This window comes from Pseudomonas sp. AC083 (genome assembly GCF_979253165.1).
The window spans coordinates 1-112,935 of record NZ_CEEDDH010000010.1; the positions used below are offsets into that span (position 1 = coordinate 1).

At 60.4% G+C, this 112,935-nt stretch carries 104 protein-coding genes, 2 tRNA genes, 1 other RNA gene, 2 pseudogenes and 1 riboswitch (1 of these 110 only partly in view); of the genes and pseudogenes, 60 read left to right on the forward strand and 49 right to left on the reverse strand.

The features are described 5' to 3' along the window. Positions 1–173: 173 nt before the first annotated feature. The 3 genes from AC0IXA_RS15785 to AC0IXA_RS15795 are packed head-to-tail and all read left to right on the forward strand — an operon-like array spanning position 174 to position 3,739. On the forward strand, positions 174–833 hold the full coding sequence (locus AC0IXA_RS15785) for a paraquat-inducible protein A (protein WP_071173598.1): 660 nt from the start codon (positions 174–176) through the stop codon (positions 831–833). Next, positions 820–1,443 carry a paraquat-inducible protein A gene (locus tag AC0IXA_RS15790; protein ID WP_071173597.1) on the forward strand — a complete coding sequence of 208 codons (624 nt, stop codon included), beginning with the start codon at positions 820–822 and terminating at the stop codon, positions 1,441–1,443. Before AC0IXA_RS15785 ends, AC0IXA_RS15790 begins: the two co-directional genes overlap by 14 nt. Continuing rightward, entirely contained in the window at positions 1,436–3,739 is a 2,304-nt protein-coding gene (locus AC0IXA_RS15795) for a PqiB family protein (RefSeq protein ID WP_016773187.1), read from the forward strand. Before AC0IXA_RS15790 ends, AC0IXA_RS15795 begins: the two co-directional genes overlap by 8 nt. A gap of 177 nt (positions 3,740–3,916) precedes the next feature. Here the strand turns inward: AC0IXA_RS15795 and mksF are convergent, their stop codons facing one another. From mksF to mksB, 3 genes are read right to left on the reverse strand one after another with little or no spacing between them, the layout of a single operon-like run. After that, positions 3,917–6,757: an Mks condensin complex protein MksF gene (mksF, locus tag AC0IXA_RS15800; RefSeq protein WP_041480021.1), complete on the reverse strand. Its 2,841-nt coding sequence runs from the start codon at positions 6,755–6,757 to the stop codon at positions 3,917–3,919. Then, on the reverse strand, positions 6,754–7,455 hold the full coding sequence (mksE, locus tag AC0IXA_RS15805) for an Mks condensin complex protein MksE (RefSeq protein ID WP_016773189.1): 702 nt from the start codon (positions 7,453–7,455) through the stop codon (positions 6,754–6,756). The genes mksF and mksE overlap by 4 nt, the downstream gene beginning before the upstream one ends. Next, on the reverse strand, positions 7,445–8,725 hold the full coding sequence (mksB, locus tag AC0IXA_RS15810) for an Mks condensin complex protein MksB (protein WP_160768349.1): 1,281 nt from the start codon (positions 8,723–8,725) through the stop codon (positions 7,445–7,447). The genes mksE and mksB overlap by 11 nt, the downstream gene beginning before the upstream one ends. Positions 8,726–8,967: 242 nt before the next feature. On the opposite strand from mksB, the gene AC0IXA_RS15815 reads away from it, so the two are divergent. Then, positions 8,968–9,714, forward strand: a complete 747-nt coding sequence (locus AC0IXA_RS15815; RefSeq protein ID WP_471813940.1) for an energy transducer TonB — start codon at positions 8,968–8,970, stop codon at positions 9,712–9,714. Then, entirely contained in the window at positions 9,707–10,159 is a 453-nt protein-coding gene (gene rimI, locus AC0IXA_RS15820; protein WP_016773192.1) for a ribosomal protein S18-alanine N-acetyltransferase, read from the forward strand. Before AC0IXA_RS15815 ends, rimI begins: the two co-directional genes overlap by 8 nt. Positions 10,160–10,278: 119 nt before the next feature. Here the strand turns inward: rimI and AC0IXA_RS15825 are convergent, their stop codons facing one another. Then, positions 10,279–10,683, reverse strand: coding sequence for a serine kinase/phosphatase (locus AC0IXA_RS15825; RefSeq protein WP_471813810.1), 405 nt, complete (start codon positions 10,681–10,683; stop codon positions 10,279–10,281). Positions 10,684–10,823: 140 nt separating this feature from the next. Here AC0IXA_RS15825 and can point away from each other — a divergent pair, with 140 nt between their 5' ends. After that, positions 10,824–11,468 (forward strand): carbonate dehydratase, encoded by a 645-nt coding sequence (gene can / locus AC0IXA_RS15830; protein WP_039761245.1) that lies wholly within the window; start codon positions 10,824–10,826, stop codon positions 11,466–11,468. 8 nt (positions 11,469–11,476) lie between these two features. Here can and AC0IXA_RS15835 read toward each other — a convergent pair whose 3' ends face one another. The 3 genes from AC0IXA_RS15835 to AC0IXA_RS15845 all read right to left on the reverse strand — a co-directional run bounded on the left by AC0IXA_RS15835 (position 11,477) and on the right by AC0IXA_RS15845 (position 14,923). Beyond that, positions 11,477–12,001, reverse strand: coding sequence for an SET domain-containing protein-lysine N-methyltransferase (locus AC0IXA_RS15835; RefSeq protein WP_471813812.1), 525 nt, complete (start codon positions 11,999–12,001; stop codon positions 11,477–11,479). 173 nt (positions 12,002–12,174) lie between these two features. Beyond that, positions 12,175–13,347 (reverse strand): hypothetical protein, encoded by a 1,173-nt coding sequence (locus AC0IXA_RS15840; protein WP_471813814.1) that lies wholly within the window; start codon positions 13,345–13,347, stop codon positions 12,175–12,177. Positions 13,348–13,504: 157 nt separating this feature from the next. Then, positions 13,505–14,923, reverse strand: coding sequence for a short-chain fatty acid transporter (locus tag AC0IXA_RS15845; RefSeq protein ID WP_016773194.1), 1,419 nt, complete (start codon positions 14,921–14,923; stop codon positions 13,505–13,507). 342 nt (positions 14,924–15,265) lie between these two features. On the opposite strand from AC0IXA_RS15845, the gene AC0IXA_RS15850 reads away from it, so the two are divergent. The 4 genes and pseudogenes from AC0IXA_RS15850 to AC0IXA_RS15865 all read left to right on the forward strand — a co-directional run bounded on the left by AC0IXA_RS15850 (position 15,266) and on the right by AC0IXA_RS15865 (position 18,776). Beyond that, a complete protein-coding gene (locus AC0IXA_RS15850; RefSeq protein ID WP_223630756.1) occupies positions 15,266–16,579 on the forward strand; it encodes an MFS transporter in 1,314 nt (437 codons plus the stop codon). Positions 16,580–16,783: 204 nt separating this feature from the next. After that, positions 16,784–17,470, forward strand: a pseudogene (locus AC0IXA_RS15855) (PAS domain-containing protein); the annotation flags it as partial. Between the two features lie 102 nt (positions 17,471–17,572). Then, positions 17,573–18,010: pseudogene (locus AC0IXA_RS15860) on the forward strand (methyl-accepting chemotaxis protein); the annotation flags it as partial. Positions 18,011–18,176: 166 nt separating this feature from the next. Beyond that, complete coding sequence (locus tag AC0IXA_RS15865; RefSeq protein ID WP_471813816.1) at positions 18,177–18,776, forward strand: flavin reductase family protein; 600 nt, start codon at positions 18,177–18,179, stop codon at positions 18,774–18,776. Between the two features lie 53 nt (positions 18,777–18,829). Here the strand turns inward: AC0IXA_RS15865 and ggt are convergent, their stop codons facing one another. Continuing rightward, entirely contained in the window at positions 18,830–20,662 is a 1,833-nt protein-coding gene (ggt, locus tag AC0IXA_RS15870; RefSeq protein WP_471813818.1) for a gamma-glutamyltransferase, read from the reverse strand. A 183-nt stretch (positions 20,663–20,845) separates the two neighbouring features. Beyond that, the gene (locus AC0IXA_RS15875) at positions 20,846–21,301 is read right to left on the reverse strand and encodes a hypothetical protein (RefSeq protein ID WP_264365761.1); all 456 of its coding nucleotides are present in this window, start codon (positions 21,299–21,301) and stop codon (positions 20,846–20,848) included. Positions 21,302–21,665: 364 nt separating this feature from the next. Between AC0IXA_RS15875 and AC0IXA_RS15880 the strand changes: the two genes are divergently transcribed. Both AC0IXA_RS15880 and AC0IXA_RS15885 read left to right on the forward strand, forming a co-directional pair. Further along, positions 21,666–22,058: a helix-turn-helix domain-containing protein gene (locus AC0IXA_RS15880; RefSeq protein WP_235374486.1), complete on the forward strand. Its 393-nt coding sequence runs from the start codon at positions 21,666–21,668 to the stop codon at positions 22,056–22,058. An 80-nt stretch (positions 22,059–22,138) separates the two neighbouring features. Then, the gene (locus AC0IXA_RS15885; protein ID WP_039761255.1) at positions 22,139–22,363 is read left to right on the forward strand and encodes a SymE family type I addiction module toxin; all 225 of its coding nucleotides are present in this window, start codon (positions 22,139–22,141) and stop codon (positions 22,361–22,363) included. 361 nt (positions 22,364–22,724) lie between these two features. Here AC0IXA_RS15885 and AC0IXA_RS15890 read toward each other — a convergent pair. Together AC0IXA_RS15890 and AC0IXA_RS15895 are read right to left on the reverse strand one after the other, a co-directional pair. After that, positions 22,725–22,801 (reverse strand) — tRNA-Met (locus tag AC0IXA_RS15890). Positions 22,802–22,916: 115 nt separating this feature from the next. Next, entirely contained in the window at positions 22,917–24,974 is a 2,058-nt protein-coding gene (locus tag AC0IXA_RS15895) for a methyl-accepting chemotaxis protein (RefSeq protein ID WP_471813820.1), read from the reverse strand. 436 nt (positions 24,975–25,410) lie between these two features. On the opposite strand from AC0IXA_RS15895, the gene AC0IXA_RS15900 reads away from it, so the two are divergent. Next, positions 25,411–26,628, forward strand: a complete 1,218-nt coding sequence (locus AC0IXA_RS15900; protein ID WP_039761258.1) for an MFS transporter — start codon at positions 25,411–25,413, stop codon at positions 26,626–26,628. Between the two features lie 144 nt (positions 26,629–26,772). Here AC0IXA_RS15900 and ychF read toward each other — a convergent pair whose 3' ends face one another. The 8 genes from ychF to AC0IXA_RS15940 all read right to left on the reverse strand — a co-directional run bounded on the left by ychF (position 26,773) and on the right by AC0IXA_RS15940 (position 33,695). Beyond that, positions 26,773–27,873 carry a redox-regulated ATPase YchF gene (ychF, locus tag AC0IXA_RS15905; RefSeq protein WP_016773202.1) on the reverse strand — a complete coding sequence of 367 codons (1,101 nt, stop codon included), beginning with the start codon at positions 27,871–27,873 and terminating at the stop codon, positions 26,773–26,775. 22 nt (positions 27,874–27,895) lie between these two features. Further along, positions 27,896–28,480 (reverse strand): aminoacyl-tRNA hydrolase, encoded by a 585-nt coding sequence (pth, locus tag AC0IXA_RS15910; protein WP_016773203.1) that lies wholly within the window; start codon positions 28,478–28,480, stop codon positions 27,896–27,898. Between the two features lie 171 nt (positions 28,481–28,651). Next, the gene (locus tag AC0IXA_RS15915; RefSeq protein WP_110602994.1) at positions 28,652–29,254 is read right to left on the reverse strand and encodes a 50S ribosomal protein L25/general stress protein Ctc; all 603 of its coding nucleotides are present in this window, start codon (positions 29,252–29,254) and stop codon (positions 28,652–28,654) included. A gap of 141 nt (positions 29,255–29,395) precedes the next feature. Continuing rightward, on the reverse strand, positions 29,396–30,337 hold the full coding sequence (locus tag AC0IXA_RS15920) for a ribose-phosphate pyrophosphokinase (RefSeq protein ID WP_003171603.1): 942 nt from the start codon (positions 30,335–30,337) through the stop codon (positions 29,396–29,398). A 45-nt stretch (positions 30,338–30,382) separates the two neighbouring features. After that, positions 30,383–30,457, reverse strand: a tRNA-Gln gene (locus AC0IXA_RS15925). Positions 30,458–30,494: 37 nt separating this feature from the next. Further along, on the reverse strand, positions 30,495–31,346 hold the full coding sequence (ispE, locus tag AC0IXA_RS15930) for a 4-(cytidine 5'-diphospho)-2-C-methyl-D-erythritol kinase (RefSeq protein ID WP_471813826.1): 852 nt from the start codon (positions 31,344–31,346) through the stop codon (positions 30,495–30,497). 3 nt (positions 31,347–31,349) lie between these two features. Further along, positions 31,350–31,967, reverse strand: coding sequence for a lipoprotein insertase outer membrane protein LolB (lolB, locus tag AC0IXA_RS15935; RefSeq protein ID WP_016773207.1), 618 nt, complete (start codon positions 31,965–31,967; stop codon positions 31,350–31,352). 3 nt (positions 31,968–31,970) lie between these two features. After that, positions 31,971–33,695, reverse strand: a complete 1,725-nt coding sequence (locus AC0IXA_RS15940; protein ID WP_471813828.1) for a tetratricopeptide repeat protein — start codon at positions 33,693–33,695, stop codon at positions 31,971–31,973. Positions 33,696–33,877: 182 nt separating this feature from the next. Between AC0IXA_RS15940 and hemA the strand changes: the two genes are divergently transcribed. The 6 genes from hemA (at position 33,878) to AC0IXA_RS15970 (ending at position 39,237) form a co-directional block, all read left to right on the forward strand. Continuing rightward, positions 33,878–35,164, forward strand: a complete 1,287-nt coding sequence (gene hemA / locus AC0IXA_RS15945; RefSeq protein WP_016773209.1) for a glutamyl-tRNA reductase — start codon at positions 33,878–33,880, stop codon at positions 35,162–35,164. Beyond that, positions 35,161–36,243, forward strand: a complete 1,083-nt coding sequence (gene prfA / locus AC0IXA_RS15950) for a peptide chain release factor 1 (RefSeq protein WP_016773210.1) — start codon at positions 35,161–35,163, stop codon at positions 36,241–36,243. Before hemA ends, prfA begins: the two co-directional genes overlap by 4 nt. Then, positions 36,244–37,074 carry a peptide chain release factor N(5)-glutamine methyltransferase gene (gene prmC, locus AC0IXA_RS15955; protein ID WP_471813830.1) on the forward strand — a complete coding sequence of 277 codons (831 nt, stop codon included), beginning with the start codon at positions 36,244–36,246 and terminating at the stop codon, positions 37,072–37,074. After that, positions 37,068–37,823 carry a molybdopterin-synthase adenylyltransferase MoeB gene (locus AC0IXA_RS15960; protein ID WP_130900220.1) on the forward strand — a complete coding sequence of 252 codons (756 nt, stop codon included), beginning with the start codon at positions 37,068–37,070 and terminating at the stop codon, positions 37,821–37,823. The genes prmC and AC0IXA_RS15960 overlap by 7 nt, the downstream gene beginning before the upstream one ends. Next, on the forward strand, positions 37,816–38,607 hold the full coding sequence (gene murI / locus AC0IXA_RS15965; protein ID WP_471813832.1) for a glutamate racemase: 792 nt from the start codon (positions 37,816–37,818) through the stop codon (positions 38,605–38,607). Before AC0IXA_RS15960 ends, murI begins: the two co-directional genes overlap by 8 nt. Positions 38,608–38,718: 111 nt before the next feature. After that, positions 38,719–39,237 (forward strand): acyloxyacyl hydrolase, encoded by a 519-nt coding sequence (locus AC0IXA_RS15970; protein WP_122507863.1) that lies wholly within the window; start codon positions 38,719–38,721, stop codon positions 39,235–39,237. Positions 39,238–39,344: 107 nt separating this feature from the next. Here AC0IXA_RS15970 and AC0IXA_RS15975 read toward each other — a convergent pair whose 3' ends face one another. The 12 genes from AC0IXA_RS15975 to AC0IXA_RS16030 form a co-directional block, all read right to left on the reverse strand. Then, positions 39,345–39,650, reverse strand: coding sequence for a YkgJ family cysteine cluster protein (locus tag AC0IXA_RS15975; protein ID WP_024014290.1), 306 nt, complete (start codon positions 39,648–39,650; stop codon positions 39,345–39,347). A 52-nt stretch (positions 39,651–39,702) separates the two neighbouring features. Then, positions 39,703–40,194, reverse strand: a complete 492-nt coding sequence (locus AC0IXA_RS15980) for a DUF2878 domain-containing protein (RefSeq protein WP_123444163.1) — start codon at positions 40,192–40,194, stop codon at positions 39,703–39,705. Next, positions 40,187–41,452 carry an SAM-dependent methyltransferase gene (locus AC0IXA_RS15985; RefSeq protein ID WP_016773216.1) on the reverse strand — a complete coding sequence of 422 codons (1,266 nt, stop codon included), beginning with the start codon at positions 41,450–41,452 and terminating at the stop codon, positions 40,187–40,189. Before AC0IXA_RS15985 ends, AC0IXA_RS15980 begins: the two co-directional genes overlap by 8 nt. Beyond that, a complete protein-coding gene (locus AC0IXA_RS15990; RefSeq protein ID WP_252868282.1) occupies positions 41,439–42,254 on the reverse strand; it encodes a DUF1365 domain-containing protein in 816 nt (271 codons plus the stop codon). Before AC0IXA_RS15990 ends, AC0IXA_RS15985 begins: the two co-directional genes overlap by 14 nt. Continuing rightward, on the reverse strand, positions 42,251–43,498 hold the full coding sequence (locus AC0IXA_RS15995; RefSeq protein ID WP_471813834.1) for an NAD(P)/FAD-dependent oxidoreductase: 1,248 nt from the start codon (positions 43,496–43,498) through the stop codon (positions 42,251–42,253). The genes AC0IXA_RS15990 and AC0IXA_RS15995 overlap by 4 nt, the downstream gene beginning before the upstream one ends. After that, complete coding sequence (locus AC0IXA_RS16000; RefSeq protein ID WP_016773219.1) at positions 43,495–44,277, reverse strand: SDR family NAD(P)-dependent oxidoreductase; 783 nt, start codon at positions 44,275–44,277, stop codon at positions 43,495–43,497. The genes AC0IXA_RS15995 and AC0IXA_RS16000 overlap by 4 nt, the downstream gene beginning before the upstream one ends. Then, entirely contained in the window at positions 44,274–44,696 is a 423-nt protein-coding gene (locus tag AC0IXA_RS16005) for a nuclear transport factor 2 family protein (RefSeq protein WP_024014285.1), read from the reverse strand. The genes AC0IXA_RS16000 and AC0IXA_RS16005 overlap by 4 nt, the downstream gene beginning before the upstream one ends. Beyond that, positions 44,689–46,134, reverse strand: coding sequence for a deoxyribodipyrimidine photo-lyase (phrB, locus tag AC0IXA_RS16010; RefSeq protein ID WP_471813836.1), 1,446 nt, complete (start codon positions 46,132–46,134; stop codon positions 44,689–44,691). Before phrB ends, AC0IXA_RS16005 begins: the two co-directional genes overlap by 8 nt. 16 nt (positions 46,135–46,150) lie before the next feature. Continuing rightward, on the reverse strand, positions 46,151–47,092 hold the full coding sequence (locus AC0IXA_RS16015) for a MerR family transcriptional regulator (protein ID WP_016773222.1): 942 nt from the start codon (positions 47,090–47,092) through the stop codon (positions 46,151–46,153). After that, the gene (locus AC0IXA_RS16020; protein WP_471813838.1) at positions 47,092–48,054 is read right to left on the reverse strand and encodes a YbgA family protein; all 963 of its coding nucleotides are present in this window, start codon (positions 48,052–48,054) and stop codon (positions 47,092–47,094) included. The genes AC0IXA_RS16015 and AC0IXA_RS16020 overlap by 1 nt, the downstream gene beginning before the upstream one ends. Before the next feature lie 213 nt (positions 48,055–48,267). Beyond that, complete coding sequence (locus tag AC0IXA_RS16025; protein ID WP_471813840.1) at positions 48,268–48,483, reverse strand: TIGR02450 family Trp-rich protein; 216 nt, start codon at positions 48,481–48,483, stop codon at positions 48,268–48,270. Next, entirely contained in the window at positions 48,480–49,466 is a 987-nt protein-coding gene (locus AC0IXA_RS16030; RefSeq protein ID WP_471813842.1) for an NAD(P)/FAD-dependent oxidoreductase, read from the reverse strand. Before AC0IXA_RS16030 ends, AC0IXA_RS16025 begins: the two co-directional genes overlap by 4 nt. 197 nt (positions 49,467–49,663) lie before the next feature. Between AC0IXA_RS16030 and AC0IXA_RS16035 the strand changes: the two genes are divergently transcribed. Both AC0IXA_RS16035 and hemH read left to right on the forward strand, forming a co-directional pair. After that, positions 49,664–50,566, forward strand: coding sequence for a TIGR01777 family oxidoreductase (locus AC0IXA_RS16035; RefSeq protein ID WP_471813844.1), 903 nt, complete (start codon positions 49,664–49,666; stop codon positions 50,564–50,566). Between the two features lie 13 nt (positions 50,567–50,579). Beyond that, positions 50,580–51,605 carry a ferrochelatase gene (hemH, locus tag AC0IXA_RS16040; protein ID WP_471813846.1) on the forward strand — a complete coding sequence of 342 codons (1,026 nt, stop codon included), beginning with the start codon at positions 50,580–50,582 and terminating at the stop codon, positions 51,603–51,605. 132 nt (positions 51,606–51,737) lie between these two features. Here hemH and AC0IXA_RS16045 read toward each other — a convergent pair whose 3' ends face one another. Beyond that, positions 51,738–53,012, reverse strand: a complete 1,275-nt coding sequence (locus AC0IXA_RS16045; RefSeq protein ID WP_016773229.1) for a uracil-xanthine permease family protein — start codon at positions 53,010–53,012, stop codon at positions 51,738–51,740. Positions 53,013–53,014: 2 nt separating this feature from the next. Continuing rightward, the gene (upp, locus tag AC0IXA_RS16050; protein ID WP_024014279.1) at positions 53,015–53,653 is read right to left on the reverse strand and encodes a uracil phosphoribosyltransferase; all 639 of its coding nucleotides are present in this window, start codon (positions 53,651–53,653) and stop codon (positions 53,015–53,017) included. 164 nt (positions 53,654–53,817) lie between these two features. On the opposite strand from upp, the gene AC0IXA_RS16055 reads away from it, so the two are divergent. From AC0IXA_RS16055 to AC0IXA_RS16065, 3 genes are all read left to right on the forward strand, one after another. After that, a complete protein-coding gene (locus AC0IXA_RS16055; RefSeq protein WP_016773231.1) occupies positions 53,818–54,375 on the forward strand; it encodes a hypoxanthine-guanine phosphoribosyltransferase in 558 nt (185 codons plus the stop codon). 179 nt (positions 54,376–54,554) lie between these two features. Then, a complete protein-coding gene (locus tag AC0IXA_RS16060; RefSeq protein WP_056790257.1) occupies positions 54,555–55,034 on the forward strand; it encodes a hypothetical protein in 480 nt (159 codons plus the stop codon). 63 nt (positions 55,035–55,097) lie between these two features. Beyond that, positions 55,098–55,385 (forward strand): PA4642 family protein, encoded by a 288-nt coding sequence (locus AC0IXA_RS16065; protein ID WP_471813848.1) that lies wholly within the window; start codon positions 55,098–55,100, stop codon positions 55,383–55,385. 149 nt (positions 55,386–55,534) lie between these two features. Here the strand turns inward: AC0IXA_RS16065 and mqo are convergent, their stop codons facing one another. Then, a complete protein-coding gene (gene mqo, locus AC0IXA_RS16070; RefSeq protein ID WP_471813850.1) occupies positions 55,535–57,043 on the reverse strand; it encodes a malate dehydrogenase (quinone) in 1,509 nt (502 codons plus the stop codon). A gap of 704 nt (positions 57,044–57,747) precedes the next feature. Next, the gene (locus AC0IXA_RS16075) at positions 57,748–57,981 is read right to left on the reverse strand and encodes a hypothetical protein (RefSeq protein ID WP_016773235.1); all 234 of its coding nucleotides are present in this window, start codon (positions 57,979–57,981) and stop codon (positions 57,748–57,750) included. 205 nt (positions 57,982–58,186) lie between these two features. Between AC0IXA_RS16075 and AC0IXA_RS16080 the strand changes: the two genes are divergently transcribed. After that, positions 58,187–58,771, forward strand: a complete 585-nt coding sequence (locus tag AC0IXA_RS16080) for a YajG family lipoprotein (RefSeq protein WP_024014276.1) — start codon at positions 58,187–58,189, stop codon at positions 58,769–58,771. A gap of 248 nt (positions 58,772–59,019) precedes the next feature. Here AC0IXA_RS16080 and AC0IXA_RS16085 read toward each other — a convergent pair whose 3' ends face one another. Beyond that, positions 59,020–59,226 (reverse strand): hypothetical protein, encoded by a 207-nt coding sequence (locus AC0IXA_RS16085; RefSeq protein WP_016770662.1) that lies wholly within the window; start codon positions 59,224–59,226, stop codon positions 59,020–59,022. A gap of 193 nt (positions 59,227–59,419) precedes the next feature. Between AC0IXA_RS16085 and AC0IXA_RS16090 the strand changes: the two genes are divergently transcribed. Then, complete coding sequence (locus tag AC0IXA_RS16090) at positions 59,420–59,698, forward strand: hypothetical protein (RefSeq protein ID WP_064362140.1); 279 nt, start codon at positions 59,420–59,422, stop codon at positions 59,696–59,698. A 130-nt stretch (positions 59,699–59,828) separates the two neighbouring features. Here the strand turns inward: AC0IXA_RS16090 and AC0IXA_RS16095 are convergent, their stop codons facing one another. Continuing rightward, on the reverse strand, positions 59,829–60,992 hold the full coding sequence (locus AC0IXA_RS16095; protein WP_174823868.1) for a 1-acyl-sn-glycerol-3-phosphate acyltransferase: 1,164 nt from the start codon (positions 60,990–60,992) through the stop codon (positions 59,829–59,831). 141 nt (positions 60,993–61,133) lie between these two features. On the opposite strand from AC0IXA_RS16095, the gene AC0IXA_RS16100 reads away from it, so the two are divergent. Genes AC0IXA_RS16100 through AC0IXA_RS16110 form a run of 3 tightly spaced genes read left to right on the forward strand, consistent with a single transcriptional unit; the run spans position 61,134 to position 62,245 of the window. Beyond that, the gene (locus tag AC0IXA_RS16100) at positions 61,134–61,316 is read left to right on the forward strand and encodes a CPXCG motif-containing cysteine-rich protein (RefSeq protein ID WP_016773238.1); all 183 of its coding nucleotides are present in this window, start codon (positions 61,134–61,136) and stop codon (positions 61,314–61,316) included. 9 nt (positions 61,317–61,325) lie between these two features. Then, positions 61,326–61,586, forward strand: coding sequence for a putative signal transducing protein (locus tag AC0IXA_RS16105; RefSeq protein ID WP_016773239.1), 261 nt, complete (start codon positions 61,326–61,328; stop codon positions 61,584–61,586). A gap of 35 nt (positions 61,587–61,621) precedes the next feature. Next, the gene (locus AC0IXA_RS16110) at positions 61,622–62,245 is read left to right on the forward strand and encodes an SOS response-associated peptidase (RefSeq protein ID WP_016773240.1); all 624 of its coding nucleotides are present in this window, start codon (positions 61,622–61,624) and stop codon (positions 62,243–62,245) included. A 99-nt stretch (positions 62,246–62,344) separates the two neighbouring features. Here AC0IXA_RS16110 and AC0IXA_RS16115 read toward each other — a convergent pair whose 3' ends face one another. Continuing rightward, the gene (locus AC0IXA_RS16115; protein WP_471813854.1) at positions 62,345–64,486 is read right to left on the reverse strand and encodes a methyl-accepting chemotaxis protein; all 2,142 of its coding nucleotides are present in this window, start codon (positions 64,484–64,486) and stop codon (positions 62,345–62,347) included. A 251-nt stretch (positions 64,487–64,737) separates the two neighbouring features. Between AC0IXA_RS16115 and AC0IXA_RS16120 the strand changes: the two genes are divergently transcribed. Further along, a complete protein-coding gene (locus AC0IXA_RS16120) occupies positions 64,738–65,556 on the forward strand; it encodes a M48 family metallopeptidase (RefSeq protein WP_471813856.1) in 819 nt (272 codons plus the stop codon). 199 nt (positions 65,557–65,755) lie between these two features. Here the strand turns inward: AC0IXA_RS16120 and AC0IXA_RS16125 are convergent, their stop codons facing one another. The 3 genes from AC0IXA_RS16125 to AC0IXA_RS16135 form a co-directional block, all read right to left on the reverse strand. After that, a complete protein-coding gene (locus AC0IXA_RS16125; RefSeq protein ID WP_041479980.1) occupies positions 65,756–66,340 on the reverse strand; it encodes a TMEM165/GDT1 family protein in 585 nt (194 codons plus the stop codon). 88 nt (positions 66,341–66,428) lie between these two features. Beyond that, positions 66,429–66,553: riboswitch (yybP-ykoY riboswitch) on the reverse strand. Positions 66,554–66,592: 39 nt separating this feature from the next. Further along, the gene (locus AC0IXA_RS16130; RefSeq protein WP_341639441.1) at positions 66,593–67,591 is read right to left on the reverse strand and encodes a class I SAM-dependent methyltransferase; all 999 of its coding nucleotides are present in this window, start codon (positions 67,589–67,591) and stop codon (positions 66,593–66,595) included. Positions 67,592–67,623: 32 nt separating this feature from the next. After that, the gene (locus AC0IXA_RS16135; RefSeq protein ID WP_280038387.1) at positions 67,624–68,589 is read right to left on the reverse strand and encodes a 2-hydroxyacid dehydrogenase; all 966 of its coding nucleotides are present in this window, start codon (positions 68,587–68,589) and stop codon (positions 67,624–67,626) included. Positions 68,590–68,860: 271 nt separating this feature from the next. On the opposite strand from AC0IXA_RS16135, the gene AC0IXA_RS16140 reads away from it, so the two are divergent. From AC0IXA_RS16140 to AC0IXA_RS16160, 5 genes are all read left to right on the forward strand, one after another. After that, a complete protein-coding gene (locus tag AC0IXA_RS16140; RefSeq protein ID WP_341639442.1) occupies positions 68,861–69,490 on the forward strand; it encodes a LysE family translocator in 630 nt (209 codons plus the stop codon). Positions 69,491–69,758: 268 nt separating this feature from the next. Further along, entirely contained in the window at positions 69,759–71,441 is a 1,683-nt protein-coding gene (locus AC0IXA_RS16145) for a fatty acid--CoA ligase (protein WP_471813859.1), read from the forward strand. 337 nt (positions 71,442–71,778) lie between these two features. Then, positions 71,779–73,668 (forward strand): DUF1302 domain-containing protein, encoded by a 1,890-nt coding sequence (locus AC0IXA_RS16150; protein ID WP_110603014.1) that lies wholly within the window; start codon positions 71,779–71,781, stop codon positions 73,666–73,668. 27 nt (positions 73,669–73,695) lie between these two features. Further along, positions 73,696–75,060 (forward strand): DUF1329 domain-containing protein, encoded by a 1,365-nt coding sequence (locus AC0IXA_RS16155; RefSeq protein ID WP_024014265.1) that lies wholly within the window; start codon positions 73,696–73,698, stop codon positions 75,058–75,060. 175 nt (positions 75,061–75,235) lie between these two features. Continuing rightward, positions 75,236–77,971 (forward strand): winged helix-turn-helix domain-containing protein, encoded by a 2,736-nt coding sequence (locus AC0IXA_RS16160; RefSeq protein ID WP_471813861.1) that lies wholly within the window; start codon positions 75,236–75,238, stop codon positions 77,969–77,971. Between the two features lie 103 nt (positions 77,972–78,074). On the opposite strand, the gene AC0IXA_RS16165 is transcribed toward AC0IXA_RS16160, so the two are convergent. Beyond that, positions 78,075–82,472: a matrixin family metalloprotease gene (locus AC0IXA_RS16165; RefSeq protein WP_471813863.1), complete on the reverse strand. Its 4,398-nt coding sequence runs from the start codon at positions 82,470–82,472 to the stop codon at positions 78,075–78,077. A 203-nt stretch (positions 82,473–82,675) separates the two neighbouring features. On the opposite strand from AC0IXA_RS16165, the gene AC0IXA_RS16170 reads away from it, so the two are divergent. Together AC0IXA_RS16170 and AC0IXA_RS16175 are read left to right on the forward strand one after the other, a co-directional pair. Next, entirely contained in the window at positions 82,676–83,320 is a 645-nt protein-coding gene (locus tag AC0IXA_RS16170) for an MBL fold metallo-hydrolase (protein WP_129997658.1), read from the forward strand. 120 nt (positions 83,321–83,440) lie between these two features. Further along, a complete protein-coding gene (locus tag AC0IXA_RS16175) occupies positions 83,441–84,175 on the forward strand; it encodes a YiaD family glycine zipper/OmpA-like lipoprotein (RefSeq protein WP_016773250.1) in 735 nt (244 codons plus the stop codon). 169 nt (positions 84,176–84,344) lie between these two features. On the opposite strand, the gene AC0IXA_RS16180 is transcribed toward AC0IXA_RS16175, so the two are convergent. Continuing rightward, a complete protein-coding gene (locus AC0IXA_RS16180; protein ID WP_016773251.1) occupies positions 84,345–84,779 on the reverse strand; it encodes a Z-ring associated ZapG family protein in 435 nt (144 codons plus the stop codon). Positions 84,780–84,923: 144 nt separating this feature from the next. On the opposite strand from AC0IXA_RS16180, the gene AC0IXA_RS16185 reads away from it, so the two are divergent. From AC0IXA_RS16185 to zapE, 3 genes are all read left to right on the forward strand, one after another. Beyond that, positions 84,924–85,553 (forward strand): alpha/beta hydrolase, encoded by a 630-nt coding sequence (locus AC0IXA_RS16185; protein WP_471813866.1) that lies wholly within the window; start codon positions 84,924–84,926, stop codon positions 85,551–85,553. A 24-nt stretch (positions 85,554–85,577) separates the two neighbouring features. Next, entirely contained in the window at positions 85,578–86,933 is a 1,356-nt protein-coding gene (locus tag AC0IXA_RS16190; protein WP_471813868.1) for a tryptophan--tRNA ligase, read from the forward strand. A 90-nt stretch (positions 86,934–87,023) separates the two neighbouring features. Continuing rightward, a complete protein-coding gene (gene zapE / locus AC0IXA_RS16195; RefSeq protein ID WP_016773254.1) occupies positions 87,024–88,118 on the forward strand; it encodes a cell division protein ZapE in 1,095 nt (364 codons plus the stop codon). Positions 88,119–88,342: 224 nt separating this feature from the next. On the opposite strand, the gene AC0IXA_RS16200 is transcribed toward zapE, so the two are convergent. Then, complete coding sequence (locus tag AC0IXA_RS16200) at positions 88,343–89,239, reverse strand: GlxA family transcriptional regulator (RefSeq protein WP_162999820.1); 897 nt, start codon at positions 89,237–89,239, stop codon at positions 88,343–88,345. A 250-nt stretch (positions 89,240–89,489) separates the two neighbouring features. Between AC0IXA_RS16200 and AC0IXA_RS16205 the strand changes: the two genes are divergently transcribed. Further along, positions 89,490–90,626, forward strand: a complete 1,137-nt coding sequence (locus AC0IXA_RS16205) for an acyl-CoA dehydrogenase family protein (protein WP_024014254.1) — start codon at positions 89,490–89,492, stop codon at positions 90,624–90,626. Between the two features lie 156 nt (positions 90,627–90,782). Here the strand turns inward: AC0IXA_RS16205 and AC0IXA_RS16210 are convergent, their stop codons facing one another. Next, positions 90,783–91,823 (reverse strand): NADP(H)-dependent aldo-keto reductase, encoded by a 1,041-nt coding sequence (locus AC0IXA_RS16210; protein WP_039761359.1) that lies wholly within the window; start codon positions 91,821–91,823, stop codon positions 90,783–90,785. A gap of 244 nt (positions 91,824–92,067) precedes the next feature. Between AC0IXA_RS16210 and rplM the strand changes: the two genes are divergently transcribed. The 7 genes from rplM (at position 92,068) to AC0IXA_RS16245 (ending at position 96,957) form a co-directional block, all read left to right on the forward strand. After that, complete coding sequence (rplM, locus tag AC0IXA_RS16215; protein WP_003228062.1) at positions 92,068–92,496, forward strand: 50S ribosomal protein L13; 429 nt, start codon at positions 92,068–92,070, stop codon at positions 92,494–92,496. A gap of 14 nt (positions 92,497–92,510) precedes the next feature. Then, positions 92,511–92,903, forward strand: a complete 393-nt coding sequence (gene rpsI, locus AC0IXA_RS16220; RefSeq protein ID WP_003228056.1) for a 30S ribosomal protein S9 — start codon at positions 92,511–92,513, stop codon at positions 92,901–92,903. A gap of 273 nt (positions 92,904–93,176) precedes the next feature. Next, positions 93,177–93,770 carry a ubiquinol-cytochrome c reductase iron-sulfur subunit gene (gene petA, locus AC0IXA_RS16225; RefSeq protein WP_007917031.1) on the forward strand — a complete coding sequence of 198 codons (594 nt, stop codon included), beginning with the start codon at positions 93,177–93,179 and terminating at the stop codon, positions 93,768–93,770. After that, positions 93,770–94,981 (forward strand): cytochrome b, encoded by a 1,212-nt coding sequence (locus AC0IXA_RS16230; protein WP_024014252.1) that lies wholly within the window; start codon positions 93,770–93,772, stop codon positions 94,979–94,981. Before petA ends, AC0IXA_RS16230 begins: the two co-directional genes overlap by 1 nt. Then, positions 94,981–95,763 (forward strand): cytochrome c1, encoded by a 783-nt coding sequence (locus AC0IXA_RS16235; protein ID WP_024014251.1) that lies wholly within the window; start codon positions 94,981–94,983, stop codon positions 95,761–95,763. Before AC0IXA_RS16230 ends, AC0IXA_RS16235 begins: the two co-directional genes overlap by 1 nt. Positions 95,764–95,909: 146 nt before the next feature. Beyond that, positions 95,910–96,527 (forward strand): glutathione S-transferase N-terminal domain-containing protein, encoded by a 618-nt coding sequence (locus AC0IXA_RS16240; RefSeq protein ID WP_007961620.1) that lies wholly within the window; start codon positions 95,910–95,912, stop codon positions 96,525–96,527. Between the two features lie 16 nt (positions 96,528–96,543). Then, positions 96,544–96,957 (forward strand): ClpXP protease specificity-enhancing factor, encoded by a 414-nt coding sequence (locus tag AC0IXA_RS16245; RefSeq protein WP_016773263.1) that lies wholly within the window; start codon positions 96,544–96,546, stop codon positions 96,955–96,957. A gap of 49 nt (positions 96,958–97,006) precedes the next feature. On the opposite strand, the gene AC0IXA_RS16250 is transcribed toward AC0IXA_RS16245, so the two are convergent. The 4 genes from AC0IXA_RS16250 to AC0IXA_RS16265 form a co-directional block, all read right to left on the reverse strand. Beyond that, entirely contained in the window at positions 97,007–97,585 is a 579-nt protein-coding gene (locus AC0IXA_RS16250) for a BON domain-containing protein (protein WP_024014250.1), read from the reverse strand. Further along, the gene (locus tag AC0IXA_RS16255) at positions 97,582–98,175 is read right to left on the reverse strand and encodes a phosphoheptose isomerase (RefSeq protein ID WP_008082788.1); all 594 of its coding nucleotides are present in this window, start codon (positions 98,173–98,175) and stop codon (positions 97,582–97,584) included. Before AC0IXA_RS16255 ends, AC0IXA_RS16250 begins: the two co-directional genes overlap by 4 nt. 101 nt (positions 98,176–98,276) lie before the next feature. Continuing rightward, complete coding sequence (locus AC0IXA_RS16260) at positions 98,277–98,639, reverse strand: YraN family protein (protein WP_341639448.1); 363 nt, start codon at positions 98,637–98,639, stop codon at positions 98,277–98,279. Further along, positions 98,639–100,450 (reverse strand): penicillin-binding protein activator, encoded by a 1,812-nt coding sequence (locus tag AC0IXA_RS16265; RefSeq protein WP_016773266.1) that lies wholly within the window; start codon positions 100,448–100,450, stop codon positions 98,639–98,641. Before AC0IXA_RS16265 ends, AC0IXA_RS16260 begins: the two co-directional genes overlap by 1 nt. A 177-nt stretch (positions 100,451–100,627) precedes the next feature. On the opposite strand from AC0IXA_RS16265, the gene rsmI reads away from it, so the two are divergent. The 12 genes from rsmI to murG form a co-directional block, all read left to right on the forward strand. Next, positions 100,628–101,533 carry a 16S rRNA (cytidine(1402)-2'-O)-methyltransferase gene (gene rsmI / locus AC0IXA_RS16270; protein ID WP_016773267.1) on the forward strand — a complete coding sequence of 302 codons (906 nt, stop codon included), beginning with the start codon at positions 100,628–100,630 and terminating at the stop codon, positions 101,531–101,533. A 73-nt stretch (positions 101,534–101,606) separates the two neighbouring features. Then, an RNA gene (gene rnpB / locus AC0IXA_RS16275) (RNase P RNA component class A) lies at positions 101,607–101,960 on the forward strand. Between the two features lie 402 nt (positions 101,961–102,362). Further along, positions 102,363–102,818 carry a division/cell wall cluster transcriptional repressor MraZ gene (gene mraZ / locus AC0IXA_RS16280; protein ID WP_007917012.1) on the forward strand — a complete coding sequence of 152 codons (456 nt, stop codon included), beginning with the start codon at positions 102,363–102,365 and terminating at the stop codon, positions 102,816–102,818. Then, on the forward strand, positions 102,815–103,762 hold the full coding sequence (gene rsmH, locus AC0IXA_RS16285) for a 16S rRNA (cytosine(1402)-N(4))-methyltransferase RsmH (RefSeq protein WP_445941224.1): 948 nt from the start codon (positions 102,815–102,817) through the stop codon (positions 103,760–103,762). The genes mraZ and rsmH overlap by 4 nt, the downstream gene beginning before the upstream one ends. Then, positions 103,759–104,052: a cell division protein FtsL gene (ftsL, locus tag AC0IXA_RS16290; RefSeq protein WP_016773269.1), complete on the forward strand. Its 294-nt coding sequence runs from the start codon at positions 103,759–103,761 to the stop codon at positions 104,050–104,052. Before rsmH ends, ftsL begins: the two co-directional genes overlap by 4 nt. After that, the gene (locus tag AC0IXA_RS16295) at positions 104,052–105,791 is read left to right on the forward strand and encodes a peptidoglycan D,D-transpeptidase FtsI family protein (protein ID WP_174823877.1); all 1,740 of its coding nucleotides are present in this window, start codon (positions 104,052–104,054) and stop codon (positions 105,789–105,791) included. Before ftsL ends, AC0IXA_RS16295 begins: the two co-directional genes overlap by 1 nt. Beyond that, positions 105,791–107,254, forward strand: coding sequence for a UDP-N-acetylmuramoyl-L-alanyl-D-glutamate--2,6-diaminopimelate ligase (locus AC0IXA_RS16300; RefSeq protein WP_016773271.1), 1,464 nt, complete (start codon positions 105,791–105,793; stop codon positions 107,252–107,254). Before AC0IXA_RS16295 ends, AC0IXA_RS16300 begins: the two co-directional genes overlap by 1 nt. Beyond that, the gene (locus AC0IXA_RS16305) at positions 107,247–108,614 is read left to right on the forward strand and encodes a UDP-N-acetylmuramoyl-tripeptide--D-alanyl-D-alanine ligase (protein WP_471813876.1); all 1,368 of its coding nucleotides are present in this window, start codon (positions 107,247–107,249) and stop codon (positions 108,612–108,614) included. The genes AC0IXA_RS16300 and AC0IXA_RS16305 overlap by 8 nt, the downstream gene beginning before the upstream one ends. Next, positions 108,614–109,696 carry a phospho-N-acetylmuramoyl-pentapeptide-transferase gene (gene mraY / locus AC0IXA_RS16310; RefSeq protein WP_016773275.1) on the forward strand — a complete coding sequence of 361 codons (1,083 nt, stop codon included), beginning with the start codon at positions 108,614–108,616 and terminating at the stop codon, positions 109,694–109,696. The genes AC0IXA_RS16305 and mraY overlap by 1 nt, the downstream gene beginning before the upstream one ends. Positions 109,697–109,701: 5 nt before the next feature. After that, a complete protein-coding gene (gene murD / locus AC0IXA_RS16315) occupies positions 109,702–111,048 on the forward strand; it encodes a UDP-N-acetylmuramoyl-L-alanine--D-glutamate ligase (protein ID WP_471813878.1) in 1,347 nt (448 codons plus the stop codon). Continuing rightward, entirely contained in the window at positions 111,045–112,262 is a 1,218-nt protein-coding gene (gene ftsW / locus AC0IXA_RS16320; RefSeq protein WP_016773276.1) for a putative lipid II flippase FtsW, read from the forward strand. Before murD ends, ftsW begins: the two co-directional genes overlap by 4 nt. Continuing rightward, positions 112,252–112,935, forward strand: partial view of an undecaprenyldiphospho-muramoylpentapeptide beta-N-acetylglucosaminyltransferase gene (gene murG, locus AC0IXA_RS16325; protein ID WP_016773277.1) — the 5' portion only. Its footprint extends 387 nt past the window's final position; the window shows 684 of its 1,071 coding nt (coding positions 1–684); it begins with the start codon at positions 112,252–112,254; its stop codon lies beyond the right edge, outside the window. The genes ftsW and murG overlap by 11 nt, the downstream gene beginning before the upstream one ends.

The window sequence follows — 112,935 nt, forward strand, 5'->3', positions numbered from 1 at the left end:
CATGTGAGAGTAGGTCATCGTCAAGATTAAATTCCGAAACCCCAATTGCGAAAGCAGTTGGGGTTTTGTTTTGCCTGGGAAAAAGTTTTCAGCGCTATGGCGAACAAAATTGCACAGTTATTTTCGAAGCAGAACACTAGAATAGCCCCATCTTTATCGGAGTCAGAGCCTGTATGTCAGAATCGGTTGACGCCCCCGGGCTGTCAGATTTACCGCTGGAAGACTTGATAGCGTGCCACGAGTGCGACCTGCTGATGCGCAAGCCGACACTTGCCCATGGTGAGAAAGCGCTCTGCCCGCGCTGTGGTTACGAACTGTATGCCCATCGCCATAACGTGGTGCAGCGCAGCCTCGCGCTGGTGATTGCGGCATTATTACTTTACGTACCGGCAAACTTTTTACCCATCATGCAACTCAATATCCTCGGGCAATCTTCGCAGGATACGGTCTGGAGTGGCGTGGTCGGTCTGTTCAACACCGATATGCAAGGAGTGTCGATTGTCGTCTTCCTTTGCAGCATGGCCATACCGTTACTCAAGTTGTTGTGCCAGCTGTTTGTCCTACTGACGATCCGCTTCAATGTCGGCCGTAGTTATGGCTTGTTGCTCTATCGTATTTACCACCACCTCAGAGACTGGGGCATGCTCGAGGTCTACCTCATGGGCGTCCTTGTCGCGATCGTAAAGCTGGCGGATATGGCAGCCATCACCGTCGGCCTCGGGCTGGCATGTTTCATTGGCTTGTTGTTGGTACAAGTCTGGCTGGAGGTGGTGATGTCACCGCATCAGATCTGGCAGGCATTATCAGGAGAGGATGCCCATGCGGGCGATTGATGCGGGCATTCTGGTGTGCACCGAATGCCACGAACTGAACAAGCAGGAAGCTGACGTCGATGAGCAGAGCTGTACCCGCTGCGGCGCGCAGGTTCACGCTCGCCGCCCCAACAGCCTGACCCGTACCTGGGCGCTGTTGATCACGGCAGCCATTATCTATATTCCGGCCAACGTCTTGCCGATCATGACGGTCAGCTCCCTGGGCCAGGGTGAACCGAGCACCATCATGTCCGGCGTGATTGAACTGGTGCAGCACGGCATGATTCCGATCGCGAGCGTGGTGTTCATCGCCAGTATTCTGGTGCCCACGTTCAAACTGGTCGGCATCGCGTTGTTGCTGTTTTCCGTGCAGCGCCGGCAGCCATTGTCGGCCCGTCAGCGCATCTGGATGTACCGATTCATCGAGTTCATCGGCCGCTGGTCGATGCTCGATATTTTCGTGATCGCCATTCTCGTGGCGGTCGTTAACTTCGGCCGGATAGCCAGTGTCGAAGCCAATTTGGGCGCCGTCGCCTTCGCCTCTGTGGTGATTCTGACGATGCTCGCCGCAGTAACTTTCGATCCCCGACTGATTTGGGATAACACGGAGTCGGACGACGACCATGACTGATTTGCCTGTAGCGAAAACCCGACCGGCTTCAAACTGGTCGGCCATTTGGGTGCTGCCTCTGATCGCTTTGATCATCGGCGGCTGGCTCGGCTGGCGTGCTTATTCCGAGACTGGTATCGAGATTCAGGTGCGCTTTGAAAGCGGCGAAGGCATCCAGGCCAACAAGACTGAAGTGGTCTACAAAGGCATGCCGGTCGGCAAGGTCAAGACGCTCAAGCTCGACGATGAGGGCAACTCCAAAGGGGTGATCGCCACCATCGAAATGAACAAGGACGTCGAGCAGTACCTGAAGACCAGCACACGGTTCTGGCTGGTCAAACCGAGCGTGACCCTGGCCGGTATCACTGGTCTGGAGACATTGGTCTCGGGTAACTATGTCGCGATCAGTCCCGGTGAAGGCGAGCCCGTGCGCAAGTTCAAGGCACTCGCCGAAGAACCGCCGCTGTCCGACGCCAAGCCCGGTCTGCACCTGACCATCAAGGCCGATCGCCTTGGCTCGCTGAATCGCGGCAGCCCGGTGTTCTACAAGCAGATCAAGGTCGGTCAGGTCAAAAGCTACGTGCTTTCCGAGGATCAGAGCACCGTTGAACTGAAGGTGTTCATCGAGCCGACCTACGCCAAACTGGTGCGCAAACACACACGTTTCTGGAACGCCAGCGGCATCAGCATCGACGCCAACCTGTCCGGTGTGAAAGTCCGTAGCGAGTCCTTGGCCAGCATCGTCGCTGGGGGCATCGCCTTCGCCACGCCGGAGAATCGCAAGGACAGCCCAGCGACCGATCCGAGCCTGCCGTTCCGTCTCTATGAAGACTTCGACGCTGCCGCTGCCGGCATTCGCGTGAAGGTCAAACTCAGCGATTTCGAGGGCCTGCAGGCCGGTCGCACACCGGTGATGTACAAAGGCATTCAGGTCGGCAACCTGAAAGCGCTCAAAGTCGATCCGGACCTGAACAGTGCAACAGCCGAGCTGACCCTTGATCCGTTGGCCGAAGACTATCTGGTTGAGGGCACGCAGTTCTGGGTGGTCAAACCGTCGATATCCCTTGCCGGTATTACCGGCCTGGAAGCGCTGGTGAAAGGTAACTACATCGCCGTGCGTCCGGGCGACAAAGGCGCTGCGCCGAAACGCGAATTCGAGGCGCGACCGAAAGCACCGCCGCTGGATCTGCGTTCGCCGGGCCTGCATCTGGTGTTGTTTACCGATTCGCTGGGTTCGATCGATGTCGGCAGTCCGATTCTGTACAAGCAGGTCAAGGTCGGTTCGGTGCAGAGCTACCAGTTCTCCCGAACCAAGAAGCAGCTGGTTATCGGCGTGCACATCGAGAAGGAATACGAAAACCTGGTCAACGCCTCGACGCGCTTCTGGAACGTCAGCGGCATTACCCTCACCGGTGGCTTGACCGGGGGCATTCAGGTCAAGAGTGAATCCCTGCAAACCCTGATGGCCGGCGGTATCGCCTTTGAAACGCCGCAAGCCAATGCGCCGTTGAAGAAACGCATCCCGCGCTTCCGTCTGTTCGCCGACCACGATGAGGCAAACAAGAAAGGTGCGGTAGTGACGATCAAGGTTGATCGCGCTGACGGCTTGAGCAGCGGTACGCCGGTGCGTTTCAAGGGGCTGGATGTCGGCAAGATTGAAAGCGTCGATCTGACCGATGACATGCAGTCGGTAATCCTCACCGCTCGCATCACTGAAGTGCCGGAGAAGATTGCTCGGGTCGGCAGTCAGTTCTGGGTGGTCAAGCCGGAACTGGGCCTGATCAAGACGCAGAACCTGGAAACGCTGGTCACCGGTAAATACATCGAAGTCCAGCCGGCGGCAAAGAATCTCGGCCCGCAGAAGAACTTCGTTGCCTTGGCCGAGGCGCCTGAAGTCACCAAGCAGGAAGCGGGTCTGAGTCTGGTGTTGAGCGCCGCACGTCGTGGTTCGCTGAAGCCCGGCGTGCCAGTGACCTATCGTGAAATCACCGTCGGAAAGGTGACCGGTTATGAATTGGGCCAGACAGCTGACCGTGTGTTGGTGCACATCCTGATCGAGCCGAAGTACGCGCCACTGGTGCGTAGCGGCAGCCGCTTCTGGAACACCAGCGGCGTGGGCTTCGATTATGGGTTGTTCAAAGGCGTGACGGTGCGCACCGAGTCGCTGGAGACACTGATTCAGGGCGGGATTGCCTTCGCCACCCCGGACGGTGAACGCATGGGCAATCCGGCGCGGGCCGAGCAGACGTTCCCGTTGTTCGACAAATTCGAGGATGAATGGCTGACCTGGGCGCCGAAGATTCAGCTTGGTAAATAGTGGCGTCTGTTGAGACGTCTTCGCGAGCAGGCTCGCTCCCACAGGGGAACGCATTCCTATTGTGGGAGCGAGCCTGCTCGCGAAGGGGTCAGCCACATCAACCCAAATCCCAGGCGATAAAAAAGGGCCGCGATCCCATCAGATCGCGGCCCTTTTTTTGCCTTCAGCTAAAGCCGATCAAACCGCATCCAGCTCCGGCTCATCGGCCTGCACATTCAGCGTGGCCTTGACCACATCATGGCGGCGAATGTACTTCCAGTCCGCCTCATCGATGTAGATCCCCGCCGGGCCGCTGCCGCCTTCCAGGTCGATCGCGACACTGGCGCAGACTTGCGGCTTCACACTCGCCAGAATCGGCACGAAGCCCAGTTGCAGACTGGTTTCCAGCAGCGCCGCCTGGTTCTTCTCGTCGATGTCCGCCGCCTCGTCGAGGTAGTACGGCAGACGCACTCGGCCGGCCAGGTCGCGATCCATCAAGTGCAGCAACAAGTACATGTTGGTCAGCGCCTTGATGGTCATGGTCGTGCCGTTGGACGCCGCGCCGTCGATGTCGGTGTGGATCACCGGTTGGCCGTTGACCTTGGTGATCTCGAAGGCCAATTCGAACAAGTCCTTGAGTCCGAGCTGGTTGTGGTTCGCTGCCACCAGCCGCGCGAGGTATTCCTTGGCCTCTTCGTTCTTGTTGTCCTGCTCGGCGCTCTGGCTGAGGTCAAACACCGACAGTGTTTCGCCTTCCTCATACTGGCCGGCGCTGTGGATGATCTGGTCGATGTGCTTGAGCGCTTCCTTGTTCGGTGCGAGGACGATGCGGAAACTTTGCAGGTTGGAGACCTGACGCTTGTTGATCTCGCGGTTGAACAGCGCCAGTTGGTGCTCGAGGCTGTCGTAATCGCTGCGGATGTTGCGCAGGGTGCGGGCGATGTCGGTGACCGCCGCGCGCCGCGCCTTGCCCAAGGTCAGCGCTTCATCGGTGCGGTGTGCGTAAGCGTTGATCAGCAGCGACAGACGCCGCTCCATGTCGTCTTCGCTGTCGAACTTGGCCACGCCTTTCAGACGCACCTGCGCATACAGCGCCTCGATTTGCCCATCGGCACGCAGCAGACCCTGCCAGCTGTCCTGATAGTCGTTGAGCAGCGGCAGCAGGTTGTCCATCGAATCATCGACCGGATCCATGAACGGCGTTCCGAACGGCAGGTCCGCTGGCAGCAACTGACGACGGCGCAGCGCGTCGTCGAGGGTGCGCTGCTTGGCTTCCATGTCGGCGATCTGCCGGCCGACCAGTTGCAGCTTGGCCGACAGTTGCTGGACGCGCTCGGTGAAGGCATCGCTGGAGCGCTTGAGTTCGTCCTGCGCAGCTTCCATCTGCGCCAGTTGTTCGAGTTTGTCGCTTTCCTCGGCGCTCAGTGTCTGGGTGCGACGGAAATCTTCCAGCGCCTTCTGCGCGTCCAGCACCTGCTGATACAGCGCCTCGGTCTGGGTCTTGCTTGCGGCGCGGTCGGCGGCCACGGCTTGCTGGGTTTTCAGTTGCTTGAGCTCTTTTTCCAGACGCTCCTTCTGATCGCGCAACGCGGCGCGGTCAGCCAGAGCCTGCAAGGCCGGCGGCTCGATGTGCGAGATGTCGATCGACAGGCCCGGCACTTCGAAGCGCTCGCCCTTGAAGCCGTCAAGAATCAGCTCGACCGATTTGACCCACTCGCCGTTCTCGTCGAGGGTGATGCCATGTTCACCCAGCGGCAGGCTGAACAGCGCGCTGTTGAACAGGCGCATCAGGCGTTCGACGTCCTGTTGCGAGAACTCTTCGCGCAGACGGGCGTAGCTGTTGTTATCAGCGTGATCGAGTTGCTGCTTCACCGACTTCAGGCGTTTTTCCAGATCGCGCAGACGCTCTTCGAGATCTTCGGCGCTGAACTGACGCGACTGCGCCAGGGCACCTGCCAGTTCATCGTGAGCATCCTTGGCGGCGAGCAATTGTTGCTCGAGCACTTTGACGTCATCGACCAGGGCGAAGCGGTTCTTCAGCACCGACAGCTCACCGAGCCAGCGCTGAATGCCGGAAATTTCCCGCTCCAGACGCATCAGTTCCTGAGTACCACCGCGTTGATCGTTTTGCAGATCGTCCTGCTCGCGACGGTAGTGCTCGGCCTGGATGGTCAGCTCTTCCTTGCGCGCCGTGGCGTAATCCGACCAGGTGCCGAGCAAGGAATCGAGCAGCGGCGACAGGCGATGCAGTTTGCCGCGCAGCACATCGCGCTGTTTCACGCCGTTGGCCAGCGCTTCAACCAATGGACCGGCGGCGACCAGCGAGTTGTAGTCCTGCTCCATGCGCCGCACATCGCGGAAGGCTTCTTCGCACGCGGCGATGTAATCGACGCTGCCCGAACGCAGGCTGTGTTCGAAAGCATCGAGGAACAGTTGCTTGAGCTTGGCCGCGGTGATTTCACGCATGTGCAGCAGGTTGATGAACAACGCACGGAAAGTTTTCAGGCTCTGCTCGCTGGTGGAGCGCAGCGGGATAAGGGTCAGGTCGAGCGGGATTGACGTGTGGCCGCCAACCAGCAAGCGGCGCAGCTCATCCGGCTTGAGTTCGTAAGCCTTCAGGCCTTCTTTTTCGAGATTGCTGAACAGTTCTTTCTGGCGCAGGCAAGTGTCGTTTTTCTGGTAATGCGCCAGATCGAGCTTGCCGGCGTAGGCGAAGAACTGGTGCCCGAAACCACCGCCCGGGCCGCGACCGACCACGCCGATCACGTGGGGGCCGTGGGGCAGGTTGACTTCGACGAGGATGTAACTGGTGTCGGAGGCGAAGTAGAAGCGCCGCGATTGTTCGAGGCTGTACTTGCCGAAACTCATGTCGGACATGCGCGCCAGAATCGGAAACTGCAAAGCGTTGATCGACGCCGATTTCCCGAGGTTGTTCGCGCCATACACCGACAAGGGTTCTTCCAGCGGGAACAGGCCAAGGCTGTAACCGGCAGTGTTCAAAAGGGCAAAGCGGCGGATGCCGTAGCGTTCCTGGCTCATGCATCGGACTCCTGTTCTTCGGCAATGGCGCGGGCCAGTGCGTCTTCTTCGCTTTCTTCTTCAAACTCGCTCAAATCCAATGGATCGTCGGTTTCGAGGAATTTCGCTTCGGCTTCTTCGTCGATCAGCACCGGCGCCGGCAGCGGCAGAACGCTGTGCACGCTGGCTGCGAGGTCGCGGTCCTGCTGTACCGACAGGCACACGTCGAGGAAACGGTGCATCGGCGGCAGGAAGCGGTAGACACCGTTTTCTTCGCCGGCAAAACCAAGCTGGGTCATGCGGCGCATGATTTTTTCTTCGAGTTCTTCGACGGTCTGCACTTCGGCCTGGATGAACAGGTCGCGGTACTTGTCCAGCAGCGACGGCAATTCTTCGCGGCCGAGGCTGCCGCCGTCGAGCACGGCAATCGGGTCGCGGCCCTGATCGGCCAGGTGCTCGACGAGGATGAAGGTGAACAGCGCCAGACGCTGGGCGGTCTTGTTCACCGCTGCGGCGGCCATGTCCGGCACGAAGTAGTAGAAACCACGGGTGTCGCAGACCAGTTCAAAGCCCAGCGCCTTGAACAGCGTCCGGTACTGGTCCTGGAAATTCGACAGTTGTGCGTACAGCTCGGGATCACGGCGGCTGACGTGGTAACCCTTGAACAACTCGCGGAAGATCGGCGCCAGTTGCGACAGTTCGGAAAGATCAAGATGCATTTGGGATGCTCGCAGAATCCTCGGCGGCGGTATCGCTGGCCGAGAGCAGGGCGAAGGAGCGCAGGCTGACCTGGTGCTCGTGAGTGTGGTATTCGCGGCGTTCCAGACGCTCGCGCTTGAAGCGTTTTTCCCGCGACAGGCGCGAGAACCAGTAAAGCAATTCGTCGGTGGCGCCGTCCGGTTCCTGCTCCAGCAGCCAGGTCATCAGGTCCGGCATCGGCAACGATTCTTCGCAACGATCGACCATCTCGCGCACGGTGCGGGGGGCTCGTGGCGCGTCGCCCGCCTTCTGGGTTTTGTGCGCCTTGGGGAAGCGCGCCGGTTTCGGCTCGAAACGCGCCAGCGCATAGACGTAGGCTTCGACCTGACTGGCGCTGCCCAGGAAGGTGCTTTGCGGACGGGTGAACAGCGGCATCGCCGCTTGCGGCACGGCGTCGATGCCTTTACGCCGGATCGCCGCCAGCGCCAGTGCGGCGCCACGGGTCACGGCGTTGTGCCGACGCGCTTCTTCACGCAACGGCAGCAGCAGTTCGCGGGCATGGCGCAGGGTCAGTTGCGCGCTGGTCTGCATTTCGAGGATGCGCGCGTGGGTGCGCAGGAGCATGTCGTCATCGACCAGATGGCCGAGGCGCTGCTGTTCGCTGAGCATCTTCAGTAGCACCGTTTCGACCTTGCGCACGCCTTGTTCGAAGGCGCCGTCGGCGTTGACCAGATCAATCATCGGCTCGACGTATTCGTCCCACGTCGCCAGCACTTCGGCGTAACGCTGACGCAGCGGAATCTGCCGGTCGCTGGTCTTCGCCCGTTCGGCGACTGCCACCAGGGCCTGTTCATCGTTGTCGAGTTTCTTCAGTACGTCGCGCACGCGCATGTCGAGCAAGCGCAGCTGGCGCGCCAGATCGTTGCCGTCACGAACATCGAAAGCGTCCTGGATATAACCGGCCAGACGCTCAAGGTGACGCAAATAGGCTTCGATTTCCAGGCACAGACCGAGGCGGTGTTCGCGGCGCAGGTAGGCGAGGAAGTCGTGGATCTGCGCGTTGAGCTCGAAACGGTTCGGGCTTTTCGCCACCGGAACCAGAATATCGAGGCGAATCCACACGTCGAGCAGGCTGGTGATGTCCTGCGGCGTGCTGTCGAGTTGTTGGGCGGCCAGTTGCGTGCGCAGTTCGTTGAGGCTCAGGGTGCCTTGGTCGAAGTGCTCGCACAGTGGCTCCAGAAGTGCCCAGTGTTCAGCGAGGGCGCGCAAGACGCGCTTGGGTTCGATCATCGGAATGGCCGGCTGGTTGGCGATTAAAAGCGGCGATTGTACTGCATCACAGGCGCGGCGATTCACTCTCGGGACGGGCTGTCGCATTCTTTGCCCAAAGCGCAGCGGCGCGGTGCAGCGCAGGCTGTCGATCAACAGCAAGCGATCTTGCGCGAAGGGCGGTAGAATCAGCGCACTTTCCGTTATCCACAAGTGGCCGACCTTTGCTTATCGAGTCCCGCCGCCGCGCCTATTTGAACGCCATGCAGGTGGTCAACTGGCTGCCGCGCACCGAACTGCCTTTCGCCGCACCGTCGCGGCCCGAGCTGCTGGAGATGCCCGAGCCTGAGGTTGAGGTGCCGGTTGCTCCGGCGCCTCTGGCCCAAGCACCGGCGCAGCCTGCCGCGCGTCAGGTCGAGCGGCCGAAAATCGAAGTGCCGCGTCCGTCGCTGGCCAGTACCCGCAACGGCGCGAAACCGGTGGAGGAAGTCGACGACACGCCGGTGGTGGTCAAGCCTGCGCCAGTGCCGCCGCCGCGGTTCGCCCTGCAACTGCTGCGCGCCGGGCGCTGCCTGCTGCTGGTCGAGTTACCCACAGGCGAAGCGTTTCAGAGTCGCGATCCGGCCTACCTGCTGCTCAAGGATATGCTGCGCGCCGCCGGTTTGCCGGATGCGCCGCAGATCGTCGGCGAACCGGTGCGCTGGCCTTGGCTCAATCGCGGCACGCTGGATCAAGGCCCGGAAGCGGCGCGCGACTTCGTGCAAGGCTTCCTCTCGGTGCAAATGGAAGCGGCGCCCTGCGCCTGTCTGTGGCTGATCGGCCTGCCGGCGGTGAAATTTGCCGGGGAGGCGGACGCCGAAGCGTTCAATAGTGAATTGCAGATCGAAGGTCTGGGCCTGGCCTGGGCGATTCCCGGCCTGGAACTGTTAATGGAAGAGCCACAGCGCAAGGCCGCTGTGTGGCAAGCCATGCGTCGGCTGATGGCGCGCTGGAAACAATCCGATGAGTGAGGCTGTAACCTTTCGCCCGATGACCGAGGCGGACCTGGACGCTGTGTTGAAGATCGAATACGCCGCGTACAGCCATCCGTGGACCCGGGGGATTTTTCTCGATGGCCTGGGCAAATACCAGATCTGGCTGATGTTCGAGGGGCAGCAGCAGGTGGGCCACGGTGTGGTGCAGATCATTCTTGATGAGGCGCACCTGCTCAATATCACCGTCAAGCCGGAAAATCAGGGGCGTGGACTGGGGCTGACGTTGCTTGAGCATTTGATGTCGCGTGCGTATGCGGCCGAGGCTCGGGAATGCTTTCTCGAAGTGCGCGACAGCAACACGGCTGCGTTCAAGTTGTATGAGCGGTATGGCTTCAACGAGATCGGCCGGCGTCGCGATTATTATCCGGCGGTGGGTGGGCGTGAAGATGCGGTGGTGATGGTCTGTACCCTGGTTGACTGAGGCCATGTAGGAGCTGCCGAAGGCTGCGATCTTTTGATCTTGCTTTGGATTTTGCAAAAAAAGTCAAAAGATCGCAGCCTTCGGCAGCTCCTACAGGGAGCGAGTTTAAACTCAGCTGATCAGCGCTTGCCATCCAGCGGATCCAGATCCGCCAGTTCCGCTTCATCCAGCCCGTCACCGCCGCCGATGTCGTTTTCACCGACCTCGCTCAGATCCCAATCCGCCGGATTGCCTTCGCCGAGTTCATCGGCATCACGCGAACCATCCTCGCGAATCAACGTTTCCGGGCTCAGGTCATCGTCGGTAGGCTGATGATCATCCACCGAGGCCCCGGTCATGCCCGCCTCACGCACTCGCTCAGCCGGCATCAACTGTTCGCGTTCACGCTCGGGCAGTTCATCTCCGATTTTCGCGCTGGGCTTTTCGTCGTCGAAATCCAGCTCGTGCACCGAGCCCATGCGGTCTTCGTTATCATCGATGGGTTCCGGTTGCACCGCATCATAAGGGCGTCGTGAATCAGTCATGGCAATTCCTCATAGTGTGGGCCTTACTGAGTGGACTCACCGGGCGCGCGAGAATTCCAACGAAAACACTTTGCGCTGGTGGCGTGACTTCGACGGGTGGTCGTCTATCAAACCTGCGCATCTTTCTTGAGGCCTTATCCATGCACGATCTACAAGACCTGATTGATAACAACGAGCGTTGGGCTGACGCGATCACCAAGGAAGACCCGGATTTCTTCGCCAAACTGGCGCGCCAGCAGACTCCGGAATATCTATGGATCGGCTGCTCCGACGCACGCGTACCGGCCAACGAAATCGTCGGTATGCTGCCGGGCGATCTGTTCGTGCACCGCAACGTGGCCAACGTCGTGCTGCACACCGACCTCAACTGCCTGTCGGTGATCCAGTACGCAGTTGATGTGCTCAAGGTCAAACACATCCTCGTCACTGGCCACTACGGCTGCGGCGGTGTGCGCGCGTCGATGCAGGATCGCCAGTTCGGCCTGATCGACGGCTGGCTGCGCTCGATCCGCGATCTTTATTACGAAAAGCGCGAAGAGCTGGCCAAGCTGGCGACCGAAGAAGAGCAGGTCGACCGCATGTGCGAACTCAACGTGATCCAGCAAGTGGCCAACGTCGCGCACACCAGCATCATCCAGAACGCCTGGCATCGCGGCCAGCCCCTGTCGATCCACGGCTGCATCTACGGGATCAAGGATGGCCGCTGGAAAAGTCTCAATACCACCATCAGTGGTTTCGAGCAGTTGCCGCCGCAATATCGTTTGCGCCCTGTCGGCGCGCCATAGCCGTCACTTCAACCTCGCCCCGCGTGACGCCAGCGCTGTAAAAAGCGCTGTCCTTCAGGCGTGGGTGGTTCGTCGTAACCGGTGATCCAGCCACGGCAGCGCGACGAGCCGCAATCACAGGCGAACTGGCGTAGTAGTTTGTCTTCGGTCGATGCGTAATCGATGCTTAGATGTTCGCCACTGTGGATATCTTTCAAGGCCCACAGCCACAACTCGCTCATGTCGAGAAATACATTCGGGTCGCAGGCGTGTTCCAGCACCCCGCAAAAGCGCGGATCGTAAACGTGAATGCCGGTTTGCAACTGCCGGGTCTGTCGACAGCGATAGGGCAGCAATTGCCCTGACACCCGGCACATTCGGCTGATACGCAGAAACTCTCGGCGCGCGACCACTGCCGTGGCGATGCCGTGTTCGTCGTGGATGATCTGAAAGTCCTGGCAGGATGGAAAGCCCAGCCGCACCGGAAGTCCGGCGAACGGATAGATGCCTTCTGTGTCGCGCGGCAGGTGCCGGCCCATGGCTTGATTGTTCATAACGATCCTTGTTGTTGAGTGTTGCCTCCGGGTTGTGCCCATGCCTCGCCAGGCGAAGCATGATTGGATCCAAGCGTCGCGCAATTGAAGGTACCGGTCTACTGTCAAACCTGACAGGCGCGATCACCGTTGGCCCGCGTCAGCATTGGCTGACACGGGGCCTCCGGCAGCGATTACAGAGCGGGTGCGGGCACGGCGGCGGCAGGCAGTGGCGCTTTCAGCTGTTGCAGTTGCGTCTTGACCGGTGGCGTTGCGCACTTGGCAGCCGCTTGTTCGGCGCTGAGATCGCGAATCGAGGTATAGAACAACTCGCAGGTTTTGACCTTTTGCGTCACCTGCCATGTCTGCATGCAGCTGTTCAGCGTGGTCTGCGCATCGCTGCCCGGCTTGCTGCCCATTCCGGCCTGCCAGCAGGCGGCACTCAAATCCTGGCCCATGACTTTCAGGCCCGCCGCGTCAGCCTTGGCCTGGGCATCGTCGCCGGTATAGCTCTTCGGATCGGCCGCGTACCAGATATAGCTCGGATGATTCGAGCCGAGCACCGGCATGTTCACCCCTTCGCTCGGACTGATGCTTGCCAGCCCCAATACGCCCACCGTCGGCCCATACTGTTCCTTGATCCAGTTGCGCACCGGCGCCCCGAACGCAACCATCGGCAGCGTCGTGCCGCTGGCGGTCTGGCTGAACTGCTTGACCAGCGTGGTCTGGTAATCCTTGAAGTAGTCGTAGACGTCCTCCAGATCCCCGCCAGCATTGGACGGCGCGGCAATCGGCGCGATGTCGATGATGGTCTGGTAAGCCGGCGTCTGCCCGGCAGGGATGCCGTTATCGGTCAGCAAAGTCGCCCAGCGATCGGTGGTGTTCGAGCGCAGGTAGTCCTGCGCCTGGGTCAGGGAGTAGTCAGGCGGGAAGTGCAGCAACTCGACGCTCTTGCGATTCTCCAGGGCCATGCCCAACGGCAGAAACAGATACCAGTTATAGGCCCATTTGCCATCGGCATTGAGCTTGCTGGCGCCGGCATAAGCCAGATCGCCGGCGTCGAGCAACGCCGACAGCGGCTTGTCATAGCCGTCCGGCACACCGGTGATCTCGGCGTAAAGCTGATCGTTGTCGGTTTTCACCAGCACCTTGGCATCGGCGTAACCGTCGCGCTGGACGCTCTGGCTCAAGTAATGAGCGACGGTCTGCTCCAGCGTCCAGTTGCGGAAGCAGATCACGCTGCAATTGTTGGGGTAGGCGAAGAGCCGGGTGACGCGCTCGGTGCTGCCCAGTTTCACGTCGACATCGGCGTGAGCGGCGGCGCTTAGCGTCAGTGCAACGAGGGTAAGTCCTGCAAGTTTGAACATGCTCAGATCCTTTTCAGCGTGGGTTCCCCTCGATTTGGGGGCGCTTCATAGTGGATCAGTGGTGTTTGACAGAAAAGCGGTTGAGTATGGATTTCATGATTTCCACGCCAGACCTGTGCAAGCGAGCGCTCGCTCCCACAGGCCTGGCTCGTTTTTGCTACGGCATCACCGGCGGCGTATACGCCAATGTCGTCCCCAGCGCCCACAACAGCAGCAGCACCAGTGGCGTGTGCACCAGCAGTTGCACAAACGAGAAGCCGATCAGATCCCGCGCCTTCAACCCGAGCACGCCCAGCAGCGGGAGCATATAGAACGGGTTGATCAGGTTCGGCAAGGCTTCGGCGGCGTTGTAGATCTGCACTGCCCAGCCGAGGTGGTATTGCAGGTCATTGGCGACTTGCATCACGTAGGGCGCTTCGATGATCCATTTGCCGCCGCCGGACGGGATGAAGAAACCGAGAATCGCCGAATAGACGCCCATCAGCAGCGCATAGGTGTCGTGGGAGGCGATGCTGACGAAGAAGGTCGAGATGTGATGCGCGAGGGTTTGCGCGTCGGCGCCTTTGACGGTGGTCATCAGCGCGGCGATCGAGCCGTACAACGGAAACTGGATCAACACGCCAGTGGTGGTCGGCACCGCACGGGCCACCGCATCGAGGAAGCTGCGCGGGCGCCAGTGCAGCAGCGCGCCGAGCATGATGAACAGAAAGTTATAGGTGTTCAGGCCGGAAATCGCGGTAATCGCCGGTTTGGTCGAAAACTCGTGAAACAGCCATCCCGCCGCCAGCAGCACCAACACGATGATCAGCAACGGGCTGTGTTCCAGCCATTCGCCGGGGCGCGTGCGCGGTTGCAGCGGCGGCAGGTTGAACGCCGGGTCGATGCCGCAGGCCTTGGCGTCGCGTGCCGAATTCGGCCCGGGCGCGGTGGCGTAGGCGATGATGATCGAAATCACGATCAGTGCCAGCAGCATGACCCCGGACTGCCAGAGGAAAATGGTTTCGGTGAACGGGATCACGCCAGTGATCGACAGGATCGACGGCGGCAGGCTGCCCGGGTTGGCCTGCAACTGTGCGGCCGACGATGACAAGCCCAGCGCCCACACCGCGCCAAGTCCCAGGTATGCCGCAGCACCTGCGGCGCGGTAATCCATTTTCAGATCGGTGCGGCGGGCGAGGGCGCGTACCAGCAGCCCGCCGAATACCAGCGACAGACCCCAATTGAGCAGCGAGGCGACCATTGAGATCAACGCTACCCAGGCCACGGCGGAGCGGCCGTTCTTCGGGATGCGTGCCAGTTTGTCGATCAGCTTGACTGCGGGCGGAGAGCTGGCGACGACGTAACCGCCGATCACCACGAAGGCCATCTGCATGGTGAACGGGATCAGGCTCCAGAAGCCGTCGCCGAAGGCCATCGCTGCAGCGGTGGGTTTGGCGCCCATGGCCAAAGTGGCCAGCGCAACGATGATGACGGCCAACGCGGCGAACACCCAGGAGTCGGGAAACCAGCGTTCGGCAAAACTGGAACAGCGCAGGGCAAAGCGCGCGGAGCGGCTATCTTCGATATCAACGGCCACGGGAAGTACCTCGGATTTTTTATGGTTATTTTGATCCGTGGGAGCAGTCGCCCGGCTCGACAGCCACAGAGACCCCTGTGGGAGCGAGCCTGCTCGCGAAGACGTCGGCACATTCAGCATCAGGTTGTCTGAACTGACGCTTTCGCGAGCAGGCTCGCTCCCACATGGGCGGCTGGTCGGTGTTGGCGTGGTCCCTTGGACAGGCGCTAACAGTAAATCAAGCGCCGCCCTTTTGTTGAGCAGGTTTTCGCAAACCGAGACTATGGTCTGACGGGTTGTCGATCCGCGCATTTGCGTAGACCATGAGCGCCTTGGTTTTTGCCGATGCCTGAGTTCTTTGTCATGACTGCCAATTCTCCAGCCCGACCGGCGCCGTTCAGCCGTGCCGATTACAAGACCCTCGGCCTTGCGGCGCTTGGCGGGGCGCTGGAAATCTACGATTTCATCATCTTCGTATTCTTCGCGCTGACCCTGAGTCAGTTGTTCTTCCCCCCGGAAATGCCGGAGTGGCTGCGTCTGCTGCAAAGCTTCGGCATCTTCGTCACCGGTTATCTGGCGCGGCCGCTGGGCGGGATTCTGATGGCGCATTTCGCCGACCGTCTGGGCCGCAAAAAGGTGTTCAGCCTGAGCATCCTGATGATGGCCCTGCCGTGCCTGCTGATCGGGATCATGCCGACCTACGCGCAGATCGGCTATTTCGCGCCCTTGCTGTTGCTGGCGCTGCGCATCCTGCAAGGCGCTGCGGTGGGTGGTGAAGTGCCGAGTGCCTGGGTGTTCGTCGCCGAGCATGCGCCTGTCGGCCATCGCGGTTACGCCCTCGGATTTTTGCAGGCCGGCCTGACCTTCGGTTACTTGATCGGCGCACTCACCGCGACCTTCCTGGCGCAGGTTTTCACGCCTGCCGAAATTCTCGATTACGCCTGGCGCTATCCGTTTCTGCTCGGCGGCGTGTTCGGCGTGGTGGGCGTTTATCTGCGCCGATGGCTCAGCGAAACCCCGGTGTTCATGGCCATGGAAGCGCAGCGCGAGGCGCGGGTCGAGCTGCCGCTGCGCACGGTGCTGCGTGAACATCGTCTGGCCATGCTGCCGGCCATGTTGCTCACCTGCGTACTGACCTCGGCAGTGGTGGTGTTCGTGGTCATCACCCCGACCATGATGCAGAAAACCTTCGGCATGACTGCCAGCCACACATTCGGCCTCAGTGCATTGGGCATCGTCTTCCTCAATATCGGCTGCGTGATCGCCGGTCTGCTGGTCGACCGCATCGGCGCCTGGCGCACGGTCATGCTCTACAGCCTGTTGCTGCCATTGGGCATTGGCGTGTTGTATGGCTGTCTGATCATGGGCGGGCATTGGATCGGCATGGCCTATGCGGTCGCCGGTCTCGCTTGTGGGGTAGTGGGTGCGGTGCCTTCGGTGATGGTCGGGTTGTTCCCGGCGCGGATTCGCGTGTCGGGCATTTCCTTCACCTACAACATTGCCTACGCGGCGTGGGCAAGTATCACGCCGCTGTTGCTGATTGGTCTGATGCCGTGGAGCCCGTGGGTCTGCGTAATCTTCTGTGCAGTGATGGGCGCGGTGGGAGTTCTGACAGCGGCGTATTTCGGTGCGCGCATGCCACGTACCGGACCGTGTCAGGCTGCCGGCGCTGCCTGAACCGCAAGCGCCGGATTATTTTCGACTGACGGGTCTGGCGCTGGCTTCAGAAAAGCTGCGCAAGGCCGATGGCTAGGTTGTATCCGCTAACTACCCTGCCATCGGTGCTTTCCCATGTTCAATAAACGCTTGAAACAAGAGCTGGCCGCTCTGCGCGAAGAACTCTCCAGCCTTGTACAAGTGAAGGAAAGCCTGGAAAGCGAAATGCTCGCGCTGACCCTTGAGCCCGACGGGCGGATTCGTTCGGTCAACCAGAATTTTCTCGATGAAATGCTCTACAAGAGCCAGGACCTGGTCGGCCGGGCAATTGAAGACATCGTGCCGGCCCACGTCAAAACCGACGAATTCCATCAGCGCTTCAAAAACTCGATGAGCCGTGGCGAGCACTTCGCCGGCGCCGTGCGCCTGTTGCGCGGCAATGGCGACGAGGCGTGGCTGCGTTCCATCGTGCAACCGGTACGCTCGTCCGATGGCCGGATCAGACACATTTCCTTCTACGCCAGCGACCTGACCCGCACCATCGAAGCCTCCCGCGAGCATGAGAACCTGATCGGCGCGCTGGTGCGCTCTACCGCCGTGATCGAGTTCGACCTCAACGGCAATGTGCTCAGCGCCAATGATCGCTTCCTCAACGGCATGGGTTACAGCCTGGCGCAGATCAAAGGCAAACATCACCGCACGTTCTGCGCCCCGGATGAGTACAACAGCGCCGAGTACCAGAACTTCTGGCGGCGCTTGAACAGCGGTGAGTTTGTCGCTGGCCGCTTCAAGCGTATCGACAGCCATGGTCGTACGGTGTGGCTGGAAGCGTCCTACAACCCGGTGGTTGATGCCAACGACAAACTGTACAAAGTGGTGAAGTTCGCCACGGTGATTACTGATCAGGTCAACCGCGAGCAGGCGGTTGCCGACGCGGCCAGCATCGCTTACAGCACCTCGCAACAAACCGACAGCACCGCACAACGGGGCACCACGGTCGTCACCGAAGCGGTCAACGTGATGCGTGATTTGTCGCGGCACATGCAGGCCGCTGGCGAAGGTATCGAGGCGCTCAACGAGCAGTCGCTGGTGATCGGCACGATCGTCAAAACCATCAGCGGCATTGCCGAACAGACCAACCTGCTGGCGCTCAACGCTGCCATTGAGGCGGCGCGCGCCGGTGAGCAGGGGCGTGGTTTTGCGGTGGTGGCCGACGAGGTCCGGCAACTGGCCTCGCGCACCAGCCAGGCGACGGACGAAATTGTCGGCGTGGTACGGCAGAACCAGGAAATGGCCCGCAATGCCGTGGCGCTGATGACCGACGGCAAGCTCCAGGCTGAACAGGGCCTGGCGCTGGCGGCGGAGGCGGGCACGGTGATCGTCGAGATTCAGGACGGTGCGCAGAAAGTGGTGGATGCAGTGGGGCAGTTTGCCAATCAGCTCTCTCACTGATCGACACTGACCAAGTGTGGGAGCGAGCCTGCTCGCGAAGGCGATTCAACATTTAACGTTAATGTTGGCTGATACACCGCTTTCGCGAGCAGGCTCGCTCCCACAGATTCTGTGTTTCTCCAGTGGCAGCGCTACAATCGGCTCCTTTTCCTCCGGAGCAGATCCCATGAGCGTCTCCCACCGCCGTCCGGTGCCCCTGAACAAAGCCTACCGCCTGCTCAACCACGGGCCGACCGTGCTGGTCAGCGCCGCTCACGACGGCCAGCGCAACATCATGGCCGCCGCTTGGGCCATGCCGCTGGATTTCGAACCACCGAAAGTCGCCGTCGTCCTCGACAAATCCACCTGGACCCGCCAGTTGCTCGAAGTCTCCGGCACTTTTGTGCTGAACGTGCCTTGCGTCAATCAGGCCGATATCGTGCAAACCGTCGGCAACACCTCCGGCCTGGAAATCACCCGCAACCAAGGTCAGGACAAGTTTCAGGCGTACGGCCTACACACCTTCGCTGGCGAACAGATTGAAGCGCCGCTGCTTGAGGGCTGTGTCGCCTGGCTCGAATGCCGCCTGCTGCCGGAGCCGCGCAATCACGAGCAATACGACCTGTTCCTTGCCGAAGTCATTGCTGCCCAGGCCGATGAGCGTGTGTTCAGCGATGGGCGCTGGCATTTCGAGGGGCATGACGGCTTGCGCACGCTGCATCACGTTGCGGGCGGGCATTTCCTGACGATTGGGGATGGGGTGGATGGCAAGACGTTGGCGGTCTGATTTACTCCCGGGAGAAGGCCTGCTGCTCGGCAGGCCTTTTTCAATGCAGTGTTTCAGTCCCCCAACGCCTCTCCCTCACGCCGAGGATCGGCACCCCCCGTCAATGTCGCTTTGCCCTGCGCATTTTTCACCCGCACGATCGCTTGGGTGCCGCTGGTCATGTCGATTTCGCTGAGCGTGTGGCCCTTGTCCTTGAGTGCCTGGATCAGCGCTGGGCTGAACTGTCCCTGTTCCAGTTCGGTGGGGCCATTGCGGCTGCCGAAGTTGGGCAGGTTGATCGCACTTTGTGCATCGAGGTTCCAGTCGAGCAGGCCGATAGTGGTTTTCGCCACGTATTCGATGATTTGCGAGCCGCCGGGGGAGCCGACCGTGGCGACAAATTCACCAGTGTTGCGATCAAAGATCAGCGTCGGCGCCATCGAAGAGCGTGGGCGTTTTCCGGGTTCGACGCGGTTCGCGACTTTCTGCCCGTTCTCTTCGGGGATGAAGGAGAAGTCGGTCATCTGGTTGTTCAGCAGAAAACCCTGAACCATCAGGTGCGAGCCGAACGCGGCTTCGATGGTGGTGGTCATCGACACGGCGCCGCCGAGATCATCAACCGCGACCACTTGCGAAGTCGAGATGCGCAACGGCGAGCGGTCCGGTGCGTAGGCCACCTGTACGCCCGGCGGTGTGCCCGGTTTGGCGCTGCCCATGCTGCGCTCGCCGATCAGGCTGGCGCGGCTGGCCAGGTAGGCAGGATCGAGCAGACCTTTGACCGGCACCGGGACGAAGTCGGTGTCGGCCACGTATTGCGCACGGTCGGCATAGGCCAGACGTTCAGCCTCGGCGATCAGATGCACCGCTTGCGGCGCCGGTTCGATGCCGGCCGGCCTATTGCTGTTCACTGGTTTGAGCGGGGTCAGCGACAGGCGTGGATCGCGAGTCTCCAGCGCCTGCAACGTGCCGAGAATCTGCGCCACGGCGATCCCGCCCGACGACGGTGGCGGCATGCCGCAGACCTGCCAGCGCTTGTAATCGGTACACAGCGGCGCGCGCTCCTTGGCCTGATAACGCTGCAAATCGGTCAGCGACAGGCTGCCGGGGTTGGCGTGCTGTTGAACCTTGGCGACGATCTCTTCGGCGATCGGACCTTTGTACAGCGCATCGGCACCTTCGCTGGCGATACGTTTGAACACGGCGGCCAACTTCGGGTTCTGCAGGCGCGTGCCGACAGCTTTGACGCTGCCATCGTCATTCAGGAAGTACGCAGCCATGTCTGGCGACTGGCGTATCAGTGGATCGGCAGTCAGCAGCGAATGCAGGCGCGGGGAAATCGCAAAGCCTTGCTCGGCCAGTTTGATCGCCGGCTCAAACAGCTTCGCCCAAGGCAAGCGACCGTGCTTCCGATGCGCCAGCTCCAGCGCCCGCAATACCCCGGGCGTACCGACCGAGCGCCCGCCGATCTGCGCTTGCGTGAAAGCCATCGGTTTACCGTCAGCCTTCAGGAACAGCTTCTCGGTGGCCCCGGCCGGGGCCGTTTCGCGGCCGTCATAGGTGCGCACCTGCTTGCCATCCCACAACACAATCATCGCCCCGCCACCGATCCCGGAAGACTGCGGCTCAACCAGCGTCAACACCGCCTGCATCGCAATCGCCGCATCAATCGCCGAACCACCCTGACGCAACATCTCCCGCCCGGCTTCGGCCGCGAGTGGATTGGCAGCAGCGGCCATGTGTTTATTGGCGTGTCGGGTTTGCAGATCAGTGCGGTAACCGGAAGCGGCTTCCGGTGCCAGCGGCAACGAGGAAGAGGGCGGGGCGTTGCATGCGGTGAGGGTCAGAGCGCTGACAAGCAGTGTCAGGACTGGCAGGCGAAAGCGCTTCAAAGGCTGGGCTGGAAACACGCGGGCTCTCCGTCCGTGGGGTAGAAGTCTTGGGGGACTTTATCGGGCGGGCGGGCGGGGTGCAAACTGCGTGAGGATTACAGCCCTCCCGCTCAGCGGCCGCGCCAATCGATTGGCCGAAAACGATGCCCTCGTTGGAGCGAGCCTGCTCGCGAAAGCGGTAGCTCAGGCGGTGCTATTTTCTTAGTTCTTAGTCGTGTGAAGCGTGCCGTCGGCCATTTTGCTCGGCAGCATTCCCAGCACAAACACGCTGGCCGGCCCGCCGGCGCCACGGATGGCCCAGTTCAGGCGCTGTTGCAAAATCCCGCCGCCGGCCAGACGCCCCAAAGCCAGGTCGGCGCCTATTGCCGTCGCGATCGCGGTGCTGGCGGATGGCATGAGCATGGCGCCGGCGACCATGATGTTGCCGAAGTTGCTGGCTGGCTCCTTGGCAGTGCCAGCGTCCGTGCGACACCAGTTGTCCGGCGTGCAGGACTTGGCAAATACCTTGTCTTCGCCTGGCTTGGGCGCAGGCCACTCATCCTTCTCGATGTACACCGGCTCCGGCGCTTTCGGTGGAAGCAAAGTAAACCAGGCCCTGCCACCGCTATACGGATTTAAAAACCAGTCATCGTCGAGAAGGTATTTGTATGGAGGCATGCCAACTCCCTGCATGGCGCTGAATCGAGCCAGGGGAGCTTGTCGGTCGAAGGGCAATTCGGGGAGAGAGGGGCGGGTGCTTGAAGTGATGAAAAATCCAGTTCTTACGTGAGCAAAGCCTGCTTCCTACAGGGCTATCTCAGTCAATCGGTTTTGCGCCTGGGTCAGGCGAAATTATCGTCGGTCGCGCCTGTAGTCTTTTCCTTTGAATCGCTGACTACGCCGGATTTCTCTTACAGATTATTCAGGTCGACAGCCTACGCGGCGTTGCCTGAGGATGGTTTCTGTAGTTTTTCCAGGATGGATATCAGATGAAGAGGATGAGTCCGTTGCCATTCGATTTTATTTTCAGTCGGCCGCTGTCATGAGCATTTCCAATGAGGATCGTGATTTTCTGATGGCGTTGGGCAGTCGCATTGCACATTTACGCACGGTGCACGAGATAACACAGACGCGGTTTGCAAGGGCTTTAGGTCTTTCCCGGCAGACCTTTCAGGGTTACGAGGAGGGCACGCGCAGCATGCCGGTCACGACACTGGTGAAGATGGCATTTGCGCTTCGCGTTCCCGTTGAAGACCTGCTCGGGGTTCCCTCGTACACGGAGACGCCCAGGCGCAGCTTGACCTCGACGTGGTATCGAAGGCTGCAGTCCATCAATGAGCTTTCGAAGGTCCAACAGAAGGTGATTGCGCAGATGCTTGACGCGCTGATCGCACAGGCAGGGACCAAAACGAGCAACGAAGAAACAGAAGTTTGAAGTAACCCAAAGAACGCGGAACCAAGGTGCGCGAACACCCTGGCCCGCTAACCACGAAGCAGCTTAGAAGGAGCTGAACCATGGCTAAAACCAATCATACGACATCAACCCCCATCACTGAACGCCGGTTGAAAATCGCCGCAGATTTTTACCCGGTCCACACCAAGGAAAAAACCTACAGCCCCGCCAAACCCGTACCCTGGATCAGACTGCGCGGCCTGTGGTTACGGCAGGCAGGATTCGAGGTGAACGAGAACGTCAAAGTGCGTGTGATGAAAGGGTGTCTGGTGATTACAGCGGAATAGATGAATCGTCCAAGTACAGCCGCAACGCCAGTTGCGTAGGAAAAACGCCGCTAACCCTCAAGGGATAGCGGCGTTTTTTCTGAAATAGCGCTTTTGATTATTTAGAATTTTATGGCGGGTGGGGCCTGTAATACCTAGCTAAGAGCCTGGTTGTGAGGAAGGCATTATTTTGAATTTGATATTTGGCTTATGTGAAAAAAGGCGAATTGCAAACTGTAAGAAAGTCTGACGGATGAGCGGCTGCGAGCCCACTGATCAATCGAAAGGGCTGAAGATAGACTTCTGTGGGTGGGGAACCGGAGGGGAGATTATTGCAGGCATAAAAAAACGGCCTACCTTTCGGTAAGCCGTTTTTAGTACTTGGTGGCTACACAGGGACTTGAACCCCGGACCCCAGCATTATGAATGCTATGCTCTAACCAACTGAGCTATGTAGCCAAGTGGCGCGCATTATTCCCCTGAAATGGCAAAGCGTCAAGCGTAAATCGAAAATATTTCTTCCTGTTTTCAACCGCTTATCCTCCAGCCCCGAAAATCGGGGCCGGGGAGGGCGTCAGCGCAGTTGGAATCTGGCGGTATTGGCGCTCAGCGCCTCGCTGCCCTGGCTCAAGGTGTCCGCCGCGAGGTTTACGGCCCGTGCACCTTCAAGCAAACGCACGGCGGCCTGATCGACCTGTTGGATATTGCCGCTGACTTCATCGGCGGTGCTCGCCTGCTCTTCAACCGCCGTGGCGATCTGCGCCAGGGTGTCGGTGACGCTCTGTACGGCGCTGGCGATTTCTCCCAGGCGTTCGCCGAGTCCGGTGACCGCCTCGGCATCCGATTGCGCCTGACCACAGGCGGCTTCCATCAGGCTCACCGCTTCGTTGACCGTGGCACGCAGGCTGTCGACGGTGCCGGCGATCTGCGCGGTGGACGATTGCGTGCGTTGCGAGAGGCTGCGCACCTCGTCGGCGACCACGGCAAAGCCGCGACCCTGTTCGCCGGCGCGGGCGGCTTCGATGGCGGCGTTGAGCGCGAGCAGGTTGGTCTGCTCGGCGACGCCGCGAATGGTGTCCACGACCAGTTGAATCTGCTGGCCTTGCTCGCTGACCCGGCCAAGCGCGGCGGCGGTGTCGTTCAGGCGCTGATTGAGCTGCTGAATGCTGGCCGTGGTGCGTTGGCTGTCGCGGCTGCTGTCGGCGGCGATGCGCCGGGTGTGCTGGGCGCTGCCGGAGGCCTGTTCGCAACTCTGCGCGACGCCTTGCGAGGTGGCGGCCAATTGCGTGGCGGCAGCGGCAATCTGGCTGATCTGCAACTGCTGCGCCTCGACTTCGCTCAGGGCGCCGCTGGAGTGTTGGTTGAGGCTGCGTACCGCGTTGCTCAACTGCGAGGTCTCGTGGTCGACGCCGAGCATGCTGCTGCGCAGCTGCACCACGGCGACGTTGAGCGCGGTGCTGATCGCTGCCAGCTCATCGCGCCCCACCACCGGCACTTGCAGGCTCAGGTTGCCGTCGCGCAAGGCCTCAGCGAGCAAGGTGATGCCGCTGGCACTGCGGCGGATCGAGGCTTGCAGGCAGACGAACAGGTACAACGCGGCCAACAGCAGGCAACCGAAGATTGCGGCGACAACAATGAACTGGCGGATCGCCGAGCTGTAATACGCATCAAGCCGCTGATCCAGCGCGACCAGGGATTGCTGGCGCAGGGAAGCGAGGTCGGTGAGCAGCGCGTCGAGGCTGCGTTCGAAGTCCTCTGGCTTGAGGTTGATGCTGCCGCCAAACACACCGTCGTCGAGGACTTTCAGGCCGCTGTCGAGGTGTTTCAGGCTGTCGTGATACTGACCGGCCCAGGCTTGCAGCTCGACTGGCAGACGCGCCTCCAGCAGGCCGGCGGTTTTCACCAGTTGCTCGCGGGCGTCACCAATGCGGCTGCGCAGGTCGCGCAACTGCAGGCGGCTCTGCAGGGTGAACTGCCCGGAGACCACCGAGGCCTGGCCGACCGCGGCGAGACGGCCGACCCGCTCGATCAGGTCCGGTGCGTGTTGCGTGGAAATCTGCGTCAGCAGGTAGGTTTCCAGCCACGGCGCGAGGGTCAGGCGATTGTCCATCACAATCTGCTCGCGCAAGGCTTGCAGCGCGCCCAAGGCATTGGTGAAGCGGTCATAACCGTCCGGCCACCAGCCGACATTGCTGAGGCTTTTCGTATCCAGGCCATTAAGTGCGGTTTGCAGCGCCTGAAAGCGTTCGAGGATTGCGCCGTCGGCACCTTGCTGGTTCAGGGCATTGCCCAGCTCGGTGGTGGCTTGCAGCACCGCCGGTTGCACGCCGTCGAAGGCAGCCATGGCGGCGAGGGTGGCCGGTGTCGGCTGGCGATTGGTCTCGGTGGCGCGCCAGCGGGCGGCGCGGTCGCGTTGCGCGGCGAGCAGGTTGTCCAGCGCATCCAGCGCGAGCAACTGACGCACGCCGGCACGTTCGCCCGAAATCAGGTTGAGCTTCTCGCGATAGTCATGGCCGATCATCAACAGGCTGCCGGCCAGCGGCAGAATGAACAGCAGAAACAACAATTGGAATTTACCTGCGAAGCCAAACCGCCCCAGCAATTTGATCCCCGGTGAAAGGAAAGCCTGCATGCCTCATGACTCCTCTGGACACCACGCACCATTGGCGTGCATCGCGAACCTTTCGGCTGCGACCTGTGCCCTCTAAAAGGCCTCGAAAGTTCACCCATGCCCGCTCTGTAGGCCGGCTCTGTAGCGAAACTTCCCATTGTCGAGCGCCTTTGTAAGGCGATCGTGTTCAAGGGCAGAAGCAAGGCAAGATTCAGACCATGGCGTTGCGCTATCACTTTCGCCACCAGCGATCCCCTGTAGGAGCTGCCGAAGGCTGCGATCTTTTGACTTTGATGCTTAGAAGCAAGATCAAAAGATCGCAGCCTTCGGCAGCTCCTACACGGTGGTGTGTCATCAATAACTTAGTTAGCTGGCTAAGGGGATAGCGCTGGCGCACCGAAAAATGGCACATTGGCGCACCTGCCTGCGGGCACCCATCTGCTGTCCGGAATTTTCCATGGCTATCAGCAACGTTCAGACCGCCGCTGCCTCGGCGACCGCTGCTCCGCAAAGCAGCCCCTTGGTGATGCGCATCATCGGCGCGGTGGCGCTGGCGCATCTGATCAATGACCTGATCCAGTCGGTGCTGCCGTCGATCTACCCGATGCTCAAAGCCAATTATGGCCTGACCTTCACCCAGGTCGGCCTGATCACCTTGACCTTCCAGTTGACCGCGTCGCTGTTGCAGCCGTGGGTCGGTTATCACACTGATCGCCACCCCAAACCGTGGCTGTTGCCGGCGGGCACGGTGTGTACGTTGATCGGCATTCTGATGATGTCGGTGGTCGGCAGCTTCCCATTGATTCTGCTGGCGGCGGCGCTGATCGGCATTGGCTCGTCAACCTTTCACCCGGAAGCCTCGCGTGTTGCGCGACTGGCCTCGGGCGGCCGGTTTGGTCTGGCGCAATCGACCTTTCAGGTCGGCGGCAATGCCGGCTCCGCGTTCGGCCCGTTGCTGGCGGCAGCGATCATCATTCCCTTCGGCCAAGGCAATGTGGCGTGGTTCGGTCTGTTCGCGGTGTTTGCGCTGTTCGTGCTGTACCGCATCAGCCGCTGGTACGCCAATCACCTCAACTTGTTCAAGCTCAAGGCCGGTCAGGCGGCGACGCACGGCTTGTCGAAGGGCAGGGTAACCAGTGCGCTGGTGGTGCTGGGGCTACTGGTGTTCTCCAAGTATTTCTACATGGCCAGTTTCACCAGCTACTTCACCTTCTACCTGATCGAGAAGTTCGACCTGTCGGTTGCCAGCTCGCAGCTGCACTTGTTCCTTTTCCTGGGCGCAGTGGCGGCGGGGACGTTCTTCGGTGGACCGATTGGCGACAAGATCGGGCGCAAGGCAGTGATCTGGTTTTCCATCCTGGGGGTGGCGCCATTCACCTTGATCCTGCCGCATGTCGATCTGTTCTGGACCAGCATTCTCAGCGTGGTGATCGGCTTCATTCTGGCGTCGGCATTTTCGGCGATCGTGGTGTACGCGCAGGAACTGGTGCCGGGTAATGTCGGGATGATTGCCGGGATCTTCTTCGGCCTGATGTTCGGTTTCGGCGGGATTGGTGCCGCGCTGCTCGGGCATCTGGCGGATGTGCACGGGATTGAGTACGTATATTTCCTGTGCTCGTTCCTGCCGTTGTTTGGTGTGTTGGCGATCTTTCTCCCGCGTACTAAAAAAGCTTGAGATCAAAAGATCGCAGCCTTCGGCAGCTCCTACAAAGGATAGATGTACATCTGTAGGAGCTGCCGAAGGCTGCGATCTTTTAACAATCTTTCGGGCACAAAAAAGCCGCGTATCAAACGCGGCTTTTTCTTGCCCGGCTGTTGCTTAGACGTTGAAGCGGAAGTGCATCACGTCGCCGTCCTTGACGATGTAATCCTTGCCTTCCAGGCGCCATTTGCCGGCTTCTTTGGCGCCGGCTTCGCCCTTGTACTGGATGAAGTCGTTGTAGGCGATGACTTCGGCACGGATGAAGCCTTTTTCGAAGTCGGTGTGGATCACGCCAGCGGCCTGTGGTGCGGTGGCACCGACCTTGACGGTCCAGGCGCGGACTTCTTCGACACCAGCGGTGAAGTAGGTCTGCAGGTGGAGCATTTCGTAGCCGGCGCGGATAACGCGGTTCAGGCCAGGTTCTTCCAGGCCCAGAGCCTCGAGGAACATGTCCTTCTCTTCGCCGTCGTCGAGCTCGGCGATTTCCGCTTCGATCTTGTTGCACACCGGAACGACCATAGCGCCTTCTTCTTCGGCAATGGCCTTGACCACGTCCAGGTGCGGGTTGTTCTCGAAACCGTCTTCAGCGACGTTGGCGATGTACATGACCGGTTTGGTGGTCAGCAGGTGGAAGCCCTTGATCACGGCTTTCTCATCCGCGCTCATGTTTTTCATCAGGCTGCGTGCCGGCTTGGCTTCGGTGAAGTGCGCGATCAGTTGCTCGAGCAAAGCCTTCTGAACCACGGCGTCCTTGTCACCGCCCTTGGCGTTGCGCGCGACTTTCTGCAGTTGTTTCTCGCAGCTGTCGAGGTCGGCAAAGATCAGTTCCAGGTCGATGATTTCGATGTCGCGTTTCGGGTCGACGCTGTTGGAAACGTGGATCACGTTGTCGTCTTCGAAGCAGCGCACCACGTGAGCGATCGCGTCGGTTTCACGGATGTTGGCCAGGAACTTGTTGCCCAGGCCTTCACCTTTCGAGGCGCCAGCGACGAGGCCGGCGATGTCGACGAACTCCATGGTGGTCGGCAGGATGCGCTTGGGATTGACGATGGCCGCCAGAGCTTCCAGACGCGGATCCGGCATCGGCACGATGCCGCTGTTCGGCTCGATGGTGCAGAAGGGGAAGTTCTCGGCCGCGATACCGGATTTGGTCAGGGCGTTGAACAGGGTGGACTTGCCGACGTTAGGCAGGCCGACGATGCCGCAATTGAATCCCATGGTGTTTCCCCTCGGGTAAAAGTCAGGCCTTCTGGCTGTGCAGGTTTTTCATCGCGCGGTTCCATTCCCCGGCGAGGATATCCGGCAGCACGCCGAGGGCAAAGTCGATGCTGGCATCGAGTTTTTCCTGTTCGGCGCGTGGCGCACGACCCAGGACGAAATTTGAAACCATACTGGCAACGCCCGGGTGGCCGATGCCAAGCCGCAGGCGGTAGAACGTATTCTGATTGCCCAGTTGCGCAATGATGTCGCGCAACCCGTTGTGACCGCCATGGCCGCCGCCCTGCTTGAGCTTGGCAACGCCCGGAGGCAGGTCGAGTTCGTCATGCGCCACGAGGATTTCTTCAGGCTTGATGCGGAAGAAACCGGCGAGTGCCGCCACGGCCTGGCCGCTGCGGTTCATGTAGGTGGTGGGAATCAGCAGACGAACATCCTGACCCTGATGCGAGTAGCGCCCGGTCAGGCCGAAATATTTGCGATCGGCCACAAGATTCACATTCTGTGCGTGGGCGATGCGCTCAACAAAAAGGGCCCCTGCGTTATGCCGGGTCTGTTCGTATTCAGCGCCTGGATTTCCCAGGCCAACGATCAGTTTGATGGCAGTCACGATAGGGGCCCTTCCTTGGAGTGGTGGATAACATCGCCGTGATCGGGGAAAGCGGCGAAAGTGGACGAAAAATGCTCATTTACCATGGATGTAAACTCCGCGTTCTCGCCCGCTTTCTCGCTACGTTCCAGTCCGCGATGTTACTTGCTCACTCCGGCATGACAGAGTGAATTACTCTGCTGCGCCTTCTTCGGTAGGTTCTGCAGCAACACGTGGAGCGTGGACGTTGGCAACAGCCTTGTCATCGCCGTGTGCCAGAGCAACGAACTCAACACCTTTAGGAGCTTTGAGGTCCGACAGGTGGATGATGGTGCCGATTTCAGCTTTCGACAGATCGACTTCGATGAACTCAGGCAGATCTTTTGGCAGGCAGGTCACTTCGATTTCAGCAACAACGTGCGAAACTTCGCCGCCTTTCTTCACTGGAGCTTCTTCGCCAACAAAGTGTACAGGCACGATGGCGGTCAGTTTCTGGCCGGCAACAACGCGTACGAAGTCAGCGTGCATCACGTGGCCTTTGGCCGGGTGACGCTGCAGCGCCTTGATGATGACGTTCTGCTTGGTGCCACCAACGTTCAGCTCGATGATGTGGCTGTAAGCCGCTTCGTTTTCGAGCAGTTTGGCAACTTCTTTGGCCAGCATGCTGATGGATTCAGGGGCTTTGTCGCCTCCGTAAACTACAGCTGGAACCAGGCTTGCGAGACGACGCAGGCGGCGGCTCGCACCTTTCCCCAGGTCGGAACGCACTTCAGCATTCAGAGTAAAATCGTTCATTTTGTATCTCCAAAATAGCCATGACCGAGTGGCGTTTGCGACCAGCGCCGAGCACGGTATGGGCAAAAAAGCCCCGCCCCGACAGGAATGCCGGGGCGGGGCGCTTTTCGTCAACGAGACATTTCGCGAAGGGCAGGGCCCTTAACGGAACATCGCGCTGATCGATTCTTCATTGCTGATGCGGCGAACCGCTTCGGCAACAACCGGTGCGATATCCAGTTGACGGATACGTGCACAGGCTTGTGCTGCAGCGGACAGCGGGATGGTGTTGGTCACCACCAGCTCGTCCAGCACGGAATTTTCGATATTCTCGATGGCCCGGCCCGACAGCACAGGGTGTGTGCAATAGGCAAAGACCTTGGCTGCGCCATGCTCTTTCAGGGCCTTGGCCGCGTGGCACAGGGTGCCGGCGGTATCGACCATGTCATCGACGAGAATACAGGTACGCCCTTCGACATCACCGATGATATGCATCACTTCAGAGTGATTGGCTTTCTCACGGCGTTTGTCGATGATCCCGAGATCGACGCCCAGCGACTTGGCAACAGCCCGTGCACGCACGACCCCACCAATGTCCGGAGACACGATCATCAGGTTTTCGAAGCGCTGATCTTCGATGTCATCCACCAGAACCGGGGAGCCGTAGATGTTATCTACCGGAATATCGAAGAAGCCCTGAATCTGGTCAGCATGCAGATCAACCGTGAGAACACGGTCGATGCCGACTACGGTAAGCATGTCAGCAACGACTTTAGCGCTGATAGCCACACGTGCGGAACGCGGACGGCGATCCTGACGGGCATAACCAAAATAAGGAATAACAGCAGTGATACGAGTAGCCGAGGAGCGGCGGAAGGCGTCAGCCATCACTACCAGTTCCATCAGGTTATCGTTGGTCGGAGCGCAGGTCGGCTGAATAATGAAGACGTCTTTACCGCGAACGTTTTCATTGATCTCGGCTGTGATTTCGCCGTCGGAAAACTTGCCGACAGAGATGTCACCGAGAGGGATATGCAGCTGACGTACGACACGCCGAGCCAGATCGGGGTTGGCATTCCCCGTAAAGACCATCATCTTGGACACGCGCAGTACCTAGAGGCTGAGGGTAACCTGGATGAGTAGAGAAAATGGCAGGGGCGGCTGGATTCGAACCAACGCATGGCAGGATCAAAACCTGCTGCCTTACCGCTTGGCGACGCCCCTGTATCTGTTGCTTTCAAGTGCCGGGCACTTGATTCCTTTAGAGCAGACTTTGCAGCTTGCGATGCAACATCGAAACGTTGCTTCCTTTCGCTACAAACCCTGTAAGGGTCTCTGTCAGAAGGGCCGAGACTTTATCAGCTTCAGCTTTGCTTGGGAAGCCCCCAAACACACAACTTCCAGTTCCGGTGAGCTTTGCTTCGGTAAATTTACCTAACAAATCCAATGCGTTACGTACCTCTGGATAACGCCTTGCTACCACCGGCAAGCAGTCATTTCGACTGTTTCCCTCGGGAACGGGGCGCACTTTAATGGGCGGTGTGTTACGTGTCAACAAAGGATCGGAAAAAATTTCTGCCGTACTAACAGCGACTTGCGGCACGAGCACCAGATACCACGGTTCTTCGGGGTCGACCGGGGTCAGTTTCTCGCCGACGCCCTCGGCAAATGCTGCATGGCCACGGACGAACACCGGTACGTCGGCGCCCAGTGACAAGCCCAGTGCGGCGAGGCGATCTTCATCCCAGCCCAGTTGCCACAAATGGTTGAGACCGAGCAAAGTCGTCGCCGCATTCGAACTGCCGCCACCGATGCCGCCCCCCATGGGCAGGACTTTGTCGATCCAGATGTCGATGCCGAGCGCGCAGCCGGACTGTTGCTGCAACATCTTCGCCGCGCGCACGATCAGGTTGCTGTCGTGGGGCACGCCGGCGAACTCGGTGTGCAGTTGAATCATGCCGTCATCGCGCACGGCGAAAGTGAGTTCATCGCCGTAATCGAGGAATTGAAACAGCGTCTGCAATTCGTGATAACCGTCTTCACGGCGACCGAGAATGTGCAACATCAAGTTGAGTTTGGCCGGCGAGGGCAGGGTCAGGCGTGCAGCGGTCATGCTTTATTGCCCCAACTTGCGCGGTTGCCAGGTCTTGATCACCAGCGTCACGTCGAGGTCGGTGCCGTGCAGCTTGATGCGCTCGGGGAGCCAGTAACCATTCTGTTCGGTGTAGGCGGTGTATTCGACTTTCCAGCCGTCCTGCTCAAGGCTGGCCAGACGACTGTCGGCGTCCAGGTTCAAGCGACTTTTGCTTTCCGGAGCGGGCAGGCCACGAACCCACCAGGCCAGATTCGACACCGGTAATTTCCAGCCCAGCTGTTCTTCGAGCAGAGCTTCGGGTGATTGCGATTCGTAGCGGCCCTGGTTGGCGACTTCCAGCGACACCTTGCCCGGACGCCCGGTCAGGCGTGCCGCGCCGCGACCCAGCGGGCCGGACAGGCGAATGTCGTAGTAGTCCTGACGCTGCAGCCAGAACAGTGTGCCGCTGCCGGAATCCTTCGGCGCGCGGATGCCGATCTTGCCGTCGATCTGCCAGCCGTCGAGGCCGGTCAGTTGCTGTTTGTTTGCCGCCCACTGGGCCGGGCTGCCGTGGCCCTCGACCGATTCGCGAGTGCCGAAACCCGAGCAGCCGGCGAGCAGGGCGATGAAGCTGAAAACAATAACGTGGCGCAAAAGCATGGTTTAAAGATTCTCGGATCCGGTCAGGCGCTTGATGGTGCTGCGCAGAATGGTGCTGTCGGGCTGATCCTTGAGGAACTTGCCCCACACTTGTTTGGCTTCGCGTTGATTGCCCTTGGCCCAGAGGACTTCGCCAAGGTGCGCGGCGACTTCGTGGTCGGGGAAGCGCTCGAGCGCCTGGCGCAGGTATTTCTCCGCATCGTCCAGATTGCCCAGGCGATAGTTCACCCAGCCGAGGCTGTCGAGTACCGCCGGGTCTTCCGGATTGATCTGGTGCGCCTGCTCGATCAGCGTTTTCGCTTCAGCGTAGCGGGTGGTGCGATCGGACAAGGTGTAGCCCAGCGCATTCAGCGCCATGGCGTTGTCCGGGTCGCGCTTGATGATCAGGCGCAGGTCTTTCTCCATTTGCGCCAGATCATTGCGTTTCTCCGCGAGCATGGCGCGGGTGTAAAGCAGGTTGAGATCGTCCGGGTATTTCTGCAGCGCTTGTTGCAGAACCTTCCAGGCCTTGTCGTCCTGTTTGTTGGCCGAGAGGCTTTCCGATTCGATCAGATACAGCTGAATCGCGTAATCCGGTTGCTCGTCACGCTCGGCCGCCAGTTTGCTCTGCGCTTCGGCGGTCTTGCCGTTGCTCATCAGGATATCGGCCTGACGCAGCTGTGCCGGCAGATAGTCATTGCCCGGGCCGACCTGTGCGTATTCGATGAGCGCGCCTTGCGGGTCGTTGCGCTCTTCGGCAATCCGGCCGAGGTTCAGATGTGCCGAATCGACGTGGCTTTCGCGAGCGATCAGGTCTTCCAGATAACCTTTGGCCTCATCCCACGCCTTGGCTTCCAGGCACACCAGTGCCAGCGAATAACGCAGTTCGTCGTCTTCCGGGTATTGCTGAACGAGGGTGGAGAATTCGGCCTTGGCGTCGTCCATGCGGTCCTGTTCGACCAGCATGCGCGCGTAAGTCAGGCGCAGGCGCTTGTCTTCCGGGTATTTCCTGATGCTTTTCTGCAACAGCGGCAGCGCTTCGTCGCCACGGTTGAGCAATTGCAGCAGGCGCGCACGCAGCAGGATCGGTGCAATTTCGCCGTCTTCCGGTGGGTTGTCTTCGAGCAGAGTCAGCGCGCCTTGATTGTCGCCGTCCTGCTGCAACAGCAGAGCCTTGCCGAAAATCAGCTGATTGTTGTTCGGGTGGCGCTCAAGCAAACGGTCGAAGCTTTTCATCAGACCGTTGCGGGTTTCCTGATCGGTGTCGGCGGCCGACAGTGCGAGGAAGTCGAAATGGGTGTCGCCCTTGCCCTGCAGGACTTTCTCCATGTAGACCATGGAGTCGTCGTAACGCCCGGCGCGAGCCAGTTGTACGGCAGCGGCGCGTTGCGCTTCGAGATCGTCCGGGGCATTGCGGGCCCAGATCAGCGCGGTGTCGAGGGCCGGTTGATCGGCGCCCAGATATTCGGCGATGCGGAAAGCCCGCTCGGAGACGCCCGGATCCTGGGTGTTGATGGCCTGGGTCACGTAATTGTCCAGGGCAATGTCGAAACGATTGCGCTGGCCGGCGAGTTCGGCGCTCAGCAGGCTGAACACGGTTTCCTCGCTGAATGTGCCGTAAACCTTGGGCTTTTCAGGTGCGGGCGTGGTGTCTTCGACCGGCGGGGTGCCGTCCGGCGCAACGGGCGCCATGGCCTGGCAGCCGCTGAGGAAGACAAAAGCGAGGAGCAACGCGGAAGATCTATTCATATAGGAAGAGGACGACTAACCTGCGGTCGGATCATCATGACACAAGCCTTCGGCCAAACATAACCGAGACTCAATTGTGGCCATTATAGGGGCTGACGATTGGGACAATAGTCAGCGGTAGTTGTTCTGAATCTTTCGAAGTAGGACAATTGCCGGCTTCACGTCACCATCAGCGACCTTGAATGGCCTTCCTTGCACTCGGTATCAACCACAAGACTGCATCAGTAGACGTGCGCGAGCGCGTGGCCTTTACCCCTGAGCAACTGGTGGAGGCCCTGCAACAGCTCTGCCGACTGACCGACAGCCGCGAAGCCGCGATCCTCTCCACCTGCAATCGCAGTGAGCTTTATATAGAACAGGATCAGCTCTCGGCCGATGTCGTGCTGCGCTGGCTGGCCGATTATCACCATCTGAGCCTCGACGAACTGCGCGCCAGTGCCTATGTGCATGAAGACGATGCGGCTGTTCGTCACATGATGCGCGTCGCTTCCGGGCTCGACTCGCTGGTGCTGGGCGAACCGCAGATTCTCGGCCAGATGAAATCGGCCTACGCCGTGGCCCGCGAGGCCGGCACCATCGGTCCGCTGCTGGGGCGGCTGTTTCAGGCGACCTTCAATGCCGCCAAGCAAGTGCGTACCGATACCGCGATCGGCGAGAACCCGGTGTCGGTGGCGTTTGCCGCAGTGAGCCTGGCGAAACAGATTTTCAGTGATCTGCAACGTAGTCAGGCGCTGCTGATCGGTGCCGGCGAGACGATTACGCTGGTCGCGCGCCATTTGCATGAGCTGGGGGTCAAGCGCATCGTCGTCGCCAACCGCACGCTGGAGCGCGCCAGTCAGTTGGCCGAGCAGTTCGGCGCTCACGCGGTGCTGCTCTCGGACATCCCGGCGGAGCTGGTGCGCAGCGATATCGTCATCAGTTCGACCGCCAGCCAGTTGCCAATCCTCGGCAAGGGTGCGGTGGAAAGTGCGCTGAAGCTGCGCAAGCACAAGCCGATCTTCATGGTCGACATCGCCGTACCGCGCGATATCGAGCCGGAAGTCGGTGAGCTCGACGACGTTTACCTGTACAGCGTCGACGATCTCCACGAAGTGGTCGCCGAGAACCTCAAGAGCCGTCAGGGCGCTGCACAGGCGGCGGAGGAAATGGTCTCGGTCGGCGCCGACGATTTCATGGTGCGCCTGCGCGAACTGGCGGCGGTCGACGTGCTCAAGGCCTATCGTCAACAGAGCGAACGCCTGCGCGACGAGGAATTGCAGAAGGCCCTGCGTCTGCTGGCCAACGGCGGCAACGCCGAAGACGTGCTCGGGCAACTGGCCCGTGGCCTGACCAACAAACTCTTGCATGCGCCCAGCGTGCAGTTGAAAAAGCTGTCTGCCGAAGGCCGCCTCGATGCGCTGGCCATGGCCCAGGAACTCTTTGCCCTTGAGGGCTCACCGGATAGTTTTTCGGATAAAAAACCGCAATGAAAGCGTCACTGCTCAACAAGCTGGACATTCTCCAGGACCGTTTCGAGGAACTGACCGCGCTGCTCGGCGACGGTGAAGTCATTGCCGATCAGGCCAAGTTCCGCGCCTATTCCAAGGAGTACGCCGAACTCGAGCCGGTAGTGGCCGCCTATAAAAAGCTGCTCGGCGTACAAAGCGATCTTGAAGGCGCGCAGGCACTGCTCAAGGACAATGACCCGGACATGCGCGAAATGGCCGTGGAAGAAGTTCGCGAAGCCAAGGAGTTGCTGGTCACGCTGGAATCCGATCTGCAGCGCATGCTGCTGCCTAAAGATCCGAATGACGGGCGCAACGTCTTCCTCGAAATTCGCGCCGGCACCGGTGGCGACGAGGCGGCGATCTTCTCCGGCGACCTGTTCCGCATGTACTCGCGTTATGCCGAGCGGCGTGGCTGGCGCGTCGAGATCCTCTCGGAAAACGAAGGCGAACACGGTGGCTATAAAGAAGTCATCGCGCGCATCGAAGGCGACAACGTTTACGGCAAGTTGAAATTCGAGTCCGGTGCACACCGCGTCCAGCGCGTCCCGGCGACCGAATCCCAGGGCCGGATCCACACGTCGGCCTGCACCGTGGCGGTGTTGCCCGAGCCGGATGAGCGCGAAGCCATCGAGATCAACCCGGCGGATTTGCGCGTCGATACTTACCGTTCCTCCGGCGCTGGTGGTCAGCACGTCAACACCACCGATTCGGCGATCCGCATTACCCACATCCCGACCGGCACCGTCGTCGAGTGTCAGGAAGAACGCTCCCAGCACAAGAACCGTGCCCGGGCGATGGCGTGGCTGTCGGCGAAACTCAACGATCAGCAGAACGCAGCGGCGGCCAACGCGATTGCCAGTGAGCGCAAGTTGCTGGTCGGTTCCGGCGATCGATCCGAGCGCATCCGCACCTACAACTATGCCCAGGGCCGGGTCACCGACCATCGCGTCAACCTGACCCTGTATTCCCTGGATGAAATTCTCGCCGGTGGCGTCGAAGCCGTGATCGAGCCGTTGCTGGCCGAATATCAGGCTGACCAACTCGCAGCGATAGGTGAATAAATGACCATCATCGCCAGCCTGTTGCGCGCTGCCGAGTTGCCGGACTCGCCGACTGCGCGTCTGGACGCGGAACTGCTGCTCGCCGCCGCACTGGGCAAGTCGCGCAGCTTTCTGCACACCTGGCCCGAGCGCATCGTGCCGAGCGAGGCTGCGCTGACCTTTGCCGAGTATTTGCAACGGCGGCGTAGCGGTGAACCGGTGGCCTACATTCTCGGCCAGCAGGGCTTCTGGAATCTCGATCTGGAAGTCGCGCCACATACGCTGATTCCGCGCCCGGACACCGAATTGCTGGTGGAGGCAGCCCTTGAGCTGCTGCCGGCAACCCCGGCCAAAGTCCTCGACTTGGGCACCGGCAGTGGCGCGATTGCTTTGGCTTTGGCCAGCGAACGCCCGGCGTGGAAAGTCACCGCCGTGGATCGCGTGCTTGAAGCCGTGGCCCTGGCCGAACGCAATCGCCAGCGTCTGCACCTGAACAACGCTACGGTGCTGAGCAGCCATTGGTTCAGCGCCCTTGAAGGCCAGCGCTTTCAATTGATCATCAGCAACCCGCCGTACATTGCCGCCACCGATCCGCATCTGGTCGAGGGCGATGTACGCTTCGAACCGGCCAGTGCGCTGATCGCCGGTGAGGATGGCCTCGACGATCTGCGCCTGATTGTTGCGCAGGCGCCGGATCATCTTGAAGCCGGCGGCTGGCTGATGCTCGAACACGGCTATGATCAGGCCGAAGCCGTGCGTGATCTGCTGCTTACCCGTGGCTTTGAAGAAGTCCACAGCCGCACCGATCTGGGCGGCCATCAACGCATCAGTCTGGGGCGCCTGCCGTGCTGAATGATCAGGAATTGCTGCGCTACAGCCGGCAGATTCTGCTGCAACACATCGACATCGACGGGCAACTGAAGCTCAAGGCCAGCCGCGTGCTGATCGTCGGCCTTGGCGGTCTCGGCGCGCCGGTGGCGTTGTATCTGGCGGCAGCGGGCGTCGGCGAGTTGCATCTGGCGGATTTCGACACGGTCGATCTGACCAACCTGCAACGGCAGATCATTCACGACACCGACAGTGTCGGCATGTCCAAGGTCGACTCGGCGCTCAAGCGCCTGGGCGCGATCAATCCCGAGATTCAACTGGTCGCCCATCGTCAGGCGCTGGACGCCGATTCCCTCGCCGCAGCGGTGGCGGCGGTGGATCTGGTGCTCGATTGCTCGGATAACTTCTCTACCCGTGAGGCAGTCAACGCCGCCTGTGTTGCCGCGCGCAAGCCCTTGGTCAGCGGTGCGGCAATTCGTCTGGAAGGGCAGTTGTCGGTGTTCGATCCAAGGCGTGCCGAAAGCCCTTGCTACCACTGCCTGTACGGACACGGCAGCGAAGCCGAACTGACCTGCAGCGAGGCCGGCGTGGTCGGTCCGCTGGTTGGTCTGGTGGGGAGCTTGCAGGCGTTGGAAGCGTTGAAGGTGCTGGTCGGCTTTGGCGAGCCATTGGTGGGGCGTTTGTTGCTGATCGACGCGCTGGGTTCGCGCTTCCGTGAGCTGCGGGTCAAGCGTGATCCGGGCTGCAGCGTCTGTGGCGCGCGCCATGCGTGAAGCGCCGATCGGCGTGTTCGATTCCGGGGTCGGCGGCTTGTCGGTCCTCGGCGAAATTCAGCGCTTGCTGCCCAACGAATCGCTGCTTTATGTCGCCGATTGCGGGCACATTCCTTACGGCGAGAAAACCCCGGAATTCATCCGCCAGCGTTGCAGTGCGATGGCAGGATTTTTTCGCGAGCAGGGGGCCAAGGCTTTGGTGCTGGCATGCAATACCGCGACGGTGGCCGGTGTTGCCGACTTGCGTCGCGACTTTCCCGACTGGCCGATTGTCGGCATGGAACCGGCGGTCAAACCGGCCGCAGCGGCCACGCGAAGCGGCGTGGTTGGCGTCCTGGCCACGACCGGCACGCTGCAGAGCGCAAAGTTTGCCGCGTTGCTCGATCGTTTCGCGGCTGACATAAAAGTCATCACCCAGCCGTGTCCGGGATTGGTCGAACTGATCGAAACGGGTGATCTGCACAGCGCCGAATTACGCACTTTATTGCAAGGTTACGTCGCTCCATTGCTCGCGCAAAACTGCGACACAATCATTCTTGGCTGCACCCATTATCCCTTCCTCAAGCCGTTACTCAGGTCGATGATCGCCGACGATGTCAGCCTGATCGATACCGGATCTGCCGTGGCCCGGCAGTTGCAGCGCTTGCTCGCCGAGCGTGATCTGCTGGCGCAACGTCCGAGCCAGCCGGTGAAGTTCTGGACCAGTGCCGATCCGCAATCCCTCAGAAAAATCCTACCGTTGCTGGGCCAAACTGCGTCGAATGTGCAAAACTTCGACTTGTAAAAAAAATGTGAAATAACTGAAAAAACGCTGAACTTCTGACCAAGCGCGGATTTCTATAGCGACAGCAGCAACTAAAAACCAAACGATCGTTCCGGAAAAGGAAGTTTCAAAGTGAAGCGACTATTCTGCTTGGCCGCGATTGCGGCCGCACTGATGGGGCAAAGCATTTCTGCACAAGCCGCTGGCGTTGAATTCGCCGTCGGCGGTACCAGCGATTCGACAATGACGTATCGCTTAGGCATGAATTTCGACTGGGACAAGAGCTGGCTGCAGAGCGACGTCGGTCGCCTGACTGGCTACTGGAGCGGTGCTTATACGTACTGGGAAGGTGACAAGACTTCCAGCAACAACAGCCTGTCGTTCTCGCCTGTATTCGTTTACGAGTTTGCCGGTCAGTCGGTCAAACCGTACGTTGAAGCGGGTATCGGCGCGGCGTTCTTCTCCAACACCGAATATGAGAGCAACAAGCTGGGCGGGTCCTTCCAGTTCGAAGACCGCATCGGTGTCGGCCTGCGCTTCAACGGCGGCCACGAAGTCGGCATCCGCGCCACGCACTACTCCAACGCCGGCCTGTCCAGCGACAACGATGGTGTAGAAAGCTACGCGCTGCATTACACAATGCCGCTGTAACACAGATCAAAAGATCGCAGCCTTCGGCAGCTCCTACATGGGAATGATGTCTCCTGTAGGAGCTGCCGAAGGCTCGGGCCGCGATCGGACGATCTTTTGTTTTTGAATCAGCGGTAGGCTGTCGCAATACCCCGGCGCTCTTCGATGCACTCCGGCGCGCCCATTTCAAACTCGCGGCAAATCAGCGGGCGTCGTTCATAGATCGTGCACATCATGCTGTCGCGATCCAGCGCCGCGCACCAGCCGTCGTCCAGACGCAGCATCACTTCACCGCCCCATTCATCGGTATCGATAAAGCGATCAGGCACGCCGGTGTCGGTGATCAGCATCACTTCGAGCTGGCAGCAGCACGCCGCACAGGTCGAGCAGGTGACCGCCGGTTCGGCAATTTGGGTGTGGGGGATGGTTTTCATCGTGGCAGTGTAAGGCAGTGATCGCCGTGGGTGTGAAAGCGCTGACGGACGCTCACGGCGCCAGACGCCGCGCCATCAAATGCAGCAGTGGGAACAAGCCTGCCCAGAGCAGCCCGATAACGATCAGCGTCGCCGCCTCGCCATAGGGAAATTGCACGCCTGCCAGGCGTCCGCCAGCGTAGTACGACAATGCGCCGCCCACCGCGCCAAGTGCGCTGGCCAGCCACCATGGCCGCGCGCTCCAGGCCAGGCAGTGGCGCAACGTGGTGGCGAGCAGCGCCCACAGCAGCATCAGCCACAGCGGAATCAGCGGTGACGCGTCTGCAAAGCGGAACACGTCGAGATAACGCAAGACGCTGTCCACCGCCGTGCCGACAATCACCACGCACAGAATCAAACGACCTTCTGCCGCCCAACTGCTGATCCAGCGCAGATGAATCACCAGAGCCGCCACCGCCAGCAACAGCCATAAACTGTTGCCGCCGAGCACGCAGGCCAGCCAGCCGAGCTGAAACAGCACGGCATTGGCGATTCGCTCACGCATCGAAGCGCCCGAGCAGGGGAGCGGTCATCGCCGCCGGTTTGGCCAGCAGCAATTGCGCGGTGCCGATGGTGCGTTCGAGGAATCCGCCCTCGCAGTAGCACAGATAAAACTCCCACAAACGCAGGAAATAATCGTCGTAGCCCAGTTCGCTCAGGCGACCATGGGCGAGACGAAAGTTCTCGTGCCACAGGCGCAGGGTCTTGGCGTAATGCAGGCCGAAATCCTCCATGTGCAGCAGGTTCATGTCGGTTTCGCGGCTGACCACATCGAGCATCTTGTGCACCGAGGGCAGGGCGCCGCCGGGGAAGATGTAGCGCTGGATAAAGTCGACGCTGCGCTTGGCCTGTTCGTAGCGTTGTTCGCGAATGGTGATCGCCTGGAGCAGCATCAGGCCATTGCTCTTGAGCAACTGCGCGCATTGCTTGAAGTAGGTGGGCAGGAACCGATGGCCGACCGCTTCGATCATCTCGATCGACACCAGTTTGTCGTACTCGCCGCTCAGGTCGCGGTAATCCTTGAGCAGCAAGGTGACGCGGTCCTGCAAGCCCAATTGTTCGATGCGTTTGGCAGTGAACGCGAACTGCTCTTTCGACAGCGTCGTGGTGGTCACGCGGCAACCGTAATGCTGCGCCGCGTACAACGCCATGCTGCCCCAGCCGGTGCCGATTTCCAGCAGGTGGTCGCTGGGTTTGAGCGCGAGTTTCTGGCAGATGCGTTCAAGTTTGTTCAGTTGCGCCTGTTCCAGAGTGTCGCTCGGCGAAAGGAACTGGGCGGCGGAATACATCATGGTCGGGTCGAGAAACTGTTCGAACAGTTCATTGCCGAGGTCGTAGTGCGCGGCGATGTTTTTCTGCGAACCCTTGCGCGTGTTGCGGTTGAGCCAGTGCAGGCCTTGCACGAAGGGCCGGCCGAGACGCGCCAGGCCACCCTCCATGGCATCGAGTACATCGAGATTGCTGACGAATACGCGCACCACGGCAGTCAGGTCCGGCGAACTCCAATAGCCGTGGATGAATGCTTCGCCGGCGCCGATCGAGCCGCTGCTGGCGACCATGCCCCACAGGGCCGGGTCGAGTACATGGACTTCGCCGAGCAGAGCACTGCCCGGGGTGCCGAAAAGCATTTGTTCGCCATCCTCGACGACCATCAATTGTCCGTGTTTGAGCTGGGCCAATTGGCGCAACACGCCACGGCGCAGCAGCGAGCCGGTCAAACCGTTGGTGCTGAAGCGACCGAGCGGCAGGCTAGAGGATTTCATGGTGCGGCTCCTTCGGAGGCACAGTGGCGGTTTTAAAGCTGCCGTCGGCAGCCTGGTGAGGGAAGATCGGCGCGCGCTTGAGCAGCAGTCGCAGTGCTTGCCAATAAATCGCCAGAGCGGTTTTTGCGGTCATCCACGGAAAGCGCCGCAGGTAGCGATGCAGGCTGCGACGATCGAGCGGTTCACGGCGCAGATTGAGCGTGGCGTCGAACAGTTTCTCGTTGCCCTGCCAATCGGCCATGTGCACGCCAAGGCTTTGCGCAGCGGGGCTGAAGCTCATGCGGTATTCGAGGTCACGGGGCAGAAACGGCGAGACGTGAAACGCCTTGGCTACAGCAAAATGTTGGTGGAAATCCACCAGACTGGTCGGCGTCTGCGCCGGCAACACGTAATGAAAACGCTCGCGCCATGGCGTATTGGTTACTTCACAAACGATCGCCGCGAGTTGCCCGTCGGCTTCATGGCAATAGAAGAAACTCACCGGATTGAACGACAGGCCCCAACTGCGCGGCTGGGTCAGCAGGCATACCGCGCCTTGCGGCTCATGACCGATGGCTGCGCCGACCTGCTGGCGCACCGCGTCGATCAGGCGCATGCCCTTGCCGGTGAAGGCTTTCAGGTAATCGGTTTCGCGAAACGAGAACGGCGCAAAGCGGCTGCGCCCCGCCAGCGGCGACAAGGCCAGCACGGCGTCCTGTTCGCTCAGGTCGAGGTAGAGCAAACCGATGCGGTAGCGGAATTCGTGGCGGCGCGGCGCAAAACGTCGGTGGCCGATGACGCCGCTGTACAGAGCGCTGTTCACAGGGTTTCACCGAACGCGGCGGCTACGCGCAGCCCGCTGACCACGCCATCTTCATGAAAGCCGTTGGCCCAGTAGGCGCCGCAATAATGCGTGTGCTGCTCGCCATCGAGTTCGCCCCATCGGTTTTGCGCGGCTGCGGCGGCCAAGGTGTATTGCGGGTGAGCGTAAGTGTAGCGGGCCAGTACCTTGTCCGGGCTGATGCCGGCGGTCTGGTTGAGGCTGACGCAGAACGTAGTGTCGCTTTCGATGCCCTGCAGGATGTTCATGTTGTAGGTGACCGCCGCGCGCGTATGGCCGGCGCCCCCGAGGCGATAATTCCAGCTGGCCCAGGCCAGTTTGCGCGTCGGCAGCAGGCGCGTGTCGGTGTGCAGCACGACATCGTTGTCGGCGTAGAGCAGGGCGCCGAGAATCGAGCGCTCGGCGTCGCTCGGGTTGGCCAGCAGGTTCAGCGCCTGATCGCTGTGACAGGCGAACACCACCTTGTCGAAATGTTCGAGGCCGGCCGGGCTGTGGATAACTACGCCGTGCTGATTGCGCTCGACACGCTTGACTGGGCAGTTCAGGCGGATCCTGTCGCTGAACGAAGCGGTCAGCGGCGTCACATAGGCACTGGAACCGCCTTCAATGACCTGCCACTGCGGACGATCGCTGACTGAGAGCAGGCCATGATTCTTGAAAAAGCGCAGGAAAAACTGCAGCGGGAAATTGAGCATTTCCGCCATCGGCATCGACCAGATCGCCGCGCCCATCGGCACGATGTAATGCAGGATGAAACGCTCGCCGTAGCCGCCAGCCTTGAGGTAATCGTCGAGGGTGGTATCGGCGGCGATGCGCAGTTCCATCAGGTCGCGCTGCGCTTCTTTGTTGAAGCGCAGAATGTCGCGCAACATGCCCCAGAACCCCGGCGACAACAGATTGCTGCGCTGGGCGAACAGGCTGTTGAGATTGTTGCCGTTGTACTCCACGCCAGTGTCCGGGTCGGTTACCGAAAAGCTCATTTCGGTCGGCTTGAACGCCACGCTGAGCTGGTTGAGCAAGCGAATGAAGTTCGGATAGGTCCAGTCGTTGAACACGATGAAACCGGTATCGATGGCGAACGATTGCCCGGCCACGCTGACCGGTACGGTGTGGGTATGGCCGCCGACCCAGTCACTCGCTTCGAACACGGTGATGTCGTGGCGGCGGTTCAGCAGGTAGGCGCAGGTGAGCCCGGCGATACCGCTGCCAATTACGGCGATTTTCATATCGGGTCCCGCTGCGGTGGGTTCTTGCGCACCATGCGTTTGCCGATCGCCAATTGCGCGCGGGCGGGCAGTTTCGACAGCGGCCACAGCGCGGCCATGAACAGTCCCGGAAAGGCAATTTCCAGCGGACGGTCCTTGAGTTTGGCGAAGATGTGCCGCGCCGCTTTATCCGCAGGCCAGCTCAGCGGCATCGGGAAATCGTTCCTTTCGGTCAGCGGCGTTTCGACAAAACCCGGGCTGATGATGGTGACTTCAATGCCTTCATCCGCCAGATCGATGCGCAGCGATTCGAACAGGTAACGCAGCCCGGCCTTCGATGCGCCATAGGCTTCGGCCCGTGGCAGCGGCAGGTAAGTCACCGAGCTGGCCATGCCGACCAGGTGCGGCGCGGTGCCTTTGCGCAACAGCGGCAGAGCGGCTTCGATGCAATAGCTGCTGGCGAGCAGATTGGTGCGCACCACATGCTCGATGATCGACGAATCGAACTGGCGCGCGTCGACATATTCACAGGTGCCGGCGTTGAGAATCACGCTGTCCAGCGACCCCCAGGCCTCGGCGATCTGCTCACCGATTTCGCGCACGGTCTGACTGTTGGTCAGATCGCCGGGCACCACCAGCACCTGGCCCGGATAACGCTGGGACAAGACCTTGAGCGGCGCGGCCGAGCGCGAGCTGACCGCCAGGTGCGCGCCGCTTTTCAGAATGTCCTCACACAAGGCTGCACCGATGCCACTGCTGGCCCCGGTCAACCAATACCGCCGTGGAGGTGTACGACTCATCCCATTCTCCTTTTCAGCCAGGCAATCACCCGGCCCAATATTGGCAAGTGTTCATACAGCAGCGCCCCGGCATCGAAATAATCCCGATGGCGATAAACCTTGTCGCGCCAGAGCAGGTGCGAACAGCCACCGACCCTGATTTCCCGGCCCTTGGCCAGACGCGGATGGCGATAACTCATGACCCAGCGCAGATAACCCTCACCTTCGCGGATCTGGTCAAAGCCGTGAAAATCGAAACGCAGATCGCTGACGTTGGCGTACAGCTCACTGAAGTAATCCTGCAGCTGTGCCAGGCCCTGAACTTCGTGCAGCGGATCGGTAAAATGAATGTCGTCGCTGTACAGCTCGCCCAAGCGATGCAGGTTGTCTTTGTTCAACCCGGAAAACTCGCGGGCGAAGCTGCGCAGGAATTCACTCATCGCTGCCGCCCACTGGCTGGCGCGACGGCAGGTTCTTGAACGCCGTCAGCGCACGCTCGCGTGAAGTGCTGAGGTTAACGATCGGCGCCGGATAATCGGCCACGCCGAACAGTCCTCCGGCTGCCGCCGGATTGTGCACTTCCTTCTTGTTGAGCCCGGCCAGTTCCGGCAACCAGTGCTTGATGAACACGCCTTCGGCATCGAATTTTTCCGACTGGCTCAACGGGTTGAAGATACGGAAGTACGGCGCCGAGTCGGTGCCGGTCGATGAGCTCCACTGCCAGCCACCGTTGTTGGCCGCCAGGTCGCCGTCGATCAGGTGGCGCATGAAAAAGCGTTCGCCCTCGCGCCAGTCGATCAGCAGATTTTTGGTCAGGAACATCGCCACGACCATGCGCAGGCGATTGTGCATCCAGCCGGTTTCGAGCAATTGGCGCATCGCCGCGTCGATGATCGGCAGTCCGGTGCGTGCCTCTTGCCAGGCCTTGAGTTCTTCCGGCGCATCGCGCCAGGCCAGCGCCTCGGTTTCCGGGCGGAAGGCGCGATGCCGCGAGACGCGTGGATAGCCGACCAGAATGTGTTTGTAGAACTCGCGCCACAGCAGCTCGTTGATCCAGGTCACCGCGCCGACCTTGCCGCTTTCGAACTCGCCCTGATTGCTTTGCAGTGCAGCGTGCAGGCACTGGCGTGGCGAGATCACTCCGGCGGCGAGGTACGCCGACAATTGGCTGGTGCCGGGTTTGGCCGGGAAGTCGCGTTCGCTGCGGTAGTAGTCGATCTGCGCGTCGGTGAAGGTGTCGACGCGGCGCCGCGCCTCTTGCTCGCCGGCCGGCCACAAGGCGCGCAGGGATTCGCTCGGCGTGGCGAAGCCTTTGACCGCCTCGGGAATTGCATCGCTGGCGATATCCAGCGCGGCCTGCTTGCCGGGTGCCTTGACCAGTGCCGGCATCGAGCGATGCAGGCGTTCGTAGCAGACTTTGCGAAACTGACTGAACACCTGGAAGTAGGTGCCGGTCTTGGTCAGCACTGTGCCGGGTTTGAACAGCAACTGATCCAGGTAACTGTGGAATTCGATGCCTTCGGCTCGCAACGTTTCGGCCACGGCTTCATCACGACGGCTTTCGTGAACGCCGTATTCCTCGTTGACGTGCACCGCCTCGATCTTCAAATGCCGGCACAGCTTGAGCAGTTCTGCTGGCGCCTGATCCCAGTGCGGCGCGCTGCGAATCAACAGCGGAATGTTCAGCGCGCCGAGGCTCTGGCTCAGTTCGCGCAAATTGCGTAGCCAGAAATCCACTTTGCACGGCGCATCGTCGTGCTCCAGCCATTGCTGCGGACTCAACAGATACACTGCCACAGTCGGGCCGCGCGCTGCGGCGGCCGCGAGGGCGGTGTTGTCATGTTGGCGCAAGTCGCTGCGTAGCCAGATCAGTTGCATGTGATTAAACCCATCATCAAATCAACCCGCGCTCGAGCAGCGCCTGGTGTGCGGCAAGCGGATCTTCAGCCAGGAACAGATCGGCAGTCTGGGCGGTGCGTGCGGACAACTCGGTGTGGTGAATGTGCACCGTGGGGCCAGCAATCAAGGTCGGGCAATTGACATTCGCCAACAGCTTGGGCAGCTGCGCCAGTTGCATGGCTTTGCTCGAATACAGCAGCACGCCACGGGCTTGCAGATGCTCGACGGTCAGCGCCAGTTCACCGGCCGGCAGTGGCCAGTCGAACACTTGCACCGGGCAATCGGCACTGCTGATCAGCCATGCGCACAGCCACAGATGTGGCTCCAGCGGCAGGTCGGAATGATTGATCAACAGCAGCGGCGCCGAATGCAGCTGGCGGTTGTTATGGTAGATGCGTGCGCCGAATTTGCTGCGCAACCAGGAAAAGAAAAACGTCCGCTCCATCTGTGCGCCGAACTGGCCCTGCCAGCGCTGTTCGAGCTCGGCCAGCAGCGGCATCAGCAATTGCTCGCACAACGTCCGTGGCGGATACAAGGCAATGGCCTGATTGACGCTGTCATCCAGCGCGCGCTCATTGAGCGAGGTGACCGCCGACAGCAACGTCTGATGCAGACGCTGCCAATCGTTTTCCACGGTTTCCGTGAAGGCCTGCGGCGCATCGAGCAGTGGCTTGACCTGGCTGACCGCAACACCACGGTTGAGCCAAGTGAGGATGGCCATGATTCGCTGCACATGTTCAGCGCTATACAGTCGATGGCCCTTGGGCGTGCGCTGGGGCACCACCAACCCATAGCGACGTTCCCACGCGCGCAGGGTGATAGCGTTGACGCCGGTCTGCCGCGCGACTTCGCGAATCGGCAACCAGCCCTCGTCGAGGGCTTTCTTGAAGTCGGCGCCGAGGTCTTCCCGGGCGCTGCTGTCGGTTTTATCGTTCATTAGATCGCGTTTCGCAGACTGAGGTTTTCCGGGTGCGGCTGCAGGTAAACCTGCTGCGCGATGTACGGGTCCGGATGGAGTCGAAAGTGGTGTTTGAGCAGCGTCAACGGCACCACCAGCGGCACGATGCCCTGGCGATACTGGCCGATGATCTGCTGTATTTCCTGTTTGTCTTCGGCGCTCAGCGATTGTTTCAAATAACCGCTGAGGTGCAGCAGCACGTTGCAGTGAGTGCCGCGCGTGGCGCATTTCTTCAGCGCGGCCATCAGCTCGCTGAAGTAGCGCGGGCCGAGCTCGGCGGGATCGCTGTCAGCCATGTTGCCGAGCATCTTGCCGAGGTTTTTGTATTGCAGCGGGTTGTGCGCCATCAGCAGGTACTTGTAGCGCGAATGGAATTCGGTGAGGGCGCGGCGGCTCAGGCCTTCGGCGAGCACTTGTTGCCAGGCGCTGTAGGCCAGGACGCGGGTGATGAAGTTTTCCCGCAGCACCGGATCGTTGAGGCGCCCGGCTTCTTCCACCGGCAGATCCGGATGCTGTGCACAGAATGCCTGCGCATAGATGCCGCGTCCGCCACCGTTCACTGGCGCGCCGTTGTCGTGATAGACCTTGACCCGTTCCAGCCCGCAGGAGGGCGACTGCTGCATGAAGATGTAGCCGGACAGGTCCTGCAACTCGGCGGCCATTTTTCCGCCGTACTCGGCCAGCGGCCTGGTGACGTTGATGGTGCGGTCGACGGTGCCGACGGCCTCGGGTTGTTCAGGGTCGCCGACCAGCCGAATCGGCTCACGGGGAATGCCCATGCCGATGGCGACTTCCGGGCACAGCGGGACGAAGTCGAAATATTCGGTGAGGGTACGGCTGCACAGCCGCGATTCCTTGTGCCCACCGTTGTAGCGCACTTCTTCGCCCAACAGGCAGGCGCTGATGGCGATCTTCGGCTTGGACAGGGAAGCAGTAGACATGAGCACCTCGAATCTATACCTGTACAGAGAGTTATCGCTGTACAACTTTTCCTCAGCATAGATCGATGGATGTACAAGTCAAATGATTTGTATAAGATTTTTGTGCTGCGTTGATCTGTGGGAGCGAACCTGCTCGCGAAAGCAGTGGGGCAGTCGACGAATTCGAATCTGATTCAGCGCTTTCGCGAGCAGGCTCGCCACCACAAGGGAAATCTATTTCCACCCGAGTAACCAGTGCTCTCTGTCTTTCAGTACCTGCCAATCGAGTCGCTCGCTACGCTGGGTCAGCACCGCCTGCAATTCAACTTCCAGCACCGTACCTTCCTCGTCGCGGATCAGTTCGGTGACCAGAAAATGTTTTTCGCGGTTTTGCGGGTGGGCTGCTGTCCACTTCGACAGCAGCAATTTGCGCGGATTGATGCGATTCATTGCAGGTGTTCGTGCAAGCGACGTGCAGCCTCCTGACCACTGAGCCAGGCGCCTTCAACGCGGCCCGACAGGCACCAGTCGCCACAGGCGTACAGGCCCAGATCGACATCCGCCAGCGTGGTCCATTCATGGCCGGTAGCGGGGCGGGCGTAGAGCCAGCGGTGGGCGAGGCTGAAGGTCGGCGCAGGCATGGCGCTGTGCAGCAGTTCGGCGAACGCACCGTGCAGATGTTCGATCACCGCCTCCTTGGAGAGGTCGATGTGTTGCCGGCTCCAGGCGCTGGTTGCATGCAGCACCCACGTGTCGAGAGTGCTGTCGCGCCCGGGTTTGCTGCGGTTGCGCGCCAGCCAGTCGAGCGGGCTGTCCTGCACGAAGCAGCCTTCGATTGGCGTATCCAGCGGGGTTTCGAAGGCGAGAGCGACGGCCCAGGTCGGCTCCATTTTCACCCCGGCAGCGACGCCGGCAAGTTTCGGCGCGGCGGCCAGCAACGCGGTGGCTTGCGGTGCCGGTGTGGCGATCACCACGTGGCTGAAAGGGCCGTGGGTGCAGCCGTCGGCGTCCTGCAGATGCCAGTGTTCTTCACCGCGATAGACCTCGGTGATGCGGCAGGCAAACTGCACGTCCAGGCCATCGAGCAGGCCGCGGGTGATGGCGCTCATGCGCGGCGTGCCGACCCAGCGGGTCTGCTCGTCCGGCGACATGTTCAGTTCGCCGCCCTGGAAGGTGTACAGCTGCGGCGCCCACTCGGCGGCCCAGCCCTGGCTCTGCCAGCGCTGCACTTCGGTGACGAAGCGCCGGTCACGCGCGGTGAAGTATTGAGCACCCAAGTCCAGCGAGCCGGCGTCGCTGCGCTTGCTCGACATGCGCCCGCCGCTGCCGCGGCTTTTATCGAACAGTTGAACGGTATGCCCGGTCTCTGTCAGAGCCTGAGCGGCGGAGAGCCCGGCGATGCCGGTGCCGATGATTGCGATAGGTACAGTCATAGGGGCCTCGTTTACCTTTCTGTACAGACTACGCCGTCGATCAAACCTGTACAATTCTGTTTTTTGGTATAACTTCTAGCGTTCTCGTTCTGACAGCTTGGCCTATTGTTAAACCATAGAGCCTGCCCGATCGAAAAGATCCCTGCCTATAAAAATAGACTAGTGATCCGGGTTAAACGCCACGCGAGGAAGATGTCATGCACATATTGCTGACCGGCGGTACTGGTTTGATCGGACGTCAGCTCTGCCGGCACTGGCTGGAGCAGGGCCATCGGCTGACGGTGTGGAGTCGCCGCGCGGAAAAAGTCGCGCAGATCTGCGGCGCGCAAGTGCGCGGAATTTCGCGTCTGGAGGACCTCGGCGAAGAGCCGCTGGATGCGATCGTCAATCTCGCCGGCGCGCCGATTGCCGACCGCCCCTGGACCCATCGACGCAAGGCGTTGCTGTGGAGCAGCCGCATCACCCTGACGGAAACGCTGCTGGCGTGGCTGGAAACTCGCGCGCAGAAACCGGCGCTGCTGATTTCCGGCTCGGCGATCGGCTGGTACGGCGACGCTGGCGAACGCGAGTTGACTGAAGAATCACCGCCCGGCATCGACGACTTCGCCAGTCAGTTGTGTATCGCCTGGGAAGAGACCGCGCTGCGTGCCGAGAACCTCGGCATCCGCGTGGTGCTGGTGCGAACCGGTCTGGTGCTGTCGGCTGAGGGCGGCTTTTTGTCGCGGCTGTTGCTGCCGTTCAAGCTCGGGCTGGGTGGGCCTTTGGGCAATGGTCGGCAGTGGATGCCGTGGATTCACATCGACGATCAAATCGCCCTGATTGATTTTCTTCTGCACCGGAATCAGGCGAGCGGTCCTTATAATGCCTGCGCGCCGAAACCTGTGCGCAACCGCGAATTTGCCAAGACCCTGGGCAGTGTATTGCACCGCCCGGCGTTCATGCCGATGCCGACCCTGGCGCTGAAAGTCATGCTCGGCGAGCTGTCACTGTTATTGCTTGGCGGCCAACGCGCGACGCCGGCACGCTTGCTCGAAGCGGGGTTCAGCTTCCGCTTTACGGATTTACGCGCGGCTCTGGATGATCTCTCCAGCCGCCTCTGAAATAGGACGTTGCATGACCGATCACGCTTTGCTTCTGGTCAACCTGGGCTCTCCGGCCTCCACCTCGGTGGCCGATGTGCGCAGCTACCTCAATCAATTTCTGATGGACCCCTACGTGATCGACCTGCCATGGCCGCTGCGGCGGTTGCTGGTGTCGCTGATCCTGATCAAGCGTCCCGAACAATCGGCACACGCCTATGCCTCGATCTGGTGGGAAGAGGGCTCGCCGCTGGTGGTGCTCAGCCGCCGCTTGCAGGAGCAGATGACCCGGGCGTGGAAACACGGCCCGGTGGATTTGGCGATGCGTTATGGCGAGCCGTCGATCGAAACCTGTCTGCTGCGTCTGGTCAAAGCGGGACATAAGAAGATTACGCTGGCGCCGCTGTACCCACAGTTCGCCGACAGCACCACGACCACGGTGATCGAAGAAGCCCGACGCGTGCTGCGCGAGATGAAGCTCGATGTGCAGTTGTCGATCTTGCAACCGTTCTACGATCAGCCGGAATACATCGAAGCACTGGCCGCCAGTGCGCGTCCGCATCTGCAGCAGGATTACGATCATCTGCTGCTGAGCTTTCACGGCTTGCCGGAACGCCATCTGAGCAAACTCGACCCGACGGGCAATCACTGCCTCAAGGGCGCCGATTGCTGCCAGACCGCCTCGCCGGAGGTATTGGCGACCTGTTATCGCGCGCAGTGTTTCCGCACCGCCGCCGCCTTCGCCAAAAGCATGGGGCTGGCGGACGGCAAATGGTCGGTGTCGTTTCAGTCGCGCCTGGGCCGGGCGAAATGGATCGAGCCGTACACCGAAGCGCGGCTGGATGAACTGGCGAAAAGCGGAGTGAAAAAGATTCTGGTGATGTGCCCGGCGTTTGTCGCCGATTGCATCGAGACGCTGGAAGAGATTGGCGATCGCGGCAAGGAACAATTCCGCGAAGCGGGGGGCGAGGAGCTGGTGCTCGTGCCGTGCCTGAACGACGACCCGCAATGGGCCAAGGCGCTGGCCACGCTCTGCGAACGAGCGCCGCTGGCCCTCTGAGCAAGCCCGCTCACACAGTGATCGTTCCCACGCTCTGCGTGGGAATGCAGCCCGTGACGCTCCGCGTCACTGGACGCGGAGCGTCCCTTGAGGCATCCCCACGCGGAGCGTGGGAACGATCATTGCGGGGGGTTAAATCAGCGGCTCATCCGCCTTCTTTTGCTTCCAGCCGTCATTGCCCGGCAGGATCAGGTTCAGCGCAATCGCCACCACCGCGCACAGCGCGATGCCTTTGAGGCCGAAGTCATCCGGACCGGTGCCGGTGCCGACCAGCACACCGCCAATGCCGAACACCAGCGTCACCGAAACAATCACCAGATTGCGCGCTTCGCCCAGGTCGATCTTGTGGCGGATCAGGGTGTTCATGCCCACCGCTGCGATCGATCCGAATAACAGGCACAGAATCCCGCCCATCACCGGCACCGGAATGCTTTGCAGCAGCGCGCCGAACTTGCCGATGAACGCCAGGGTGATGGCGAAGATCGCCGCCCAGGTCATGATTTTCGGGTTGTAGTTCTTGGTCAGCATCACCGCGCCGGTCACTTCGGCGTAAGTGGTGTTTGGCGGGCCGCCGAACAGGCCGGCGGCGGTGGTGGCGATGCCGTCACCGAGCAGGGTGCGATGCAGGCCCGGCTTCTTCAGGTAATCGCGACCGGTCACACTGCCCACGGCGATCACGCCGCCGATGTGCTCGATCGCCGGGGCCAGTGCCACCGGAACGATGAACAGAATCGCCTGCCAGTTGAACTCCGGCGCGGTGAAGTGCGGCAGGGCGAACCACGGCGCCGCGGCAATTTTTGCGGTGTCGACCACGCCGAAATAGAACGACATGGCAAAACCCACCAGCACGCCGGAAATGATCGGCACCAGACGGAAGATGCCCTTGCCGAACACCGCCACGATCAGCGTGGTCAGCAGCGCCGGCATGGAAATCATCATTGCTGTCTGATAGTGAATCAGCTCGGTACCGTCACCGGCCTTGCCCATCGCCATGTTCGCGGCAATCGGCGCCATGGCCAGGCCGATGGAGATGATCACCGGACCGATCACCACCGGTGGCAGCAAACGGTCAATGAAGCCGGTGCCTTTGATCTTCACGGCCAGGCCGAGGAAGGTGTAGACGAAACCGGCTGCCATCACCCCGCCCATGGTCGCGGCGAGGCCGAACTGGCCCTTGGCGAGAATGATCGGCGTGATGAAGGCGAAGCTCGACGCGAGGAACACCGGCACCTGACGCCCGGTGACGATCTGGAACAGGATCGTCCCCAGACCTGCGGTGAACAGTGCCACGTTCGGGTCCAGGCCGGTGATCAGCGGCATCAGCACCAAGGCGCCGAAGGCCACGAACAGCATCTGCGCGCCGGACAGCACCGTGCGCCAGAGCGGATCGTTGAACTCTTGCTGCATGGTTACGCGTCCTTCTGCTTGGTGCCGAAGATCTTGTCACCGGCGTCGCCAAGCCCAGGAATGATGTAGCCGTGCTCGTTCAAACGTTCATCGATGGACGCGGTGTAGATGGTCACGTCCGGGTGCGCCTGTTCGACGGCAGCAATGCCTTCCGGCGCGGCCACCAGGACCATGGCACGGATGTCGCGGCAACCGGCCTTTTTCAGCAGGTCGATGGTGGCAACCATGGAACTGCCGGTGGCGAGCATCGGGTCGATGATCATCGCCAGGCGCTCGTCGATTTCCGGTACCAGTTTTTCCAGATAGGTGTGCGCTTGCAGGGTTTCTTCGTTGCGGGCAACGCCCACAGCGGAGACCTTGGCGCCCGGGATCAGGCTCAGCACGCCTTCGAGCATGCCGATGCCGGCACGCAGGATCGGCACGACGGTGATCTTCTTGCCGGCGATCTTCTCCACCGACACGGTGCCGCACCAGCCGGCAATGTCGTAGGATTCGAGCGGCAGATCTTTTGTAGCTTCATAGGTCAACAGGGCGCCGACTTCCTGAGCGAGCTCGCGGAAATTCTTGGTGCTGATGTCAGCGCGGCGCATCAGGCCGAGTTTATGACGGATCAGCGGATGGCGGATCTCGAGGATGGGCATGGGAAAGGCTCCGGCGGCGGGCAAAAAAACCGGCCTAGATTAATCTATCCGAGGGTGATGTCCTATAGGACATTCTGTACGTTAGTCCATAAGAGCTTGATTCGACCTCGCGGGATGCGTACCTTTGCCCGCTTTTCCAATTCCGCCAACCCCTGGAGAGCGCCATGTCCGCTGATCTCGAGCATATCCGTCAAATCATGCGAGAGGCTGACTGCCTGTACACCGAGTCTGAAGTCGAGGCGGCCATCGCCCGCGTCGGTGCACAAATCAACGAGCAACTGGCTGACAGCAACCCGGTGGTGTTCTGCGTGATGAACGGCGGCCTGATCTTCTCCGGCAAACTGCTGACGCATCTGCAATTCCCGCTGGAAGCGTCCTACCTGCACGCGACCCGTTATCGCAACGAAACCAGCGGCGGCGACCTGTTCTGGAAAGCCAAGCCGGAAGTTTCGTTCATCGACCGCGACGTGCTGATCATCGACGACATCCTCGATGAAGGTCACACCCTGGGCGCGATCATCGACTTCTGCAAACACGCCGGCGCGCGCAAAGTACACACCGCCGTGCTGATCGACAAGGATCACGACCGCAAGGCGCGCCCGGACCTGAAAGCCGATTTCGTCGGCCTGCCATGCATCGACCGCTACATTTTCGGTTATGGCATGGACTACAAGGGCTACTGGCGCAACGCCAACGGGATTTACGCCGTTAAAGGCATGTAATCCGCGCCTCAATCTAAATGTGGGAGCGAGCTTGCTCGCGAAAGCGGTGTATCGGTCGACATCTGTTTTGAATGTCAGTCCGCCTTCGCGAGCAAGCTCGCTCCCACAGTGTTTTTGTGTGTGCTGATCCATCCGCGTTACCCATGCTAGAGTGCTCGGCCCGCCCTCCGGAGCCTGTCATGCGCCTCTTGATCCGCAGTCTCGCCGCCCTGTTGCTGTCTCTCAGCCTGCCGCTGTCCGCCGCGCCGATGCACAGCCAGTTCCTGCCGCCGGACGATCTCACCCTGCGCGACGCTGAACCCGAGCAACAGCAACTGCTGCAGGTCAGCGAGTATTCGGTGGTGGTCGGTGCGCAGCGCCAGTCCAATCAGCAGCCGATTCCGGTCACCTCGTCCTTGTTGATCCGCCTCAAGGGCAAGTCTCTGAACAAAGGCGCGAACATCAACCAGGTGCTGGTGAGTTTCGACGGCGAAAGCAAGAGCCTGAAGAAACCGGCCTATGACGATAAAAGCAAAACCCTGACGCTGTTCTATCCGCTCGCTCAATACCGCGTGGTGATGGATCTGCTGCGCAACGACACGGTGTATGTGCAGTTCCTCAGTTATGCCAATGGCCATATCTGGGCCGATCTTCATACCGGGGCGATTCGTCCGCGTTGAGCCGGGCGGCCGGGCAAGGGTAAACTGCCCGCCCCGTGTCATGTCTGCGAGCTGGAGTCGGCAATGCGTAAAGATAAGAAACAAGTGATTGGTGACGAGATCGGCGATGAGCAGATCAAGCTGTTCCTCGATTTTGAGCCGGTCGACGCCACTTCGCCGTCGCTGCACAAACTGATCAAGGCCTACCGCGGTTTGCGCATCGATGACTTCGAGCGCTTTCTGGGCTTCTTCGTTGAGGCGGGTTATGACGTTGATGGCAAGGATGAGCAGGGCAAGACCTTTGTTGACCTGATCGCCGATCAGCGCAACGCCCCGGACTACATCGAGCTGATCGAAAAGTCCCGCGGTTAAGGGCAAAAGACAAGATCAAAAGATCGCAGCCTTCGGCAGCTCCTACATGGGATTTATGTTGGCCCTGTAGGAGCTGCCGAAGGCTGCGATCTTTTGATTCTGGCGTCCGTAAAAAACGCCCCGATTGGGGCGTTTTTCATGCCGCAAGATCAAGCGAAGCTTGGTGTCTCGCTGCTTTCTTCAACCAGTTCCAGGGCGATGTTGTTCTGCGTGTTGATCTTGCGATACAGCGCAGCATCGGTTTCCAGAACCTTTTCACGGGCCGGGAAGATTTCCGCGAGTTTGCTTGCCCACTCGCCTGACGCCTTGGCCGGGAAGCACTTCTCGATCAGTTCGAGCATGATCGAAACGGTCACCGACGCGCCTGGCGAAGCGCCGAGCAGGGCGGCGAGGGAGCCGTCTTTCGCTGCGACCAGTTCGGTACCGAACTGCAGGATGCCGCCCTTTTTCGGGTCCTTCTTGATGATCTGCACCCGTTGGCCGGCCACTTCCAGGCGCCAGTCTTCGGCTTTCGCCTGCGGGTAGTAACGCCGCAGGGATTCCAGACGCTGTTCCATTGACTGCATCACTTCGCTGACCAGGTACTTGGTCAGGTCCATGTTGTTTTTCGCCACCGCCAGCATCGGCCCGATGTTGCCGGCGCGCACCGACATCGGCAGGTCCATGAAGGAGCCATGCTTGAGGAACTTGGTGGTGAAACCGGCGTATGGCCCGAACAGCAGGGATTTCTTGCCGTCGACGACGCGAGTGTCGAGGTGCGGCACCGACATCGGTGGGGAACCCACGGCCGCCTGGCTGTAGACCTTGGCCTGGTGGTGCTTGACCACTTCCGGGTTATCGCAACGCAGCCACTGGCCGCTGATCGGGAAGCCGCCGAAGCCTTTGCTTTCTTCGATGCCCGAAGCCTGCAGCAACGGCAGGGCCGCGCCACCGGCACCGAGGAAGACAAACTTTGCGTCGACTTCGCGGGTGTTGCCGTTGTTGACGTCCTTGATGCTGACGGTCCAGCCGGCGCCGTTACGCTTGAGGCCGGTCACGCGCTTGCAGTATTTGACCTGGGTGTCCGGAGCACTGCTCAAATGCTTGAGCAACTGATTGGTCAGGGCGCCGAAGTTGACGTCGGTGCCGTTCATCACGCGGGTGGCGGCGAGGACTTCGTCGGGCGAGCGGCCCGGCATCATCAGCGGCATCCACTCGGCCATCTTGCCTTTGTCTTCGGTGTACTCCATGTCGGCAAACGCGTGGTGCTTGCTCAACACGTTGAAGCGCTCTTTGAGGAACGACACACCGCTTTCGCCCTGAACGAAACTCAGGTGCGGAACCGGGCTGATGAAGGATTTGCACGAGCCGAACGTGCCCTTTTTGGTCAGGTACGACCAGAACTGTTTCGACACCTCGAACTGGGTGTTGATGTGCACGGCTTTCTTGATGTCGACGCTGCCATCGGCGGCCTGCGGGGTGTAGTTCAGCTCGCACAGGCCGGCGTGACCGGTACCGGCGTTGTTCCACGGATTGGAACTCTCGGCGGCGCCGGAATCCATCAGCTCGACGACTTCCAGCTTGATCGCGGGGTCGAGCTCTTTGAGCAGTACGGCCAGGGTGGCACTCATGATGCCGGCCCCTACCAGAACTACGTCGACTGCTTCGTTATGCGCCATTTAACGCGTCTCCCAAATCTGCAGCACCAAATTGTCGGCATGGCTGCCAGGCGTTCCAGGGCAGGTCAGTGGGCCCGGGCTATCCATGGTCAGGTGGGCCATGTCCGAATCTTCGCAATTTTTCGCAACTTCGACGGATGCGTGCGGCCTGGTTTCAAGCGTTCCATGAACGCATTTTCACGCAGGGCTGGCAATTCGACTTATGGTCGAGTCATCCGTTTTCGTGCAACCAAATCCGTAGCGGACAGGCTTCAGGCTCCGGTGTTCGAGGTATACCCGGTCCTGTGTCGTTGGGCTGTTTCAGACGCTAATGGTGCATGTTCAGACGCAAAACTATTCATTTGCTCGCCACACTCTTGTGAAGTTGTGAAAACCCGTTTTTTTCACGCTCTTTTGAAGACGTGAACCTCAAAAAAGGGCTGCCTTGGCCTGGCACCTGCCCGCTAGGGCAAAACAACGCGGTGGCCGAGCGAATGACAGCTCTGCAGATTCGCGAAAAGCGGGTTTTTGCCGGAAGAACAGGCAAGCGCGCCAACTTCACTCGATCTGTGTGGGCGGCTCTCTGTGGGCGATTTTGATGTCGATGCATGCGCATTGACGCTGTTGCGGGGCCCGATCAGGAGACGTCCTTATAATCGGGGGGAGATTGTAGCGAAGAAATGCGCGCAGTTGCTCGTGTTTAATGACTTTTATTAGGCATCCGGTCAGATGCTCAACTGCACCTGACCCCGTGCGCGCATTTGTCGCGGTACGACCCGGGCGCTGGCGGGCAGCGGCTGGTTCAGCCAGGTCAGGCGGATTTCTTCGATTTCCACCCAGCCGTCGCCCATCGGTTGCAGGCTGCACTGCTTGAAAGCCTGGCAACGGCCGTTGCGGTCGAGCAGGGCGAAGCTGCGATGCAGCGGGCGTGGGGCGAACAGCGAGATCAGATAACGCATGGCAGAGTTCCTTGAAGGAGGACTGCTTTGAAGCTTGTCGGCAAGCCATGACGCCAGGGTGTATGGACGGTGAAGAATGTGTGACAGGAACCGCTTTCGGCGGGGTTTGTCTGACATTTCAGTATTCACTGTGCGGCGCTGGTTACGCGCAGTGGCCCACCGCTATACTGCCGGCCTGTTTGTGCCTGATTCTGGAGAGAAGAGCATGTTGCAACGCCTGTTGTTCGGTTTGATCACTGTCGCCGGTTTGACCCTCGCCGGCTGCGCCCACAGCCCGCAACAACTGAATCCGGAGCCGAAGCTGACCACGCAACTGCCAGCGGTCGGTCGCGGCCAGCCTGTCATCGTGCGTGTGGTCGACGGTCGTCCGTCGCCAACCCTCGGCACCCGTGGCGGTCTGTACCCGGAAACCAGCGCCATCACCGTACAGCGCGAGCAGATCCTGCCCAAGCTGCAGGCCCAGGCCGAAGCCGCCGTGCGTCTGCTCGGCTTCACCCCGACCACTAACGCACCCAACGCGCCGCAGCTGACCGTGACCCTGGCCGAGCTGAAGTACCAGTCGCCGAAAGAAGGCATGTACGTGACCGAAGCGACCATCGGCGCGACCTTCCGCTCCGACGTGCAGAACGCCAACCGCCGCTACAGCGGCCGTTACGGTGCGTCGCTGGACCAGCGCTTCGGCATGGCGCCGAATCAGGAGACCAATACCAAACTGGTCAGCGATGTATTGAGTGATGCGCTGACGCGTCTGTTCAAGGACCCGACCGTGGGTCAGGTGCTCGCTGAGTAAGTTTGCAGCGAATGTGAAAAAGCCCGGGGCCAGTGATGGTTCCGGGCTTTTTTGTGGATCTGAGATTTGTGTCGTATGGGAAATCGATTCCCCTCACCCCAGCCCTCTCCCGAGGGAGAGGGAGCCGATCGCGTGTGCTTCAAAACCTGAATTCGGCGCGGTATCTCATGTCGGCGCATCTACCGCAAACACCTCGGTCAGTCCCCTCTCCCTCTGGGAGAGGGCTAGGGTGAGGGTGCTTTTGACGTTCAGGCAGCCTGAGAATAGAAATCAAGCACGCTCACGCCAGTCAGCAAATCGGTCTCGGGCAAGTCCGCATGCTGATGCCCGCCCAGCGCGCAATACACCAGCCAGTGCCGGTCCTGCACGTTGAAGGCGAGGCTGCCGACCAGGCTTTGCTGGTCGTCGTAAGGAGTGATGAGGTACAGGCGATCCTGGTTTTCCGCGTGCAGCATGTCGCATTCCATTCGGGTTTCGAGGCGCGCAGGGTGAAGCATCCACGTGACGATGCCATGACACAGGACAGCCATCGGTCGATTGTCAGGTTATTTGTCGCAAAGGCTGGGGCAGGGCGTCAGGGTTTGGGTAGAATCCGCGCCGCGGTCGTCGGTCTGGCGTCTGCCACACCGGTTAAGTTCGAGGTCTGTGATGTCGCTGCACTTGATGACGCTGTTTACCGCCCATCCCGCCAAGTTGATCAACCTGCTGGCCTTGCTGCTGGCCTTTCCGGGCAGTTGGCTGCTGCACGCGACCCGCCGCCGTGAGCAACGCGCGCAGGCCAGCCTCGCCGCCCAGCGCCAGGCGCAGCCGAATGCCGAGCCGATGCTCGACTGGGCGACGTTGCGCATGAACCGGTTTTTCTATCGCTTCGGATTTGCTTGCCTCGGTCTGGCGCTGCTGGTGTCCTGGATCAGCACCCGCTTCTGAAGCAGTAGCAAACCTGTGGCGAGGGGATTTATCCCCGTTGGAGTGCGCAGCGCTCCCAGGTTTTTACCTGAGAAAAACAGGGCCTGCTGCGCAGTCCAGCGGGGATAAATCCCCTCGCCACAGCTGTTGCCTACAGCGGCAATCCAGCCTTGACCCGATACTGATTGCGCACCGGTGTCGCATATTGCAGCACCAGATACGGGCGATGCTCGGCGGGGCAGGCGTCCAGTCGGCTCTGCCATTCATCCTGCGCCTTGGCCAGTTCGTCAGCCGGGAACACCTCGGCCGCTTTCGGCACATTCAGTTGCGGATCGGCATCCGCCCACTGCGCGTACGCCAGGTAATGCACCGGGAACAACCGATAGCCGCCGAGAATCTGCTTGTCCATCTCGATCGCCAATTGCTTGGTGTCTTCAAACACCTCGGTGATCGGCGCGGCAAAGTTCACGTGGACCCGGCCCTTGTAGCCGGTGATGCCCTTGGCGATGCTCACGTCATCCTCGCCCGGCGCCTTGGCGTAGGTGCCGGTGGTGGCGCGGATGTATAGCTCGCGGGCCTTGGCCTGATCGCACGGGTCGTACTCATAGCTGATCGACACCGGCGTCACGTTGAGCGAGCGGATCACTTCGCCGAACGGCTCGTCCTTGCGGCTCATGTGGAACATCTTGAGGATCGCCGACTCGGTGCGGTCGTCGCCGTCCTTCGCCCGACCTTCCGCCTGAGCAATCCAGATCGAGGCGCAATCGTTGCGTATCGAGTGATTGATGTACGCCGACAGCAATTGATACGCCGCCATTTTCTCGCGACGGCCGGTGATCGAACGGTGGACGATGAAGCTCTTGTTCAAGCGCATCAGGTCACTGACAAACGGCTTTTGCAGCAGGTTGTCGCCAATCGCGATGCGCGGTGTCGGCAGGCCGGCGTGGTATACGGCGTAGTTGACGAAGGCCGGGTCCATGACGATATCGCGGTGGTTGGCGATGAACAGGTAGGCGCTGCCGGACTTGAATTGCTCGACACCGGTATACGTCACGCCGTCGGTGGCGCGCTCGATGGTGTGGTCGACGTAGAACTCGACTTTGTCCTGTAAGGTAGCCACGGAATTCACGTCGGCAAACTCACGACGCAGCCGATGGGCTATAAGAGGTTTGAGCATCCAGCCGAAGGCACCGGCAAAACGCGGGAAGCGGAAGTGGGTGAGGATATCTAGAAACGCCTTGTCGCCGAGCAGCCTTGCCAGTACCGCAGGTACTTCGCTGTCGTCGTAAGGTCGGATGGCATCGAATTCGCCCATCATGCTCTCTTGTTGGAAACGGCTAGGGTAAGTAAAGGGTTTGATCGAAAACCCGCGGGGCACGGTCTGAAAAGTAGTCAGACAAAAATAGCCCTGCAAATAGACCGGCGATTATACGCACAAGTCACTGGGGAGACCGCGATGCTGGAAAATGCGCTGTATGAATGTCCGTATTGCGGTGAGGAAGTCGAGACCACTCTGGATTTGTCCGCTGGAGATCAGACGTATATCGAAGACTGCCAGGTGTGCTGTCGTCCGATCACCTTTGTCCTGCAGGTACATGAAGAAGAGTGGCATCTGGAAGTCTTCAGCGAAAACGAGTGAGGGCCGCGTATGCAGCGCATCTACGAACCGGCGAACCTGATGGAGGGCGAAATGCTCAAGGGCATGCTTGCCACTGAGGGGATCGAGGCGCATCTGATTGGCCGTGATCTGGTGGGCGGTGCGGGTGAATTGCCAATCTTCGGCCTGCTCTGGCTGTCGGTGGATAACGATCAGGCCGAATACGCCCGCGAGTTGATCACCGCGTACAATGCCGCGCTGCCGTTGCCTGGCGACGAACCGGAAAGCTTTCCCGGCACGCTGGTCTGTTAGGCTGGCCTTCGTTTTATTCAGAGTCGTGTTGCCCCATGTGTGGACGTTATGCCCTTTTTCGCTGGAACCGCGACTTCGCGGCCCTGCCAGGTTTTCCCGCCGATCAGCAGGCGCAGTGGAACATTTCTCCGAATGACTCGGTGTTGATGCTGCGTGCCGAAGAAGATGGCCAGCGCACCTTGGCCCGTGCACGCTGGGGCCTGACGCCGCCGTGGCTGACGGATCTGTCGAAGACCCCGGCCCATGCCCGCGCCGAAACTGTCGCAGAACAGCCGATGTTTCGTGAGGCCTTGCGCTTGCGTCGCTGCCTGCTGCCGGCCAACGGTTTCTACGAATGGCGTGGCACCCAGCGCAAGCGGCCTTACTGGTTGACGCCGGGGGAGGGCTCGTCGTTGTTTTTCGCGGCGATCTGGGAAGCGTATCCGGTGCAGGAACAGGTCTGGCTGAGCACGGCGGTGATTACTCAATCGGCGGCGAGTCAGCGGCGACCGTTGATTCTCGATGAAGCGGGGCAGGCTGCCTGGCTTGATCCTGAAACGCCGCTGCATGTCTTGCAGGGTTTGCTCGCCAGTGAACCGGCGGCGCTGCGCGAGCGGGTGCTGGCGAATCTGGTGAATGATCCGAAGTTGAACGGGCCGGAGTGCCTCACCCCGGCTTGATGAGTGATCTGTGCCGGCATATTCGCGAGCAGGCTCGCTCCCACATGTGAATGCAATCCAACTGTGGGAGCGAGCCTGCTCGCGAAGAGGATCTAAAGATCAGACCTTGAACTGATTGATCAACCGCCGCTGCTGTTCCGCCAGTCTGGTCAACCCGGCGCTCGCCGAACTCGACTCATCCGCACCGCCGGCCACTTCATTCGCCACCTGACCGATATTGATCACATTGCGGTTGATGTCGTCGGCCACTGCGCTTTGCTCTTCTGCCGCACTGGCAATCTGCGTGTTCATGTCGTTGATCACCGACACCGCCTGGGTGATCGTCTCCAGCGCTTCGGCCGCTTTCGCCGCGTGCTGCACGCTTTCGTCGGTGCGGTTCTGGCTGTCTTCCATGACGCGCACCACATCGCGGGTGCCTTGCTGCAATTGCTGGATCATCGCCTGGATTTCTTCAGTGGCCTTCTGGGTTTTCTGCGCCAGATTGCGCACTTCATCTGCGACCACGGCAAAACCGCGACCCTGCTCGCCGGCCCGGGCGGCCTCGATTGCCGCGTTCAGTGCCAGCAGGTTGGTCTGTTCGGCGATGCCGCGAATGGCGGTGAGGATGGCGTTGATGTTTTCGCTGTCCTTGGCCAGCGTCTGCACCACCTCGACAGCCTTGCCGATTTCCACCGCCAGTACGCCAATCGAATTCGATGTGTCGCGGACGATCTGCATGCCTTGGCTGGCGGCCTGATCGGCGTGGCTTGCCGCTTGTGCTGCCTGGGTGGCGTTGCGCGCGACGTCCTGGGCGGTGGCGGTCATTTCCTGCACCGCGGTCGCCACCTGATCGATTTCGGCCATTTGTTTCTGCACGCCGATGTTGGTGCGAATGGCGATGTCGGCGGTGTGTTCCGAAGAATCGCTGACGCTCTGCACCGAGGTCACCACTTGCGTAATCATCGCCTGCAACTTGCCGAGGAAGGTGTTGAAGCCTTTGGCAATCGAGCCCAGTTCATCGCTGCGGTCGCTGCTCAAGCGCCGGGTCAGATCGCCTTCGCCCTGAGCGATGTCATCGAGCATGGCGACCATTTGTTTGAGTGGCCGCGCAATGCCGTGGCCCACCAGCCAGATCACCAGCAGGCCGATGCCGGCGATGACCAGGCCGACCATGGCCATGCCGAAGGTGTCGGATTTGCGCTGGGCATCAAGGTCGGCCTGGAGGTTTTGCAGATCGGCCATGACGGCGTTGAGCGGCAATTGCAGCATCAGCGTCCAGCGTGCGTCGGTCTGGCCGATGCCGAACGGCAGGTACAGTTCGATGCGGCCCTTGGCCTGATTCACCGAATAGGTGACCTCGTCGCGCTTGAGATTGGCGAGATTGCTGGCCTGTTCGGCGTCGAGGATGTCGCTGACTTTTTCACCGAATTTGCTCGAGTCCTTGGTGTAGGCAACGATCCGCCCGTTGCCGCCGACCAGGGCCATTTCACCGGCACCGCTGTAGAGTTTCTGGTTGGCGGCGAGGAGCATGTCCTGAATGAAGTTCACCGAGAGGTCGGCGCCGACGATGCCCTGGAACGCGCCGTTGACCATGATCGGTTCGATGAACGAGGCGAGCATGACGATCTTGTCACCGACCTTGTACGGTGCCGGGTCGATCACGCAGGGTTTCTTCGTCTCTTTCGAGCACAGGTAGTACTCGCTGGCGCGTATGCCGGTGGACAAGGTTTTCTGGTCGTCGACATCGGCCAGTTTGTCCACGCCCAGGCTGCCGTCGGTATTGCGGAACCACCACGGCAAAAAGCGCCCGGTGGCCGGGTCGATACCGACCACGGCGCTGCCGATGTAGGCCGCGTCATTGTGGTCCAGTGCGTTTTTTTCCCAGCCGATGTAGGTGCCGAGAATCTTCGGGTTCTTTTCGACGTTTTCCTTGATCAGGCTGATCAGTTGTTCGCGGCTGAGGCTCAGGCGCGGCTGGCCATCGGCGGCGGTTGTGCCGAGCAGGGCGTTGACCCGTACCAGACCGCCGGCAATCAGCAGCGGCGCTTCGAGTTCGCGCTGGATCTGGCTGACCTGGGTCTGCGCCAGCGAAGTCAGGCGCTGTTCGATGACTTGCTCGAACTGCGCCTGGGTGCGCTGTTGCACCATTTCTTGCGTGCGAGCGCCCGAGAACAGCGCGTACAGCACCAGCGCCGCGACCACGCTTAGAACGATGGCGCCGGCCAGAGCGGCGACGGAAAACTGGATCGACTTGAACTTCATGGGAGCTCCGCACGCAAGAGGACAATCTGCGAGGGATTTATCGGCGGGGTGTGCGGTGCCATGAGAGACGTTGGTCGGAATCGCCGCGGGATGTCGCTGATGGATCGGTGCACGGCGGATTCAATGCGCCTTGAGGAATTTCCAGCCAGACTTGCGGCCTTAGGTGGATGTACGCGCAATGCGTCCGTTGTATCTGGCGCCGATACAATTAGCCGCCTAGGATACGCCTCAGGTTTTCAGGGAGCTTTTGAATGAACAAGACATTAATGGTAAGTGCTTTGAGCGCAGCGCTGTTGCTGGCCGGTTGTCAGTCGGTCAACACCACCAGCGGCGGCGCTGTGGGCGTGGAGCGCAAGCAGTACATGTTCAGCATGCTGTCCTCGCAAGAGGTGGACCAGATGTACGCACAGTCGTATCAGAAGACCGTCGGCGAGGCGTCGAGCAAAGGTGTGCTGGACAAGACCAGCCCTGAAGCCAAGCGTGTGCAGACCATCGCCAACCGCTTGATCGCCCAGGCGCCGACCTTCCGCCCGGACGCGGCGCAGTGGCAATGGGAAGTCAATCTGATCAAGAGCGATGAGCTCAACGCCAACTGCGGTCCCGGCGGCAAGATCATTTTCTACACCGGGCTGATCGACAGCCTGAAACTCACCGACGATGAAATCGCTGCGGTCATGGGCCATGAAATCGCCCACGCCCTGCGCGAGCACGGCCGTGAGGCGATGTCCAAAGCCTATGGCATGGAAATGGCCAAGCAGGGCGCCGGTGCCTTGTTCGGTCTGGGGCAGGACAGCCTGGCGCTGGCCGACACCGTGGCCAACTACGGCATGACCTTGCCCAACAGCCGCGCCAACGAAAACGAAGCCGACCTGATCGGCCTGGAACTGGCCGCCCGCGCCGGCTACAACCCGAACGCGGCGATCACCCTGTGGGACAAGATGAGCAAGGCTTCCGAAGGCGCGCCACCGGAATTCATGAGCACTCACCCGGCATCGAGCAGCCGCATTGCTGCGTTGCAGGCAGCGATTCCGAAGGTGATGCCGTTGTACGAAAAAGCGCCGAAGTCTTAAAAGTCGAAGGACACGACGATTCTTCAGGTTGGGAGGGCTGTTGTGGCGAGGGGATTTATCCCCGATGGGCTGCGAAGCAGCCCCAAAACCTGCAAATGAGCTAGGTGTGACACTCTGAGGCAGCAGGTTTGGGGGCGCTTCGCGCCCCATCGGGGATAAATCCCCTCACCACAGGTTTTGGGTAGTTCAGTAGACGGGGTTAAACCCAGCCGCTGCTCTGCATGGCCTTGTATACCGCAACAATCGCCAGAATCATGAACGCCGAAGCCGCGAGGCGGCGGATCAGGGTCAGCGGCAGTTTCTCTGCAGCAAAGTTACCCGCCAGGACCACCGGCACGTTGGCAATCAGCATGCCCACGGTGGTGCCGATAATCACCAGCCAAAGTTCCGGATATTGCGCGGCGAGCATCACCGTGGCGATCTGCGTCTTGTCGCCGATTTCCGCGAGGAAGAACGCGATCAGCGTGGTCAGGAACGGCCCGAACTTGCGCGCCGTGCTGGCTTCGTCGTCATCCATTTTGTCCGGGACCAGGGTCCACAGCGCCGTGGCGGCGAAGCTGGCGGCGAGGATCCAGTGCAGGACGGCGTCGGAGAAGAAACTGCCGACCCAGGCACCTACCGCACCGGCTGCTGCGTGGTTGGCCAGAGTCGCGGCAACAATCCCGGCGATGATCGGCCAGGGTTTGCGAAAGCGAGCGGCGAGAATCAGCGCGAGCAGTTGCGTCTTGTCGCCGATTTCGGCCAAGGCAACGATAGCGGTGGGAACGAGTAGCGAGTCCAGCATCAGGGATTTCCTAAGGGGCGGGTCGACACGGCTATGACACGTACAGCCTTCCCGCCCCGGGTAAGGTGTGCGTGTCATAGGTCTTGTCAAACCCTGCGATCCGTCTGGTGCGGACGCTTGGGTCGCATACGCCATGATCTGAGGATCAAGTATGTTGACGTATGCCGGACGAGCTTGGCGCTCGTGGGAGACTACTCCCCTAGGACGGAGCGGATTCTGCCTAGGCAAATCCGATTGGGCAAGAACAAATTTTCAACCGCGCTTGGCCCGGTAAATCCGGAAACCATTGCCTTCAGCCTTGATCGCACACACGCCCAGGTGCTCCTCGATCAACGGCTGATACTTGAGGAAGCTGTTCGCCACAAGGCGCAGTTCGCCACCGTTTTTCAGATGTTTCGCCGCTTTTCGCAGCAGGTTCTCCGTAGCGAAATAATCGGTGTGCACGCCGACATGGAACGGCGGATTGCTCAGAATCGCGTTCAAACCCATCGGCGCGGCATCGATGCCATCACCGGTCAGCACTTCGGCCTCCAATCCATTGGCGGCCAGGGTCAGACGGCTGCTGGCGGCGGCGAACGCGTCGACATCCAGCAACGTCACCTGATTGTGCGGATAGCGACGTTTCACCGCAGCCCCGAGCACGCCGGCGCCGCAACCGAAGTCGAGCAGATGGCCGCTCGGCAGTTTGTCCAGATGCTCCAGCAGCAGGGCGCTGCCGCGATCCAGGCGCCCATGGCTGAACACGCCCGGCAGGCTGATGACTTTCAACGGCCCTTCGGCCAGCGGCAGTTCGTAAGTCTGCGCCAGGCTTTCCAGCGGTTTCGCTTCAGGCGCATTGGCCACGGTGACTTGCCAGAGCTGGCAGTGGCGAGCGCTGTCGAGTTTGCGTGGCTTGCCGAACGGGTTGAGCTGTTTGGACGCGCCTTCGATGCCGCTGCGTTTTTCCCCGACCAGAAACACCTCACGCCCGGCCAGACGCGACGCCACGGCGTTGAGGATGTAGTCGGTCAGGTCCTTGGACTTGGGCAGGAACACCACAGCGCTGTCGAACTCGCGCTCCGGGACATTCACGCCGAACTGGCTGCGGCCCTCGAAACGCGCGTCCAGTGCGGCTTGGTCGCCAGCGTGCCAGCACCAGCCGAACGCATTCGGCAGACGCCCGAGCAAATCATCGGCGGGCAGGCCGGCCAACAGCAGCGAACCCTGGAATAACTCGGCCTGACGAAGCAGTACTTCACTGCGCGGATCCATAACTGCTCCTTGAAAAAAAGTGCCGCAGTTTATCAACTGACGACCCGCAGCGCCTCACCGCTGAAGAACGCCTGGGCGTTTTCGCTCAGTTGCCCGACGATACGCTGGCGCGCCTCGCGACTGCCCCAAGCGTTATGCGGGGTGACGATCAGGCGCGGGATATCGGCGGCGAGCAGCGGATTGCCCTGGGTCGGTGGCTCGACACTCAACACATCGGTCGCCGCACCGCCGAGGTGGCCGCTACGCAAAGCGTCGGCCAGCGCTTGCTCATCGATCAGGCCGCCCCGGGCGGTATTGACCACAAATGCGCCGGGCTTCATCGCGGCCAGTTCGCGGGCGCCGATGAAATGCCGGGTGTGCTCGTTGAGCGGGCAGTGCAGGGTAAGGGCGTCGATCTGCGGCAGCAGTTCTTCCAGCGGCAAGCGATCCGGTCGAGCAGGGCGCCCCGGAATCTGCCCGAGCAAAACGCGCATGCCGAACGCCTCGGCCAATCGCGCCACGGCACCACCGAGCTCGCCATGGCCGAGCAGGCCGAGGGTTTTGCCTTGCAGTTCGACGATCGGGTAGTCGAGCAGGCAGAACTGCTTCGCCTGCTGCCAGCGGCCTGCGCCCACAGCCTTTTGATAGTCGGCCAGGCGCGTGGCGAGGTTGAGCAACAGCATGATCGTGTGTTGCGCCACCGACGGCGTGCCGTAAGCCTGGCAATTGCACACAGTGATGCCGTGGGCGCGGGCGGCAGTGAGGTCGACATTGTTGGTGCCGGTGGCGCTGATCAGGATCAGTTTCAGTTGCGGGTTGGCAGCCATCGCGGCCGCGTCGATCACGACTTTGTTGGTGATCGCCACACTGGCGCCGTGCAGGCGTTCGCTGACCTGTTCCGGCAGAGTCTGGGCGAACAGCTGCAAGTCGCTGAAGCATTCGCGCAACGGACCGAGGTCCAGATCGCCGAGGTCCAGCGAAGGGTGATCAAGGAATACCGCGCGGCGCGTGTTCGTCATCAACTGTACCTTTTGTGCTGTGAGCGGAGGGCGTACTCTGCCGAGCGTACCAGATGAAACAAATCGTTACGCTGACCCCACAGTGGACACATAACCCTGTGGCGAGGGGATTTATCCCCGTTGGGTTGCGAAGCAGCCCCAAAAACTTCAGTCTGGCCCGCAGGCAATGATTTTGTGACTGCTGCGCAGCCCAACGGGGATAAATCCCCTCGCCACAGGACTGTGTTCTTTACAGATGTTTTATTGACCAAGCTGCCACAAAGGAGCCCCCATGTACTGGACCGAGTTCTTGACCGTTGCCCTGATCCATCTGCTCGCCGTGGCCAGCCCCGGCCCGGACTTTGCCGTGGTCGTGCGCGAGAGCGTGACCCACGGGCGCCGCGCCGGCACCTGGACCGCGCTGGGCGTGGGCTCGGCGATTTTCCTGCATGTCGGCTATTCGTTGCTCGGCATCGGTCTGATCGTGTCGCAATCGATCGTGCTGTTCAACGCGCTGAAGTGGGCCGCCGCCGCGTATCTGCTTTACATCGGCTTCAAGGCCTTGTGCGCGCAACCGGCGAAAACCGTCACCGATGACTTGCACCGGGAAACCGGCGTACGCACCGCGCGGGGCGCGTTTACCTCGGGCTTCGTCACCAACGGCCTGAACCCGAAAGCCACGCTGTTTTTCCTCTCGCTGTTCACCGTGGTGATCAACCCGCACACACCGCTGGCGGTGCAGGCCGGTTACGGCGTTTACCTGGCGGTGGCGACGGCGATCTGGTTCTGCCTGGTGGCGATGCTGTTCAGCCAGCAACGCGTGCGCGCCGGCTTCGCCCGCATGGGCCACTGGTTCGACCGAACTATGGGTGCCGTGCTGATTGCTCTCGGCGTGAAAATCGCGTTCACCGAGATGCACTGACCGGGCCGCATTGTTCTCTTGTAGGAGCTGACGAGTGCAACGAGGCTGCGATCTTTTGATCTTGTCTTTTCATAAGCAAATCAAAAGATCGCAGCCTTCGGCAGCTCCTACAGGGGCCATATCCAATTTCCAGACACCTGGGGGGCTGGCGCAAAGCTAGCATTTGTACGGCTCTGCAAATCATTCCTTTGGCTGATTTTACTGTCATGCAGGCGCACTAGAGTACGAATCTCTCCGCCAACACCGTGCAGTCAGAAAAGGGATTCTTATGTTGCAGACTCGGGTCATTCCGCCGGCCGATGGGGCCTACCAGTATCCATTGCTGATCAAACGGCTGCTGATGTCCGGCGCCCGTTACGAGAAAACCCGCGAAATCATCTACCGCGACCAGTTGCGCTACAGCTATCCGACCCTGATCGAGCGGGTTGCGCGGCTGGCCAATGTGCTGACGGCTGCTGGCGTGAAGGCCGGTGACACCGTGGCGGTGATGGACTGGGACAGCCACCGTTACCTGGAATGCATGTTCGCCATTCCGATGATCGGCGCGGTGATTCACACCATCAACGTTCGTCTGTCGCCCGAGCAGATCCTCTACACCATGAACCACGCCGAGGACCGCTTCGTGCTGGTCAACAGCGAGTTCGTCGGGCTGTATCAGGCCATCGCGCCGCAGCTGACCACGGTGGAGAAAACCCTGCTGCTGACCGATCTCTCGGAGAAAACCGCGGAGCTGCCGAACCTTGTCGGCGAATACGAGCAATTGCTGGCCGCCGCGAGTGCGCAATACGATTTTCAGGACTTCGACGAAAACTCGGTCGCCACCACGTTCTACACCACCGGCACCACGGGCAATCCGAAAGGCGTGTATTTCACCCATCGGCAACTGGTGCTGCACACCATCGGCGTGGCGACGATCATGGGTTCGATCGACAGCGTACGGCTGCTCGGCACCAACGATGTGTACATGCCGATCACGCCAATGTTCCACGTCCACGCCTGGGGTTTGCCGTACGTGGCGACCATGCTCGGGCTCAAGCAGGTCTACCCAGGGCGTTACGATCCGGAATATCTGGTGGAGTTGTGGCGCAAGGAGAAGGTCACCTTTTCCCATTGCGTGCCGACCATCCTGCAAATGCTGCTCAACGCCAAGGCCGCGCAGGGTGCCGACTTCGGCGGCTGGAAGATCGTGATCGGCGGCAGCGCACTCAATCGCAGCCTCTATGAAAACGCCAAGGCCCGTGGCATTCAGCTGACGGCCGCGTACGGCATGTCGGAAACCGGGCCGCTGGTGTCTTGCGCGCACCTCAACGACGAACTGATGGCCGGCAGCGAAGACGAGCGCACTACTTACCGGATCAAGGCCGGCGTGCCGGGGCCACTGGTCGAAGCGGCGATTGTCGACGGCGAGGGCAATTTCCTTCCGGCCGACGGCGAAACCCAGGGCGAACTGGTGTTGCGCGCGCCATGGCTGACCGAAGGTTATTTCAACGAGCCGCAGAAGGGCGCCGAGCTCTGGGCCGGTGGCTGGTTGCACACCGGTGACGTCGCCACGCTCGACAGCATGGGTGTGATCGATATTCGTGATCGCATCAAGGACGTGATCAAGACCGGCGGCGAGTGGATCTCCTCCCTCGACCTCGAAGACCTTATCAGCCGGCATGCGGCGGTACGCGAAGTAGCAGTGGTGGGCATCGCCGATCCCCAGTGGGGCGAGCGTCCGTTTGCCTTGCTGGTGGTCCGCGAAGGGCAGGTGATCGGTGCACGGGAACTGAAGGAACACCTCAAGCCGTTCGTCGAACTGGGGCACCTGAGCAAGTGGGCGATCCCCAGTCAGATCGCCCTTGTTACCGAAATTCCCAAGACCAGTGTCGGCAAGCTCGACAAGAAGCGCATCCGCCTCGACATCACCGAATGGCAGGCCAACAACAGCACCTTCCTTTCGACGCTTTAGGTGCCTGCTGGCGCGCCGAAACCGGCGCGCCAGACCCACCAAGCAAGCGCTTGGCTTGTGAAATCGAAAAAATCAGCCATCCTTGCCGTGCCGACGTGTGTCGGACTGGCGAAAGGACTGTTCCAGAGTGGTTGGCGGCTGCAAATCACACTTTAGAGGGATCAAGCACTACCACCCGCTGGCTATAGTCCGCTTAAGGACTTTTTGAAAACGGAGCACACGCACTGAACGGGGCGAGCAACTCTGGAACGATTTCGGGCAGCCCTGGCGCCCGGTCCTCCACAGCGTTTTTAAAAGTACTCACTGCCATAACAATAATGCACATGGAGTAGCGTCGATGACCTCAGTAAACCAGTTCTGGCGCCGGGCGAAACTGCCTCTGGCGGTCAGTCTTGCCTCCTCGCTCGCCGGGCCTGCATTCGGCGTCAGTTTCAACGTCGGTGAAATCGAAGGCCAGTTCGACTCGTCCCTGTCGATCGGTGCCAGTTGGTCTACTCAGAGCCCGAACAAGAACCTTATCGGCGTCAACAACGGCGGCCGTGGCCTGTCGCAGACCTCCGATGACGGTCACGCCAACTTCAAGAGCGGCGAAACCTTCTCGAAGATCTTCAAGGGCATCCATGACCTCGAACTGAAATACGGCGACACCGGCGTGTTCGTCCGTGGCAAGTACTGGTACGACTTCGAACTGAAGGACGAGAGCCGCGAGTTCAAGGACATCAGCGACAGCAACCGTAAAGAGGGCGCCAAGTCCTCCGGCGGGCAGATCCTCGACGCCTTCGTCTACCACAACTACGCGATTGCCGATCAGCCGGGCTCCGTGCGTCTGGGCAAGCAGGTAGTGAGCTGGGGTGAAAGTACCTTCATCGGCGGCGGCATCAACTCGATCAACCCGATCGACGTCTCCGCGTTCCGTCGTCCGGGCGCCGAGATCAAGGAAGGCCTGATCCCGGTCAACATGTTCTACGTGTCGCAGAGCCTCACCGATAACCTCTCGGCCGAAGCGTTCTACCAACTGGAATGGGATCAGACCGTCGTCGACAACTGCGGCACCTTCTTCTCCCAGCCGGACATCGTTGCCGACGGTTGCGACAACAATTTGCGCGTACTGAACAAGCGTTCGCAGATTCCGGCGATCGCTTTGGGGCCGTTGGCCGCCAACGGTGTGAATGTCGACCAAGAAGGCGTGCTGGTGCGCCGTGGGCCGGACCGTGACGCGCGCGATAGCGGTCAGTGGGGCGCGTCCCTCAAATACATGTTCGAGCCACTCGACACCGAGTTCGGCGCCTACTTCATGAACTACCACAGCCGTGCGCCGATCTTCAGCGCCACCGGCGCACCGCAATCGGTCTACAACACCGCTGCCGCGCTGCCGGGGCCGTTTGCCGCGCTCGCACCGCTGCTGGTTGCGGGCAACTCCAATTACTTCATCGAATACCCGGAAGACATTCGTCTCTACGGTCTGAGCTTCTCCACCACCCTGCCTACCGGTACGGCGTGGAGCGGTGAGATCAGCTACCGTCCGAACGCGCCGGTACAACTGAACTCCACCGACATCCTGTTTGCCGGCGTGCGTCCGCTGGGCGGCGCGCTGACCAACGCTTCGCTGCTGACCGGCGTGCCGGGTCAGGATCTGCATGGCTATGAGCGCAAGGAAATTACCCAGATCCAGACGACCTTCACGCACTTCTTCGATCAGGTCATGGGCGCCAGCCGTCTGACCCTCGTTGGTGAAGTCGGCGCGACCTACGTCGGTGGCCTGGAAAGCCGTTCCGACAAGCGTTATGGCCGCGATCCGGTCTACGGTCCGGGTGAGTTGCCGGCCACTGGCGGTATCGATACCTGCGCCAACATCCTCAACAACAGCACCATCAACGGCGCAGGCCCGGGTTCGCCGCAGAACAACCGCAGCCGCAATTGCGAAAACGACGGTTTCACCACGTCGATGTCGTGGGGCTACCGTGGTCGGGCGATCTGGGAATACAACGACGTGTTTGCCGGTGTGAACCTCAAGCCGAACGTGGCCTGGTCCCACGACGTGAGCGGTTACTCGCCAGGCCCTGGCGGCAACTTCGAGGAAGGTCGCAAAGCGGTCAGCCTGGGCGTCGATGCCGAGTACCAGAACACCTACACCGCGAGCCTGGCCTACACCAATTTCTTCGACGGCAAGTACACCACCGTGGATGACCGCGACTTCGTGGCGCTCAGCTTCGGCGTGAACTTCTAAGCACTGCATTTCAGGACGAACGAATTTATGAAAATAACAAAGAGTCTGTTCCACGCCGGTGTTCTGGGCCTGTCGCTGCTGGCGACCAGTGTCATGGCGGCGGTGCCTGCTGCCGAAGCGGACAAACTGGGCAAGAGCCTGACGCCGATGGGCGCGGAAATGGCCGGTAATGCCGACGGTTCGATCCCGGCCTGGAAACCACTGCCGAAGAATGCCGGCAGCGTCGACAGCAAAGGCTTCCTGTCCAACCCTTACGCCAGTGAGCAGCCGCTGTTCACCATCACCGCCAAGGACGTAGACAAGTACAAGGACAAGCTTGCCCCGGGCCAGTACGCGATGTTCAAGCGCTACCCGGAAACCTTCAAGATGCCGGTCTATCCGTCCCATCGCGGCGCCACCGTGCCGGATGACGTGTTCGCCGCGATCAAGAAGAACGCCACCAGCACCAACCTGGTGTCCGGCGGCAACGGTCTGGAAAACTTCGATACCGCCGTGCCGTTCCCGATTCCGAAAACCGGTGTGGAAGTGATCTGGAACCACATCACCCGCTATCGCGGCGGCAGCGTGACCCGTCTGGTGACCCAGGCCACGCCGCAACCGAACGGCTCGTACAGCCTGGTGTACTTCCAGGATCAGTTCGTGTTCCGCGACAAGATGAAGGACTACGATCCGGCGAACCCGGGCAACATCCTGTTCTACTTCAAGCAGAAAGTGACCGCGCCGGCGCGTCTGGCCGGTGGCGTACTGCTGGTGCACGAGACGCTCGATCAGGTCAAGGAACCGCGTTCGGCGTGGGTCTACAACGCCGGTCAGCGTCGTGTGCGCCGTGCACCGCAAGTGTCGTATGACGGCCCGGGTACTGCCGCCGACGGCCTGCGTACCTCGGACAACCTCGATATGTACAACGGTGCGCCGGATCGTTACGACTGGAAGCTCGAAGGCAAGAAAGAGATGTACATCGCCTCCGACAGCTACAAGCTCGACGATCCGAAACTGAAGTACTCGGACATCATCAAGGCCGGTCACATCAACCAGGACCTTGCGCGCTACGAGCTGCGCCGAGTCTGGCACGTGGTCGCGACCCTGAAGGAAGGCCAGCGCCACATCTACGCCAAGCGTGACTTCTACATCGACGAGGACACCTGGCAGGCAGCGGTCATCGACCACTACGACGGTCGTGGCCAACTGTGGCGTGTAGCCGAGGCGCATGCCGAGAACTACTACGACAAGCAAGTGCCGTGGTACGCCCTCGAAACTCTGTACGACTTGCAGTCCGGCCGTTATCTGGCACTGGGCATGAAGAACGAAGAGAAGCAGGCGTATGACTTCGGCTTCACCGCCACCACCAGCGACTTCACCCCGGCCGCTCTGCGTCAGGATGGTGTTCGCTAAACCTGCGTAAACCCGAGGCCGCATCCTCGTGAAAACGCCCCGACCGGTTCGGGGCGTTTTTGTGTCTGTAGCCTTTTTGTAGCCATTTGTAGCAGCGACCTTCATTACCTCTTCGTTTAAGGCTAGGCTGCGGACATCTGCAACGCCGCCAATCGCCTTCGAACAAGAGCCGGCCATGACTGATCTGTCCCCACTTCCGGGTCCCGCAAGCATCACCGTCGCAGCACTGGACGGGCGTTTTTTCCGCCCGCCGCTGCCTGATGGCTATGTCTTGCGGCCGCGCCTTTGCCAGCGTCTGCAGGCCGGGCTCGGAGGTCGGTTGCTGCTGGTCAGTGCCCCGGCCGGGTTCGGCAAAAGCTCGCTGGCGGTGGAGTTCTGTCAGAGTCTGCCGGCGCACTGGCAAAGTCTCTGGCTGGGCTTGAGTCCGCGTGACAGCGATCCCGGACGTTTTCTTGAGCGCTTGCTCGAAGGTCTGCAGGACTATTTTCCGGCCTTGGGCGCTGGCGCTCTCGGTCTGTTGAAAATGCGTCAGCGTCATCAGCCGTTTGCTTTCGAAGAATGGCTCGACGGTCTGCTCGATGAGCTGGCGCTGCATCTCGATCCTGCTGCACCGCTGCTGCTGGTGCTCGACGACTACCACCTCGCCCAGGGGCCGGTGCTGGATCGTTGCCTGCAATTCTTCCTTAATCATCTGCCCGATGGCTTGCTGGTGATGGTCACCAGCCGCCAGCGCCCGGACTGGCATCTGGCGCGTCTGCGCCTGTCGCGGCAGCTGCTTGAGCTGCACGAACAGGATTTGCGCCTGACCCACGACGAAGCCCTGACTCTGCTCGACCGCCACAGCATCTCACTGCGCGGCGAGGCACTGGAAAGCCTGATCCAGCGCAGCGAAGGCTGGGTCGCCGGCCTGCGCTTCTGGCTGCTGGCGGTGGCCGAGGCGGGCAACGATGCCGCGCTGCCGCAAGGACTGAACGGCGGCGAGGGATTGATACGCGACTATCTGCTCGAAGAAGTCATCGATTGCTTGCCGGCCGAAGTGCAATCGTTTCTCTACGAAACCGCTCCGCAGGAACGCTTTTGCAGCGAGCTCTGCGACGCCGTCCGCGAAGCCCATGACAGCGCCGAGATCCTGCGCTTTCTGCTCGCCCACCAGGTGTTTCTTGTGCCGCTGGACGAGCACGGTCACTGGTATCGCTATCACCATTTGTTTTCTGACTTGTTGCGCAGCCGGCCGATCGCCCAGGCGATGGTGCCCAACGCCACCCTGCATTTGCGCGCCTGCCGCTGGTTCAACGCACAAGGCTTGCTCGACGAAGCGGTGGAGCAGGCGTTGCGTGCCGGGCATCTCGATGTCGCGGCAAATCTCGTACAGAACCTGTCCGAAGAACAGCTGCTCGCCGAGCAGAACGTCGGCATGCTGCTGCGCTGGAAAATGGACTTGCCCGACAGTCTGCTGATCAGCACGCCTCGGCTGATCGTGCTCTACAGCTGGGCACTGGGCTTGGCCTGCCAGCTCGACGCCGCCGAAGAGTTGGCCAACCATTTGAGCCGCTTCCTGCCGGCGCCTTCGGCCACCGCGCAGAAATCCATGCTGGCGCAGTGGCTGGCATTGAGCGGGATCATCGCTCGCGGACGCGGCCATCGCGAACTGACCCTGCGCTATTGCAGTGAAGCGCTGGAGAGCCTGCCGGCCAAGCGTTACGGCCAGCGGCTGATGTGCCTGTCGACCTTGTCCAATCTGGCCATTGCCGACGGAGATCTGTGGCGCGCCCGTGGGCTGAACCGCGAATCCCTCGAGCTGGCACAGCGGGTCGGCAATCCATTATTCGAAGCACTGGCGCACTACGACAGGGCCCGGGTTCTGCAATCGCGGGGCGAGATCCTGCGCGCGCTGGATGAAGTGCATCAGGGCCTGGAGCGCTTGCGCGGTCTGTCGCCGCAACGACTGTACGCCGTGCGCGCACGGCTGACGTTGTATGAGGGTTTCCTGCTGGCGATGCGTTTGCAGCCGCAAGCCGCACGCGTGCGTCTGCTGGCCGGCATTGGCGAGGCGCGCGCCTGTCGCGACATCAGCGTGCTGATCGGCCACTGCGTGATCGCTCGCCTGGACGGCGCCAGTAACGAATTCGCCAAGGCCTTCGCCGAACTCGCCGAAGCCGAACGCCTGATGCACATCTGGGACGTACCGCCGATCTACTACCTGGCGATGATCACCCTGGTCAAATGCGAACTGTGGCTGGCCCAGGGTCGCATCGATCTCGCCGAGGCGTGGCTTGCACGATTGGGCCAGACCTACACCGGCGAAAACGCTGCGGCGCCGCCGGAGTTTCATCCACAGCTGCCACTGCACGTGGAACTGCAACAGGCGCTGCTCGATGTGATTCAGGAGCAACCGATGCTCGCCGAAGGGCGGTTGAACGTGTTGCATGAAAACGGCCAGCGGACCGGGCGGCAGTTGCTCAGTGTGATGGCGTTGACGCAGAAGGTGGCGCTGTTGCTGTCGAGTGGACGCGAACCGGAAGCACGCAAAACGTTGAGCCAAGCTCTGGAAGCCGCTGCCGGCGGCGTCTTCCAGCCCTTCGATGCGCTGCTGAAAATTCATGCCGACTGGATGCGCGGGCAATTGCAGGCGCTCATTTGCAACGCGGTGAGCCAGCAATTGCTCACGCACTTCCCAACAGCCGCGCCGCGCCCGACAGTGGAAAGCTCAGCGACCGAACAACTCAGCAGCCGTGAACTGGCCGTACTGCGTCTGATCGCTCAGGGTTGTTCCAATCAGGAAATCAGTGAGCAGTTGTTCATTTCGCTGCATACGGTGAAAACCCATGCCAGTCACATCAACAGCAAACTTGGCGTCGAACGGCGTACTCAGGCAGTGGCGCGCGCCAAGGAACTGGGATTGCTCTTTTGAGATCGCGCCATGACCCGGCAGAAAAACAAACGCCCCGAACCAATCGGGGCGTTTGTTTTCAGTTCACCGGCCGGGGGTGTTGGCCTGGCAAGTGAACAGGGCGTCAGGCGACCAGATCGTTGGCACTGAAGCTGTTCACACCCACCAGCTGGATTTCAAAGTCCGCGCCGGCATTGCCGCTGACGTTGCCCGACAGTACGTGGTCGACGAAGCGCAGTTGCCCGGCACCGGTGAAGTCATTGGCACCGATGAAGGTGAAACCGTCCATGCCGCCTTGCAGCAGGTTCGCATCGAATTTCGTCAGGTCGATTTTGTCGCCCTGCAGGCTGCTGAAATCGGTGATCACTTCACGGCTGGCGCCCACGCCCATGTCGGTAAGCGAGCTGAACACGAAGGTGTCGGCGCCAGCACCGCCTGTGAGCGTGTCCGTCCCCGCGCCGCCATCCAGTACATTGTCTGTGTCGTTGCCGTAAATGGAGTTGTTCAACCCGTTGCCGGTACCTTTGCTGGCGGACCCGACAAGATTCAGAATCTCCAGGTTGGCCCCCAAGGTGTAATCGACGTACGAATAGACGCTGTCGATTTCCGAGACCGACGTGCCGGTTTCGGTGACCACATCGCCGATGTTGTCGACGATATACGTGTCGTTGCCACCGCCGCCGGTCATGGTGTCAGCACCTTTGCCACCGTTGATGAAGTTGGCATCGGCGTTGCCGACCAGGATGTTGTCCAGGCCGTTACCAGCCAGGGTAAATGCGCCGGCGCCGAGTACAGTGACGTTTTCGACGTTTTGCAGGTTGCCAATGTTCAGATCAATGATGGTGCTGGTTGACGTCGCGTTGAACAGCGTGATCAAAGTATCGCTTCCTTCGTTGGCGTTTTCCTGGATCAGCGCCAGTTCGGCGTACTGGTCGAGGGCGTAGGCATCGCTGCCTTTGCCACCAATCATGGTGTCGACACCGGCACCCCCATTGAGTTGGTTATTGCCGTCGTTACCGGTCAGCACGTTGTTCTGGTCGTTGCCGATGGCGTTGGTGCCGGCCGTCCCCGTCAGAATCAGGTTTTCCAGATTCGCACTGAGGGTGTAACTGACCGAGGCGCGGACCGTGTCGATCTCATTGGCCAGAGTGCTGGTTTCGCTGATCACGTCACTGACGTTGTCGACGATATACGTATCATTGCCAGTACCGCCCGCCATGAAGTCGGCGCCCGCACCACCGTCGAGGATGTTGTTGCCGGTATTACCGTAGATCACATTGTTCAGGGCGTTACCGTTGGCATGCAAGTGGCTGCCCCCGGCCAGGGTCAGGTTCTCGACATTGGTACCCAAGGTGTAATCAATGTAGGAGTACACCGTGTCGATTTCTGACAGCGATACGCCGGTCTCGATCACTGCATCGTTGATGTTGTCGACAATGTAAGTGTCATTGCCAGCGCCACCAGTCATGGTGTCTGCGCCCTGGCCCCCGTTGATGAAGTTGGCAGCAGCGTTGCCTACCAAGACGTTGTTCAGGCTGTTGCCGGCCAGCGTGAATTCACCGCCACCCAGCAACATGACATTTTCGACTTGCTGCAGATTGGTCAGATTCAGGTCGACGATGCTGGTCTGCGCGGTGGCGTTGTATTGGATGAGCAGCCTGTCGACGCCTTCGCTGGCGTTCTCCTGGATGAGTGCCAGTTCGGCGAACTGGTCGAGGGCGTAATCGTCATTGCCTTTGCCACCGATCATGGTGTCGATACCCAGGCCGCCATTGATCTGGTTGTTGCCGTCGTTACCGTAAATGACGTTGTTCAGCGCGTTACCAACGCCTGTAAGGTCAGTGCTGCCGACCAGTGTAAGGTTTTCGACATTGGCACTCAGATAGTGGCTTACGTAGGAGTAGACCGTATCGATTTGCGACGGTGTTGCATCGGTTTCGATGACCTGGTCGAGGATGTTGTCGACGATGTAGGTGTCGTTACCACCGCCGCCCTGCATGATATCGATGCCTTTGCCACCGTTGATGAAGTTGGCATCGGCGTTACCGATCAGGGTGTTGTTCAGTTCGTTGCCTGCCAACGTAAAGGCGCCTGCGCCCGACACGCTCAGGTTCTCGACGTTCTTCAAATTTGCGATGTTGAGGTCGATCGTACTGTTCAACGCGGTCGCGTTGAACAGCGTGATCAGGGTGTCGTTGCCTTCGTTGGCGTTTTCCTGGATCAGCGCCAGTTCGGCGGACTGGTCGAGGGCATACGCATCGTTGCCCTTGCCACCGATCATGGTGTCGACTCCGGCACCGCCATTGAGCTGGTTATTACCGTCGTTGCCTGTCAGCACGTTGTTCTGCCCGTTGCCGATCGCGTTGGTGTCGGCCGTGCCAGTCAGAACAAGGTTTTCCAGATTCGCACTGAGGGTGTAACTGACCGAGGCGCGGACAGTGTCGACCACCCCGACCAGATCCCAATCCTCAAAGATCACATCGCCAGTGTTGTCAACGATGTAGGTGTCGTTGCCGAACCCGCCTGCCATATAGTCGGCACCGAGGCCGCCATCCAGAATGTTGTTGCCCGCATTACCGTAGATAGCGTTGTTGCGTGCATTGCCGGTAGCGTTCAGATTTGCTTCGCCGGCCAGATTCAGATTCTCAAGATTGTTGCCCAGGGTGTAATCGATATAGGAGTAGACCGTATCGATCTCCGTAAGCGAGGCACCGGTCTCGATCACTGCGTCGTTGACATTGTCGATGATGTAGGTGTCATTGCCGGCGCCGCCGGTCATAATGTCGGCGCCTTGGCCGCCATTGATGAAGTTTGCGTCAGCGTTACCGATCAGGACGTTGTTCAGGCTGTTGCCGGCGATGGTAAACGCCCCCGCACCCAGCACGGTCACGTTTTCGACGTTCTGCAGATTGCTCTGGCTGAGGTCGATGAGGTTGTATTGCGCGTTGGCGTTGAAAAGCGTGATCAGCGTGTCGTTGCCTTGGTTGACATACTCGCGGATCAGTCCCAGTTCGGCACCTTGATCGAGAGCGTAAGCATCATTGCCATCGCCGCCGATCATGGCGTCAATGCCGGCGCCACCGTTGAGCTGATTATTGCCCGAGTTGCCGACCAGGATATTGCCGAGCGCGTTGCCAATAGCGTTGATGTCAGCAGTGCCGGTGAGAATCAGGTCTTCAACATTCTTACCCAGGGTATAGCTGATTGAAGACTGTACCGTATCGATCTCGCTGTACAGCGCACGGGTTTCGATGACCACATCGGCAACGTTATCGACGATGTAGATATCGTTGCCGGCACCGCCGGTCATGATGTCGGCCCCCAGGCCACCGTCCAGAACGTTATCGCCGGCATTGCCCGTGAGTTCGTTGTTCAGTGCATTGCCCGTGGCGGTCAGATTCGCAGCACCGGACAGCGTAAGGTTTTCGACATTGTCGCCGAGGGTGTAGTCGATATACGAAAAGACACTGTCGATTTCAGAGCGTGAGCTGCCGGTTTCAACCACCACATCGCCCGCGTCATCGACAATGTAGGTGTCGTTGCCGGCACCGCCAGTCATGGTATCGGCCCCGGCCATGCCATTGAGCAGGTTGTCCAGTGCGTTGCCGATCAATGTGTCGTTGAAACCGGAACCGACGGCGTTTTCGATCTTGGCGCCGAATGCAATCGCCAGCCCTTCGTTGAAGTCAGCGCCATCAGGGTCGCTGAAGACTTTGCCGATCTTGCTGAACGCGCCTTCGTTGAGGTCGATGCGCACGGCCGCTGCCTGGTTGCTGCCGTCGATCGCGTCGACACCGCCGGCGTCCCATATCGTTTCGAAAACCGATTGATTGGCTGCCCAGGAGTAGACGGTGTTGCCTGTCGCCCACATAGTATTGGCGCCGTAGAGGTTCTGGATCGCCAGAATGTCCAGCAGCATCGGAGTGGTCGGGTGGTAAGAGTATGAGTTGTTGTAACTCATGATCGTATGGGTAATGTCGTCCAGCGCCGGATCCATCGTCGTCGCGTTGCCCGGCGTCGGTGCGAACGGATGTTTGAGTCCGAGTGCATGTCCGATTTCATGAACGAATGTCATGAAATCGTAGGTACCTTTGACCGGCGATGGGTCATCGGTGTTCGGGCCGATCCAGATGTCGCCGGCATTGGGGGTGTCGCCCGGCGTGTATGCCCAAGCGGCAGCGTCGGCGTCCATGAGTGCGTAGCCGCCAAACCGGATGTCCCCAACGTTGGCCCAGTTGTCACTGGTCTGGCGGAAAGTGATGTCGGCCACTGCGCTCCAAGTGCTTAACGCGGCGGTCGCTGCGGCCCGCTGGGTCGCAGTCAGCTCGTATCCCGCTTCGTATTCATTGGCTGCGCTGTAATCTGACGCGAAATACGAATTTCCCAGGCTTATAAAGCTGTAAGTCAGGCTGACGCCCATTCCATCATCAGCCCACTTGGTACCGGATAGAAGACTGTCGAGATATTTGATTCCGGTCAGTGAAACATACTGGCTTTCGGTCGATTCGGTTGGGCGTGGCATTGCGCAATTCCTGAAATGGGCTGCGGCCCTTCCTGAAATGTGGCCGCTACAGACATTGATTTTGCACCAGTATTGGATGGTTTGACATCATTGGGCCACTATTTTCTGATTAGTGGCGTCAATTAACTGACCTGGCGTTATATATCGGCAGGTGCAGTAGAATCCTGAAGCCAATGTCAGTGCCGCCTGTCCAGGATCCTTCCATGTCAGCCTCAATCCCAGTGCTCATTCGCGAAACCTTCCCCGTCGGCCCTTTGCAGTGCAACTGCACCATCATCGGCGACCCGATCACGAAGAAAGCCATCGTCGTCGACCCGGGCGGCAACCCTGACCTGATCATGGCGCGCCTCGATGCCCATGGCCTGAAAGTCGTCAGCATCATCCATACCCACGCGCATCTCGATCACTTCCTCGCTTCCGGGCAGATGAAGGAGAAAACCGGTGCGACCCTGCATCTGCACAAGGAAGATCAATTCCTCTGGGACAACCTGGAAATGCAATGCCAGATGTTCGGTGTGCCCTACACCCCGGTGCCCTCGCCGGATCGCTGGTTGAGCGATGACGAAGAACTGGCCTGCGGTTGCGGCGTGGCACTGCATACGCCGGGCCATACACCCGGTTCCATGAGCTTTTGGTTTTCCGAGGCTAAGCTGTTGATAGCCGGCGACACGTTGTTTCGTCGCGGGGTAGGGCGCACGGATTTGTGGGGTGGCGATCAGGCGACCATCGTGCGTTCGATCAAGCAGCGGCTGTATACGCTGGATGAGGACGCAACGGTTGTCACCGGGCACGGTCCGGATACGCGTCTGGGTGATGAGATGCGCGAGAACCCGTTTGTGCGTGCCTGAATTTTTTGTCACGGGTGTGCGGCGGAATTTTTGCGCATTGTCATGATCCAACGCCCGCGCAGGTCCATTGATTGATCAGTGGCCGCTGCACCACAGAATGCAAAAAACCAGGAGCTCTCCATGTTCACCACGCGTCGTTTGATTATTGTCGCTACTGCCGTGGCCGTGCTGTCCGGCTGCGCCTCGCCCAATCCGTATGACAATCAGGGTCAGGCCGACGGTGGCTCGCAGGGCATGAGCAAAACCGCCAAATACGGTGGCCTCGGTGCGCTGGCCGGTGCACTTGCCGGTGCCGCCATCGGCCACGACAACCGTGGCAAGGGCGCCTTGATCGGCGCCGCCGTGGTCGGTGCTTCCGCAGCAGGCTACGGCTACTACGCCGACCAGCAGGAAAAGAAACTGCGCGCGAGCATGGCCAACACTGGCGTTGAAGTGCAGCGTCAGGGCGATCAGATCAAGCTGATCATGCCGGGCAACATCACCTTCGCCACCGATTCGGCGAACATCGCTTCCAGCTTCTATCAACCGCTGAACAACCTGGCCAACTCGCTAAAAGAGTTCAACCAGAACCAGATCGAAATCGTCGGCTACACCGACAGCACCGGCAGCCGCCAGCACAACATGGACCTGTCCCAACGTCGTGCACAGAGCGTGGCGACCTACCTGACCTCGCAAGGTGTCAGCGGTGCCAACCTGTCGGCCCGTGGCGCCGGCCCGGATAACCCGATTGCCAGTAACGGTGACGTCAACGGCCGCGCGCAGAATCGCCGGGTCGAGGTCAACCTGAAGGCAATTCCGGGTCAGCAGTATGGTGGTCAGCAGCAACAGCCGGGCACGGTACAGCAGTATCCGTAAGCGATTGCCTGATTGAAGAAATGCCCGGTCCTGTGATCGGGCATTTTTTTGTGTCATCTGTGCCGGCCCTTTCGCGAGCAGGCCGGCGAGGGCAGCGAAGATTGCAGATACAAAAAAGCCCCCGGACAACAGCATTGTCCGGGGGCTTTTTGTTGGGCGCGAAACCCGATTACTTCTTCAGACCATAATGCTCATCGAGCATGCCCGGCGAATTCGGGCTCTTCGGCGCGTAATCACGCGGTGGTTCCTGATCGCGCGGTGGCGTCAGGCGTTCGCGTGGTGCCTGCGCTGCGTCGGCGTGCAGGGCGGCGATCAGGCGCTGGCGGGTCTGCTCGTCCAGGGCCAGACGATTGGCGCCCTCGGCGAGGTGGTCCTGCACTTCCTGATAGCTCTGGGTCAGCTTCTTGACCAGCATCGCGGTGCTGTTGAAGTGGGTGACCACTTCGTTCTGATAACTGTCGAAACGCTCCTGGATATCATCCAGTTGACGCTGCGTGCGGCTCGGTGCGGCGTTCGGCGCAACGCGCGCGATCAGGAATCCAATGGCGACACCCACAACCAGGGCAAGAGTCGGTAACAACCAAACTAAGAGCGAGTGTTCCACGAGTCCTTCCTCTATAAACGGCTTTGCTTTACGTTAACGGCTCGAACCTGCGCTGTATACCGCGATTCACTCGCAATAGATTGGCACAGACAATTTGCTAGACGAGTCGACCCGATTCGAGGTCACGGAGTTCCTCCCTTGCTGATGCGTGAAACCCCTGTAGTGATTGACGGCCCGGTGGGTCAATTGGAAAGCCTTTACCTGGATAACGAGCAGCCGCGCGGCATCGCGCTGATCTGCCATCCGAACCCGGTGCAGGGCGGCACCATGCTCAACAAGGTCGTCTCGACCCTGCAGCGCACCGCGCGCGACGCAGGCCTGATCACCTTGCGTTTCAACTATCGCGGCGTCGGCGCCAGCCAGGGCACGCACGACATGGGCACCGGTGAAGTCGACGACGCCCAAGCCGCCGCTACATGGTTGCGGGAAAAACACCCGGATCTGCCGCTGACCCTGTTCGGTTTCTCCTTCGGCGGATTTGTTGCAGCAAGTCTCGGCGGCCGTCTCGAAGCCCAAGGCGTGCAGCTTGAGCACCTGTTCATGGTAGCGCCGGCGGTAATGCGTCTGGGCGAGCAGGATCAACTGCCGCAACTGGGCAAGCTGACGGTGATCCAGCCGGAAACCGATGAAGTCATCGATCCGCAATTGGTCTACCAGTGGTCGGAACAACTCCAGCGCCCCCATGAGCTGCTGAAAGTGGCAGAATGCGGACACTTTTTTCACGGCAAGCTGACCGATCTCAAGGATCTGCTGTTGCCGCGTCTCTCGAATTGATTGCAGTCTGACAAGCGATTACCCATGACCAACCGTACCCGCATTCTCACCGGCATCACCACCACCGGCACGCCGCACCTGGGCAACTACGCCGGCGCGATTCGCCCGGCAATCCTCGCCAGCCGCGACAGCCAGGCCGATTCGTTCTATTTCCTGGCCGACTACCACGCGCTGATCAAATGCGATGACCCGCTGCGCATCCAGCGCTCGCGTCTGGAAATCGCCGCGACCTGGCTGGCCGGTGGTCTGGACGTTGATCGCGTGACCTTCTACCGCCAGTCCGACATCCCGGAAATCCCCGAGCTGACCTGGCTGCTGACTTGCGTCGCCGCCAAGGGCCTGCTCAACCGCGCGCACGCCTACAAGGCGTCGGTGGACAAGAACGTTGAAACCGGTGAAGACCCGGATGCCGGCATCACCATGGGCCTCTACAGCTACCCGGTGCTGATGGCCGCGGACATCCTGATGTTCAACGCGCACAAGGTGCCGGTCGGTCGCGATCAGATTCAGCACGTGGAAATGGCCCGCGATATCGGCCAGCGTTTCAACCATCTGTTCGGTCAGGGCAAAGAGTTTTTCACCATGCCCGAAGCGCTGATCGAAGAAAGCGTGGCCACCTTGCCGGGCCTCGACGGTCGCAAGATGTCGAAGAGCTACGACAACACCATTCCGCTGTTCTCCAGCGCCAAAGAGATGAGGGACGCGATCTCGCGGATCGTCACTGACTCCAAGGCTCCGGGCGAAGCGAAAGATCCTGACAACTCGCACCTGTTCACTCTGTTCCAGGCCTTCGCCACCCCGGCGCAGGCTGACGAATTCCGCAGCGAACTGCTCGGTGGTCTGGGCTGGGGTGAGGCGAAGAATCGCCTGTTCCAATTGCTCGACAGCGAGTTGGGCGAGGCGCGCGAGAAGTATCACCAGTTGATCGAGCGTCCGGCGGACCTGGAAGACATCCTGCAGATCGGTGCGAAGAAGGCCCGCGCCGTGGCCACGCCGTTCCTCAATGAATTGCGCGAAGCTGTCGGCCTGCGTTCTTTCGTCAATCAGGTTCAGGTGGCCGCGACTACCAAGAAAAAAGCCGCGAAAGCCGCGCGTTTCGTCAGCTTCCGCGAGGACGACGGCAGCTTCCGTTTCCGTCTGCTGGCGGCCGATGGCGAGCAATTGCTGCTGTCGCGCAACTTCGCCGACGGCAAAACTGCCGGCCAGGTGACCAAACAGTTGCAGTCCGGCGAGCCGCTGGACGTGCGTACTGAAGAATTGAGCTTCAGCGTCTGGCTGGCCGGTGAGTGCGTGGGCGACAGCCCTGCCTTCGCCGACGCCGCCGCGCGGGACGCCGCCATCGAGGCGTTGCGCGTCGCACTGACCCCGGCTCAGGACTGATCGGCGGCACGACCCAACCAAGGGCCGATTGCCATTCCCACAGGCCGTCGCTACAGTGACGGCCCGTTTTTGTTGCCTTGCTAACGAATTATGACGCCCCTAGAACGATATCAAGCTGATCTGAAACGCCCGGACTTCTTCCATGACGCCGCGCAGGAAACTGCTGTGCGTCACTTGCAGCGTCTGTACGACGACTTGATCGCCGCTGACCAGAACAAGCCGGGCTTGCTCGGCAAGCTGTTTGGCAAAAAGGATCAGGCACCGGTCAAGGGCCTGTATTTCTGGGGCGGCGTCGGTCGCGGCAAGACTTACCTGGTCGACACCTTCTTCGAAGCGCTGCCGTTCAAGGAAAAGACCCGCACGCACTTCCACCGCTTCATGAAGCGTGTGCACGAAGAAATGAAAACCCTGGGCGGCGAGAAGAACCCGCTGACCATCATCGCCAAGCGCTTCGCGGCCGAGTCGCGGGTGATCTGCTTCGATGAATTCTTCGTCTCCGACATCACCGACGCGATGATCCTCGGCACGCTGATGGAAGAGCTGTTCAAGAACGGCGTGACCCTCGTCGCGACGTCGAACATCGTTCCGGACGGCCTGTACAAGGATGGCCTGCAACGCGCGCGCTTCCTCCCGGCCATCGCGCTGATCAAGCAGAACACCGAGATCGTCAACGTCGACAGCGGCGTCGATTATCGTCTGCGTCACCTCGAGCAAGCCGAGCTGTTCCACTATCCGCTCGACGAAGCCGCGCACGAAAGCCTGCGCAAGAGCTTCAAGGCGCTGACGCCGGAGTGCACGGCGGCGGTGGAAAACGATGTGCTGATCATTGAGAACCGCGAAATCCGCGCTCTGCGCACCTGCGACGACGTGGCCTGGTTCGACTTCCGTGAACTGTGCGACGGCCCGCGCAGCCAGAACGACTACATCGAACTGGGCAAGATTTTCCACGCCGTCCTGCTCAGCGGCGTCGAGCAGATGAGCGTCACCACCGACGACATCGCCCGGCGCTTCATCAACATGGTCGACGAGTTCTACGATCGCAACGTCAAACTGATCATTTCTGCTGAAGTCGAGTTGAAGGATCTGTACACCGGCGGACGCCTGACCTTCGAGTTCCAGCGCACGCTGAGCCGACTGCTGGAGATGCAATCCCACGAATTCCTGTCGCGGGCGCACAAGCCTTAAACGGAGTTTCGGCAACGAAAAAGGGCCTGCGATTGCAGGCCTTTTTTATGCGCTGAAGTTTTTCCCTGTGGGAGCGAGCCTGCTCGCGAAAGCGCAGTAACTGATCGTTCCCACGCTCCGCGTGGGAATGCATCCCGTGACGCTCCGCGTCACTTGCGAGGCGGACGCAGAGCGTCCAGTGGCGGCATTCCCACGCAGAGCGTGGGGACGATCATCAGGCCGGATCAGGCAGCCTGCTGAAACTGCTGCCGATACTGATTCGGCGACAGCTCGGTGTGCTGGCGGAACAGTCGCGCGAAGAAGCTTGCATCGTCGTAACCGACCTCATAACTGATGGTCTTGATGCTCTTGCGCGTGCCCGAAAGCAGGCCCTTGGCCGTCTCGATGCGCAGGCGCTGCAAGTAGTGCAGCGGCTTGTCGCCGGTGGCGGTCTGGAAGCGGCGCATGAAGTTGCGGATGCTCATGCCATGCTCGCGGGCGACGTCTTCGAAGCGGAACTTGTCGGCAAAGTGTTCTTCGAGCCACTGCTGGATCTGCAGGATGATCACGTCCTGATGCAGCTTTTGCCCACCAAAACCGATACGTCCCGGCGAATAGCTGCGCTGCACTTCGTAGAGAATGTCGCGGGCCACGGCTTGCGCCACGTTCGCGCCGCAGAAGCGTTCGATCAGATAGATGTAGAGATCGCAGGCCGAGGTCGTGCCGCCGGCGCAATAGAGATTGTCAGCGTCGGTCAGGTGCTTGTCCTGATTCAGATAGACCTTGGGGAAACGCTCGGCGAAGGCATTGAAGAAGCGCCAGTAGGTGGTCGCTTCCTTGCCGTTGAGCAGCCCGGCTTCGGCGAGCCAGAACACTCCGGTGGCTTCGCCGCATAACACCGCGCCGCGCGCATGCTGTTCGCGCAGCCACGGCAGGATTTGCGGGTAACGGCTGCACAGCGTGTCGAAATCGTCCCAGAACGCCGGGAGGATGATCACGTCGGCGTTTTCCAGGCCGCCGTCGACCGGCATCACTACGTCGCTGAAGCTTTTTACCGGTTTGCCATCCGGGCTGACCAGGCGAGTTTCAAACGCCGGTGTCAGGCCGTGGCCCAGTTGTTTGCCGTAACGCAGGCTGGCCACATGGAAAAAATCCTTGGCCTGCATGAGGGTGTAAGCGAAAACCCGGTCGATGGCCAGGATGCTGACGCGCCGCAAGGGCGGGGAGACGTGCTTAGACATAATTCAACTTTTGTTTTGTTTTTATAAGGGAAAGTGGTCACCAGACGGCTGGATCGTCTTATTTTTTGTCGGATGTGTCCAGTGTCCCGTAGCAGGAGTCGGGCTTAGTCTCTGAGAGCCGTATCCCTCCAACAACAAAGAAAGGTGCCGCATGATCCCCAGAACCCTGTTCAGCTCCGAGCACGAATTGTTCCGCGACAGCGTGCGAACTTTCCTCGAAAAAGAGGCCGTGCCGTATCACGCGCAGTGGGAGAAGCAGGGGCACATTGATCGCGCGCTGTGGAACAAGGCGGGGGAGGCGGGGATGCTCTGTTCGCATCTGCCGGAAGAGTACGGCGGGCTCGGCGCGGATTTCCTCTACAGCACCGTGGTCATCGAGGAAGTCGGGCGTCTGGGGCTGACCGGTATCGGTTTCTCGCTGCACTCGGACATCGTCGCACCGTACATCCTGCATTACGGCAGCGAGGCGCTGAAACACAAATACCTGCCGAAACTGGTGTCGGGGGAAATGGTCACGGCGATTGCCATGACCGAGCCTGGCGCCGGTTCCGACCTGCAAGGGGTGAAAACCACGGCGGTGCTCGACGGTGACGAATATGTGATCAACGGTTCGAAAACCTTTATCACCAACGGTTTTCTGGCTGACCTGGTGATCGTGGTGGCCAAGACCGACCCCAAGGCTGGGGCCAAAGGCACCAGCCTGTTTCTGGTGGAGGCGAATACGCCGGGCTTCGAGAAGGGCAAGCGCCTGGAGAAGGTCGGCATGAAGGCGCAGGACACCTCGGAACTGTTCTTCCAGGACGTGCGCGTGCCGAAGGAAAACCTTCTCGGCCAGGCGGGTGCCGGGTTTGCCTATCTGATGCAGGAGTTGCCGCAGGAACGTCTGACCGTGGCTATCGGCGGCCTGGCCTCGGCCGAGGCAGCGCTGCAATGGACGCTGGATTACACCCGCGATCGCAAGGCGTTCGGCAAGGCGATTGCCGATTTTCAGAACACCCGCTTCAAACTGGCCGAGATGGCTACCGAGATCCAGATCGGCCGGGTCTTCGTCGATCGCTGCCTGGAGCTGCACCTGCAAGGCAAACTCGATGTGCCGACGGCGGCGATGGCCAAATACTGGGGCACCGACCTGCAATGCAAAGTGCTCGACGAGTGCGTGCAACTGCATGGCGGCTACGGCTTCATGTGGGAATACCCGGTGGCCCGGGCGTGGGCGGATGCGCGGGTGCAGCGGATTTATGCCGGCACCAATGAAATCATGAAGGAGATTATTGCGCGGTCGCTTTGATGATCGTTCCCACGCGCAGCAAAGGAATGCCGCCGGGGACGCTCCGCGTTCCGCTGTTGAGGTAATCCGACTGGCCTCTTCGCGAGCAGGCTCGCTTCCACAGGGGATCACCGTACCTGAGGGAGCGAGCCTGCTCGCGAAGCTTTTGGCGGTCAGTTACGGCGCGGGATTCGGATGATCCTTGTGAATCGCCTCGATCCCGGCCAGCACTTCATCGGACAGTTTCAGATCAAAACTGGCAATGTTGCTGTCCAGTTGCTCAAGCGTCGTCGCGCCAATGATGTTGCTGGTGACGAACGGTTGCTGGGTCACGAAGGCCAGGGCCATTTGCGCTGGGTCCAGACCGTGTTCACGGGCCAGGGCTACGTAACGGCTGCACGCCGCCTCCGATTGCGGGTTGAAATAGCGGCTGAAGCGGCTGTAGAGGCTCAGACGGCCTTTCGGTGGTCGGGCGCCGCCTTCGTACTTGCCGGAGAGGAAGCCGAACGCCAGTGGCGAGTAGGCGAGCAGGCCGCACTGTTCGCGAATGGCGATCTCGGCCAGGCCGACTTCGAAGCTGCGGTTGAGCAGGTTGTACGGGTTCTGGATCGATACCGCACGCGGCCAGCCACGGGCTTCGGCCAGAGCCAGAAAGCGCATCGTGCCCCACGGCGTCTCGTTGGACAGACCGATGTGGCGGATCTTGCCGGCCTTCACCTGTTCGTCGAGTGCTTCGAGGGTGTCTTCCAGCGGCGTCAGGTTGGCTTCGATCTTGTGCTTGTAGCCCAGCTGTCCGAAAAAGTTGGTGCTGCGTTCCGGCCAGTGCAATTGATACAGATCGATGTAATCGGTCTGCAGGCGCTTGAGGCTGCCGTCCAGTGCTTCGGTGATGTGCTGGCGGTTGTGGCGCAGGTTCTTGTCGCGGATGTAGTCGATGGTGTTGCCGGGGCCGGCGATCTTGCTGGCGAGGATCCAGTCGGCACGGTCACCGCGACTCTTGAAGTAATTGCCGATGTAGCGCTCGGTGGTGGCGTAGGTTTCGGCTTTGGGCGGCACCGGGTACATTTCGGCGGTGTCGAGGAAATTGATCCCCGCTTCTTTGGCCCGCTCGATCTGGGCGAAGGCTTCAGCCTCAGTGTTTTGCTCGCCCCAGGTCATGGTGCCGAGGCAGATTGCACTCACGTTCAGGTCGGTACGGCCTAGCTGGCGATAGTCCATCGGGTGCTCCTTGGGCAAAACAATCATAAAAGCAGGTTGAAAAATTTTTCGCAATCTGCATAATTGCCGACCTCTTTCTGCAGTGGAAGTGATGCGCCGCCGCCGAAGAATCTTGCCGTTGAACGGACGCGCCGACCCGAGCCCCCGAAAGCGTCTGTATCCGGCTGCCTTTGACTTGTCAAAGTACGCACTATTCAGTAAGATCCGCCGTCTTATTTACAGGCGGCCCCTGAGGCTATAAAGAATGAAAACTTTTACTGCTAAACCGGAAACAGTAAAGCGCGACTGGTTTGTCGTCGACGCTGCTGGTCAGACCCTGGGTCGTCTGGCCACCGAAATCGCGAGCCGTCTGCGTGGCAAGCACAAGCCTGAGTACACTCCTCACGTTGACACCGGCGACTACATCGTCGTCATCAACGCCGAGCAGATCCGTGTTACCGGCGCTAAAACCACTGACAAAATGTACTACTCCCACTCCGGTTTCCCGGGAGGCATAAAGTCGATCAACTTTGAAAAGCTGATCGCCAAAGCCCCTGAGCGCGTGATCGAGACCGCGGTTAAAGGCATGCTGCCTAAAAACCCACTGGGTCGCGACATGTACCGTAAGCTGAAAGTCTATGCGGGCGCTGCACACCCTCATACTGCTCAGCAGCCCCAAGAACTGAAGATTTAACGGAATAGTTCATTATGTCGGCGACTCAAAATTACGGCACTGGCCGTCGCAAGACCGCAACCGCACGCGTTTTCCTGCGTCCGGGTACTGGTAACATCTCCATCAACAACCGTTCGCTGGATAACTTCTTCGGCCGCGAAACTGCCCGCATGGTAGTTCGTCAGCCGCTGGAGCTGACCGAGACTGTCGAGAAGTTCGACATCTACGTCACCGTGATCGGCGGTGGTGTAAGTGGTCAGGCTGGCGCAATCCGCCACGGCATCACTCGCGCTCTGATGGACTACGACGAAACCCTGCGTAGCGCTCTGCGCAAAGCTGGCTTCGTTACCCGCGACGCCCGTGAAGTTGAACGTAAGAAAGTTGGTCTGCGTAAAGCGCGTAAGCGTCCGCAGTACTCGAAGCGTTAATTCCGCTTCCACGTTCAAAAAAGAACGCCCGCCTCCTCACGGAAGCGGGCGTTTTTTTATGCCTGCGATTTATCAAAGAATTGCGTTGTGACAACTTGCCACAGCCGTAGACCCCCTATACTCCAAGGCTTAAGGGGCTGAGCCCCGGGGAATTAACCTTGTCAGAATTGGGGGTTTTCATTACCATTCGGGCAAAATTTTTATAAGTAACATTTGATTTATTTAGTAGACGCCTGATTTAACAGGCCAAAAAAGCTGATGGGAGAGGACTGAATGAGCAATGACGGCGTGAATGCAGGCCGGCGTCGCTTCCTGGTGGCAGCCACATCCGTGGTGGGTGCTGCAGGAGCGGTGGGGGCTGCGGTCCCGTTCGTGGGGTCATGGTTTCCCAGTGCCAAGGCGAAAGCTGCCGGTGCACCGGTGAAAGTGAATGTCAGCAAAATCGAGCCAGGCCAGCAGATGATTGCTGAATGGCGCGGCCAGCCGGTGTTCATTGTCCGCCGTACCGAGGAAATCCTGGGGAATCTCAAGAAGATCGAGGGTCAGCTCTCCGATCCGACCTCCAAAAACTCCACGCAACCCACTTATGTCGACCCGGAAGTACGCTCGATCAAGCCGGAGATTCTCCTGCTGATCGGGATCTGTACGCACCTGGGTTGCTCACCGACCTTCCGTCCCGAAGTGGCACCTGCGGATCTGGGCAAAGACTGGGTAGGTGGCTATTTCTGCCCGTGCCACGGTTCCCACTACGATCTGGCTGGCCGCGTCTACAAGTCGCAACCTGCGCCTTTGAACCTGCCAGTTCCCCCGCATTCCTATGAGACCGATGACCTGATTGTCATTGGCGTCGATACGGAGAAAGCGTGATGAGCAAGTTCATGGATTGGGTTGATGCACGCTTTCCCGCGACCAAGATGTGGGAAGACCATCTCAGCAAATATTACGCACCAAAAAACTTCAACTTCTTCTATTTCTTCGGCTCGCTGGCGCTGCTGGTGCTGGTCAACCAGATCGTCACCGGCGTCTGGCTGACGATGAGCTATACGCCGTCGGCAGAAGAAGCCTTTGCTTCCGTTGAATACATCATGCGCGACGTCGAGTACGGTTCGATCCTGCGTCTGCTGCACTCGACCGGCGCCTCGGCGTTTTTCATCGTCGTCTATCTGCACATGTTCCGCGGTCTGCTCTACGGCTCGTACCAGAAACCGCGCGAGCTGGTCTGGGTGTTCGGCATGCTGATCTACCTGGCACTGATGGCCGAAGCGTTCATGGGCTATCTGCTGCCGTGGGGCCAGATGTCCTACTGGGGTGCTCAGGTGATCATCTCGCTGTTCGGCGCGATTCCGCTGATCGGCGATGACCTGACCCAGTGGATTCGTGGTGACTACCTGATCTCCGGAATTACCCTGAACCGCTTCTTCGCCTTGCACGTGGTCGCGCTGCCGATCGTGATTCTCGGTCTGGTGGTCTTGCACATTCTGGCGCTGCACGAAGTCGGTTCGAACAACCCTGACGGCGTCGATATCAAGAAGCACAAAGACGAAAACGGCATCCCTCTGGATGGCATCGCGTTCCACCCGTACTACACGGTGAAGGACATTGTCGGTGTGGTGGTGTTCCTGTTCATCTTCTGCTTCATTGTGTTCTTCTTCCCGGAAATGGGCGGCTACTTCCTCGAAAAACCGAACTTCGAGCCGGCCAATCCATTCAAGACGCCTGAGCATATTGCCCCGGTCTGGTACTTCACTCCGTTCTACGCAATCCTGCGTGCGGTGCCGGACAAACTCCTGGGCGTTATCGCCATGGGTGCGGCGATTGCGGTGCTGTTCGTGCTGCCATGGCTGGATCGCAGTCCGGTGAGATCGATGCGCTACAAGGGCTGGCTGAGCAAAATCTGGCTGGTGGTGTTCTGCATCTCCTTCGTGATTCTCGGCATTCTTGGCGTTCTGGCGCCGACGCCAGGGCGCACGTTGCTGTCGCAGGTCTGCACCTTCCTTTATTTCGCCTACTTCATTCTGATGCCGTTCTACACCCGGCTCGAGAAGACCAAACCGGTTCCGGAAAGGGTGACTGGCTGATGAAAAAGTTATTTCTTGCTCTGATTTTTGCTGCGCTGCCTTCCCTGGTTTTTGCTGCCGAGGGTCATGGTCCGGAACTGGAAAGTGTCGATATCGACGTCTCCGACAAAGCCGCCCTGCAGGATGGTGCGCGGACCTTTGCCAACTATTGCATGGGTTGCCACAGTGCCAAGTTCCAGCGTTACGAGCGCGTCGCCGATGACCTCGGCATCCCGCACGAGTTGATGCTGGAGAAGCTGGTGTTCACCGGTGCCAAGATTGGCGACCACATGAACATCGGCATGCAGCCTGCCGACGCCAAGACCTGGTTCGGCGCAGCGCCGCCGGACCTGACTCTGGTAGCGCGAGTACGCGGCACCGACTGGCTCTACGGTTACCTGAAGTCGTTTTACGAAGATCCGGCGCGTCCATGGGGCGTGAACAACAAGGTCTTCCCGAACGTCGGCATGCCTAACGTGCTGGTCGGCCTGCAAGGTCGTCAGGTTGTCGGCTGCAAACAGGTGCAGATCGTCGAGGACGGCAAGAAGCAATACGATCCGCTGACCGGCACGCCGCTGACCCATGAAGCGTGCGATCAGTTGACCATCGTGCCGAAGTCCGGTGCTCTGAACGAAGAGCAGTTCGATGAGAAGGTCAAGAATCTGGTAACCTTCCTGGCTTACTCGGCTAACCCGGTTAAGCTGCAACATCAGCGCATCGGTACTTATGTCTTGCTGTACCTGGCGTTCTTCTTTGTGTTCGCCTACCTGCTCAAGCGTGAATACTGGAAAGACGTGCACTGATACGCTTCAAGCATTGCTGTTAATCGCGCGCGCCCAAGGGCGCCTCCGCTAAAGCAGGATCTGCTCAGTCAGACCCTGCGGGAGGTGCCCTCTGGGCGCGCGCGTTTTTCCGGTTCCGACAAATTCAACAAGCGAGGAGGATCGCCATGGGCGTGACCAATCGGTTGGCCTGTTACTCCGACCCCGCCGACCACTATTCCCACCGAGTGCGCATCGTGCTTGCAGAGAAGGGTGTCAGCGCCGAAATCATTTACGTGGAAGCGGGCCGCCAGCCGCCTAAACTGATTGAGGTGAACCCTTACGGCAGTCTGCCGACGCTGGTCGATCGTGACCTGGCGTTGTGGGAGTCGACCGTGGTGATGGAGTATCTGGATGAGCGTTACCCGCACCCGCCGCTGATGCCGGTTTATCCGGTGGCGCGGGCCAACAGCCGTCTGCTGATCCACAGGATTCAGCGTGACTGGTGCGGGCTGGTGGATCTGATTCTGGATCCCAAGAGCAAAGAGGCAGCACGGGTCGTGGCGCGCAAGGAATTGCGCGAAAGCCTGACCGGCGTTTCGCCGCTGTTCGCCGACAAGCCGTTCTTCCTCAGTGAGGAACAAAGTCTGGTGGATTGCTGCCTATTACCCATACTCTGGCGTTTGCCGATTCTGGGTATTGAACTGCCGCGGCCGGCCAAGCCGCTGCTTGATTATATGGAGCGCCAGTTTGCGCGTGAGGCTTTCCAGGCGAGTCTGTCTGGTGTCGAACGCGATATGCGCTAAGGCTTAAGGAGCCGCTATGAACTCCAGTCGACCTTATCTGGTCCGCGCGCTCTACGAGTGGATTGTGGATAACGATTGCACCCCGCACATGCTGGTCAACTCCGAGTACCCGGCGGTGCAGGTGCCACAGGGTTTTGCCAGTGACGGCCAGATCGTCCTGAACATCTCGCCGAGTGCCGTGCGTCATCTGCACATGGATAACGACGTGGTGACGTTCGAAGGCCGCTTCGGCGGTGTTCCGCACAGTCTCTACGTGCCGATCAGCGCGATCCTGGGCATTTATGCGCGGGAGAACGGCCAGGGCATGGTGTTTGACCTCGAGTTGCCGATGGACGACGAGGAAGACATCGATCCGGATGACGACTCGCCGCCACCGGGCAGCGAGCCGCCACGCCCGAGTGGCCGGCCAAGTTTGAAGGTTGTGAAATAAAAAAAAGGCGATCCGGATGGATCGCCTTTTTTGTGTCTGCCTTTTACGGTCAGTCGATGTATTCGAACAGCTTCACGATCTTCTGCACACCGGACACACCCTGAACCAGATTGGTTGCCTGAGTGGCTTCCTGTTTGGTCAGCAGGCCCAGCAGATAGACGATGCCGTTCTCGGTCACGACCTTGATACGCGAGCCCGGGATGCTGGCGTCGGTGAGCATCTGGGTCTTGATCTTGGTGGTCAGCCACGCGTCGTTCTGGCGCGCGAGCAGGGAGGAGGGTTGCAGCACTTGCAGCTCGTTGTGCACTTTCTTCACGCGCTGGACGTTGGCGGCGGCCTGTTCGGCTTTGGCCTTGAGGTCTTCGCGCGGAGTCTGGCCGGCGAGCAGGACGACGCCGTTGAAGCTGGTGATGACGATGTGCGAGTCGTTGTCCAGTGCCGGATCGGCCTTGGCGATGTTCACGCCTGCTTTGGTTTCGATCAGCGAGTCGTCGATCTTGCTGCCGAAGGTGCGCGTGCCACGGTCGTCTTCGATCGGCGCTTCACGGCTGGCGTTCACCACCGAGGTGCAGCCGCTGATGCCGAGGCACAGGGTCAAGGCCAGAAGGCCAAGGCGATTAGGGGTCATTCTTCACTCCCGAACAGTTGGCTGTCGATCAGATCGCAGAGGCAATGGATCGCCAGCAAGTGGACTTCCTGAATACGTGCAGTGACGTTGGCCGGTACGCGAATCTCGACGTCCTCGGGCAACAGCAGCGACGCCATGCCGCCGCCATCGCGTCCGGTCAAAGCTACGACAATCATTTCGCGATCATGTGCGGCCTGGATCGCTTGAATAATGTTCGCCGAGTTGCCGCTGGTCGAAATCGCCAGCAACACATCGCCCGGCTGGCCGAGCGCGCGGATCTGCTTGGAGAACACTTCGTTGTAGCTGTAATCGTTGGCGATCGAAGTGATCGTCGAAGTGTCCGTGGTCAGCGCAATCGCCGGCAGGCTCGGACGCTCGCGCTCGAAGCGGTTGAGCAGCTCCGAAGAAAAATGCTGGGCATCGCCGGCCGAGCCACCGTTGCCGCACGAGAGCATTTTGCCTTCGTTGAGCAGGGCGTTGACCATGATCTGGCTGGCTTGCTCGATGTGCGGTGCAAGTACGTCCATCGCCTGTTGCTTGGTGTCGATACTGGCCTGGAAAAGCTGGCGAATTCGGGATTGCATGTCCATCTGTGTGACCTTAAGTGGCGCGGCTGTTCGGCACGTGAATGTGCAGCCGGCAAAGCAAAGAGCAAAATGTGTCGGACGAAAACAGGGCAGGGTGCAGGCGATCAACTGTCGAAAGCATTCTGCAACCAGTTCAGCTGATTCGGGTGGCTGTCGATCGCCACCACATCGAAGCGGCAGGGGGAATTGGCCCAACGCGACTCGCGCTGAAGAAAATACTGTGCTGCAAAGATCAGTTTCTGCTGCTTGCGCTCGTCGATACTGGCGAGCGCGCCACCCCATTGAGTGTTTTTTCTGTAGCGAACTTCAACGAATACTACTGTATCGCCATCAAGCATGACCAGATCAAGCTCGCCGCGTTTGCATAACCAGTTCTGCGCCAACAGGCGCAGACCTTGTTGTTGCAGATGTTCGAGCGCTTGGCGCTCGGCATCCTTGCCGCTTTGCGAGCGTGACCTGTCGGACATCAGCGCGGAGTGTCCGGCAGACGCTGCACCTGACCGCTGACGAACTGTGCCCATGGCAGCTGGCGCACTACGCGTTGGGTCTGGGTCATGCCGAGGCTGCCCGACTGACCTTCGATGCGGCTGTCCGGCAGGGCCTTGAGTTGGCCAAGGCGCGGTGCCAGGCGATAGGCGTCGGCGCCCATGGCGTACAGGCGACCGAGGCTGCCATTGGCTTGCGGCCATTGCGCAGCTACTTGCTGGCGCAGCGGATCGCTGGTTTCCAGCAGCCATGGGGTTTCGCAGAAGCGAATGCCGTTCATGTCGTTGTACTGATTGACGTCGCCGCTGGCGCTGTACACATGGGAGGTCGCGTAGACGGGAACGTCACCGGCGTACTGGAAGTTCAGGGTCGGCTTGATCTGCTGGGCCTGTTGCGGCGTGGCGGCCAAGAAGATGAATTCGATGTCCTGACGACGCGAAGGCTGCGCGGCGACATTGGTGCCGGCAACATTCTGCAGGCTCTTGGCTCGAGCTTCGCTCTGACGCAGCTGGAACATGTCGGCGATCTGCTGGGCCAGTTGCACCGGCTGATCGACACGTTCGGTGGCAACGATGCTGCCGCCATTGGCTTGCCAGTCCTGGCTGAAGGCGCGCAGGACTCGATCGCCCCATTCGCCCTTCGGCACCATGATCGCGGCGCGATGCAGGCCGTCGGCACGAGCGCGACGGGAAACTTCGCGAGCTTCGTCTTCAGCAGCGAGACCGAACTGGAACAGTTGCGCCGGGCCTTGCTCGCCTTCGCTGTAGTTCAGCGCCAGGGTGGTGATCGGCAGTTGCGGGCGAGTGCTCAGTTGCTTGACCAGTGGTTTTTCCAGTGGGCCGACTACCAGTTGCACGCCGTCAGCCTGGGCCTTGCGATAGAACTCGTCCATCGAGGTCAGCTTCGAGCTGTCGTAGAACTCGATGGCAGGTGGGTTCTGGCCGGCCTGTTGCGCCTGATAATGCGCGGCCATGAAGCCTTCACGCAGCGCTTTGCCGACCGACGCCAACTGGCCGTCCTGTGGCAGCAGCAGGGCGATTTTGCTCAGTGGCTGGCTGGCCAGTTCCTTGAGTTTGGTCAATGGCAGCGGCAGGTTGACAGCCGCCGGGTGCTTTGGATTCTGCGCACGCCAGTTGTCGATCGCGGCCTGTTGCTGTTCCAGCGTGCCTGCGGTTTTCACCGCTTGCGCCAGAGCCATCCAACCGCCGAGATCGTCGGTGTTGTTCGGTTGCAATTGATCGGTTGGCAGCGACGCGATCAGGGTCCAGATCGCTTCGTGGTTCTTGCTCGCCGCTTCGCCTTCCAGCATCGGTGCAATGAACACACGCTCACGGGCAGCGGCCAGCGTCTGGCCATCGGCTTCAAGGGCGCGGGCGTGAACAGTGCCAGTGCGCACTTGCTGCTCTTCCGGCATTTCGCTGAGCTTCTGGAAGCTCGGATGGCTCAGGGCGGTCAGCGCAGCTTTCGGCTGATTGCGCGTCATGGCCAGTTCGGCGGACAGCGTATTGGCGAAAATCTGCTGGCCTGGCTTGAGTTGCTCCACCGGCACTTGTTGCAGGATTTGCGCGGACTGGCCGGCATTGCCTTGGCGGTAAGCCTGGTCCGCCGCGCTCAGGCGCAGCAGGGCGGCTTGTTCCGGGGTTTTAGCCTGGGCAGCCTGTTCGAGCAGTTGCTCGATGCTGGCGTCCGGAGTCCGTGGAAGTTCGCCAAGGCTGGAGGAAGGGGAGCTGGCACACGCGGCCAACAAGGCAGCGAGGCAGAGGGCAGTGAACAGCCGCAGGCAAGCGATCATGTAAGTGTTCCTGATACTCGATCAAATTAGCGTGGAATTGTACCCAAGCACTGGCCGGGGCGCGATGTTACTGGCGTGAATCGGTCAATTTAGCTGGAGTAAATGTTGCGGCAGCGCACAACCGCGCGAAAAACCGCGCTCGGCCGGAGCGCATCGCAAGCCTCATGACGCGCTACAATGGCCGCTTTTACCGATCACGAGGTGTGCGCTTTGACTGCTCCAGGTCCTTTGAATTCCGCTGCTGGCTCGCTTTATGTGGTGGCGACGCCCATCGGCAACCTGGACGACATCAGCGCCCGGGCCTTGAAAATCCTCCGTGAAGTGGCCCTGATTGCAGCGGAAGACACGCGGCATTCGGCGCGCCTGATGCAGCACTTCGGCATCGGTACGCCCCTGGCCGCATGTCACGAACACAACGAACGGGATGAGGGTAGCCGCTTTATTACCCGGTTGCTGGCGGGCGACAACGTCGCGCTGATCTCCGATGCCGGCACGCCGCTGATTTCCGATCCGGGTTATCACCTGGTGCGTCAGGCCCGTGCGGCCGGGATCAACGTGGTGCCGGTGCCGGGTGCCTGTGCGTTGATCGCAGCGCTGTCGGCGGCGGGCTTGCCGTCCGACCGTTTTATCTTCGAAGGCTTTCTGCCGGCCAAGTCGGTCGGACGCAAGGCGCGTCTGGAAGCAGTCAAAGAAGAGCCGCGCACATTGATTTTCTATGAAGCGCCGCATCGCATTCTCGAATGCCTGCAGGATATGGAAGCAGTGTTTGGCGGCGAGCGTCAGGCTCTGCTGGCGCGGGAAATCACCAAAACCTTCGAAACCCTCAAAGGCCTGCCGCTCAGCGAGCTGCGCGCGTTCGTCGAGTCCGACAGCAATCAGCAGCGCGGCGAGTGCGTGGTGCTGGTGGCCGGCTGGACCGCGCCGGAGTCGGAAGACGCGGTCAGCAGCGAAGCCATGCGCATCCTCGATCTGCTATTGGAGGAAATGCCGCTAAAGCGCGCCGCCGCACTGGCAGCGCAAATCACTGGCGAGCGCAAAAACGTGTTGTATCAGGTGGCGCTGGATAAACAGAAAGGCGTGTAAGCCGTCGCCCATGGCGTTCCTGAGGGTTTTAGCGCTTGTTCTTCCGGCGCTCTGCCGTTAACCTTCGCGGCGGAGAGTCGATCGGACAGTCGCTGCCCTCTATGAAAATTAGGGGGGGGAGGAAAGTCCGGGCTCCATAGGGCGAAGTGCCAGGTAATGCCTGGGAGGCGTGAGCCTACGGAAAGTGCCACAGAAAATAACCGCCTAAGCGCGCAAGCGCCGGTAAGGGTGAAAAGGTGCGGTAAGAGCGCACCGCACGTCTGGCAACAGTTCGTGGCTAGGTAAACCCCACTTGGAGCAAGACCAAATAGGGTCCCAAGGCGTGGCCCGCGCTGGGACCGGGTAGGTTGCTAAAGATGTCCAGTGATGGCCATCGTAGACGAATGACTGTTCAAGACAGAACCCGGCTTACAGATCGACTCTCCACCTTTTTCTTTCCCTGCTTGAAACAAAGAAGACGCGGCTGTGTAATATCAGCCGGCCTGGTCTGAAACTCCGGCAGCGGCAAACGTGGTAATAGCCTTTTCCCACCCTGCTTCAATCAACAGCCGAAGCGCCTTTGTAATACCGAAAAAATCTTACTCTTAACAAACTACTTTAACTTTCGAGCGCAGCTTTCAGTGCTGCATCAAGTTATTGACCAAAACTTCACGTCAGATTCTCGTTGAGCCTCCTTTTACGTCGCTAAATCTCCGTTCTGTAAGGTTTTTCCTTTAATCCGCGCCTTGACGGTGTGGTGGGCGCATTCCTATAGTGTGCGCAAGTGGCGGAAAGTGGCATGAAGTGGGTTTTTTGAGCTCAAAACGATAAAAATTGGAGAAACGCTGACGTGTTTCGCGGAGCTAACGCTATCAGTCTCGATGCAAAGGGCCGTCTCGCCATGCCGAGCCGGTACCGTGACGAGCTCGATTCGCGCAGTTCCGGCCAATTGATCGTGACCATTGATGCCGTTGATCCATGCCTGTGTGTCTATCCGCTCGATGAGTGGGAAATTATTGAAACCAAGTTGCGCGCACTCCCTTCGCTTCGCGAAGAGAACCGTCGCCTGCAACGTTTATTGATTGGTAATGCCGTCGACCTCGAACTCGATGGCAGTGGTCGTTTCCTGGTTCCGCCGCGTTTGCGCGAATACGCCAAGCTCGATAAGCGCGCGATGCTGGTCGGCCAACTGAACAAGTTCCAATTGTGGGACGAGGATGCATGGAATGCGGTATCTGCCGCTGACCTTGCTGCTATTCAACAACCGGGCGCGATGCCTGATGAACTGCGTGATTTGATCCTGTGACTATTGATAGCGGCTTTAACCACATCACCGTACTGCTTGACGAAGCCGTCGAGGCTCTCGCCGTACGTCCTGATGGCTGCTATCTGGACGGCACGTTCGGGCGCGGAGGGCACAGCCGGTTGATCCTCAGCCAGCTCGGGCCGGACGGTCGACTCATCGGATTCGACAAGGATCCTCAAGCGATTGCCACCGGGCAAACGCTAGCGGCCGAAGACGGCCGCTTTGTCGTTGTGCAGCGCAGCTTTGCCGAGCTCGGTTCGGTGGTTGCCGAGCAAGGCCTGACCGCCAAGGTCAGCGGCATTCTGCTCGACCTCGGCGTGTCGTCGCCGCAGCTCGATGACGCCGAGCGCGGCTTCAGTTTCCTCAATGACGGGCCGCTGGACATGCGCATGGACCCGTCCCGTGGCATCAGCGCTGCCGAATTCGTCAACACCGCGCCGGTGGAAGAAATCGCCCGGGTGTTCAAGGAATACGGCGAAGAACGTTTCTCCGGGCGCATGGCCCGTGCCGTCGCCGAGCGTCGTGACATCAAGCCGTTCGAGCGCACCGCCGATCTGGCCGAAGTGCTGAAAGTCGCCAACCCGGCGTGGGAAAAGGGCAAGAACCCGGCCACCCGCGCATTCCAGGGTTTGCGCATTCACGTCAATAACGAACTCGGCGATCTGGAAGCCGGTCTCGACGCCGCGCTGGAAGCGCTGGAAGTTGGCGGCCGTCTGGTGGTCATCAGCTTCCACTCGCTGGAAGACCGCATCGTCAAACTGTTCATGCGCAAGCTGGTGAAAGGCGAGGCCGACAATCTGCCGCGCAACCTCCCGGTTCGCCACGTCGCCTTCGAACCGAAAATCAAAATCCACGGCAAAGCGCAGACGGCCTCCGACGCCGAACTCAAAGCCAACCCACGTTCCCGTAGCGCCGTCATGCGTGTCGCGGAGAAGTTGCGGTGAGCAAGCTTTTCGCCAAACCACTGCCCGGCGGCAGCTTTCTGATGCTGCTGCTGTTTATCGGCGTGCTGTTTTCGGCCATTGCCGTGTCGTACAGCGCGCACTGGAACCGGCAGTTGCTCAACACCCTTTATAACGAACTCAGCGTGCGCGACAAGGCGCAGGCCGAGTGGGGCCGGCTGATTCTCGAGCAGAGCACCTGGACTGCGCACAGTCGTATCGAAGTGCTGGCCACCGAACAATTGAAGATGCACATTCCTGGCGCGGCTGACGTGAAGATGGTGGCGCCATGATGAAACTCGAAGGCGCACTGTTCCCATGGCGCTTCCGCCTGATGGTGGCGCTGCTCGGTCTGATGGTCGCGGCGATCTGCTGGCGGATCATCGACCTGCAAGTGGTCGACCGTGACTTCCTCAAGGGCCAGGGCGACGCGCGCAGCCTGCGCCACATTCCGATTCCGGCGCACCGTGGCCTGATCACCGACCGTAACGGCGAGCCTCTGGCCGTCAGTACGCCAGTGACCACGCTGTGGGCCAACGCCAAGGAAATGCAGTCGGCCAAAGAGAAGTGGCCGGCACTTGCCGCCGCGCTGGGCCAGAACCCGAAAGCGCTAAGCGAGCGCCTCGAAGCCCAGGCCAACAAAGAATTCATTTATCTGGTGCGCGGGCTGACCCCCGAGCAGGGCCAGGCTGTGCTCGATCTGAAAGTGCCGGGCGTCTATGGCATCGAAGAATTCCGCCGCTTCTATCCGGCCGGTGAAGTCACCGCGCACATGGTCGGCTTTACCGACATCGACGATCACGGTCGCGAAGGCGTCGAGCTGGCCTATGACGAATGGCTGGCCGGGGTGCCGGGCAAACGACAAGTCATCAAGGATCGCCGTGGCCGGCTGATCAAGGATGTTCAGGTCACCAAAAACGCCAAGGCCGGCAAGCCCTTGGCGTTGTCGATTGATCTGCGTCTGCAATACCTGGCCAACCGCGAACTGCGCAACGCGATCATCGAGAACGGCGCCAAGGCCGGCAGTCTGGTGATCATGGACGTGAAGACCGGCGAGATCCTGGCCATGGTCAACCAGCCGACCTACAACCCGAACAACCGTCGCAACCTGCAACCGGCGATGATGCGCAACCGCGCCATGATCGACGTGTTCGAGCCGGGTTCGACCATGAAAGCCATTTCCATGAGCGCGGCGATCGAAACCGGCCGCTGGAAACCGAGCGACACCGTCGAGGTGTATCCGGGCTCGTTGCAGATCGGCAAATACACCATCAAAGACGTGTCGAAGACCGAAGGGCCGGTGCTCGATCTGACCGGCATCCTGATCAATTCCAGTAACGTCGGCATGAGTAAAGTCGCCTTCGATATCGGCGGCGAAACCATTTTCCGTCTGGCGCAGAAAGTCGGCCTCGGTCAGGACACCGGCCTGGGCTTCCCCGGCGAACGTGTCGGCAATCTGCCGAACTACCGCGAATGGCGCAAGGCTGAAACTGCAACCTTGTCTTACGGCTACGGTATTTCCGTGACCGCGATCCAGCTGGTGCATGCGTTCTCGGCACTGGCCAACAACGGTCGCCTCGCGCCGCTGACGCTGATCAAAACCGACAAGATGCCGCAGACCACCCAAGTGTTGCCGGAAGCCGTGGCGAAAACCATGCAGGGCATGTTGCAGCAAGTGATCGAAGCGCCGCGCGGCGTGTTCCGTGCGCAGGTGCCGGCTTATCACGTCGGCGGCAAGTCGGGTACCGCGCGCAAGACTTCGGTCGGCACCAAGGGCTACGCAGAAAATTCCTACCGCTCGCTGTTCGCCGGCTTCGGCCCTATGAGCGACCCGCGTTACGCCATCGTTGTGGTGATTGATGAGCCAACCAAGGCCGGTTACTTCGGTGGTCTGGTGTCGGCGCCGGTGTTCAGCCGTGTGATGTCCGGCACCCTGCGCCTGATGAACGTGACCCCGGACAACCTGCCGACTACGCAACAGGCCAATGCCACCCCGGTCGTTCCGCTGAAAGCCAATGGAGGGCGCGGCTGATGTCATTAAGTCTGAACAAGATATTTCCCCACGCCGGCCACGATCTGTTGATCCGTGAACTGGCGCTGGACAGCCGCAACGTGCGCGCCGGCGATCTGTTTCTCGCCGTGCCCGGTGGCCGCTTCGATGGCCGGGCGCACATCGCCGATGCCTTGCAACGCGGCGCGGCTGCCGTGGCTTATGAAGTCGAAGGCGCCACCGTGCTGCCGATCACTGACGTGCCGCTGATTCCGGTCAAGGGTCTGGCGGCGCAGCTGTCGGACATTGCCGGGCGTTTTTACGGTGAGCCGAGTCACCACCTGAACCTGATCGGCGTCACCGGCACCAACGGCAAGACCAGCGTGACCCAACTGGTCGCGCAGGCGCTGGATCTGCTCGGCCAACATTGCGGCATCGTCGGTACGCTGGGTTCCGGCTTCTATGGCGCGCTGGAAAGCGGCCTGCACACCACGCCGAATCCGATTGCGGTGCAAGCGACCCTGGGTGATCTGAAAAAGGCCGGCGCGAAAGCCGTGGCCATGGAAGTGTCGTCCCACGGTCTGGATCAGGGCCGGGTCACCGCGCTGGCGTTCGATGTGGCGGTGATGACCAACCTGTCCCGCGATCACCTGGATTATCACGGCACCATGCAGGCGTACGCCGAGGCCAAGGCCCGGCTGTTCGCCTGGAATGACCTGAAGTGCCGCGTGGTCAACCTCGACGACGATTTCGGCCGGCAACTGGCGGCGGAAAAACGCGAGTCGCGTTTGATCACCTACAGCCTGCTCGACAGCAGCGCCTACCTGTTTTGCCGCGAAGCGCAGTTCGACGACCACGGCGTACGCGCCACGCTGGTCACGCCGCAAGGCGAGCACCACCTGCGCAGCACGCTGCTCGGGCGTTTCAACCTGAGCAACGTGTTGGCCGCAGTCGGCGCCTTGCTGGGTCTGGATTACGCCCTCGACGAAATTCTCAAAGTGCTGCCGAAGCTCGAAGGCCCGGCCGGGCGCATGCAGCGTCTGGGTGGCGGCACGCAGCCGCTGGTGGTGGTCGATTACGCCCATACCCCGGATGCGTTGGAAAAAGTTCTCACCGCACTGCGCCCGCACGTCAAAGGCCAACTCCTGTGCCTGTTCGGCTGCGGCGGTGATCGCGATCGTGGCAAACGTCCGTTGATGGCCGAAGTGGTCGAGCGTCTCGCCGACCAGGTGCTGGTCACCGATGACAACCCGCGCACCGAAGATCCTGCGGTGATTTTCGACGACATCCGTGCCGGTTTCACCGCTGTGGATAAAGTCACTTTCGTCGCCGGTCGCGGCCAGGCCATTGCGCAATTGATCGCCGGCGCGACCGCTGACGACGTGATTGTGCTCGCCGGCAAGGGTCACGAGGACTATCAGGAAATCAACGGCGTGCGCCATGCGTTTTCCGATCTGGTCGAGGCTGATCATGCCCTGACCGCGTGGGAGGTGGCCCATGCTTAAGGCCCTGACACTCAGCGAATTGACCAACGCACTCGAAGCCCGTTTGATCGGCGCTGACGCGAGTTTCGACGGCGTCAGCATCGACAGTCGGGCGATTCAGCCGGGCCAGTTGTTCATCGCCCTGACCGGCCCGCGTTTCGACGGTCATGATTATCTGAACGACGTTGCCGGCAAAGGTGCCGTGGCGGCACTGGTCGAGCGCGAAGTCGCCGACAGCGCGCTGCCGCAATTGCTGGTCAAGGATACCCGTCAGGCCCTCGGCCAACTCGGCGCCTTGAACCGTGCTGCGTTCACCCAGCCAGTGGCGGCAGTGACCGGTTCCAGTGGCAAGACCACGGTCAAGGAAATGCTCGCGAGCATCCTGCGCACGCGCGGTCCGGTGCTGGCGACCCGTGGCAACCTGAATAACGACCTCGGCGTCCCGCTGACCCTGATCGAACTGGCGCCGGAGCACACCTCGGCCGTGATCGAACTGGGCGCTTCGCGTCTCGGTGAAATCGCCTACACCGTCGGGCTGACCAAGCCGCACGTAGCGATCCTGAACAACGCCGGCACCGCTCACGTTGGTGAGTTCGGCGGTCCGGAAAAAATCGTCGAAGCCAAAGGCGAAATCATCGAAGGTCTGGCCGCCGATGGCATCGCCGTGCTCAACCTCGATGACAAGGCTTTCGCTATCTGGAAGGGCCGCGCTGCCGGTCGTCAGGTGCTGACCTTCGCTCTCAGCAACAGCGAGGCGAATTTCCACGCCAGCGATCTGGCCACTGATGCCCGCGGTTGCCCGGCGTTCAATCTGCACACGCCTGAAGGCAGTGAGCGCGTGCAACTGAACCTGCTCGGTACTCATAACGTCGCCAATGCCCTGGCTGCCGCCGCTGCTGCCCACGCCTTGGGCGTGTCGCTGTTCGGCATCGCCACCGGACTGGGCGCGGTGCAACCGGTCAAGGGTCGCACCGTCGCGCAACTGGCGAAAAACGGCATGCGCGTGATCGATGACACCTACAACGCAAACCCCACCTCGATGTGCGCGGCCGTTGATATACTCGCCGGCTTTTCCGGCCGCACCGTCCTGGTGCTCGGGGATATCGGCGAGTTGGGCGACTGGGCGGAGCAGGGGCACCGCGACGTGGGCGAGTACGCCCGAGGCAAGGTTTCCGCGCTTTACGCGGTCGGGCCGAACATGGTCCACGCGGTAAACGCTTTCGGTGAGCAGGCGCAGCACTTCGGCACCCAGGCCGAGCTGATCCAGGCCCTCGCCGCCGAGCAGGACACAAACACCACCATTTTGATCAAGGGTTCGCGCAGCGCAGCGATGGAAAACATCGTTGCGGCTCTGTGCGGGTCCAGTCTGGAGAAACATTAATGCTGCTGCTGCTAGCGGAGTATCTGCAACAGTTCTACAAAGGCTTCGCGGTCTTCCAGTACCTGACCCTGCGCGGGATTCTCGGTGTACTGACCGCGCTGGTCTTGTCGCTGTGCTATGGCCCGTGGATGATCCGTACTCTGCAGAACCGTCAGATCGGCCAATCGGTGCGTAACGACGGCCCGCAATCGCACCTGTCCAAATCCGGTACGCCGACCATGGGTGGCGCGCTGATTCTGTCGTCGATCGGCGTCAGCACCTTGCTCTGGGCTGACTTGAGCAACCGCTACGTTTGGGTGGTGCTGCTGGTGACCCTGCTGTTCGGCGCCATCGGCTGGGTCGACGATTACCGCAAAGTCATCGAGAAGAACTCCCGTGGCTTGCCGAGCCGCTGGAAATACTTCTGGCAGTCGGTGTTCGGCCTCGGCGCAGCGATCTTCCTTTATATGACTGCCGCGACGCCGGTGGAAACCACGCTGATTCTGCCGATGCTCAAGGACTACAGCATCCCGCTGGGCGCCGGGTTCATCGTGCTGACCTACTTTGTGATTGTCGGTTCGAGCAACGCGGTCAACCTGACTGACGGCCTCGACGGCCTGGCGATCATGCCAACCGTGATGGTCGGCGGCGGCCTGGGGATTTTCTGCTACCTGTCGGGTAACGTGAAATTCGCCGAGTACCTGCTGATCCCTTACGTGCCCGGCGCAGGCGAATTGATCGTGTTCTGCGGTGCGCTGATCGGTGCCGGTCTCGGTTTCCTCTGGTTCAACACCTATCCGGCGCAAGTGTTCATGGGCGACGTCGGTGCCCTGGCACTCGGCGCGGCACTGGGCACCATCGCGGTGATCGTCCGTCAGGAAATCGTCCTGTTCATCATGGGCGGCGTGTTCGTGATGGAAACCCTGTCAGTGGTCATTCAGGTTGCCTCCTTTAAGCTGACCGGTCGCCGCGTGTTCCGCATGGCGCCGATACACCACCACTTTGAACTCAAGGGCTGGCCCGAGCCGCGCGTGATCGTCCGTTTCTGGATCATCACCGTGATTCTCGTCCTGGTCGGCCTTGCCACCCTGAAGCTGAGGTAGAACGAGTGTCTCTGATCGCTTCTGACCACTTCCGCATCGTTGTCGGCCTCGGCAAGAGCGGCATGTCCCTGGTTCGCTTCCTGGCGAACCGGGGCACGTCGTTTGCTGTGGCCGACACGCGGGACAATCCACCGGAACTGGCCACGCTCAAGCGTGACTATCCGCACGTGGAAGTGCGTTGTGGCGAGCTGGACGTCGAATTCCTCTGCCGTGCCGACGAGCTCTACGTGAGCCCCGGCCTGGCGCTGGCGACCCCGGCCCTGCAAGCCGCCGCTGCCCGTGGCGTGAAAATGTCCGGCGACATCGAACTGTTCGCGCGTAATACGCGGGCGCCGATCGTCGCGATCACCGGTTCCAACGCGAAAAGCACCGTCACTACTCTGGTCGGCGAGATGGCGGCTGCTGCCGGCAAGCGCGTCGCCGTTGGCGGCAACCTCGGCACCCCGGCGCTGGATCTGCTCAGCGATGACGTCGAGCTGTACGTTATGGAGTTGTCGAGTTTCCAGCTGGAAACCACCGACCAGCTCAACGCCGAAGTCGCCACCGTACTGAACATCAGCGAAGACCACATGGATCGCTACAGCGGTCTGCCGGCCTATCACCTGGCCAAGCACCGGATCTTCCGGGGCGCGAAGCAGTTTGTGGTCAACCGTCAGGACGCCCTCAGCCGTCCATTGATCGGCGAAGGCCAGCCATGCTGGACCTTTGGCCTGAGCAAACCGGATTTCAAGGCGTTCGGCATTCGCGAAGAAGACGGCGAGAAGTACCTCGCCTTCGAATTCCAGAACCTGATGCCGGTGCGTGAACTGAAGATTCGCGGTGCGCATAACCAGTCCAACGCTCTTGCTGCATTGGCACTGGGTCACGCTGTGGGTCTGCCGTTCGACGCCATGCTCGCGGCGCTGCGCACGTTTGCCGGGCTCGAACATCGCTGCCAGTGGGTGCGCGATCTCGACGGCGTGGCCTATTACAACGATTCCAAAGCCACCAACGTTGGCGCCGCTCTGGCCGCCATCGAAGGTTTGGGCGCAGACATCGACGGCAAGGTCATTCTGATCGCCGGCGGTGACGGCAAAGGCGCCGAATTCAACGATCTGCGTGATCCGGTGGCGGCCAACTGCCGCGCTGTGGTGCTGATGGGCCGCGACTCCGACAAGATCGGCGCAGCCATCGGCGATGCCGTGCCGCTGATCCGCGCGTCTTCGCTGGTCGACGCCGTCGCGCAATGCCGCGCCGCTGCCCAATCGGGTGATGTGGTGCTGCTGTCTCCGGCCTGCGCCAGTTTCGACATGTTCAAGAATTACGAAGACCGTGGTCACCAGTTCGTCCGCGCTGTGGAGGAACTGGCATGAACCTGAGAAACATCATCAAGCCGTACCCGTCGCCGCTGATCACCGGGCGTGGCATCGACCTCGATTTCCCGATGCTCGCCGGTTGCCTGGCGCTGCTGGGTCTGGGGCTGATCATGATCGCCTCGGCGTCCACCGAAGTGGCGGCGGCGCAGTCGGGCAGTCCGCTGTATTACATGATTCGCCACCTTATCTATGTGGTGCTGGGCCTGGGCGCGTGCATCGTCACCATGATGATCCCGATCGCCACCTGGCAGCGCCTCGGCTGGATGATGCTGATCGGTGCGTTCGGCCTGCTGGTGATGGTGATCATCCCCGGCATCGGCCGCGAAGTGAACGGTTCGATGCGCTGGATCGGTTTCAGCTTCTTCAACGTGCAGCCGTCGGAAATCGCCAAGGTGTTCGTGGTGATCTACCTCGCCGGTTATCTGGTGCGCCGGCAGAAAGAAGTACGCGAGAGCTGGATGGGCTTCTTCAAGCCGTTCATCGTCCTGCTGCCGATGGCCGGTCTGTTGCTGATGGAACCGGACTTCGGTGCCACCGTAGTCATGATGGGCGCGGCGGCGGCGATGCTGTTTCTTGGCGGGGTAGGGCTGTTCCGCTTCTCGCTGATGGTGGTGCTGGCGGTTGGCGCGGTGGTTTTGCTGATCCAGATGCAGCCCTATCGAATGGCGCGTCTGACCAACTTCGCCGACCCATGGGCCGACCAGTTCGGCGCCGGTTATCAGTTGTCGCAGGCCTTGATCGCGTTTGGTCGCGGCGAGTGGCTGGGCGTCGGCCTGGGCAACAGCGTGCAGAAGCAGTTCTACCTGCCGGAAGCGCATACCGACTTCGTGTTCTCGGTACTCGCCGAAGAACTGGGCGCCGTGGGTTCGTTGTGCACCGTCGCGCTGTTCGTGTTCGTGTGTATTCGCGGCATGTACATCGGCCTGTGGGCGGAGAAGGCCAAGCAGTTCTTCGCCGCTTACGTGGCTTACGGCTTGTCGTTCCTGTGGATTGGTCAGTTCCTGATCAACATCGGTGTGAACGTCGGCCTGCTGCCAACCAAGGGTCTGACCTTGCCGTTCCTCAGTTACGGCGGCAGCTCGCTGGTGATCTGCTGCGCCTGTCTGGGCCTGTTGCTGCGCATCGAGTGGGAGAGTCGAACCCACCTGGGCAGCGAAGAGATGGAATTCCAAGAGAGCGACTTCGCCGAGGAGCCGACTCATGGGCGCTAACGTATTGATCATGGCCGGCGGTACCGGCGGCCACGTGTTCCCGGCGCTGGCCTGTGCCCGCGAGTTTCAGGCGCGCGGCTACACCGTGCACTGGCTCGGCACGCCACGCGGGATCGAAAACGAACTGGTTCCGGCGGCAGGGCTTGAACTGCACCGGATCAACGCCAGCGGTTTGCGTGGCAAGGGCAAGCTGTCGCTGCTCAAGGCGCCGCTGATGCTGCTGAAATCGGTGTGGCAGGCGCGGGCGATCATGCGCCGCCTGAAGCCGGTGTGCGTGGTTGGCTTCGGCGGTTACGTGACCGGCCCCGGCGGTCTTGCCGCAAAACTGGCCGGCGTGCCAGTGATCGTTCACGAGCAGAACGCTGTCGCCGGCACCGCCAATCGGTTGCTGGTGCCGTTCGCCGCCCGAGTGTGTGAAGCGTTCCCCGACACCTTTACTCTGTCGGACAGCCGCCGTACCACCGGTAATCCGGTGCGCAGCGAGCTGTTCCTCGACACATCGCGACCGGCGCTGGCCGGGCGCAAAGCGCGTTTGCTGATCCTTGGCGGCAGCCTGGGCGCAGAACCGTTGAACAAATTGCTGCCTGAAGCCCTGGCCCAAGTCGCTGCCGACCTGCGCCCGGAAGTGTTTCATCAGGCCGGCAAAAATCACGATGAAGTAACTGCCGAGCGT

Coding starts and splice junctions, on each gene's coding strand:
- AC0IXA_RS15785 (WP_071173598.1), top strand. CDS start 174: ATGTCAGAATCGGTTGACGCCCCCGGGCTGTCAGATTTACCGCTGGAA.
- AC0IXA_RS15790 (WP_071173597.1), top strand. CDS start 820: ATGCGGGCGATTGATGCGGGCATTCTGGTGTGCACCGAATGCCACGAA.
- AC0IXA_RS15795 (WP_016773187.1), top strand. CDS start 1,436: ATGACTGATTTGCCTGTAGCGAAAACCCGACCGGCTTCAAACTGGTCG.
- mksF (WP_041480021.1), bottom strand. CDS start 6,757: ATGAGCCAGGAACGCTACGGCATCCGCCGCTTTGCCCTTTTGAACACT.
- mksE (WP_016773189.1), bottom strand. CDS start 7,455: ATGCATCTTGATCTTTCCGAACTGTCGCAACTGGCGCCGATCTTCCGC.
- mksB (WP_160768349.1), bottom strand. CDS start 8,725: ATGATCGAACCCAAGCGCGTCTTGCGCGCCCTCGCTGAACACTGGGCA.
- AC0IXA_RS15815 (WP_471813940.1), top strand. CDS start 8,968: ATGCAGGTGGTCAACTGGCTGCCGCGCACCGAACTGCCTTTCGCCGCA.
- rimI (WP_016773192.1), top strand. CDS start 9,707: ATGAGTGAGGCTGTAACCTTTCGCCCGATGACCGAGGCGGACCTGGAC.
- AC0IXA_RS15825 (WP_471813810.1), bottom strand. CDS start 10,683: ATGACTGATTCACGACGCCCTTATGATGCGGTGCAACCGGAACCCATC.
- can (WP_039761245.1), top strand. CDS start 10,824: ATGCACGATCTACAAGACCTGATTGATAACAACGAGCGTTGGGCTGAC.
- AC0IXA_RS15835 (WP_471813812.1), bottom strand. CDS start 12,001: ATGAACAATCAAGCCATGGGCCGGCACCTGCCGCGCGACACAGAAGGC.
- AC0IXA_RS15840 (WP_471813814.1), bottom strand. CDS start 13,347: ATGTTCAAACTTGCAGGACTTACCCTCGTTGCACTGACGCTAAGCGCC.
- AC0IXA_RS15850 (WP_223630756.1), top strand. CDS start 15,266: ATGACTGCCAATTCTCCAGCCCGACCGGCGCCGTTCAGCCGTGCCGAT.
- AC0IXA_RS15865 (WP_471813816.1), top strand. CDS start 18,177: ATGAGCGTCTCCCACCGCCGTCCGGTGCCCCTGAACAAAGCCTACCGC.
- AC0IXA_RS15875 (WP_264365761.1), bottom strand. CDS start 21,301: ATGCCTCCATACAAATACCTTCTCGACGATGACTGGTTTTTAAATCCG.
- AC0IXA_RS15880 (WP_235374486.1), top strand. CDS start 21,666: ATGAGCATTTCCAATGAGGATCGTGATTTTCTGATGGCGTTGGGCAGT.
- AC0IXA_RS15885 (WP_039761255.1), top strand. CDS start 22,139: ATGGCTAAAACCAATCATACGACATCAACCCCCATCACTGAACGCCGG.
- AC0IXA_RS15895 (WP_471813820.1), bottom strand. CDS start 24,974: ATGCAGGCTTTCCTTTCACCGGGGATCAAATTGCTGGGGCGGTTTGGC.
- AC0IXA_RS15900 (WP_039761258.1), top strand. CDS start 25,411: ATGGCTATCAGCAACGTTCAGACCGCCGCTGCCTCGGCGACCGCTGCT.
- ychF (WP_016773202.1), bottom strand. CDS start 27,873: ATGGGATTCAATTGCGGCATCGTCGGCCTGCCTAACGTCGGCAAGTCC.
- AC0IXA_RS15915 (WP_110602994.1), bottom strand. CDS start 29,254: ATGAACGATTTTACTCTGAATGCTGAAGTGCGTTCCGACCTGGGGAAA.
- ispE (WP_471813826.1), bottom strand. CDS start 31,346: ATGACCGCTGCACGCCTGACCCTGCCCTCGCCGGCCAAACTCAACTTG.
- lolB (WP_016773207.1), bottom strand. CDS start 31,967: ATGCTTTTGCGCCACGTTATTGTTTTCAGCTTCATCGCCCTGCTCGCC.
- AC0IXA_RS15940 (WP_471813828.1), bottom strand. CDS start 33,695: ATGAATAGATCTTCCGCGTTGCTCCTCGCTTTTGTCTTCCTCAGCGGC.
- hemA (WP_016773209.1), top strand. CDS start 33,878: ATGGCCTTCCTTGCACTCGGTATCAACCACAAGACTGCATCAGTAGAC.
- prfA (WP_016773210.1), top strand. CDS start 35,161: ATGAAAGCGTCACTGCTCAACAAGCTGGACATTCTCCAGGACCGTTTC.
- prmC (WP_471813830.1), top strand. CDS start 36,244: ATGACCATCATCGCCAGCCTGTTGCGCGCTGCCGAGTTGCCGGACTCG.
- murI (WP_471813832.1), top strand. CDS start 37,816: ATGCGTGAAGCGCCGATCGGCGTGTTCGATTCCGGGGTCGGCGGCTTG.
- AC0IXA_RS15975 (WP_024014290.1), bottom strand. CDS start 39,650: ATGAAAACCATCCCCCACACCCAAATTGCCGAACCGGCGGTCACCTGC.
- AC0IXA_RS15980 (WP_123444163.1), bottom strand. CDS start 40,194: ATGCGTGAGCGAATCGCCAATGCCGTGCTGTTTCAGCTCGGCTGGCTG.
- AC0IXA_RS15985 (WP_016773216.1), bottom strand. CDS start 41,452: ATGAAATCCTCTAGCCTGCCGCTCGGTCGCTTCAGCACCAACGGTTTG.
- AC0IXA_RS15995 (WP_471813834.1), bottom strand. CDS start 43,498: ATGAAAATCGCCGTAATTGGCAGCGGTATCGCCGGGCTCACCTGCGCC.
- AC0IXA_RS16000 (WP_016773219.1), bottom strand. CDS start 44,277: ATGAGTCGTACACCTCCACGGCGGTATTGGTTGACCGGGGCCAGCAGT.
- AC0IXA_RS16005 (WP_024014285.1), bottom strand. CDS start 44,696: ATGAGTGAATTCCTGCGCAGCTTCGCCCGCGAGTTTTCCGGGTTGAAC.
- phrB (WP_471813836.1), bottom strand. CDS start 46,134: ATGCAACTGATCTGGCTACGCAGCGACTTGCGCCAACATGACAACACC.
- AC0IXA_RS16015 (WP_016773222.1), bottom strand. CDS start 47,092: ATGAACGATAAAACCGACAGCAGCGCCCGGGAAGACCTCGGCGCCGAC.
- AC0IXA_RS16020 (WP_471813838.1), bottom strand. CDS start 48,054: ATGTCTACTGCTTCCCTGTCCAAGCCGAAGATCGCCATCAGCGCCTGC.
- AC0IXA_RS16025 (WP_471813840.1), bottom strand. CDS start 48,483: ATGAATCGCATCAATCCGCGCAAATTGCTGCTGTCGAAGTGGACAGCA.
- AC0IXA_RS16030 (WP_471813842.1), bottom strand. CDS start 49,466: ATGACTGTACCTATCGCAATCATCGGCACCGGCATCGCCGGGCTCTCC.
- AC0IXA_RS16035 (WP_471813844.1), top strand. CDS start 49,664: ATGCACATATTGCTGACCGGCGGTACTGGTTTGATCGGACGTCAGCTC.
- hemH (WP_471813846.1), top strand. CDS start 50,580: ATGACCGATCACGCTTTGCTTCTGGTCAACCTGGGCTCTCCGGCCTCC.
- AC0IXA_RS16045 (WP_016773229.1), bottom strand. CDS start 53,012: ATGCAGCAAGAGTTCAACGATCCGCTCTGGCGCACGGTGCTGTCCGGC.
- upp (WP_024014279.1), bottom strand. CDS start 53,653: ATGCCCATCCTCGAGATCCGCCATCCGCTGATCCGTCATAAACTCGGC.
- AC0IXA_RS16055 (WP_016773231.1), top strand. CDS start 53,818: ATGTCCGCTGATCTCGAGCATATCCGTCAAATCATGCGAGAGGCTGAC.
- AC0IXA_RS16060 (WP_056790257.1), top strand. CDS start 54,555: ATGCGCCTCTTGATCCGCAGTCTCGCCGCCCTGTTGCTGTCTCTCAGC.
- AC0IXA_RS16065 (WP_471813848.1), top strand. CDS start 55,098: ATGCGTAAAGATAAGAAACAAGTGATTGGTGACGAGATCGGCGATGAG.
- mqo (WP_471813850.1), bottom strand. CDS start 57,043: ATGGCGCATAACGAAGCAGTCGACGTAGTTCTGGTAGGGGCCGGCATC.
- AC0IXA_RS16075 (WP_016773235.1), bottom strand. CDS start 57,981: ATGCGTTATCTGATCTCGCTGTTCGCCCCACGCCCGCTGCATCGCAGC.
- AC0IXA_RS16080 (WP_024014276.1), top strand. CDS start 58,187: ATGTTGCAACGCCTGTTGTTCGGTTTGATCACTGTCGCCGGTTTGACC.
- AC0IXA_RS16085 (WP_016770662.1), bottom strand. CDS start 59,226: ATGCTGCACGCGGAAAACCAGGATCGCCTGTACCTCATCACTCCTTAC.
- AC0IXA_RS16090 (WP_064362140.1), top strand. CDS start 59,420: ATGTCGCTGCACTTGATGACGCTGTTTACCGCCCATCCCGCCAAGTTG.
- AC0IXA_RS16095 (WP_174823868.1), bottom strand. CDS start 60,992: ATGGGCGAATTCGATGCCATCCGACCTTACGACGACAGCGAAGTACCT.
- AC0IXA_RS16100 (WP_016773238.1), top strand. CDS start 61,134: ATGCTGGAAAATGCGCTGTATGAATGTCCGTATTGCGGTGAGGAAGTC.
- AC0IXA_RS16105 (WP_016773239.1), top strand. CDS start 61,326: ATGCAGCGCATCTACGAACCGGCGAACCTGATGGAGGGCGAAATGCTC.
- AC0IXA_RS16110 (WP_016773240.1), top strand. CDS start 61,622: ATGTGTGGACGTTATGCCCTTTTTCGCTGGAACCGCGACTTCGCGGCC.
- AC0IXA_RS16115 (WP_471813854.1), bottom strand. CDS start 64,486: ATGAAGTTCAAGTCGATCCAGTTTTCCGTCGCCGCTCTGGCCGGCGCC.
- AC0IXA_RS16120 (WP_471813856.1), top strand. CDS start 64,738: ATGAACAAGACATTAATGGTAAGTGCTTTGAGCGCAGCGCTGTTGCTG.
- AC0IXA_RS16125 (WP_041479980.1), bottom strand. CDS start 66,340: ATGCTGGACTCGCTACTCGTTCCCACCGCTATCGTTGCCTTGGCCGAA.
- AC0IXA_RS16130 (WP_341639441.1), bottom strand. CDS start 67,591: ATGGATCCGCGCAGTGAAGTACTGCTTCGTCAGGCCGAGTTATTCCAG.
- AC0IXA_RS16135 (WP_280038387.1), bottom strand. CDS start 68,589: ATGACGAACACGCGCCGCGCGGTATTCCTTGATCACCCTTCGCTGGAC.
- AC0IXA_RS16140 (WP_341639442.1), top strand. CDS start 68,861: ATGTACTGGACCGAGTTCTTGACCGTTGCCCTGATCCATCTGCTCGCC.
- AC0IXA_RS16145 (WP_471813859.1), top strand. CDS start 69,759: ATGTTGCAGACTCGGGTCATTCCGCCGGCCGATGGGGCCTACCAGTAT.
- AC0IXA_RS16150 (WP_110603014.1), top strand. CDS start 71,779: ATGACCTCAGTAAACCAGTTCTGGCGCCGGGCGAAACTGCCTCTGGCG.
- AC0IXA_RS16155 (WP_024014265.1), top strand. CDS start 73,696: ATGAAAATAACAAAGAGTCTGTTCCACGCCGGTGTTCTGGGCCTGTCG.
- AC0IXA_RS16160 (WP_471813861.1), top strand. CDS start 75,236: ATGACTGATCTGTCCCCACTTCCGGGTCCCGCAAGCATCACCGTCGCA.
- AC0IXA_RS16165 (WP_471813863.1), bottom strand. CDS start 82,472: ATGCCACGCCCAACCGAATCGACCGAAAGCCAGTATGTTTCACTGACC.
- AC0IXA_RS16170 (WP_129997658.1), top strand. CDS start 82,676: ATGTCAGCCTCAATCCCAGTGCTCATTCGCGAAACCTTCCCCGTCGGC.
- AC0IXA_RS16175 (WP_016773250.1), top strand. CDS start 83,441: ATGTTCACCACGCGTCGTTTGATTATTGTCGCTACTGCCGTGGCCGTG.
- AC0IXA_RS16185 (WP_471813866.1), top strand. CDS start 84,924: ATGCGTGAAACCCCTGTAGTGATTGACGGCCCGGTGGGTCAATTGGAA.
- AC0IXA_RS16190 (WP_471813868.1), top strand. CDS start 85,578: ATGACCAACCGTACCCGCATTCTCACCGGCATCACCACCACCGGCACG.
- zapE (WP_016773254.1), top strand. CDS start 87,024: ATGACGCCCCTAGAACGATATCAAGCTGATCTGAAACGCCCGGACTTC.
- AC0IXA_RS16205 (WP_024014254.1), top strand. CDS start 89,490: ATGATCCCCAGAACCCTGTTCAGCTCCGAGCACGAATTGTTCCGCGAC.
- AC0IXA_RS16210 (WP_039761359.1), bottom strand. CDS start 91,823: ATGGACTATCGCCAGCTAGGCCGTACCGACCTGAACGTGAGTGCAATC.
- rplM (WP_003228062.1), top strand. CDS start 92,068: ATGAAAACTTTTACTGCTAAACCGGAAACAGTAAAGCGCGACTGGTTT.
- rpsI (WP_003228056.1), top strand. CDS start 92,511: ATGTCGGCGACTCAAAATTACGGCACTGGCCGTCGCAAGACCGCAACC.
- petA (WP_007917031.1), top strand. CDS start 93,177: ATGAGCAATGACGGCGTGAATGCAGGCCGGCGTCGCTTCCTGGTGGCA.
- AC0IXA_RS16230 (WP_024014252.1), top strand. CDS start 93,770: ATGAGCAAGTTCATGGATTGGGTTGATGCACGCTTTCCCGCGACCAAG.
- AC0IXA_RS16235 (WP_024014251.1), top strand. CDS start 94,981: ATGAAAAAGTTATTTCTTGCTCTGATTTTTGCTGCGCTGCCTTCCCTG.
- AC0IXA_RS16240 (WP_007961620.1), top strand. CDS start 95,910: ATGGGCGTGACCAATCGGTTGGCCTGTTACTCCGACCCCGCCGACCAC.
- AC0IXA_RS16245 (WP_016773263.1), top strand. CDS start 96,544: ATGAACTCCAGTCGACCTTATCTGGTCCGCGCGCTCTACGAGTGGATT.
- AC0IXA_RS16250 (WP_024014250.1), bottom strand. CDS start 97,585: ATGACCCCTAATCGCCTTGGCCTTCTGGCCTTGACCCTGTGCCTCGGC.
- AC0IXA_RS16255 (WP_008082788.1), bottom strand. CDS start 98,175: ATGGACATGCAATCCCGAATTCGCCAGCTTTTCCAGGCCAGTATCGAC.
- AC0IXA_RS16260 (WP_341639448.1), bottom strand. CDS start 98,639: ATGTCCGACAGGTCACGCTCGCAAAGCGGCAAGGATGCCGAGCGCCAA.
- AC0IXA_RS16265 (WP_016773266.1), bottom strand. CDS start 100,450: ATGATCGCTTGCCTGCGGCTGTTCACTGCCCTCTGCCTCGCTGCCTTG.
- rsmI (WP_016773267.1), top strand. CDS start 100,628: ATGGCCGCTTTTACCGATCACGAGGTGTGCGCTTTGACTGCTCCAGGT.
- AC0IXA_RS16295 (WP_174823877.1), top strand. CDS start 104,052: ATGAAACTCGAAGGCGCACTGTTCCCATGGCGCTTCCGCCTGATGGTG.
- AC0IXA_RS16300 (WP_016773271.1), top strand. CDS start 105,791: ATGTCATTAAGTCTGAACAAGATATTTCCCCACGCCGGCCACGATCTG.
- AC0IXA_RS16305 (WP_471813876.1), top strand. CDS start 107,247: ATGCTTAAGGCCCTGACACTCAGCGAATTGACCAACGCACTCGAAGCC.
- mraY (WP_016773275.1), top strand. CDS start 108,614: ATGCTGCTGCTGCTAGCGGAGTATCTGCAACAGTTCTACAAAGGCTTC.
- ftsW (WP_016773276.1), top strand. CDS start 111,045: ATGAACCTGAGAAACATCATCAAGCCGTACCCGTCGCCGCTGATCACC.